This is a genomic window from Mammaliicoccus sp. Dog046, from assembly GCF_034039665.1.
Classification (GTDB): domain Bacteria; phylum Bacillota; class Bacilli; order Staphylococcales; family Staphylococcaceae; genus Mammaliicoccus.
This window is the reverse complement of the sequence record NZ_CP120131.1, coordinates 2,306,859-2,422,201: the sequence shown is the minus strand read 5'-3', so window position 1 is coordinate 2,422,201 and position 115,343 is coordinate 2,306,859. Positions and strand designations below refer to the sequence as shown.

Genomic DNA, 115,343 nt, shown 5'->3' with positions numbered 1-115,343 from the left:
ATACCTGGGCACTATAAAGGTGTGAGTATTGAGATTGCGAGGAAGAGATAATGCATATCGCATATTTAGGTTTAGGAAGTAATATGGGAGATAGGCAACTTCTATTAGAAGAAGCAATCCAATCGCTGAATGCAGTGAACGGTATTGAAGTAACAAAGATTTCTCCGATATATGAAACAAAGCCAGTAGGATATACAGAGCAACCTGATTTCTTAAACATGTGTATTGAAATCTCAACAGAATTAGAATCATCAGAGTTATTAAATGTTTGTATGACGGTTGAACAACAACTTCATCGTGTTAGAGTTGAAAGATGGGGTCCGCGTACAATTGATATAGATATTTTGCTATATGATCAATCTGTGATTCAATCACCAGATCTAGAAGTCCCACATCCGAGAATGACAGAAAGAGCGTTTGTGATGATACCACTAAACGATATCGCCTCAAATGTGGTTGAGCCAATATCTAAGAAATATATATGGGAGCTATTGCCAAACGACGAACAAGTAGTAAAGTATAATAGTGAAAGAAATTAAAAAATGTTGAGATGAATAATCACTCGAAACAAAAGGTGAGTTAGTAACTATTCTTGAATGATTCGTCAATGAAACAGAAGAGCTAGAATTAATGCACGTAATTTAATTAAGGAGTGGAATATAATGTCAGAAGAAATGAATGACCAGATGTTGGTCCGTAGAGAAAAATTACAAGAGTTAAGAGATTTAGGAATTGATCCGTTTGGTGAGAAATTTGTAAGAAGCGGTGATTCTAAATCATTACATGCAGATTGGGACCAATTTAGTAAAGAAGAACTACATGAGAAAGAAGAAGAATCAGCTGTAGCTATCGCTGGTCGTTTAATGACTAAAAGAGGTAAAGGTAAAGCAGGATTTGCTCATGTTAAAGATATTACAGGACAAATTCAAATCTATGTTAGAAAAGATCAAGTTGGTGACGAACAATTTGAAATTTGGAAACATGCAGATTTAGGAGATATTGTTGGTGTTAAGGGTGTAATGTTTAAAACAAATACAGGTGAATTATCTGTTAAAGCACAATCATTTACTGTTTTAACTAAATCTTTACGTCCATTACCTGATAAATACCACGGCCTTCAAGATATTGAACAACGTTACCGTCAACGTTACTTAGATTTAATTACAAGTGAAGAATCTACTAAAACATTCATTACACGTAGCCAAATCATTCAAGAAATGCGAACTTACCTTAATACAAAAGGTTTCTTAGAAGTAGAAACACCAATGATGCACCAAATTGCTGGTGGAGCTGCTGCTCGTCCATTCGTTACACACCATAATGCATTAGATGCAACTTTATATATGAGAATCGCAATCGAATTACATTTAAAACGATTAATCGTTGGTGGATTGGAAAAAGTATATGAAATAGGAAGAGTATTCCGTAATGAAGGTGTATCAACAAGACATAATCCAGAATTCACTATGATTGAATTATACGAAGCATATGCAGACTATAATGATATTATGGACTTAACTGAATCAATGGTAGCTGCAATTGCTGAAAAAGTTCTTGGCAATACAACTGTTCAATATGGTGAAGAGTCTATAGATTTAGCACCTCAATGGAAGAGATGGCACATGGTTGATGCTGTAAAAGAATTTACAGGCGTTGATTTCTATGAAGTTAAAACTGATGAAGAAGCACATGCTTTAGCTAAAGAACATAATATTGAAGTAGAAGGTCGTATGACTTACGGACATATCCTTAATGAATTCTTCGAACAAAAAGTAGAAGAAAACTTAATACAACCTACTTTTATTTATGGACATCCAATTGAAATTTCACCATTAGCTAAGAAAAATCCAGAAGATCCAAGATTTACGGATCGTTTTGAATTATTTATTGTTGGTAGAGAGCATGCAAATGCATTTACTGAGTTAAATGATCCTATTGATCAACGTGAAAGATTTGAAGCGCAAATGAAAGAGAAAGACCAAGGTAACGATGAAGCACATGAAATGGATGATGACTTCATTGAAGCTTTAGAATATGGTATGCCTCCAACAGGTGGTTTAGGTATCGGTATTGACCGTCTAGTAATGTTACTTACAAACTCTGCTTCTATTAGAGACGTACTATTATTCCCTTATATGAGACAAAAATAATAAATCAAAGTGATTTATTAATAGAAGATAGTAAAAATTGTTCCTTCAATCCTAAGAAATTTTAAATAGGATTGAAGGTTTTTTAGATAATAGATATATTTAAATGGAGCCTACGTTATTGAAATTGCGTGTAAAAAGTATGTAAAAGCGTGAATACAGTCTGTATTAGATCGGTTTCAAGTATAAATTGATAAAAACGAAAGTTTTTTCTCCAAAAGTGTTGACGTGTGTTTATAAATTGTGTATTATATAAAAGTCGCTGGAAACAGGACGCATATCAATTCGAGATGTTTGTAAAGAAAGTTAATAAGGTGTAAAATTTACTATTGAAATGCCTTGATAAGTTCTTTATAATATATAAGGTAAGACAAAAACGAAAAAACATTGTCTGGTGACGATGGCAAAGAGGTCACACCTGTTCCCGTGCCGAACACAGAAGTTAAGCTCTTTAGCGCCGATGGTAGTTGGACTTACGTTCCGCGAGAGTAGGACGTTGCCGGGCAGTGATGTTTATTGGAGAATTAGCTCAGCTGGGAGAGCATCTGCCTTACAAGCAGAGGGTCGGCGGTTCGAACCCGTCATTCTCCACCATTTTCGCCGGCCTAGCTCAACTGGTAGAGCAACTGACTTGTAATCAGTAGGTTGGGGGTTCAAGTCCTCTGGCCGGCACCATTTTTTAGAGCCATTAGCTCAGTTGGTAGAGCATCTGACTTTTAATCAGAGGGTCAGAGGTTCGAATCCTCTATGGCTCACCATTATATTTAATATAAAAATAATTATTTAGCGGAAGTAGTTCAGCGGTAGAATACAACCTTGCCAAGGTTGGGGTCGCGGGTTCGAATCCCGTCTTCCGCTCCATTATTATTTTTTTCTTGCCGGGGTGGCGGAACTGGCAGACGCACAGGACTTAAAATCCTGCGGTAAGTGATTACCGTACCGGTTCGATTCCGGTCCTCGGCACCATTTTTTAGCGCCCGTAGCTCAATTGGATAGAGCGTTTGACTACGGATCAAGAGGCTAGGGGTTCGACTCCTCTCGGGCGCGCCATTTTAAATAACGGGAAGTAGCTCAGCTTGGTAGAGCACTTGGTTTGGGACCAAGGGGTCGCAGGTTCGAATCCTGTCTTCCCGACTTCTATTAATACTTATGGGGGCTTAGCTCAGATGGGAGAGCGCCTGCTTTGCACGCAGGAGGTCAGCGGTTCGATCCCGCTAGTCTCCACCATTATTATTAAAATAGAGTATGAACATTGAAAACTGAATGACAATATGTCAACGTTAATTCCAATAATTTGAGTACTATTAGTACTTCAAGAGTGATTGGCTTAACCAATCAAAAAGAGCTAATCAAGCTTACTTCTTTTATGGAGAGTTTGATCCTGGCTCAGGATGAACGCTGGCGGCGTGCCTAATACATGCAAGTCGAGCGAACAGATGAGAAGCTTGCTTCTCTGATGTTAGCGGCGGACGGGTGAGTAACACGTGGGTAACCTACCTATAAGACTGGGATAACTCCGGGAAACCGGGGCTAATACCTGATAATATTTTGAACCGCATGGTTCAATAGTGAAAGGCGGCTTCGGCTGTCACTTATAGATGGACCCGCGCCGTATTAGCTAGTTGGTAAGGTAACGGCTTACCAAGGCGACGATACGTAGCCGACCTGAGAGGGTGATCGGCCACACTGGAACTGAGACACGGTCCAGACTCCTACGGGAGGCAGCAGTAGGGAATCTTCCGCAATGGGCGAAAGCCTGACGGAGCAACGCCGCGTGAGTGATGAAGGTTTTCGGATCGTAAAACTCTGTTGTTAGGGAAGAACAAATTTGTTAGTAACTGAACAAGTCTTGACGGTACCTAACCAGAAAGCCACGGCTAACTACGTGCCAGCAGCCGCGGTAATACGTAGGTGGCAAGCGTTATCCGGAATTATTGGGCGTAAAGCGCGCGTAGGCGGTTTCTTAAGTCTGATGTGAAAGCCCACGGCTCAACCGTGGAGGGTCATTGGAAACTGGGGAACTTGAGTGCAGAAGAGGAGAGTGGAATTCCATGTGTAGCGGTGAAATGCGCAGAGATATGGAGGAACACCAGTGGCGAAGGCGGCTCTCTGGTCTGTAACTGACGCTGAGGTGCGAAAGCGTGGGGATCAAACAGGATTAGATACCCTGGTAGTCCACGCCGTAAACGATGAGTGCTAAGTGTTAGGGGGTTTCCGCCCCTTAGTGCTGCAGCTAACGCATTAAGCACTCCGCCTGGGGAGTACGACCGCAAGGTTGAAACTCAAAGGAATTGACGGGGACCCGCACAAGCGGTGGAGCATGTGGTTTAATTCGAAGCAACGCGAAGAACCTTACCAAATCTTGACATCCTTTGATCGCTCTAGAGATAGAGTTTTCCCCTTCGGGGGACAAAGTGACAGGTGGTGCATGGTTGTCGTCAGCTCGTGTCGTGAGATGTTGGGTTAAGTCCCGCAACGAGCGCAACCCTTAAGCTTAGTTGCCATCATTAAGTTGGGCACTCTAGGTTGACTGCCGGTGACAAACCGGAGGAAGGTGGGGATGACGTCAAATCATCATGCCCCTTATGATTTGGGCTACACACGTGCTACAATGGATAATACAAAGGGCAGCGAATCCGCGAGGCCAAGCAAATCCCATAAAATTATTCTCAGTTCGGATTGTAGTCTGCAACTCGACTACATGAAGCTGGAATCGCTAGTAATCGTAGATCAGCATGCTACGGTGAATACGTTCCCGGGTCTTGTACACACCGCCCGTCACACCACGAGAGTTTGTAACACCCGAAGCCGGTGGAGTAACCTTTTATTAGGAGCTAGCCGTCGAAGGTGGGACAAATGATTGGGGTGAAGTCGTAACAAGGTAGCCGTATCGGAAGGTGCGGCTGGATCACCTCCTTTCTAAGGATATTACGGAATGACCATTAGGTCATGGAATAGCGTAGACATATTGTATTCAGTTTTGAATGTTTATTTAACATTCACATTGCACATTGAAAACTAGATAAGTAAGCAAATAGATTTTACCAAGCAAAAAAACCGAGTGAATTTCTAACGAAATTCAAGCTTAATAATCGCGCGTCGTCTTTTTAGACGACATCACAGATTAATAACATTTATTTTCTTAAACAGTGATGTATAAGGAAATATTAGATTAAGTTATTAAGGGCGCACGGTGGATGCCTTGGCACTAGAAGCCGACGAAGGACGTTACTAACGACGATATGCTTTGGGGAGCTGTAAGTACGCTTTGATCCAGAGATTTCCGAATGGGGAAACCCAGCATGAGTTATGTCATGTTATCCGCATATGAATACATAGTATGTGAGAAGGCACACCCGGAGAACTGAAACATCTTAGTACCCGGAGGAAGAGAAAGAAAACTCGATTCCCTGAGTAGCGGCGAGCGAAACGGGAAGAGCCCAAACCAACAAGCTTGCTTGTTGGGGTTGTAGGACACTCAATACGGAGTTACAAAGGAAATAATTAGACGAATGGCTTTGGAAAAGCCAACCATAGAAGGTAAAAGTCCTGTAGTCGAAAGTTATTTCTCTCCTGAGTGGATCCTGAGTACGGCGGAACACGTGAAATTCCGTCGGAATCCGGGAGGACCATCTCCCAAGGCTAAATACTCTCTAGTGACCGATAGTGAACCAGTACCGTGAGGGAAAGGTGAAAAGCACCCCGGAAGGGGAGTGAAATAGAACCTGAAACCGTGTGCTTACAAATAGTCAGAGCCCGTTAATGGGTGATGGCGTGCCTTTTGTAGAATGAACCGGCGAGTTACGATTTGATGCAAGGTTAAGCAGTAAATGTGGAGCCGTAGCGAAAGCGAGTCTGAATAGGGCGAATGAGTATCTGGTCGTAGACCCGAAACCAAGTGATCTACCCATGTCCAGGTTGAAGTTCAGGTAACACTGAATGGAGGACCGAACCGACTTACGTTGAAAAGTGAGCGGATGAGGTGTGGGTAGCGGAGAAATTCCAATCGAACTTGGAGATAGCTGGTTCTCTCCGAAATAGCTTTAGGGCTAGCCTCAAGTGATGATTATTGGAGGTAGAGCACTGTTTGGACGAGGGGCCCCTCTAGGGTTACCGAATTCAGACAAACTCCGAATGCCAAATAATTTAACTTGGGAGTCAGACTATGGGTGATAAGGTCCGTAGTCGAAAGGGAAACAGCCCAGACCACCAGCTAAGGTCCCAAAATATATGTTAAGTGGAAAAGGATGTGGCGTTGCCCAGACAACTAGGATGTTGGCTTAGAAGCAGCCATCATTTAAAGAGTGCGTAATAGCTCACTAGTCGAGTGACACTGCGCCGAAAATGTACCGGGGCTAAACATATTACCGAAGCTGTGGATTATCCGTAAGGATAATGGTAGGAGAGCGTTCTAAACGTGTCGAAGCATGATCGTAAGGACATGTGGAATGTTTAGAAGTGAGAATGCCGGTGTGAGTAGCGAAAGATGGGTGAGAATCCCATCCACCGATTGACTAAGGTTTCCAGAGGAAGGCTCGTCCGCTCTGGGTTAGTCGGGACCTAAGCCGAGGCCGATAGGCGTAGGCGATGGATAACAGGTAGATATTCCTGTACCACCTATGATTGTTTGAACGATGGGGGGACGCAGTAGGATAGGCGAAGCGTGCTGTTGGAGTGCACGTCCAAGCAATAAGACTGAGTGTTAGGCAAATCCGGCACTCGTAAGGTTGAGTTGTGATGGGGAGTTGGATCATGTATCCGGCGAGTCGTTGATTTCACACTGCCAAGAAAAGCCTCTAGTTAGAAAATAGGTGCCCGTACCGCAAACCGACACAGGTAGTCAAGATGAGAATTCTAAGGTGAGCGAGCGAACTCTCGTTAAGGAACTCGGCAAAATGACCCCGTAACTTCGGGAGAAGGGGTGCTTTTTAGGGTGAAAGCCTTGAAGAGCCGCAGTGAATAGGCCCAAGCGACTGTTTATCAAAAACACAGGTCTCTGCTAAACCGTAAGGTGATGTATAGGGGCTGACGCCTGCCCGGTGCTGGAAGGTTAAGAGGAGTGGTTAGCTTCTGCGAAGCTACGAATCGAAGCCCCAGTAAACGGCGGCCGTAACTATAACGGTCCTAAGGTAGCGAAATTCCTTGTCGGGTAAGTTCCGACCCGCACGAAAGGCGTAACGATTTGGGCACTGTCTCAACGAGAGACTCGGTGAAATCATAGTACCTGTGAAGATGCAGGTTACCCGCGACAGGACGGAAAGACCCCGTGGAGCTTTACTGCAGCCTGATATTGAAATTTGGCACAGCTTGTACAGGATAGGTAGGAGCCTTTGAAGCGTGAGCGCTAGCTTACGTGGAGGCGCTGGTGGGATACTACCCTGGCTGTGTTGACTTTCTAACCCGCACCATTTGATCATGGTGGGAGACAGTGTCAGGCGGGCAGTTTGACTGGGGCGGTCGCCTCCTAAAGAGTAACGGAGGCGCTCAAAGGTTCCCTCAGAATGGTTGGAAATCATTCGCAGAGTGTAAAGGCACAAGGGAGCTTGACTGCGAGACCTACAAGTCGAGCAGGGTCGAAAGACGGACTTAGTGATCCGGTGGTTCCGCATGGAAGGGCCATCGCTCAACGGATAAAAGCTACCCCGGGGATAACAGGCTTATCTCCCCCAAGAGTTCACATCGACGGGGAGGTTTGGCACCTCGATGTCGGCTCATCGCATCCTGGGGCTGTAGTCGGTCCCAAGGGTTGGGCTGTTCGCCCATTAAAGCGGTACGCGAGCTGGGTTCAGAACGTCGTGAGACAGTTCGGTCCCTATCCGTCGTGGGCGTAGGAAATTTGAGAGGAGCTGTCCTTAGTACGAGAGGACCGGGATGGACATACCTCTGGTGTACCAGTTGTCGCGCCAGCGGCATAGCTGGGTAGCTATGTATGGACGGGATAAGTGCTGAAAGCATCTAAGCATGAAGCCCCCCTCAAGATGAGATTTCCCAACTTCGGTTATAAGATCCCTCAAAGATGATGAGGTTAATAGGTTCGGGGTGTAAGCGCAGTAATGTGTGTAGCTGACGAATACTAATCGATCGAAGACTTAATCAAAATTTTTAACTCGGTTTATGCCGTAAAATCTGCTTACTATCTAGTTTTGAATGTGTAATATCATTCTTAATATTTTTACTATTTGTCTGGTGATGATGGCAAAGAGGTCACACCTGTTCCCATGCCGAACACAGAAGTTAAGCTCTTTAGCGCCGATGGTAGTTGGACTTACGTTCCGCGAGAGTAGGACGTTGCCGGGCAAAATTCAATTTTGACCATTAGGTCTTTTTTTCTTGAAAAAATCTCGAAAAAAGTTGAATTAAATGTTGACACAAGATATCAAAGAGAGTATAATTGTTTCTTGTGAGACAAATGAACATTGAAAACTGAATGACAATATGTCAACGTTAATTCCAATAATTTGAGTACTATTAGTACTTTCAAGAGTGATTGGCTTAACCAATCAAAAAGAGCTAATCAAGCTTACTTCTTTTATGGAGAGTTTGATCCTGGCTCAGGATGAACGCTGGCGGCGTGCCTAATACATGCAAGTCGAGCGAACAGATGAGAAGCTTGCTTCTCTGATGTTAGCGGCGGACGGGTGAGTAACACGTGGGTAACCTACCTATAAGACTGGGATAACTCCGGGAAACCGGGGCTAATACCTGATAATATTTTGAACCGCATGGTTCAATAGTGAAAGGCGGCTTCGGCTGTCACTTATAGATGGACCCGCGCCGTATTAGCTAGTTGGTAAGGTAATGGCTTACCAAGGCGACGATACGTAGCCGACCTGAGAGGGTGATCGGCCACACTGGAACTGAGACACGGTCCAGACTCCTACGGGAGGCAGCAGTAGGGAATCTTCCGCAATGGGCGAAAGCCTGACGGAGCAACGCCGCGTGAGTGATGAAGGTTTTCGGATCGTAAAACTCTGTTGTTAGGGAAGAACAAATTTGTTAGTAACTGAACAAGTCTTGACGGTACCTAACCAGAAAGCCACGGCTAACTACGTGCCAGCAGCCGCGGTAATACGTAGGTGGCAAGCGTTATCCGGAATTATTGGGCGTAAAGCGCGCGTAGGCGGTTTCTTAAGTCTGATGTGAAAGCCCACGGCTCAACCGTGGAGGGTCATTGGAAACTGGGGAACTTGAGTGCAGAAGAGGAGAGTGGAATTCCATGTGTAGCGGTGAAATGCGCAGAGATATGGAGGAACACCAGTGGCGAAGGCGGCTCTCTGGTCTGTAACTGACGCTGAGGTGCGAAAGCGTGGGGATCAAACAGGATTAGATACCCTGGTAGTCCACGCCGTAAACGATGAGTGCTAAGTGTTAGGGGGTTTCCGCCCCTTAGTGCTGCAGCTAACGCATTAAGCACTCCGCCTGGGGAGTACGACCGCAAGGTTGAAACTCAAAGGAATTGACGGGGACCCGCACAAGCGGTGGAGCATGTGGTTTAATTCGAAGCAACGCGAAGAACCTTACCAAATCTTGACATCCTTTGATCGCTCTAGAGATAGAGTTTTCCCCTTCGGGGGACAAAGTGACAGGTGGTGCATGGTTGTCGTCAGCTCGTGTCGTGAGATGTTGGGTTAAGTCCCGCAACGAGCGCAACCCTTAAGCTTAGTTGCCATCATTAAGTTGGGCACTCTAGGTTGACTGCCGGTGACAAACCGGAGGAAGGTGGGGATGACGTCAAATCATCATGCCCCTTATGATTTGGGCTACACACGTGCTACAATGGATAATACAAAGGGCAGCGAATCCGCGAGGCCAAGCAAATCCCATAAAATTATTCTCAGTTCGGATTGTAGTCTGCAACTCGACTACATGAAGCTGGAATCGCTAGTAATCGTAGATCAGCATGCTACGGTGAATACGTTCCCGGGTCTTGTACACACCGCCCGTCACACCACGAGAGTTTGTAACACCCGAAGCCGGTGGAGTAACCTTTTATTAGGAGCTAGCCGTCGAAGGTGGGACAAATGATTGGGGTGAAGTCGTAACAAGGTAGCCGTATCGGAAGGTGCGGCTGGATCACCTCCTTTCTAAGGATATTACGGAATGACCATTAGGTCATGGAATTGCGTAGACATATTGTATTCAGTTTTGAATGTTTATTTTAACATTCAAAAATAGAATGGGCCTATAGCTCAGCTGGTTAGAGCGCACGCCTGATAAGCGTGAGGTCGATGGTTCGAGTCCATTTAGGCCCACCATTTTTAATTGCACATTGAAAACTAGATAAGTAAGCAAATAGATTTTACCAAGCAAAAAACCGAGTGAATTTCTAACGAAATTCAAGCTTAATAATCGCGCGTCGTCTTTTTAGACGACATCACAGATTAATAACATTTATTTTCTTAAACAGTGATGTATAAGGAAATATTAGATTAAGTTATTAAGGGCGCACGGTGGATGCCTTGGCACTAGAAGCCGACGAAGGACGTTACTAACGACGATATGCTTTGGGGAGCTGTAAGTACGCTTTGATCCAGAGATTTCCGAATGGGGAAACCCAGCATGAGTTATGTCATGTTATCCGCATATGAATACATAGTATGTGAGAAGGCACACCCGGAGAACTGAAACATCTTAGTACCCGGAGGAAGAGAAAGAAAACTCGATTCCCTGAGTAGCGGCGAGCGAAACGGGAAGAGCCCAAACCAACAAGCTTGCTTGTTGGGGTTGTAGGACACTCAATACGGAGTTACAAAGGAAATAATTAGACGAATGGCTTTGGAAAAGCCAACCATAGAAGGTAAAAGTCCTGTAGTCGAAAGTTATTTCTCTCCTGAGTGGATCCTGAGTACGGCGGAACACGTGAAATTCCGTCGGAATCCGGGAGGACCATCTCCCAAGGCTAAATACTCTCTAGTGACCGATAGTGAACCAGTACCGTGAGGGAAAGGTGAAAAGCACCCCGGAAGGGGAGTGAAATAGAACCTGAAACCGTGTGCTTACAAATAGTCAGAGCCCGTTAATGGGTGATGGCGTGCCTTTTGTAGAATGAACCGGCGAGTTACGATTTGATGCAAGGTTAAGCAGTAAATGTGGAGCCGTAGCGAAAGCGAGTCTGAATAGGGCGAATGAGTATCTGGTCGTAGACCCGAAACCAAGTGATCTACCCATGTCCAGGTTGAAGTTCAGGTAACACTGAATGGAGGACCGAACCGACTTACGTTGAAAAGTGAGCGGATGAGGTGTGGGTAGCGGAGAAATTCCAATCGAACTTGGAGATAGCTGGTTCTCTCCGAAATAGCTTTAGGGCTAGCCTCAAGTGATGATTATTGGAGGTAGAGCACTGTTTGGACGAGGGGCCCCTCTAGGGTTACCGAATTCAGACAAACTCCGAATGCCAAATAATTTAACTTGGGAGTCAGACTATGGGTGATAAGGTCCGTAGTCGAAAGGGAAACAGCCCAGACCACCAGCTAAGGTCCCAAAATATATGTTAAGTGGAAAAGGATGTGGCGTTGCCCAGACAACTAGGATGTTGGCTTAGAAGCAGCCATCATTTAAAGAGTGCGTAATAGCTCACTAGTCGAGTGACACTGCGCCGAAAATGTACCGGGGCTAAACATATTACCGAAGCTGTGGATTATCCGTAAGGATAATGGTAGGAGAGCGTTCTAAACGTGTCGAAGCATGATCGTAAGGACATGTGGAATGTTTAGAAGTGAGAATGCCGGTGTGAGTAGCGAAAGATGGGTGAGAATCCCATCCACCGATTGACTAAGGTTTCCAGAGGAAGGCTCGTCCGCTCTGGGTTAGTCGGGACCTAAGCCGAGGCCGATAGGCGTAGGCGATGGATAACAGGTAGATATTCCTGTACCACCTATGATTGTTTGAACGATGGGGGGACGCAGTAGGATAGGCGAAGCGTGCTGTTGGAGTGCACGTCCAAGCAATAAGACTGAGTGTTAGGCAAATCCGGCACTCGTAAGGTTGAGTTGTGATGGGGAGTTGGATCATGTATCCGGCGAGTCGTTGATTTCACACTGCCAAGAAAAGCCTCTAGTTAGAAAATAGGTGCCCGTACCGCAAACCGACACAGGTAGTCAAGATGAGAATTCTAAGGTGAGCGAGCGAACTCTCGTTAAGGAACTCGGCAAAATGACCCCGTAACTTCGGGAGAAGGGGTGCTTTTTAGGGTGAAAGCCTTGAAGAGCCGCAGTGAATAGGCCCAAGCGACTGTTTATCAAAAACACAGGTCTCTGCTAAACCGTAAGGTGATGTATAGGGGCTGACGCCTGCCCGGTGCTGGAAGGTTAAGAGGAGTGGTTAGCTTCTGCGAAGCTACGAATCGAAGCCCCAGTAAACGGCGGCCGTAACTATAACGGTCCTAAGGTAGCGAAATTCCTTGTCGGGTAAGTTCCGACCCGCACGAAAGGCGTAACGATTTGGGCACTGTCTCAACGAGAGACTCGGTGAAATCATAGTACCTGTGAAGATGCAGGTTACCCGCGACAGGACGGAAAGACCCCGTGGAGCTTTACTGCAGCCTGATATTGAAATTTGGCACAGCTTGTACAGGATAGGTAGGAGCCTTTGAAGCGTGAGCGCTAGCTTACGTGGAGGCGCTGGTGGGATACTACCCTGGCTGTGTTGACTTTCTAACCCGCACCATTTGATCATGGTGGGAGACAGTGTCAGGCGGGCAGTTTGACTGGGGCGGTCGCCTCCTAAAGAGTAACGGAGGCGCTCAAAGGTTCCCTCAGAATGGTTGGAAATCATTCGCAGAGTGTAAAGGCACAAGGGAGCTTGACTGCGAGACCTACAAGTCGAGCAGGGTCGAAAGACGGACTTAGTGATCCGGTGGTTCCGCATGGAAGGGCCATCGCTCAACGGATAAAAGCTACCCCGGGGATAACAGGCTTATCTCCCCCAAGAGTTCACATCGACGGGGAGGTTTGGCACCTCGATGTCGGCTCATCGCATCCTGGGGCTGTAGTCGGTCCCAAGGGTTGGGCTGTTCGCCCATTAAAGCGGTACGCGAGCTGGGTTCAGAACGTCGTGAGACAGTTCGGTCCCTATCCGTCGTGGGCGTAGGAAATTTGAGAGGAGCTGTCCTTAGTACGAGAGGACCGGGATGGACATACCTCTGGTGTACCAGTTGTCGCGCCAGCGGCATAGCTGGGTAGCTATGTATGGACGGGATAAGTGCTGAAAGCATCTAAGCATGAAGCCCCCCTCAAGATGAGATTTCCCAACTTCGGTTATAAGATCCCTCAAAGATGATGAGGTTAATAGGTTCGGGGTGTAAGCGCAGTAATGTGTGTAGCTGACGAATACTAATCGATCGAAGACTTAATCAAAATTTTTAACTCGGTTTATGCCGTAAAATCTGCTTACTATCTAGTTTTGAATGTGTAATATCATTCTTAATATTTTTACTATTTGTCTGGTGATGATGGCAAAGAGGTCACACCTGTTCCCATGCCGAACACAGAAGTTAAGCTCTTTAGCGCCGATGGTAGTTGGACTTACGTTCCGCGAGAGTAGGACGTTGCCGGGCAAATATTTTTAAAATGGATGCGATGAGCCGCACTCGAGACCTGTTAGGTCTCTTTTTTTTGTTTATTATTTAGATTGGATTGGAAAGGATGCAAATATATGTGGAAATATTTTGATATGTTATTTAAATTAAACAAGAGTAACTTAGCTATAAAAAAAGCTATAATGCAAGCGTGTATTGTATTCGTAATTTTGATGACAAGTTTTGTATTTGGTAGATTTGATCTTGGATTAACTGCTGTATTAGGTTCATTTAGTAATATATATGTTATAAATGGTTCGTATCCTTCAAGAATACGAAAAGTAATTGTTGTAACCTTGATGCTAAGTTTATCTCTAATGTTAGGTACGCTTACTATTACAGTGCCATTCTTATATGCATTAGTATTAGGATTGATTGGTATGATTGCACACTTCGTTTTAAAAGCCTTTCAAATTCCTGGGCCATCTTCATTATTTTTTGTGTTAACATATAGCATTGCATCTATTATGCCAATTATGCCAGAAGAAGTTTGGAATCGTGGTTTACTTATCTTATGTGGTGGTGTTATTAGTACACTTGCAGTAATTATAGATGCAGTGTTTAATCATAAAAAGCCAGAAAAGGAAAGTGTATTAAATATTTATAAAAAACTAACATATTTAATGGAACATTTTTCTGGTAAAAACTTTGATGATGCACGAGGCGAGACTTTAAATGCTATACATAGTGCTACAACAACTTTAACGACTGCAAATGCATTTTGGAATAAAAATAAAGATTATCACAAGTTATTACAATTAAAGAGTAATGCTGAAGCAATATGGTCAAGTTGTTTAGAACTGTCATCAAGAGGTAATGAATCCATTCCAATCGAAATTATAGACGGAATTAAATATATAAGTGAAAGAATTGAAGGAAGAGAAAAGGCATCTTTTCAGCAAATAAGCATTAATAAAAAAGATGAGCACATTGATGAATTAACTGAATTAGTAAATACAACAGTAGCATTATTGGATGATACTGATGTTAAATTGAATAAACAAATCAATTATAGAAAACCAATGTATTCAACTATTATAAAAGACAATCTTTCAAAGAATTCAATGGTGTTAATGTCTTCAATGCAGTACGGTATTATTTTATTTGCTTCGGTTATTATTGCTTTTGGTATTGGTTTTGAACGTGCATATTGGATTCCAATGTCATGTTGTTCAGTGTTGTTAGGTTCAACATCACAATCAACGATACAACGAGCATTGCAAAGAACTTTTGGAACAATTGTTGGTATGTTAGTAGCTGTAATTATATTGTATTTTGAACCAAATACATGGGAAATAGTTATTTTAATGGCGATATTAATGGGAACTGCTGAGTTATTAATCGCATTTAACTATACGATTGCGGTTATGTTTATTACACCTAATGTGTTATTAATGTCGGCAGCAATAACACACCATTTTGATACACATCTTGTTTTTCCAAGAATTACTGATGTTATAATTGGATCTCTCATTGGATTAATTGGAGTATTAGTCATTAATAGAAAGCAAGCATCTAAAAAATTACCAAAAACAATCAATAATACATTGAGAATACAGGCTAATTTATTACATACTTTGTTCTCAACTAATAAATATCATCAAAGTGTGATTCATTCAAAATTAATAAGAAAAATGCAAACGGAAATTATGAATACAAAGGCAATGTATCAAGCTGCTTTACATGAAACGGATAATAATGTGAAGCAAATTGAATATGTATATCCTATAATATTTACCGTAGAACAATTGGCATTTACAATAGAGCGTGCCTATCAAGATGGAAATATAAGTGCATTGCCAGATCAATCAATAGGGCTATATTTAACAACATATGAAAATATATGTAAAGAAGTAGAATTTAATATTAGTTATGAAATCGTAGACTTGCCACAGATAAAAGGAATTGCGAGTATTCGAACAGAGTTAATGAAATTACAAAATATTAGCCGCGGGCGTATTGTATAAATAAAAAGCGTTAAATTTCTATGTACATAGAAATTTAACGCTTTTATTTTGTGAAACATTGTATAAGTGCATGAATATGATTTTCTAAATCTTCGTCGGGAATACCACCAAATCCTAGTACAAACTGAGGGATATGATCATTTTGTTTAAATCGGTAGTGAGCAAGTGGTTTAATATCAATATTCATTTGTTCGACACGATGAACACAATCTTCTAAAGAAAGCCCATTTGTTACTGTTAAGATAAAATGCATTCCTGTTAGCTCACCGGATATTGAAAAGATATCAGGATATTTTTTGAGTTCACGAATGATGATGTCTCTTTTATTTCTATATATCTTCCTCATTCGGTTAAGATGTCTTTCGAAGTGTCCATCACTCATAAATCGTCCTAAAGTATATTGTGTATGTCTTGGTACAGTGCCTCCTTCTATATTTGTTTTCTTGCGATAAATAGAGAGTAGCTCTTGTGGTAATACAGCATATGCGACACGAATAGAAGGGGAAATTGATTTTGAAAATGTACTGACATAAATTACTCGTCCAGTATTGTCTAAACTTTGTAGGGCAGGAATAGGTCTTCCACTATATCTAAATTCGGAATCATAATCATCCTCAATAATATAGCGGCTATTTTTTTCGGAAGCCCATTTTATTAATTGTGTTCTTCGTTTTAAATCCATAATGACACCTGTAGGGAATTGATGACTCGGAGTTATATAGACGACATCGAAGTCAGTACGTATGATTTGTTCTATGTCTATACCATTTGAATTAACTGGGATAAATTCGAATGGAACGTGTTTTCTTTTGAGTAAATTTCTGACTTGTTTATAAATAGGGTCTTCAATCATGTATTTAGCATCAGATAATATATCTGTCAGTATAGATAATAGTTGTTCCGTAGATGAACCAATAATAATTTGTTGGGGTAAGCAATTTACACCTCGACTGTGAAAAATATAATTTCGGATTTCTTTTCTAAGATTATAGTCACCTTGTTTATGACCGCTGTCTAATAAACAAATTTGATGATCGTCGAAAGATTCTTTCGCATATTTTCGGAAAAGGTCATTCGGAAAGTGAGATTTATCAATAGCTCCTAGTTTAAAACGGTACTGATATAATGATTCATTCTCATCTGACTCTGTTGGTAATTGTGTTTTATACGTTACAGGCAGATTAACAATATCGTTGATGTAGAAGCCAGAACGACTTCTACTTAATATATAACCTTCATCGCAAAGCAGTTGATAAGCATGTTCAATAGTCGTTTGGCTGACAGACAAGTAATGACTGAGCTGTCTTTTTGAGGGTAGCTTTTCGTTATGTTGCATCGTATTATTAATGATATTTTGTTTGATATTCTCATAAAGTTGTAAGTAAATTGGCGTGCTAATATCTCTATTAATATTGAACATAAGCATTTCCATGATTAATCTCCCTTATCTGACCACTATTTTTTTAATAAATCTGACTCTTTTACCAGTTCAGAATTTAGTATAACCTACTAATAAGCGATTTAAAAGGAGGAAATATTTAAAATGTCTAAAATTACTGGATCAGATAAAGTTAAAAGAGGTATGGCAGAAATGCAAAAAGGTGGCGTCATCATGGATGTCGTTAACGCAGAACAAGCAAAGTTAGCTGAAGAAGCTGGAGCTGTAGCTGTTATGGCGTTAGAACGTGTACCTTCAGATATTAGAGCAGCAGGTGGCGTTGCAAGAATGGCAGACCCTAGAATTGTTGAAGAAGTAATGAAAGCTGTATCAATTCCTGTCATGGCTAAAGGTAGAATAGGTCATATTACAGAAGCGCGTGTATTAGAATCTATGGGCGTTGACTATATAGATGAATCTGAAGTGTTAACACCTGCAGATGAAGAATATCATTTAAAAAAAGATGACTTCACAGTACCATTTGTATGTGGTTGTCGTAATTTAGGTGAAGCTGCGCGTAGAATTGGTGAAGGTGCAGCAATGCTTCGTACGAAAGGGGAACCTGGTACAGGTAATATCGTTGAAGCTGTACGTCATATGAGACAAGTGAATGCTGAGGTACGTAAATTAGTTGTTATGAGTGATGATGAAATAATGACCGAAGCTAAAAATATAGGTGCACCTTATGAAATATTAAAAGAAATTAAAGACTTAGGCAGATTACCAGTCGTAAACTTCGCAGCAGGCGGTGTAGCTACACCAGCTGATGCAGCATTAATGATGGAATTAGGTGCAGATGGCGTATTCGTTGGATCAGGTATCTTTAAATCTGAAGCACCAGAAAAATTTGCTAAAGCGATTGTTCAAGCTACGACGCATTATCAAGATTATAAATTGATTGCTGAACTTTCAAAAGAACTAGGACCAGCGATGAAAGGTTTAGACATTAATCAATTATCATTAGAAGAACGTATGCAAGAGCGTGGATGGTAATATGAGAATAGGCGTCTTAGGATTACAAGGTGCAGTTAGAGAACATATTAAGCATATTGAACAATCTGGTCATGAAGGTGTCTCTATAAAGCGTGTAGATGAATTAGAAACGATAGATGGACTTGTATTACCTGGTGGAGAATCAACAACGATGCGTCGATTGATGGACTTATATGGTTTTACGGAAGTGTTGAGAGAAAGCGACATACCAATGTATGGTACATGTGCAGGATTGATTCTACTAGCAACAGATGTAGTCGATCAAGAAAGCCATTTAAATAAATTAAATGTTGTCGTTGAAAGAAATTCATTCGGTAGACAAGTGGATAGTTTTGAACAATATTTGGATGTGAGTGGTATTGAAGAACAAGTGAATGCAGTATTCATCAGAGCGCCACATATTCAGTCAGTGGGAGATAATGTGGAAGTGTTATCTACTGTTGAAGATAAAATTGTAGCGGTAAGACAGAACCAATACTTGGGTATTTCATTCCATCCAGAATTAACTGATGATTATAAAATAATGAATTATTTTATTGAAGAGATAGTAGAAAAACATCGCGTAAAACAAATATAAAAATAAGGCACGAGTAAAGAATTTAAATTCTTTACTCGTGCCTGTTTTGTTTATAAGAAGAATCCAGCAATTGTTGCAGATAAGAATGATACGAGTGTAGCACCGTATAATAATTTTAGACCAAATCTTGCAACATTATCGCCTTGTTTATCGTTTAATGATTTAACTGCACCTGCAATGATACCAATTGATCCGAAGTTTGCGAATGAAACTAAGAATACAGAAATGATACCTGTAGCTCTTTCAGAAATGTTAGCGTCTGGTAAGATACCCATTGCAACGAATTCATTTGAAAGTACTTTAGTTGCCATGATACTACCTGATTGAACAGCATCTGACCAAGGAATACCTGTGAAGAATGCAAATGGTGCAAAGATAAATCCAATCAATGTTTGGAAGTCCCATGAAACTGATCCGCCAGATGCAAAAGTAATAATACTTGTTGTTACACCATTTAGAAGACCGATTAAAGCAACATAACCAATTAACATTGCTGCAACAATAACAGCTACTTTAAATCCATCTAAAATATATTCTCCAAGCATTTGGAAAAATGACTGTTTTTCTTCAGATTCTTGAATCATAATGTCATCTTCTTTAGGATCTACAGTATAAGGATTAATGATGGATGCCATGATGAATCCGCCAAATAAGTTTAATACAATTGCCGTAACAACATATCTCGGTTCAACCATAGTAAAGTATGCACCAATAATAGATGCTGAAATAGTAGACATTGCAGATGCTGTTAAAGTATACATACGATGTTTAGGAATTAATGGAAGTTGTTTCTTAATTGAGATAAACACTTCAGATTGACCTAGAATCGCAGAAGCAACTGCGTTATATGACTCTAATTTTCCCATACCGTTAATTTTTGAGATAACTAGACCTAAATATTTAATGATAAGCGGTAAAACTTTTATATATTGTAAGATACCAATTAAAGCTGAAACAAATACGATTGGCATTAATACATTAAGGAAATAAACAGAAACCGGTTTATCCGATTTTGGATCAATATTTGCCATACCAGCAAATACAAAGTTAATACCTTCCATTGCTTTAGCGATAATATAACTAAAACCGCTTGAAATACCACCGATGATTGTTAAACCACCTGTTGTTTTTAATAATAAGAAAGCAAATATAAATTGAATAACAATCATTAAACCTATGTACTGCCATCTTACGCGCATTTTATCTGAACTCACTATCCAAGCCAAAAACAGGAACAATAAGATACCAATAATCCCGATAATATAATGCATACTAGACACACCTCTCCCAAATTAATCTCACTTTAATAACCTATCATATATCATAACTTATTTCATTTGAAAGCGGTATACATATTTTGAAATTTTTATAGAAACAAATTAATTGAAATAATAAAGTACAGAACATATAATATAGTCAAAGAAGGTCAAAAGAGGTGATGATGAATGCACAATATGTCGGATATCATTGAGCAATATTTGAAACAATTATTAGATGAAGCTCAAGGTGATGTCGTTGAAATTAAACGTGCCCACATAGCAGAAAAGTTTGACTGCGTACCTTCTCAGTTAAACTATGTTATTAAGACACGATTTACTAATGAACATGGATATGCTATTGAAAGTAAAAGAGGCGGTGGAGGTTATATCCGTATTTCCAAAGTCGAAACAAATAGTCAATCAGCTTTTATTAGACATCTAATCGATTTAACGGGTGATCAAATATCTCAAGCAAATGCATTTAGAATCGTTGATGGTTTGTTCAACAATGATTTAATTACGGATAGAGAAAAGAAAATGATTTTGCAAACCATTCATCGAGATACTTTACAAATAGATATACCATATAGAGATATTATTCGAGCAAATATATTGAAACGTATACTTGCCGTCATACATTATAGTTAAAAAAAGGAGTGACAGTATGCTTTGTGAAATTTGTGGAAAAGAAGAAGCTACCATTCAGTTAACATCAACAGGTAAGAAACATAATACAGAACAATGGATTTGTAAAAACTGTGCTTCAGAACATTTTTATTTTCAAGATGATCAAATGAATGATCAAAATGTAGATCAAGAATTTGTTGTGAACCAATTTTTACAATATCTCGTAGGAAAGCACGGTATTAACTTTAAACAAGTCCAACCACAAGAAGAAAAGCACTGTCCTACTTGTGGTATGACGCTCCCTGACATTGCTAAAGTAGGGAAGTTTGGTTGTCATGATTGTTATGAAACTTTTAAAGATGATGTTCCTCAAATCATTAGAAGAGTTCAAGCAGGAAGTGGCGAACATACAGGTAAGATACCTGTTTCTTCAAGAAGTAAAATTCAACTCAAACAGCAAATTGCGGAAAAAGAAAAAGTGCTACAATGTTTAATTGAAGAACAAGCCTTTGAAGATGCAGCTGTAGTACGAGATGAAATTAAAGCTTTGAAAGCAGAAGGTGAGGTCGAGTAAATGGAAGAACATATTAATGAACATATGAGTGATTGGATGAAAGAGAAAGAAGATACACCAATCATCATGAGTTCGAGAATCAGACTTGCGCGTAACCTTCAAGACGAAGTTCATCCACTCAAATATGAAGATGAAGCATCAGGAAACAAAGTGATTGAGAAAGTGAGCAAAGCATTATCAGATTTGAAACTGACACGTCTATCAGATTTGACTGAACTTGATCAGAATAAGCTTGTGTTCAAACACTTAATTAGTCCTGCACTAACGAAACAAATTGCAGGTGCAGTATTGTTGAATGATGACGAATCTACAAGTGTAATGATCAATGAAGAAGATCATGTACGCATTCAAGTGATGGGGAACAACCTCGTCTTAAAAGAACTCTATGAAACAGCTTCGAAATTAGATGATGAGTTAGATAAACATTTAACGATATCTTATGATGAACAACATGGATTTTTAACGACGTGTCCAACTAATATTGGTACTGGTTTAAGAGCGAGTGTCATGTTGCATTTGCCCGGACTAAGTATTATGAAACGTATGAAAAGAATTGCCCAGGCAATTAATCGATTTGGTTATACAATTCGTGGTATATATGGAGAAGGTACAGGTGCTTTAGGTCATGTGTATCAAATCTCTAATCAGTTAACTTTAGGAAAAACTGAAGAAGAAATCATCGAAGATTTAACACAAATTGTAGAACAAATTATTAGTGAAGAAGAACAAATTAGAAAAAGATTAGATCGTTTCAATCATTTAGAGACAAAAGATAGAGTTTTTCGTGCTCAAGGAATTTTAAAATCAGCACAGTTAATATCAGTTGAAGAAGCTTCATTAAGGTTAAGTGAAATGAAACTGGGTATTGATTTAGGACATATCGAGCGTAATAACTTTAACTTTGATAATTTAATGGTTACAATACAAACACCATTCTTTGAAGAAGAATCGGCTGAACAAACTGTAGATGAAAAACGAGCAATGTTTTTAAGAAACCATATATAAATATAAAAATAGGAGGTTAGTTTATGCTATTTGGTAGATTAACAGAACGCGCACAACGTGTACTTGCACACGCACAAGAAGAAGCAATGAGATTAAATCATTCAAATATAGGTACAGAACATTTATTGTTGGGCTTAATGAAAGAGCCTGAAGGTATTGCGGCTAAAGTATTAGAAGCATTTGGTATTACTGAAGAAAAAGTCACAAAAGAAGTTGAAAACTTAATTGGACACGGCCAAGAGCAAGTTGGGGCAATCCATTACACGCCTAGAGCGAAAAAAGTTATCGAGCTTTCAATGGATGAAGCGAGAAAACTTAATCATACATTTGTGGGCACAGAACATTTATTATTAGGTCTGATTCGTGAAAACGAAGGTGTTGCAGCTCGAGTATTTGCGAACTTAGATTTAAATATTACGAAAGCACGTGCTCAAGTAGTGAAATCACTAGGCAGTCCTGAACAAGGATCTAAAAATGCACAAACGACTAAAAACCAAGCAACGCCAACTTTAGACGGACTTGCAAGAGATTTAACAGTCATCGCACAAGATGGTACGTTAGATCCAGTTATAGGTCGTTCAGATGAAATTACAAGAGTGATTGAAGTTTTAAGTAGAAGAACAAAAAATAACCCAGTATTAATTGGTGAACCAGGTGTCGGTAAAACAGCGATTGTTGAAGGCTTAGCCCAAGCGATTGTTCAAAATGAAGTTCCAGAAACTTTAAAAGGTAAACGTGTTATGTCACTAGATATGGGAACAGTTGTAGCTGGTACGAAATATCGTGGTGAATTTGAAGAAAGATTGAAAAAAGTAATGGAAGAAATTCATCAAGCAGGAAATATCGTATTATTCATTGATGAACTTCACACGCTTATCGGTGCAGGTGGCGCTGAAGGTGCAATCGATGCTTCAAACATCTTGAAACCAGCACTTGCACGTGGAGAACTACAATGTATCGGTGCAACAACATTAGACGAATATCGTAAATACATTGAAAAAGACGCTGCGTTAGAAAGACGTTTCCAACCAGTCACAGTAGATGAACCTAATACAGAAGATTCTATTTCAATTTTAAAAGGATTAAGAGATCGTTATGAAGCCCATCACCGTATCAATATTTCAGACGAAGCTATTGAAGCGGCTGTGAACATGAGTGATCGTTATATATCTGATAGATTCTTACCAGACAAAGCGATTGACTTAATAGATGAAGCAAGTTCTAAAGTAAGACTTAGAAATTATACAACACCACCAAGTCTTAAAGAACTTGAATCAGAATTAGAAACAGTTAAAAAAGAAAAAGACGCTGCTGTTCATTCACAAGAGTTTGAAAATGCGGCTAATCTAAGAGATAAACAAACTAAATTAGAAAAACAATTAGAAGATACTAAAAACGAATGGAAAAAAGCACAAGGTGAGAAAAACACATGTGTAACTGCTGAAGATATTGCTGTTGTTGTTGCTAATTGGACAGGCGTTCCGATTACAAAATTAAACGAAACAGAATCAGAGCGTCTATTGAACTTAGAATCTATTCTTCATAACCGAGTGATCGGTCAAAATGATGCAGTCAAATCTATCTCTAAAGCAGTAAGACGTGCTAGAGCAGGTTTGAAAGATCCTAAGAGACCAATCGGAAGCTTTATATTCCTTGGACCAACTGGTGTCGGTAAAACAGAACTTGCACGTACTTTAGCAGACGCTATGTTTGGTGAAGAAGATGCAATGATTAGAGTCGATATGAGTGAGTTTATGGAGAAACATTCTGTCAGCCGTCTTGTAGGTTCTCCTCCGGGATATGTTGGACATGATGATGGTGGTCAATTAACTGAAAAAGTAAGACGTAAACCATACTCTGTCATTCTATTTGATGAAATTGAAAAAGCACATCCAGACGTATTTAATATCTTATTACAAGTATTAGATGACGGTCATTTAACAGATTCTAAAGGTCGCAAAGTAGACTTTAGAAATACAGTTATCATTATGACTTCAAATGTTGGGGCACAAGAACTTCAAAATGCTAAATTTGTTGGATTTGGCGCTAAAGAAAGTGGTCCTGACTATGAAACAATTAGAAAAACAATGATGGACGAACTTAAACAACAATTCAGACCTGAATTCTTAAACCGTGTAGATGATATTATCGTATTCCATAAACTTGAGAAAGATCATCTAAAAGAAATTGTTACTAAAATGGCAAGCGATTTAACAAAACGCTTATCTGAACAAGGTATTCATATTACACTTTCTGATGCTGCTCAAGAAAAAATTGCAGACGAAGGATTCGACCCAGAATACGGTGCAAGACCATTAACACGTTCAATTCAAAAAAATGTAGAAGATAACTTAAGTGAATTAATTCTATCTGGTCAAGATTTAGTTGGTAAAGATATCGTTGTTGATTATAGAGAAGATGAATTTAAATTTGATTTGTCTGAGCATAAAGAAGATAAAGATAACCAAGAAGCAACTAAAGCATAATTTCAAAAATAGATTTTAATTATATAAATAGCTCGCAAACTATTCATACCAATAGTTTGTGAGCTATTCTTTTAATGTTAAAGTATATAAAATTGTTTTTAAAGGCAGTCAAGTTTAAAATATAACTATTCAATTAACACGGAGGTAACATGTATGGCAAAGAAGAAAGTAGTATTTGAGTGTTTGGCCTGCGGATACCAATCTCCAAAATGGATGGGTAAATGCCCTAATTGTGGTGGATGGAACCAAATGGAAGAATCTATAGAGCATAAAGAAACTAAAGGTCCGAAGAATACTTTTAAATCAGATGTTCCTGCTCAAAAGATTGAAAAATTAAAAGATGTAAAAGAAGAAGACACACCGAGAATCAAAACAAAAATAAATGAATTTAACCGCGTTCTAGGCGGTGGCGTAGTCGAAGGATCACTTGTATTGATTGGTGGGGATCCTGGTATTGGTAAATCAACGTTATTATTACAAATTTGTGCAGCTTTATCTCAACAGAAGAATGTGTTGTATGTATCAGGTGAAGAATCTGTAAGACAAACTAAATTAAGAGCGGAACGTCTTGTCGAAGATTCTGGAGAATTAAATGTTTATGCAGAGACCAATTTAGAGATTATACATAGCATGGTCCAAAAGGAAAAACCAGATGTGTTAGTAATCGATTCAATTCAGACTGTATATCATCCTGAGGTTACATCTGCACCTGGATCTGTTTCTCAAGTGAGAGAATGTACGCAAAATTTAATGCATATTGCTAAACAAATGAATATTGCTACGTTTATCGTCGGACATGTAACGAAAGATGGGCAAATTGCAGGACCGCGACTATTAGAACATATGGTGGATACTGTTTTATATTTCGAAGGAGATACACATCATGCATATCGTATATTGAGAGCGGTGAAAAACCGTTTTGGCTCAACGAATGAAATGGGTATTTTCGAAATGAAACAAACAGGGCTTAACGAAGTGACCAATCCATCTGAAATGTTCCTTGAAGAAAGAACGAAGCATGTGTCAGGCTCAACAATCGTTGCTACAATGGAAGGGACGAGGCCGATATTAGTTGAAGTTCAGGCGCTTGTGACACCGACAACTTTCCACAATCCGAGAAGGATGGCGACAGGTATTGACCATAATCGATTAAGTCTGTTGATGGCTGTATTAGAGAAGAAAGAGAACTTCTTATTACAACAACAAGATGCATACATCAAAATTGCCGGTGGTGTTAAATTAAGCGAACCAGCTGTTGACTTAAGTATTATAATAGCAATAGCATCTAGTTTCCAAGATAAGCCGACGAAAGGTGATGATTGTTTTGTTGGTGAAGTTGGATTAACTGGTGAAGTAAGAAGAGTTGCGAGAATTGACCAAAGAGTTCAAGAAGCGGCTAAATTAGGATTTAAACGAATTGTCATACCTAAAAATAATATTAAAGGTTTAGAATTCCCAGAAGGCACTGAAGTTATCGGGGTTTCAACAACGAGAGAAGCATTGAAAATTGCGTTTAATGCATAATTAACCATTAGGAGGTTAACGTATGAAAATTTTAAAAGGACTCATTATTTTGTGTTACTTAGTCATTGGATATTCACTCGGCATCATGGTGATTCCTGAGTTAATCAATGCTTTTAGTATACAACCGACACAGGTGCTATCTAATCCATATATCGATGGATTTATTGGGGCAGTAGTCATGTTCTTATTATTTGGCTTTTTAATAGACAAAATTGTAGACATGGCCGATCAAGGTGAAAAATATTTACTTAAGAAAAGTATTCTAGAAATATTCTTTGCAACTGTTGGCGTTATGATTGGATTAATGATTGCTGTAATGGTTTCATTCATATTAGAAATGATTGGCGCGCCTGTATTGAAGCATATATTACCTATAATTATTGCTGCTTTCTTAAGTTATTTAGGCTTCCAAATAGGGCTGCAAAAGCGCGAAGAAATTTTGAGGATTTTTCCAGAAAGTATATCTAATTCATTAACGAGACAAACAACAGTGAGATATGCAAAGTTGTTGGATACAAGTGCGATTATTGATGGACGTATACTAGATGTTGTTAAATGTCACTTTTTAGACGGTGAAATTCTTGTTCCTCAAGGTGTCATTGAAGAGTTACAAGTAATTGCGGACGCAAAGGATAGTATAAAGAGAGATAAAGGTCAACGTGGGTTAGATATTTTAAATTCATTAAAAGAAACGGACTTTTCAATTTCTATTATAGAACCTAACTCAACACATAAAGATGTTGACGCATTGTTGATTACATTAGCTAAAAAGTATAATGCAAGTATTATTACGACGGATTATAACTTGAATAAAGTTTGTGCTGTCCAAGGCATTAAAGTCTTGAATGTAAATGATTTATCAGAAGCGATTAAACCTGTATTACATCAAGGTGATATATTTGATTTATTAATAACGAAAATTGGTAAAGAAGATGATCAAGGTGTCGGTTATTTAGATGATGGCACAATGGTCGTTATAGAAAGAGGAAGAGAATATATTGGTAAGACGATTCCTGTAGAAGTTATGAGCTTACTGCAAACTTCTTCAGGCAGAATTATATTTGCGAAGAAGGTGTCATAAATTGGGATTTACATTGATTATACCTGCAGCTGGACAAGGTAAAAGAATGGGGAGAAACGTCAATAAGTTGTTCTTAAAAATTGCTGGAGAAACGATTATTCGCCGCACTGTATCCGTATTTCAAAATATGGAATCATGTAATCAAATCTATGTAGCTGCACATCCAAACGAAGTAGATAAAATGAGAAACCATTTAAAGGATTTTACTAAAGTGGTCGATGTCATTGCTGGTGGCGAGGAACGGCAAGATAGTATTTATAAAGTATTAAAAGTGATACAAGATGCTGAAATTATCATGGTTCATGATGGCGCAAGACCACTCGTAACTGAGGATGTTGTACAGCGCTTATATCGACAAACAATAATACATCATGCGGCGGTATTAGCTGTACCTGCGAAAGATACTATAAAAAGCGTTAAGGAAGGGATCATTCAAGAAACGTATGATCGTTCAACAGTATGGCAAGTACAAACGCCACAATCCTTTGAAAAAGAAATTTTAATAAATTCTTATGAATTTGCGAAAAGAAGATATTACAATGGCACAGATGATGCCTCGTTAGCTGAAAAATATGGATATGATGTTTATATTACAGATGGGGATTATAATAATATAAAAATAACAACTGAAGAAGATATCTTCATTGCTGAGGCAATATTAGAAAGACGAGGTAAAACAAAATGTTTAGAATAGGATATGGGTATGATGTTCATGCATTTGATGAAACACGTCCATTGATCATAGGTGGAATTGAAGTTGAACATCGCCAGGGGCTTAAAGGACATAGTGATGCAGATGTTTTATTACACGCAATTACTGATGCAATCCTTGGTGCTGCAAGTTTAGGAGATATCGGAAAACTGTTTCCGGATACGGATCCAGCCTTCAAAGATGCAGATTCGAAAAAATTATTGGCTGAAGCATATGCACAAGTTTTGAAAAAAGGATATAAACTTGGAAATGTAGATGCTACAATTATAGCTGAGCAGCCTAAATTCAGACCACATATTGATCATATGAGAGAAACTATTTCAACGATCTTTGGCGTGTCTGTAGACGATGTTAATGTGAAAGCGACAACCAATGAAAAATTAGGTTTTCTAGGTAGAGAAGAAGGCATACAAGCACAAGCTGTGGTATTATTAACTAAGTAAAGAAAAAAACAGGAGTGAGACGATGAGTACCAAAGTAAGAGTAAGATACGCGCCAAGTCCAACTGGTTACTTACACATCGGTAACGCAAGAACCGCATTATTTAACTATTTGTTTGCTAAACATTATGATGGGGACTTTGTTATACGTATTGAAGATACAGATATAGCCAGAAATTTAGAAGATGGAGAAACATCACAGTTTACTAACTTAGAGTGGTTAGGATTGAACTGGGATGAATCTGTTGATAAAAATGGAGGATACGGTCCATATCGTCAATCAGAACGTGGACATATATATCAACCACATATCGATAAACTGTTAGCTGAAGATAAAGCATATAAATGTTATATGACTTCAGAAGAGTTAGAAGCGGAACGTGAAGAACAAATTGCACGAGGTGAAATGCCACGTTATGGTGGTAAACACGCACATTTAACTAAAGAACAACAAGAAGCATTTGAAGCAGAAGGTAGACAACCAAGTATTCGATTCAGAGTACCTCAAGATGAAGTGTTTACATTTAATGATATCGTTAAAGGCGAAGTATCATTTGAATCTAATGGTATCGGTGACTGGGTCATCGTTAAAAAAGATGGTGTACCGACGTACAACTTTGCGGTAGCAATTGATGACTATTTCATGGAAATCTCACATGTTATTCGTGGTGACGACCATATTTCAAATACGCCTAAACAACTTATGATTTATGAAGCTTTAGGATTTGAACCACCACAATTTGCGCATATGACTTTAATCGTAAATGAAGAGCGTAAAAAATTAAGTAAACGTGATGGACAAATACTACAATTTATCGAGCAATATAGAGACTTAGGTTATTTACCAGAAGCAATCTTTAACTTTATTGGTTTATTAGGTTGGTCTCCAGAAGGTGAAGAGGAAATTTTCTCTAAGGAAGAATTCATTAAAATCTTTGATGAAAAGCGTCTTTCTAAATCACCAGCTTTCTTCGACAAGAAGAAATTAGAATGGATTAACAATCAATACATGAAAGAAAAAGATGCTGATACAGTATTTGAAATGACAATTCCACACATGGTTAAAGCTGGTTTATTATCAGAAAGTCCTTCCGAAGACGAATTGTCTTGGGCGAAAGACTTAGTAGGATTATATCAACAACAAATGAGCTATGCTGGAGAAATTGTTCCTTTATCTGAGTTATTCTTTAGAGATCATTTAGACTTTAATGAAGAAGCACAAGCTGTATTAGATGAAGAACAAGTACCAACCGTTATGGCTGAACTTGCAAATCAACTTGAAAGTTTAGAACCGTTTGAACCAGCTGAAATTAAGAAATCTATTAAAGCTGTTCAAAAAGAAACAGGCATAAAAGGTAAACAATTATTTATGCCAATTCGTGTTGCCGTATCAGGACAAACACACGGTCCAGAACTTCCTAATACAATTGCATTATTAGGTAGAGAAAAAGTATTAGCAAGATTAAAACGTTTCGTTTGATTTTTTAATCGCGAAAAATTATTATAAAAATGACTTGAAGGCCAAGTAGTTTTAGAAATGTGAAATTAGAGAGCGCATGTTAGCTGAGAATGTGCCACATGACTTTAACGAATGCACCTTGATTACACAAGATGAATATATGGATATTTAATGAGTGAGCATTTTATATGCTAAAAAGAGTGGAACCGTGCAGGAAAGGCACCTCTAGCAATTATTGTTAGAGGCGCCTTTTTGCTATCTGAGGGGGGATTTTAATGTTTAAAAGAGTCAAAGATGATATTCAAATGGTATTTGAACAAGACCCAGCTGCAAGATCATCATTTGAAATCGTAATGACTTACTCAGGCATACATGCAATATGGAGTTACTTAATAGCCAATTGGTTTTTCAAGAAGAAAATGTATTTCATTGCACGATCAATATCACAAATTTCTCGCTTTTTTACAGGGGTTGAAATTCACCCTGGGGCAACTATAGGGAAGCGATTATTTATAGACCATGGTATGGGTATAGTAATAGGTGAAACATGTCGAATTGGCAATAATGTAACGATATATCAAGGCGTGACATTAGGTGGAACAGGTAAAGAACGAGGTAAACGTCATCCGGATATTGGAGATAATGTACTAATTGCTGCAGGTGCTAAAGTATTAGGGAATATCGAAGTCGGAAGTAATGTGAATATTGGTGCGAACTCTGTTGTGTTAAATGATGTACCAGATTATTCGACGGTAGTTGGCATTCCAGGTCGTATCGTTAAACAAGATGGATTAAAAGTAGGGAAAAACTTTAATCATACGAATTTACCTGACCCGATTTATGAACAATTAAAAGAATTAGAACGTCAACTTGAAAAGACGAAGAATGGAGAGATTGTTGATGATTACGTTATATAATACGTTAACAAGACAAAAGGAAGAATTTATTCCAATTGAAGAAGGTAAAGTTAAGATGTACGTTTGTGGACCAACCGTATATAACTACATTCATATAGGGAATGCAAGAGCGACTGTCGCATTTGATGTTGTTAGAAGATATTTAGAATATCGAGGATATGATGTTCAATATGTATCTAACTTTACAGATGTTGATGATAAATTAATTAGAACTGCAAATGAACTAGGTGAAACCGTACCTGAAATAGCAGATCGTTTCATTGAAGCTTTCTATGAAGATACAGGCGCGTTGAATTGTAAACGTGGCACTGCGAACCCACGTGTAATGGATCATATGGATGATATCATTGCCTTTATCAATGTACTTGTAGAAAAAGGTTATGCATACGAAAGTGGTGGAGATGTTTATTATCGTACGCGTCGCTTTGATGAGTATGGTAAATTAAGTCATCAATCACTAGATGATTTGAAAGTCGGTGCAAGAATTGAAACTGGCGAACAAAAAGAAGACGAATTAGATTTCACTTTATGGAAACAGGCTAAACCAGGAGAAATTAAATGGGAAAGTCCATGGGGTGAAGGTAGACCGGGATGGCATATTGAATGTTCAGTTATGGCTCAAGTGCATTTAGGTGACACAATTGATATTCATGCTGGTGGTACTGATTTACAATTCCCTCACCATGAAAATGAAATTGCACAATCAGAAGCACATAACGATAAGACATTTGCTAACTATTGGATGCATAATGGCTTTGTAAATATTAACAACGAGAAGATGAGTAAATCTTTAGGGAACTTTATTTTAGTACATGACATCATTAAAGAAATTGATCCAGACGTGTTGAGATTCTTTATGGTCGGTGCACATTACAGAAGCCCTATTAACTATGATTTGGATTTAGTGAATGCAGCTAAAAGAGGATTAGAACGTATTCGTAATAGCTATAAATCATTAGAAGACAGAACAGAATTTGCATTAAATGAATCAGATGAAACTGATGCGTATATTTCAAATATTGATCGTATTTTAAAAGATTTCGAAACATATATGGATGATGACTTTAATACTGCAAATGCGATGACTGCTTGGTATGACTTAAACAAACTAGCGAATAAATATTTATTAGAGAATACAACTTCGACACAAACGATTCAACGTTTTAAAGAAGTATATCAAATTTTTAGCGATGTATTAGGTGTGCCTTTAGTTGGTAAAACACAAAATGAACTATTGGATGAAGAAATTGAATCATTAATCGAAGAGAGAAATGAAGCGCGTAAAGCTAAAAATTTCCAAAGAGCAGATGAAATCAGAGATTTATTAAAAGAACAGAACATTATACTTGAAGATACGGCTCAAGGTGTGAGGTTTAAACGTGGATAAATTATCTGTGAAGATGTTGAACCCTTTATCGCTAGCGTATATGGGAGATGCCATTTTAGATACGTATGTTCGTAAACATATTATTATTAAAATTAAAGGAAAACCAAATCGGTTGCATCAACTTTCTAAACAATATGTTTCAGCTAAAGGACAAGCCTTTGTATTAAACCACTTAATTGAAGAAGGATATTTTAACGAAGAAGAATTAGATGTTATTAAACGTGGTAGAAACGCAAAAAGTTATACAAAAGCTAAAAATACAGATATTCAAACGTATAGAAAAAGTTCTGCTATCGAAGCGGTAATCGGATATTTGTATTTAATAGACAACATTGAACGACTAGAAGAATTGATAAATAAAATGATTGAAATAACAGAGGAAAGGGTGAGTGCGAATGGATGAATCTATTATTGTAGGTAGGCACGCTGTGAAAGAAGCAATTACTTCAGGTCACACAATTAACAAAGTGCTTATTCAAGAAGGCATTAATAAAAAACAAATTGGTGAAATTTTAAAAATTGCAAAATCTGAAAAAATAGTAGTACAGACGGTTCCAAAGTCAAAAATTGACTATCTTACCGATGTGCCACACCAAGGTATTGCAGCACAAATAGCGCCATATCCGTATAAAGAGTTAGAAGATTATATTTCTGAAACAAAAGATATAGACCATCAACCTTGCTTGTTAATGTTAGATGGATTAGAGGACCCGCACAACTTAGGTTCTATTATGAGAACTGCAGATGCGATTGGTATTGATGGCATCATTATTCCGAAGAGAAGATCAGTACAATTGAATGCAACAGTTGCTAAAGCTTCTACGGGAGCGATTCAACATGTACCAGTTATACGAGTGACGAACTTACCGCAAACGATTGAGCGACTTCAAGAAGTAGGATACTGGGTAGCGGGTACAGATGCAAACAACGCTACTGACTATCGTCAAATGGATGCGGGAATGCCATTAGTGATAGTTATAGGTAGTGAAGGCGAGGGTATGAGCCGTCTAGTGAAAGATAAGTGTGATTTCTATATTAAATTACCAATGGTTGGACACGTAAACAGTCTTAATGCATCCGTTGCAGCAAGTTTGCTTATGTATGAAGTTTATAGAAAAAGGCATCCAATAGGACAGTCATAATGAAAGATATCTATTTGATTATCGATGGTTATAATTTAATAGGACAGTCAAAGGAGCTTTCTTCTATTGCACAAGTATCTTTGGAAGAAGCAAGAGATAAACTGTTAATTACACTTATTAATTACAACACGCAACATGATGGAGAAATGATTGTCGTATTCGATGCATATGGTGTAGAAGGTACAGAATCAATTGAAATTAAACATGGCGTGAAAGTTGTTTATACAAAAGGAAAAGAGACTGCGGATAGTTATATTGAAAAGCTCACATATGAACTATACCGAAAACACATTACGCATATTACAGTTGTAACTAGTGATATGAGTGAACAACACGCTATATTTGGTTCAGGTGCATACAGAATTTCTTCGAGAGAAATGTGGACGACTATTTCAAATCAAGAATCTGTAGTAACAAAGCACTTATCTGAAATTGAGACGAAGACACCAAGAAATAGATTGAACTTACCTGATGAAGTATTGGCACAATTTGAAAAGTGGCGTAGAAATAATAAATAAAAATCAATTTTTGAAGTTTGATTAGATTTGTTCAAGCTCTGTAAAATATGTTCAAGACTATGATAAGGAATGAACATCATGAATGGCATCGATACAGAGAATAAACTTTTAGAATGTATATACGACATTCAAAAAGGAAACGTTGAAAAATTTAATCAATTATTGAAATCGATTGATTGTGACATTATTAGAAGGTTAAACACATTACGCATATCTAAAGAAGATCGAGAAGATATCGCACAAATTATTAGATATAAGATATATAAGCAATTATTGACGCTTAATATCGATAACGGTGAATCGTTCTCTAAATGCGTAAACGTTATTATTAAGAACGCTAAAGTTGACTATATTCGTAAAACCCAAAGTTTTAAGTACAAAATGAATTTTGAATCTTTACGTATTGACGATGATTGTGGCGAAGGCTATCGATTGGCGGAGTGTATTTCAGACAATAAATCGCAAACTTTTGAAGAAGCGATGATAATCAAAAATGTATTATTAAATCTACTAAAACATAAAAGACTAACTACTATGGAAGTAAACGTAGTAAAATTGACTTTGGCAGGGAAAACCAAAAAAGAAATATCAAAAGAATTAAATGTGCCAGTCAAACTTATATATAACGCACAATATCGTGTAAAAAAGAAATTAAATAGAGCCGAAATTACTGCGGCTTTGTTTGACAATTAGGTGTTTTGTTTTGTATATTAATCTAGGATTAGAATGAATTAGGTGAGAAGATGAGAAAAGTACCTTTAAATTGCGAGAAATGCGGAGCTAGGAATTACACAGCCCCAAAGAAAGAAACAAATCAACGCTTAGAGCTGAAAAAGTTTTGTAAAACTTGTAATACGCATACATTGCATAAAGAATCCATCTAAAAGGAGGAAAATCAATGGCTAAAAAAGAAAATTTCTTTCAAGGCGTAAAATCAGAAATGCAAAAGACAAGTTGGCCAACGGGTAAAGAACTTGTTAAATATACAACAATAGTAGTTTGCACAGTAATCTTTTTCTTAATCTTTTTCTATGCATTAGATTTAGGAATTTCAGAGTTAATTAATTTGATAAGATAGTAAGGAGTGACGAAATGTCAGAGGATATCAGTAGTGCTAAACGATGGTACGCAGTTCACACATATTCAGGTTATGAAAATAAAGTAAAAACAAACCTTGAAAAGCGTGTAGACACAATGAACATGCAAGAGCAAATCTTTAGAGTAGTAATTCCAGAAGAAGAAGAAACTTCAATTAAAGATGGTAAAGCAAAAACACAAATCAAAAAGACTTTCCCTGGTTATGTATTAGTAGAATTAATCATGACAGATGAATCATGGTATGTTGTAAGAAATACGCCAGGTGTTACAGGATTTGTCGGATCAGCGGGTGCAGGTTCTAAGCCAAACCCATTATTACCTGATGAAGCGAAATTCATCTTGAAACAAATGGGTATGTCAGAGAAAACGGTTGACGTTGAAGTTGAACTTGGAGAACAAGTTCGTGTCACAAGTGGACCATTTAGTAACCAAGTTGGTGAAATCAGAGAAATAGATGTTGAAAAGTATAAATTAACAGTACTTGTTGATATGTTCGGCAGAGAAACACCTGTTGAAGTAGAGTTCGATCAAATTGAAAAGTTGTAATAAAACACTTGAAATTTAAAGATTTCAATGTTATTATTTAAAGGTCGCGCTCGGACTATGCGCAACCATTTCGTCACGAAATGAAGAGTGGGAGGGTAAAATATCATTACCCCATGACCACATCACGATATCAAGGAGGTGCACATCGTGGCTAAAAAAGTAGTTAAAGTAGTTAAATTGCAAATTCCTGCAGGTAAAGCAAACCCAGCACCACCAGTTGGTCCTGCATTAGGTCAAGCCGGTGTGAATATTATGGGATTCTGTAAAGAATTCAACGCTCGTACACAAGAGCAAGCAGGTTTAATCATTCCAGTTGAAATTACAGTATTTGAAGATCGTTCATTTACTTTCATCACTAAGACACCACCTGCAGCAGTATTACTTAAAAAAGCAGCTAAAGTTGAAAAAGGTTCAGGTGAACCAAACAAAACTAAAGTTGCAACAGTAACTCAAGATCAAGTACGTGAAATTGCTAACACTAAAATGCCTGACTTAAACGCGGCATCTGAAGAAGCAGCTATGCGTATTGTTGAAGGTACTGCACGTAGCATGGGTATTGTCGTAGAATAATTGAAATTTTAAAGTTTAAGCAGGCGGCTATATCGCTGTCTGCTATTGCATTGTCTTTTGACGATGCACGTGGGAGGTAACATTCCGCTAAAACCACTAAAGGAGGAAATCAAAATGGCTAAAAAAGGTAAAAAGTATCAAGAAGCAATTGCTAAAGTTGACCGAAACTCAGTATACGCTGTAGAAGAAGCAATCAAATTAGCAAAAGAAACAAGCACTGTAAACTTTGATGCATCTGTAGAAGTTGCATTCCGTTTAGGTATTGATACTCGTAAAAATGACCAACAAATCCGTGGAGCTGTAGTATTACCACACGGAACTGGTAAAACACAACGTGTATTAGTATTCGCTAAAGGTGATAAAATCAAAGAAGCTGAAGAAGCTGGAGCAGATTATGTAGGTGAAGAATACATTAATAAAATCAACCAAGGTTGGTTCGAATTTGATGTAATCGTTGCTACACCTGATATGATGGGTGAAGTTGGTAAACTTGGTCGTGTATTAGGACCTAAAGGTTTAATGCCAAACCCTAAAACTGGTACAGTTACTATGGATATCAAAAAAGCAGTTGCAGAAATTAAAGCAGGTAAAGTAGAATACCGCGCTGAAAAATCTGGTATTGTTCATGCATCTATTGGTAAAGTATCATTTGATGAACAACAATTAGTTGAAAACTTCAAAACTATCCAAGATACATTAACTAAAGCTAAACCATCATCATCTAAAGGTACTTACTTCAAGTCTGTTGCTGTTACAACAACAATGGGCCCTGGTATCAAGATCGATACAGCTGGCTTTAAATTATAATAAATAAATATTGACTTCACATCCAAAACACGTTATAGTTTTGGATGTGTAATATTTAACCTAAGACAGTAGGAGTTCATTTTGTAACTTAAAATCCAATCCTACCGAGGCCTAAATTGACTTGAACGTATAAATTTCAAGCACTTTTTGCCGTGGGTAAAAAGTGCTTTTTTGTTGAGAAACCTCATCATAAAAGCACGTAACAAATAATATGGAGGTGTAGAGATGTCTAATTCAAAAATCGTTGAAGTGAAACAACAAAAAGTTGATGTAATTACTGATCAATTTAAAAACTCTGTTTCAACTATCATTGTGGATTACCGTGGTTTAACAGTTGCACAAGTTACTGAATTACGTAAACAATTACGTGAAGCTGGTATCGAATATAAAGTTTACAAAAATACTTTAGTTCGTCGTGCTGCTGAAGCTGCTGGAGTCGAAGGTTTAGAAGAATTCTTAACTGGTCCTAACGCAATTGCTTTTTCTAATGAAGAAGTTGTTGAACCAGCAAAAATTCTTGCAGACTTCGCTAAAGCGAACGATGCGTTAGAAATCAAAGCAGGTGTTATTGAAGGAAAAGTTGTTACGGCAGAAGAAGTTAACACAATCGGTTCATTACCATCAAAAGATGGCCTTGTATCAATGTTACTATCTGTATTACAAGCTCCAGTTCGTAACTTTGCTTATGCAGTTAAAGCTGTTGGAGAACAAAAAGAAGAAAGTGCTGAATAATTCAGCAACAAACTAAAATAAAATTAACGGAGGAAATATATCATGTCTAACGAAAAAATTATCGAAGCAATTAAAGAAATGTCAGTATTAGAATTAAATGACTTAGTAAAAGCTATTGAAGAAGAATTTGGTGTAACAGCAGCAGCTCCTGTAGCAGCAGCTGGCGCAGCTGGTGGAGACGCAGCAGCTGAAAAAACTGAATTCGACGTTGAATTAACTTCAGCTGGAGATTCAAAAATCAAAGTTGTTAAAGCAGTTAAAGAAGTAACTGGTTTAGGCTTAAAAGAAGCTAAAGAAATCGTAGACAACGCTCCTAAAGTTGTTAAAGAAGGATTATCTAAAGAAGACGCTGAAGCTTTAAAAGAAAAATTAGAAGAAGTTGGCGCATCTGTAGAAGTAAAATAATCACTGTATTAAATCAAAAACCCGTTATTATCATGATAACGGGTTTTTCTTTACTCATTAAATGTATTAAAGAGGTGGCGTTATGAGTCATTATTATGATAATGATCCAAATGTTAAATCGGAAAGAGAAAATTTCGATTATTTATACCGCGACATCAAACTCTCCCTTCAGACAGATCACGGCGTTTTTTCTAAAGGAAAAATCGATTTTGGGTCTGACTTATTAATTTCTACGTTTCTGAATGCTTATCCCCCAGGTCCTAAAAAGAAAATATTAGATGTAGGCTGTGGTTATGGACCTATTGGTTTAATGTGTGCTAAAGTGCAACCATATAGTGAAATTACACTGTTAGACGTTAATGAACGTGCGATAGGATTAGCGAAAGATAATCAAAAGTTGAATCAAATCGATAATGCAGATATCAAAGTGAGTAATTGCTTAGATGCAGTTATAGATTTAGAATTTGATTTTGTATTAACGAATCCACCAATCAGAGCTGGTAAGGAAATTGTTCATCGAATTATTGAGCAAAGTGGTCAAGTTTTATGTAAAAATGGCGAACTTTGGTTAGTCATTCAAAAGAAACAAGGTATGCCTTCAGCGAAGAAAAAAATGGAAGATATTTTTGGTAATGCAGAAACGATTGAAAAAAGCAAGGGTTATTACATTTTAAAAAGTGTAAAAGCTTGATTTTGGTGTTTTGTTCTGATATAGTAATAGAATGTTAAAAATTATATTCAATAAGTGTGTACTTTTGCGTCGCCCTTAATTGAATGTTAGGAATAAGTCGTACGAAATAGAAAATGGAATCATTGACTTTCCGTTTTCTTTTTGTCTTATTATATTTATTTTGTAAGACGCAAAGTTATATTCACAATATTTGAGGGGTGAATCTGTTGACAGGTCAACTTATCCAGTATGGAAGACATCGTGTTCGTAGAAGTTATGCGCGAATTTCCGAGATTTTAGAACTACCTAACTTAATCGAGATTCAAACGAAATCATATGATTGGTTTCTTAAAGAAGGTTTACTTGAAATGTTCCGAGACATTTCTCCGATTGATGACTTTACAGGTAACTTATCTTTAGAGTTTGTAGATTACCGTTTAGGTGAACCAAAATATGATTTAGAAGAGTCTAAAAACCGTGATGCGACTTATGCAGCGCCATTACGTGTTAAAGTCCGTTTAATTAATAAAGAAACAGGCGAAGTGAAAGATCAAGAAGTATTTATGGGTGATTTCCCATTAATGACAGACACAGGTACTTTTGTAATTAATGGTGCTGAACGTGTTATTGTATCTCAGCTTGTTCGTTCACCATCCGTTTACTTCAATGAAAAAGTTGATAAAAACGGTAAAGTGAGTTTTGGAACAACTGTAATTCCTAACCGTGGTGCATGGTTAGAATATGAAACAGATGCTAAAGATGTTCCATATGTAAGAATAGATAGAACACGTAAATTACCAATTACAGTATTAGTCCGTGCTTTAGGCTTTTCAACAGACCAAGAAATTTTAGATTTACTTGGTGATAATGAATATCTTAGAAATGCATTAGATAAAGATAATACTGAAACAACTGATCAAGCATTGCTTGAAATCTATGAGCGTTTACGTCCAGGAGAACCACCAACAGTAGAAAATGCTAAAAGTTTACTTTATTCTCGTTTCTTCGATCCAAAGCGCTATGACTTAGCGAGTGTTGGTCGTTATAAAATGAATAAAAAATTACACCTTAAACACCGTTTGTTCAACCAAACTTTGGCTGAACCGATTGTAGATGTTGAAACAGGTGAAATTGCTGCTGAAGAAGGTACAGTTCTTGATCGTCGTAATTTAGATAAAATTATCGACGTATTAGAATCAAATGCCAATATTCATGTTTATGAACTTAATAGCGGTGTATTAGATGAGCCGGTAGAAGTTCAATCAGTAAAAATTTATATTCATGGCGACGAAGAAAAACGTACAACAACAGTTATTGGTAATGCATTCCCTGATGATGCTGTGAAATGTATTACTCCAGCAGACATCATTTCTTCATTATCATATTTCTTTAACTTGTTGCATGGTGTAGGTTATACAGATGATATTGATCACCTTGGTAACCGTCGTTTACGTTCAGTTGGCGAATTATTACAAAACCAATTTAGAATTGGTTTATCACGTATGGAACGTGTTGTACGTGAACGTATGTCAATTCAAGACACTGATTCAATCACACCTCAACAATTAATAAATATTCGTCCAGTTATTGCGTCAATTAAAGAATTCTTTGGTAGTTCTCAATTGTCACAATTCATGGACCAAGCAAACCCATTAGCAGAGTTAACGCATAAACGTCGTTTATCTGCACTTGGACCCGGCGGTTTAACTCGTGAACGTGCTGGTATGGAAGTACGTGACGTTCACTACTCTCACTATGGTCGTATGTGTCCAATTGAAACACCAGAGGGACCAAACATTGGTTTAATTAACTCATTGTCAAGTTATGCAAGAGTTAACGAATTTGGTTTCATTGAAACACCATATCGTAAAGTAAACATTGAAACAAACCAAGTTACAGACAGAATTGACTACTTAACAGCTGATGAAGAAGATAGCTATGTAGTTGCGCAAGCAAACTCAGTTCTAGATGAAACTGGTCGATTTGTTGACGATGAAGTACTTTGTCGTTTCCGTGGTGATAACACTACTAAACCTAAAGAACGTATGGATTATATGGATGTTTCGCCTAAACAAGTAGTTTCAGCTGCGACAGCATGTATTCCATTCCTTGAGAACGATGACTCTAACCGTGCACTTATGGGTGCGAACATGCAACGTCAAGCGGTACCTTTAATGAACCCAGAAGCACCATTTGTTGGTACTGGTATGGAACACGTTACAGCACGTGATTCAGGTGCAGCAGTAGTTGCTAAGTATAAAGGTAGAGTAGAACACGTTGAAGCAAAAGAAATCCTAGTTAGACGTATTGTTGAAGAAAATGGTAAAGAAATTGAAACGGAACTAGACCGTTACCCATTATCTAAATTCAAACGTAGTAACTCAGGTACTTGTTACAACCAACGTCCAATTATTGCTAGTGGCGACATCGTAACAAAAGGTGAAATTTTAGCTGACGGTCCTTCAATGGAACTAGGTGAAATGGCACTTGGACGTAACGTTGTTGTTGGTTTCATGACTTGGGACGGTTATAACTATGAGGATGCCGTTATCATGAGTGAACGTTTAGTTAAAGATGACGTTTATACTTCAATTCATGTTGAAGAATATGAATCAGAAGCTCGTGATACTAAATTAGGACCTGAAGAAATTACGCGTGATATTCCAAATGTTTCTGACAATGCACTTAAAAACTTAGATGATCGTGGTATCATTTATGTCGGTGCTGAAGTTAACGATGGAGATATCCTTGTTGGTAAAGTAACGCCTAAAGGGGTAACTGAACTAACAGCTGAAGAAAGATTATTACATGCTATCTTCGGTGAAAAAGCGCGTGAAGTTCGTGATACATCACTACGTGTACCACATGGTGCAGGCGGTATTGTATTAGATGTTAAAGTATTTAATAGAGAAGAAGGCGATGATTCATTATCTCCAGGTGTAAACCAATTAGTACGTGTATATATCGTTCAAAAACGTAAAATACATGTCGGAGATAAAATGTGTGGACGTCACGGTAACAAAGGTGTAATTTCTCGTATTCTTCCAGAAGAAGATATGCCTTACTTACCAGATGGCACACCAATTGATATCATGTTAAACCCATTAGGTGTACCTTCTCGTATGAACATCGGACAAGTATTAGAACTTCATCTTGGAATGGCAGCTAAGAATTTAGGTATTCATGTTGCTTCACCAGTATTTGATGGTGCAAACGATGATGATGTTTGGACAACTATTGAAGAAGCAGGTATGGCTCGTGATGGTAAAACTGTACTTTATGATGGACGTACAGGTGAACCATTCGACAACCGTGTATCTGTAGGTGTAATGTACATGCTTAAACTTGCACACATGGTCGATGATAAATTACACGCACGTTCTACAGGACCATACTCACTTGTTACACAACAACCACTTGGCGGTAAAGCTCAGTTTGGTGGACAACGTTTCGGTGAGATGGAGGTATGGGCACTTGAAGCATATGGTGCTGCATATACACTACAAGAGATTTTAACTTACAAATCTGATGATACTGTAGGTCGTGTTAAAACTTATGAATCTATCGTTAAAGGTGAAAACATCCCTAAACCGGGTGTACCTGAATCATTCCGCGTATTAATGAAAGAGTTACAAAGTTTAGGTCTTGACGTTAAAGTTATGGACGAACATGATAACGAAATTGAAATGCGTGATTTAGAAGATGAAGATATGATAGATAAAAAAGTTGATTTAGGCGTTTCACAAGATGCATCAATAGAAGGACAACAAGTAACTGATTAAAAGTTAATAAAGCGCATTTGGTAGTGCATTTGCGCTTTTCATTTGTTATACATTATCAATCAACCGGCACAACTAATTTAAATTGAAGGAGGTAGGCTCCTTGATTGATGTTAATAATTTCCATTACATGAAAATAGGACTTGCTTCACCTGAAAAAATCCGCTCTTGGTCATTCGGTGAAGTGAAAAAACCAGAAACAATTAACTACCGTACGTTAAAACCTGAAAGAGATGGTTTATTCTGTGAGAAAATTTTTGGTCCAACAAAGGACTGGGAATGTAGTTGTGGTAAATATAAAAGAGTACGTTATAAAGGTATGGTCTGTGATAGATGTGGTGTTGAGGTAACTAAATCAAAAGTGCGTCGTGAAAGAATGGGGCACATTGAATTAGCAGCACCAGTATCTCATATTTGGTACTTCAAAGGTATTCCAAGTCGTATGGGACTATTACTAGATATGTCACCACGTTCTCTTGAAGAAGTAATTTATTTCGCATCTTATACAGTTATTGATCCAGGTCCAACTGGTTTAGATAAGAAACAACTGTTAACAGAAGGCGAATTCCGTGAATACTATGATAAATATCCTGGTAAATTCACTGCTAAAATGGGTGCGGAAGCTATCCGTGACTTATTAAGTGATATTGACTTAGATAGAGAATTAAAAGAATTACGTGAAGAATTAGAATCAGCAACTGGTCAAAGATTAACTAGAGCAATCAAACGTCTAGAAGTTGTTGAATCATTCCGTCATTCTGGAAATGATCCATCATGGATGATTTTAGATGTTCTACCAATTATTCCACCTGAAATCCGTCCAATGGTTCAATTAGATGGTGGACGTTTTGCGACAAGTGATTTAAATGATTTATACCGTCGTGTTATCAACCGTAATAACCGTTTGAAACGTTTATTAGACTTAGGTGCACCTGGTATTATCGTTCAAAATGAAAAGCGTATGCTACAAGAAGCTGTTGATGCGCTAATCGATAATGGTCGTCGTGGTCGTCCTGTAACAGGTCCGGGTAACCGTCCATTAAAATCACTTTCACATATGTTGAAAGGTAAACAAGGTCGTTTCCGTCAAAACTTACTTGGTAAACGTGTTGACTATTCAGGTCGTTCGGTTATCGTAGTAGGACCAAGCTTAAAAATGTACCAATGTGGTTTACCTAAAGAAATGGCATTAGAATTGTTCAAACCGTTCATCATGAAAGAACTTGTTGAACGTGAAATTGCAACAAACATTAAAAATGCTAAAGGTAAAATCGAAAGAATGGAAGAAGAGGTTTGGGATGTACTTGAAGATGTTATTAAAGAACACCCAGTATTACTAAACCGTGCACCAACACTTCACCGTCTAGGTATTCAAGCATTTGAACCTACATTGGTTGAAGGTCGTGCGATCAGACTTCATCCACTTGTTACAACAGCATATAACGCTGACTTTGATGGTGACCAAATGGCGGTTCACGTTCCATTATCAAAAGAAGCACAAGCAGAAGCACGTATGTTAATGTTAGCTGCTCAAAACATCTTGAACCCTAAAGATGGTAAACCAGTAGTTACACCTTCTCAAGATATGGTATTAGGTAACTATTACTTAACTCTTGAACGTAAAGGTGCAATCGGAGCTGGAGATATCTTTGGTTCAACTGAAGAAGTTATTAAAGCATATGCAAATGGCTATGTTCATTTACATTCAAGAATAGCAATTCAAGCTAGATCATTGAAAAATCCAACATTTAACGAAGATCAAAACAGCAAATTATTATTAACATCTGTTGGTAAAGTAATCTTTAATGAAATTATGCCGGAATCATTCCCATATATTAATGAACCGACTAATTTCAATTTAGAACAATCAACACCTGATAAATACTTTGTTTCACCTACTGATTTACCAGAAGGTGGATTGATTGAGTACCTTGAAGATGTTGAATTAGTTAAACCATTCAACAAAAAATTCTTAGGTCAAATCATTGCAGAAATCTTCAATAAATTCCATATTACTGATACTTCAATGATGTTAGATAAAATGAAAGACCTAGGTTTCAAATATTCATCTCGTGCAGGAATTACAGTTGGTGTTTCTGATATTGTGGTTCTTCCTGAGAAACAAGAAATTATAGGCGAAGCAGAAATTAAAGTTGAAAAAGTACAAAAACAATTCAGCCGTGGTTTAATTACTGAAAGCGAACGTTATGCAGCTGTTATTGAAATTTGGACGAAAGCGAAAGATGATATTCAAGCAAAATTAATGATGTCATTAGATAGCTTAAACCCAATCTTCATGATGAGTGATTCAGGAGCGCGTGGTAACGCATCTAACTTTACTCAATTAGCTGGTATGCGTGGTTTGATGGCCAATCCATCTGGTAGAATTATCGAGTTACCAATTAAATCTTCGTTCCGTGAAGGTTTAACAGTACTTGAATACTTCATCTCAACACATGGTGCGCGTAAAGGTCTTGCCGATACAGCACTGAAAACTGCCGATTCAGGTTACTTAACACGTCGTCTTGTTGACGTTGCACAAGATGTAATCGTTAGAGAAGAAGATTGTGGAACTGACCGTGGATTACTCGTTTCAGATATTAGAGAGGGTTCTGAATTAATCGAACCATTTATCGAGCGTATAGAAGGCCGTTACTCTAAAGAAACATTACGTCATCCAGAAACTGACGAAATTATCATTACAGTTAATGAATTGATTACAGCTGATATTGCGAAACAAATCGTTGATGCTGGTATTAATCAAATGCATATCCGTTCTGCATTCACATGTAATACACGTCATGGCGTATGTGAAAAATGTTACGGTAAAAACTTAGCAACTGGTGAACAAGTTGAAGTTGGTGAAGCAGTTGGTACAATTGCTGCACAATCAATCGGTGAACCAGGTACACAGCTTACAATGCGTACATTCCATACTGGTGGTGTTGCCGGAGCCGATATCACTCAAGGTTTACCTCGTATCCAAGAGTTGTTTGAAGCACGTAACCCTAAAGGACAAGCTGTCATCTCAGAAATTAACGGTGAAGTAACTGAAATTACAATCGTTAAAGATCGCCAACAAGAAATTAAAGTTAAAGGTGAAAATGAGATCCGCACATACCTTGCTCCTGGTACTGCTCGACTTAAAGTTGAAGAAGGCCAATATGTTGAACGTGGGGAAGTAATGACAGAAGGTTCTATTGAGCCTAAAGGATTACTTGCTGTAGCAGGTTTAAATGCAACACAATCTTACTTATTAAAAGAAGTTCAAAAAGTTTACCGTATGCAAGGTGTTGAAATTTCAGATAAACACGTTGAAGTTATGGTTAGACAAATGCTTCGTAAAGTAAGAATTATTGAAGCTGGCGATACTAAATTATTACCAGGTGCTTTAGTTGATATTCATACATTTACAGATGCAAATAGAGAAGTATTTGCTACACGTAAACGTCCTGCAACTGCTAAACCTGTATTACTTGGTATTACTAAAGCTTCACTTGAAACAGAAAGTTTCTTATCAGCTGCATCATTCCAAGAAACAACAAGAGTTCTTACAGATGCTGCGATAAAAGGTAAACGTGATAACTTACTTGGACTTAAAGAAAATGTTATCATCGGTAAATTGATTCCTGCTGGTACAGGTATGAGAAGATATACTGGTGTAGATTTCGAAAAAGTTGAAAAAGAAGTTGTACCTGAAGAAACAGTAGTCACTGATTAATCTATATGAGCTGTTCTAGGTGTCTAGAGCAGCTCGTATTTTATGATAAAAAGACACTGAATTATATTGACTTTATGTGGTCATAATGTTATTATTGTTAAGGTTGATGAAAGCAGACGCTTTGGAGGATATCAAATGTCTAATGAAAAAGCCTTAAGCTTAAATCAAGACAATTATGTCATTGGTTTAAAACAAACCACTAAAGCATTATTGAAGCATGATGTGCGTCAAGTGATCATAGCTCAAGATGTCAATGTTCATATCTTGTCAAAGGTGCTAACTTTAGCATTAGAGACAGACGTTCCAATCAGTTATCGTCCTAGCAGACAAGAACTTGGATCGTATTATGGAATTGAAGTAAAAGCAACAGTTGTTGCATTACTTAAATAAATTTGTAAGCTGAGCTTACTATTTTTATTTGCCTTTAAATGAACCACCTGGATGTGTGGAATTAAGAAATAAAGAGAGGAGGACATTAAAGATGCCTACTATTAACCAATTAGTACGTAAACCTCGTACTAGTAAATCACAAAAATCAACTGCACCTGCATTAAACAGAGGTTACAATAGCATGAAGAAAAAAATGACTACTGTATATTCTCCACAAAAACGCGGTGTATGTACTCGTGTGGGAACTATGACACCTAAAAAACCTAACTCAGCGTTACGTAAATATGCTCGTGTTCGTTTATCAAACAACATCGAAGTAAACGCGTATATCCCTGGTATCGGACACAACTTACAAGAACACAGTGTTGTACTTATTCGTGGTGGACGAGTAAAAGATTTACCTGGTGTGCGTTACCATATCGTTCGTGGTGCTTTAGATACTTCTGGTGTTGACGGTCGTATGCAAAGCCGTTCACTTTATGGTGCTAAAAAACCTAAAGCTGCTAAAAAATAATCTAACGTTAAATTTCTGTAAATAACAGTTTTTTAAATGACGATAAATTAATTAAACTTTATAATAGGGAAGGAGGATTACAATATGCCTCGTAAAGGTCCAGTTGCAAAAAGAGATGTATTACCTGATCCAATTCACAACTCAAAATTAGTAACAAAATTAATCAATAAAATCATGCTTGATGGTAAACGTGGTACTGCTCAAAGAATTCTTTATTCAGCATTCGAACTTGTTCAAGAACGTTCAGGTAAAGATGCTATCGAAGTATTTGATGAAGCTATCAACAACATCATGCCTGTACTTGAAGTTAAAGCTCGCCGTGTAGGTGGTTCAAACTATCAAGTACCTGTAGAAGTACGTCCAGAGCGTCGTACAACTTTAGGTTTACGTTGGTTAGTTAACTACGCGCGTCTTCGTGGTGAAAAAACTATGGAAGAGCGTTTAGCTAATGAAATCTTAGATGCTGCCAATAACACTGGTGGTGCAGTTAAGAAACGTGAAGACACTCACAAAATGGCAGAAGCTAACAAAGCATTTGCTCATTATCGTTGGTAAGATAGTACTTAAAACCCTAAGCGTTAAAATCATAAAGATTCCTTCTTCAAGGTTATCTCTAAATTTTTAAACACTTAGGGTATCAAAGTATCTATACGAACAACAACCAAATATCCAATATTTTGGAAGGAGTAAGAATACTATGGCAAGAGATTTTTCATTGAAAAACACTCGTAATATCGGTATCATGGCTCACATCGATGCTGGTAAAACAACGACTACTGAACGTATTCTTTATTACACAGGCCGTATCCATAAAATTGGTGAAACACATGAAGGTGCTTCACAAATGGACTGGATGGAACAAGAGCAAGAACGTGGTATTACAATCACTTCTGCTGCCACTACTGCACAATGGGACGGTCACCGTGTAAACATCATCGATACACCAGGACACGTAGACTTCACAGTTGAAGTTGAACGTTCATTACGTGTACTTGATGGTGCTGTAACTGTACTTGATGCTCAATCAGGTGTTGAACCTCAAACTGAAACAGTTTGGCGTCAAGCTACAACATACGGTGTTCCACGTATTGTATTCATTAATAAAATGGATAAAATGGGTGCGAACTTTGAATATTCAGTTGGTACATTACATGAGCGTTTACAAGCAAATGCTCACCCAATTCAATTACCAATCGGTGCGGAAGATGATTTCAGTGCTATTATTGATTTAGTAGAAATGAAATGTTTCCAATACAATAACGATTTAGGTACTGAAATTGAAGAAGTTGAGATTCCTGAATCTCATAAACAACAAGCTGAAGAAGCGCGTGAAGCGTTAATCGAAGCTGTTGCAGAATCAAATGACGAATTAATGGAGAAATACTTAGGTGGAGAAGAAATCTCTATCGAAGAGCTTAAAGCGGCTATCCGTAAAGCTACTTGTGATGTAGAATTCTATCCAGTACTTTGTGGTACAGCATTCAAAAACAAAGGTGTTCAATTAATGTTGGACGCTGTTATTGAATACTTACCATCTCCATTAGATGTTAAACCAATCGTTGGTCACAGAACTGACGATGACGAAGAAGAAGTAATTGCTAGACCTGATGATTCAGCGCCATTCGCTGCATTAGCGTTTAAAGTAATGACGGATCCATTCGTTGGTAAATTAACATTCTTCCGTGTTTATTCTGGTACAATGGAATCCGGTTCATACGTGAAGAACTCTACTAAAGGTAAGCGTGAGCGTGTAGGTCGTATCCTACAAATGCATGCTAACTCTCGTGAAGAGATCTCTACAGTATATTCTGGAGACATTGCTGGTGCTGTTGGTCTTAAAGATACTGCTACTGGTGACACTCTATGTGATGAAAAAGATAATATTATCTTAGAATCAATGGAATTCCCAGAACCAGTTATTCACTTGTCAGTTGAACCTAAATCTAAAGCTGACCAAGATAAAATGACTAACGCATTAGTTAAATTACAAGAAGAAGACCCTACATTCCATGCACATACTGACCATGAAACTGGTCAAGTTATCATCGGTGGTATGGGTGAGTTACACCTTGATATCTTAGTAGACCGTATGAAACGTGAATTCAAAGTAGAATGTACTGTTGGTGCTCCAATGGTATCTTACCGTGAAACGTTCAAATCATCTGCACAAGTACAAGGTAAATTCTCTCGTCAATCTGGTGGTCGTGGACAATATGGTGATGTTCATATTGAATTCACACCAAACGAACAAGGTGGCGGTTTCGAATTCGAAAATGCTATCGTCGGTGGTGTAGTTCCTCGTGAATACATTCCATCAGTTGAAGCTGGTCTTAAAGACTCATTGGAAAACGGTGTATTAGCTGGTTATCCATTAGTTGATGTTAAAGCTAAACTTTATGATGGTTCATACCATGATGTCGATTCATCAGAAATGGCCTTCAAAGTAGCTGCATCATTAGCTCTTAAAGAAGCAGCTAAAAAATGTGATCCTGTAATTCTTGAGCCAATGATGAAAGTTGAAATCGTTATGCCTGAAGAGTACATGGGTGACATCATGGGTGACGTAACAAGTCGTCGTGGACGTGTTGAAGGTATGGAAGCGCGCGGTAACGCTCAAGTTGTTCGTGCATTTGTTCCACTATCTGAAATGTTCGGTTACGCTACAAACTTACGTTCTAACACTCAAGGTCGTGGTACTTATACTATGGTATTTGACCACTACGAAGAAGTACCTAAATCAATTTCAGAAGAAATTATCAAGAAAAATAAAGGTGAATAATTAAGTCATCTTAATAAATTGATTTTTTCATCAAAATGATTTATAAAGTAAATATAGGTTATCCTCATGATGGTGAGTAACCATCATGAGGCTTAAATAAAAAATAATTTTTAATATGAATAGGAGAGATTTCATAATGGCTAAAGAAAAATTTGATCGCTCAAAAACACATGCCAATATTGGTACTATCGGTCACGTTGACCATGGTAAAACTACTTTAACAGCTGCAATTGCAACTGTATTAGCAAAACGTTCTGGTGACGGAGAAGCTCGTTCTTACGACCAAATCGATAACGCTCCAGAAGAAAAAGAACGTGGTATTACAATTAATACTTCACACATCGAATATGAAACTGATAGCCGTCACTACGCTCACGTTGACTGCCCAGGACACGCTGACTATGTTAAAAACATGATCACTGGTGCTGCGCAAATGGACGGTGGTATCTTAGTAGTATCTGCTGCTGACGGTCCAATGCCTCAAACTCGTGAACACATTCTTTTATCACGTAACGTAGGTGTTCCTGCATTAGTAGTATTCTTAAACAAAGTTGACATGGTTGACGATGAAGAATTATTAGAATTAGTTGAAATGGAAGTTCGTGATTTATTATCTGAATATGACTTCCCTGGAGACGACGTTCCTGTAATCGCTGGTTCAGCATTAAAAGCTTTAGAAGGCGACGAAGCTTATGAAGATAAAATTGTTGAATTAATGGAAGCTGTAGATACTTACATTCCAACACCAGAACGTGACTCTGACAAACCATTCATGATGCCAGTTGAGGACGTATTCTCAATCACTGGTCGTGGTACTGTTGCTACAGGTCGTGTTGAACGTGGACAAATCAAAGTCGGTGAAGAAATCGAAATCATCGGTTTAATGGAAGAGTCTTCTAAAACAACTGTTACTGGAGTAGAAATGTTCCGTAAATTATTAGACTTCGCTGAAGCTGGAGATAACATCGGTGCTTTATTACGTGGTGTTGCTCGTGAAGATGTAAACCGTGGTCAAGTATTAGCTAAACCAGGTTCAATTACACCTCATACAAAATTCAAAGCTGAAGTTTATGTATTATCAAAAGACGAAGGTGGACGTCATACTCCATTCTTCACTAACTACCGCCCACAATTCTATTTCCGTACTACTGACGTAACTGGCGTTGTTCAATTACCAGAAGGTACTGAAATGGTTATGCCTGGCGACAACGTTGAAATGGACGTTGAATTAATTTCACCAATCGCTATTGAAGACGGTACTCGTTTCTCAATCCGTGAAGGTGGACGTACAGTTGGATCAGGCGTTGTAACAATCATCGAAGCTTAATTCGAAATTGTTCTACTGATTTTACAGTATAATAAACAACGCACATTCTTGTTTACAAGAATGTGCGTTGTTTTTTTATGTTTAAATATTGTTTAGGCTTTTAATTCTGTACTATGTTCAATAATCGATAAGAATAGTTTTACGCTATTTTGTAATGATTGCTCATCTAAATCAAACTTTGGATGGTGGTGTGGGTAAGTTGCTTTAAGCACTTCGTTACCGACACCTGTAAAGAAATATGAGCCTGGTACGTGTTGTAAGTAATAACCGACGTCTTCTCCACCTAATGATGGTGGAAAGTCGAATGCTTCTTCAACCGTATCAATATTATTTGCTAAACCTTTAATCCATGTTGTTTCTTTTTCATGGTTAATGACAGGTGGATAGCCATCGTTATAGGTTAAATGACATTTTACCCCATAACTTGATTCGATACCATTGAGTATACCGTTTAGGCGTTCTTTTATTTGGTCTTTTACAGTAGGTAAATAAGTTCTAATCGTACCTGTGAGTTTAACCTTATCAGCTATTACGTTAAATGCTGTGCCGCCTTTAAAGGTACCAAATGTGACTACAGCAGATTCTAATGGATCCACTGTTCTTGAAACGATACTTTGGGCTTGTACGATGAGTGATGAGGCTGCAACTACTGGATCTTTAGCTAATTGTGGCATTGCACCATGGCCACCTAAACCTTGTATGTCAATTTCGAATGAATCAGCTGCTGCATAGGCTGGTCCTGCGCAAAATCCAACTTTATTAGCGTCGATATGACTAGCAGTATGTGTGCCGAATATATAATCAACTCCATCAAGAGCACCTGCTTCAATCATAGACTTAGCGCCCCCTGGTATCACTTCTTCAGCGTGTTGATGTATGAGCACGACATTTCCGTGAATTTCTGTCTCATGAGCCTTGAGTATCTTTGCGGTGATTAGTAGGCTTGCAGTATGCGCGTCGTGTCCACATGCATGCATGACACCATCAACTTTCGATTTATATGGTACATCTTTTTCATCTTGAATGGGTAAAGCATCAAAATCTGCTCTCAAAGCAATGGTTGGTCCATCATGACCGCCTTTAATATATCCTAATATGCCATTACCTCCAACATCTTTTTTTACTTCGATGCCTAAATTTTCAAGGTAATCCGCGATATATTTTTTCGTGTTTTCTTCTTTAAAAGAGAGTTCAGGATGTTGATGCAAATATCTTCGGATTTCAATTAATTCATCCAGATGGTTTTCAACTTCAGAGGTGAAATTCATATTAGTCAATCCTTTCCATAAACTTGAATGTAGTTAATAAAAATACTTTGACAGCATTGATTAAGCCTTGTTCATCAATATCGAACTTTGGATGATGATGTGGAAAATCAGCTTTAAAGTGTTCATTTCTCGTTCCAGTATAGAAAAAGGCCCCTGGTACACGTTGTTGATAATATGAGAAGTCTTCGCCACCTAAACTAGCTTCTAATTCTACTAATTCTTGGACACTACTAATTTCTTGTGTCGCTTCTAATATTAAATCAGTTTCTCGTTCTGTGTTTATAACTGGTGGGTATCCTTTACTGTACTTTAATTCGTATGTAACGTCTGTTGATGTTACTAAGCCCTCGAGTGCTTTTTTGAAACCTTCAATGACACTAGATTGTGTATTTGAATCAAATGTTCTAATCGTTCCGCCAATCTTACATGTGTCTGGGATAACATTATTTGTTTCTCCTGCATTAAACATAGTAATAGATAGAACGGCAGGAGAGAGGGCACTTGTTTTACGTGAAACAATATATTGTAAGTCATTACATAATTGTATTCCAGCAGCTAGTGGATCAATGAGTTGATCAGGATGTGCGGCATGTCCACCTCTACCTTTTAAAGTAATCCAAAAATCATCGGGAATACCTGTTGTTGTACCATATTTATAACCGATCTTTCCAACGTCTAAGCTACTTGATACATGTTGACCAATAATTGCATCCACACCTGTAAGACATCCATCAGCAATCATTTGGATGGCGCCGCCTGGGTCTACTTCTTCAGCGTGTTGATGAATAAATACGACACGTCCATTGATATCATCTTTATGTTCAGAGAGTATCTTAGCTGTCATTAATAGAACTGCAGTATGTGCATCATGGCCACACGCATGCATGACACCATCGACTGTTGATTTGTATGGGACTTCTTTTTCATCTTGAATGGGTAAAGCATCAAAGTCAGCTCTAATAGCTAGCGTAGGTCCAGATTTATCCTTGTTTAAAGTTCCTACAACACCTCTGCCACCAACACCTTCACGTACATCTATCCCTAAATCACGTAAATATTGTGCAATATATGCAGGTGTTTTTTCTTCTTCAAAAGAAAGCTCAGGATACATGTGTAAATGTCTTCGAATTTGAATCATTTCGTCATAATATGCTTCAACTTTATCTAATAAAATATTATTCATTCTTATAGAACACCTTCAATTTCTAAAATTTTTAAGAACATTTCGGTAGTTGTCTTCATTGCTTCTTCGTCTAAATCAAACATAGGATGATGGTGAGGTGCAATAGAAGCTTTATCTTTATTGCCACTTCCTGTTAGGAAAAAACAACCTGGTTTATTTAATAAGTAATAAGAGAAGTCTTCCCCAATCATCATAGGAGGAATATCTTCAAATGATAACGACAATGATTCTGCTGATTGTTTAACGATGTCATATTGATCTTCATGATTGACTACAGTAGGATAACCTCTGCGATAGTTAAATTCATATGTTGCATTATTACCGATGCAGAGTCCTTTTAAGATGCGTTCTAGTTCTTCTTCTATGATGTCTTTAATTTCTGGTTTAAATGTGCGAACGGTACCTTCCAGCGTGGCAGTGTCGCTAATGATATTAAAAGCATTTCCTGCATCAATCTTCCCAACAGTAATGACACCACGTTCAATAGGGTCAACATGTCTGGAAATGATTTTTTGAATGCTAGAAATATATTCTGCAACAATGACGATGGGGTCTATAGATGTATGAGGTTTGGCACCATGTCCACCTTTACCTTGAATGGTTACTTCGAAAAAGTCTGGAGAAGCCATCATTTCTGATGATGTTGTTCTAATGGTAGATGTATCATGACCACTCCAAAAGTGATTGCCATAAACTTTATCTACATCATCTAAAGCACCATCATTCACCATTGGATTTGCTCCTCCGGGACTCAGTTCTTCAGCATACTGGAATATAAAAACAACATTACCCTTAAGTAAATGTTGATGTTCGTGCAATATTTCGCATAGCGTAAGTAACGTAGCAGTATGACCATCATGTCCACAAGCATGCATGACGCCATCGACTGTTGATTTATATGGAACGTCTTTCTCATCTTGAATCGGTAATGCATCGAAATCTGCTCTAAAAGCGATTGTTTGTCCAGGAAGTGCACCTTCTAATTTCGCAACGATGCCATACTCTCCGACGCGTGATCTAATTGTCAGATTCGGTAATTTTTTCAGTTCAGTTAAAATAAAATCATGCGTTTGCGCCTCATGAAATGATAATTCAGGATGCATATGTAAATAACGTCTAATTTCGACTAATCGGTCGAATTTTTTGTTTACTTCTTCAGTCCAATTTACCATTTATTAACCTTCTTTCAGTTCTTTCACAATAGATTATGATAATTGTAGCAAAATTTATAGAAAATTTAAACAATTCAAATTCCTATGATAACGCTTAATTGTTTGATTTTGATGTGTTATGATAAATAAAAACGTGCTAAAGGAGATAGTTCAAATGGTACAAACATTAGATGCATTTTTAGAAACAAATTTAAACGATTTAAAAGATAACGGGTTGTACAATGAGATTGATATCGTTGAAGGGGCGAATGGTGCGGAAATCACTATCAATGGTAAGAATTATATCAATTTATCATCAAATAACTATTTAGGTTTAGCAACAGATGAAGACCTTAAGAACGCTGCAAAAAATGCAATCGACACGCATGGTGTTGGTGCAGGGGCAGTACGTACAATAAATGGTACGCTTGATTTACACAGAGAATTAGAAGAAACATTAGCACAATTTAAAGGAACTGAAAGTGCAATTGCATATCAATCAGGTTTTAACTGTAATATGGCAGCAATTTCAGCTGTAATGAATAAAAATGATGCAATTTTATCAGATGAATTGAATCATGCGTCAATCATTGACGGTTGTCGTTTATCAAAAGCAAAAATCATTCGCGTTAATCATTCAGATATGGAAGATTTAAGAGCTAAAGCGAAAGAAGCAGTTGAATCAGGACAATACAATAAAGTAATGTACATTACAGATGGTGTATTTTCAATGGATGGCGATGTTGCTAAATTACCTGAAATCGTTGAAATCGCTGAAGAATTTGGATTAATTACTTACGTTGATGATGCACATGGATCAGGTGTAATGGGTAAAGGTGCAGGAACTGTTAAACACTTTGGTTTACAAGATAAAATCGACTTCCAAATCGGTACACTTTCAAAAGCAATTGGCGTTGTCGGTGGTTATGTTGCAGGAACTAAAGATTTAATCGATTGGTTAAAAGTCGCTTCAAGACCATTCTTATTCTCAACTTCATTAGCGCCTGGAGATACTAAAGCTATCACAGAATCAGTGAAGAAATTAATGGCTTCAACTGAATTACATGATAAATTATGGGATAATGCTAATTATTTAAAAGAAGGTCTAAAAGGAAAAGGTTTCGATATTGGTCATTCAGAAACACCAATCACACCAGTTATCATTGGTGAAGAAAAACAAGCACAAACATTTAGTAAACGACTAATGGATGAAGGCGTGTATGCTAAAGCAATCGTATTCCCAACAGTACCAAGAGGAACAGGACGCGTTAGAAATATGCCAACAGCTGCACATACAAAAGAACAATTAGACGAAGCAATTGAAACATATGCGAAAATCGGTAAAGAACTAGGATTAATATAAAAATTAGATTTCGTAGTCCCGCTCAGTTATCTACAGACAAGATACTAAAATAGGTTGAGACATTATATTATGTCTCAGCCTATTTTTTATGCACATGATTTTCCGCAGGCGTATTGCTAGTGCGCATTAATATATAACATTTTCTACATTATTTCTGTTGTATAAAGTAACGATTTTAATGCATTTGTGTTCTTCTGAAGTATACAAAATAGGTGATTTATAGTAGAATAGTGAGGAAGAAAGCGCTTTTTGTATTCCTCAAAAATACAAATGAACATTTCGACTATACAGGAGGATTTTATAAATGAAAAAAATTATTATCACTGGCGCATTAGGGCAAATCGGGACAGAATTGGTTTTAAAATTAAGAGAGAAATATGGTAATGAGAATGTATTAGCAACGGATATTCGTGAACCTGAAGCGGATAGCGTAATTAATAATGGACCTTTTGAAATTTTGGACGTAACAGATAAAGATAAATTATTCGAATTAGTACAAACATTTAAAGCAGATACATTAATGCATATGGCAGCTTTACTTTCAGCTACTGCAGAAAAAAATCCACTATTTGCTTGGAATTTGAATATGGGTGGTTTAGTAAATGCGCTTGAAGTAGCGCGTGAATTTGACTTACAATTCTTCACGCCAAGTTCAATTGGTGCATTCGGGCCAAATACACCTAAAGATATGACACCACAAGTAACAATTCAAAGACCAACTTCTATGTATGGTGTAAATAAAGTTGCTGGAGAATTACTATGTGATTACTATTACACCAAATTTAATGTTGATACGAGAAGCATGAGATTCCCGGGTTTAATTTCATATGTAAAAGAGCCAGGTGGCGGAACAACGGATTATGCGGTTGAAATATACTTTAAAGCGATTCGTGAAGGTAGATATGATAGCTATATTGCTAAAGATACATTTATGGATATGATGTTTATGGATGACGCTATCGATGCAATCATTCAATTGATGGAAGCGGATGGTAAACAACTGATTAATCGTAATGCTTACAATGTTACTGCTATGAGTGTTGATCCGGAATTAGTTAAAGCTTCAATTCAAAAAGTGCTTCCTGAGTTTGAACTTGGATATGACGTAGATCCAGAAAGACAAGCTATTGCAGATAGCTGGCCAAATTCTATTGACGCGACTTGTGCAAAAGAAGAATGGGGCTTTAACCCTAAATATGATTTAGACAGTATGACAAAATTAATGCTGAAAGCGATTAAAGAAAAAGACAATATAGCAACAAAATAATGTTGATAATATGTATTTTTTAAATTTTCCAAAAATTCATTGAATAACGTCTCTATGCCTGTTATACTAGTTAACATTAATTATTAATTAGCCTAGGAGGAATCATTATGTCAGAAACATTTTACGTAGAAAAGCGTGACCAGCTCAAAGAAAAACCGGACTTTCAAAATTTAGTGTTTGGCGAAATTTTCACTGATTATATGCTATCTATGTCATATAAACAGGGTGAAGGCTGGTCAGAGCCAAAAATTATTCCATACGGGCCAATTACATTATCACCAAGTGCACAGGGATTGCATTACGGGCAAACGGTATTCGAAGGTATGAAAGCATATAAAGATGGAGACGACGTTACATTATTTAGACCTGATCAAAATTTCGAACGAATTAATTTATCTTTGAAAAGACTTGAAATGCCACAAATCGATGAAGCGAAAGTATTAGACGGTTTAATTCAACTGATTGATTTAGAACGTGAGTGGATTCCAAGTGGCGAAGGTCAATCATTATATGTAAGACCATTTGTTTATGCGACTGAACCATATTTAGGTGTACGTTCTTCAACAGATTATGAATTCCTAGTGATTCTTTCTCCAGTAGGCGCATATTATGGTGACGAACAAATGAAACCAACAAGCATTTACGTTGAAGATGAATATGTACGTGCGGTAAGAGGTGGCGTAGGATTTGCTAAATGTGGTGGGAACTATGCGGCAAGTTTAATCGCACAAACACGTGCCAACGAGTTAGGTTTTGACCAAGTATTGTGGTTAGACGGTGTTGAACAAAAGTATATCGAAGAAGTAGGTAGTATGAATATCTTCTTCGTTATCGATGGTAAAGTTGTTACGCCAGAACTAAATGGTAGTATCTTACCAGGGATCACACGTAAGACAGTCCTTGAGTTAGCGACTGAACTTGGCTATGAAACAGAAGAGAAACGTTTATCTATTGATGATATTATCAATGCACATCAAGATGGACGCTTAACTGAAATCTTTGGTACAGGTACGGCAGCGGTTATTTCTCCAGTAGGCTTCTTAAAATATGAAGAAGTTGAAATTACGATTAATAATAATGATATCGGTCCAGTCACTAAAGAATTATTTGAAGAATATACAGCGATCCAAACTGGTAAGAAAGAAGATAAACATGGTTGGAGAGTTGTCGTAGGTAGTGAAAGTCACATCGAAGTATAAAGATGGATTTGGTTATAAATTGAGAATAAACATTTGAAAGCTGGGACATTGAACAATGCCCCAGCTTTATTTTGTAAAATAGGAGAGACGAACAATGATTAAATGGTTATTATTTGATAAAGATGGAACATTAATTAAATTTGATGAAACGTGGTCAGAGATTTCTTTAGTCATGATAGATCGTTTTGTGGAAAAATATCACATCGAAGATAAAAAAACATTACAAGAAGAATTAGGATATGAACAAGGAACATTTCTTTCAAGTGGCATTCTTGCTTCAGGGACATTATCAGACGTCGCACGTGTATTTCAACAATATGCACCACATGCAGCATCAGATGAAATTGAAACGTGGACAGTGACGTTAAGTAAAGATCTCGTGGAGGAATATCAACCAGAAACAGTAGTCGTAGATAAGATGAAAGAAACACTAACTACTTTTAAAGAAAAAGGCTACAACATCGCGATTATCACAAGTGATGATATAGATGGTACAGAAAGATTTATAAAAGACGCTGACGTAGCGCATTTGATAGATGAAAAAATTACTGCATCTATCAATGGATATCAAAAACCGAACCCTAAAATGGTAGAAGATTTTTATGAGAAATGGAATGTATCACCAGAGGAAATTGCGATTATAGGAGATACACCAACAGATATTCAAATGGGGAAAAATGCACACTTCAAAGTTGTAGTTGGTGTGCTCAGTGGAACTGGAAATAAAGAAGATTTAGCAGAAGCGGATTATATTTATGATGATATTTATTCATTTTATAAAAATGAAGCTGAGTGGAATGGATAATAAAAAAGCTTGAAACCTTACTCAAAATAAAAAACAACTCATTACGCTGATAGATTCAGTATGAAATGAGTTGTTTTTATTATTCAATCTACGATTTTGTTCGTGCATGCTTGTCTAGGGTATGGTTCGAGCCTGTAGTCTCTCACGCATACTATTCCCTCAGGCGTCAGCACGTTACAAAATCGGTATAATATTAATCTTCCTTTTTATCAAATAATTCATCAATGAAGAATAAAAAAATAGCTAAGATGCAATCTAGTAATTCTGATTGTATCTTAGCTATTTTTAGTTAAATTATTTTACTCTTGTATCTATTGAACGGTGTGTTTCAATGACGTGTGCGATTTTATCAATAATGTGATTGATTGAATCTGGATCATCGTACAAGTCATAGTCATTGATGTTTACACGAATAACTGGACATTCTGTGAAGTTATTAATCCAGTTGTCATAGCGTGCGAATAGTTTCTTCCAATATGCTTCATCAGTCTCTATTTCCATTTGACGTCCGCGTCTTTGGATTCTTTGTATCACATCATCATAGTTACATTCTAAATAGATGAGTGCATCTGGTTTAGGGAAGTATGGTGTCATGACCATTGCTTCAAATAAATCTTTATATGTTGCATAATCTTCTTTAGTCATTGTGCCTTGTTCTTCGTGCATTTTAGCAAAGATATCAACATCTTCATAGATTGAACGGTCTTGTATGAAACCACCACCGTATTCGAACATTCTCTTTTGTTCTTTAAATCTTTCTGCTAAAAAGTATATTTGTAAGTGAAAACTCCAACGTTCGAAATCGTTATAGAATTTTTCTAAATAAGGATTGTTATCTACTTTTTCAAAAGATGTTTTAAAGTTGAGACGTTCGCTCAAAGCTTGTGTTAATGATGATTTACCAACACCAACAGTTCCTGCAATTGTGATGATTGCATCACTTGGAATGACTTTATTTGTCATGGTTTTTCTCTCCAATCAATGGTTGTAATAAATTTAATACATGCTGATAATCTGCGGTGTTATTAACGAAATCTAAATCAGAAGTGTCAATTTGAATTGCGTCAATTTCGTGTTTAACTTCTTCATAGAAATGGTGATAGTCTGTTCTGAGTTGTGCTAAGTAATCATTTTCAATTTGTGTTTCATAAGATCTATTTCGATGAGCAATACGTTGTTGAAGGACTTCTAAAGTTGCATCGAGAAAGATGATTTGGTCAGGCATACGAATATCTTCAGTTAAGATATCGTAAATTCTACTAAACTTATCAAATTCAGTGTCATTTAATGTATTTTTAGCGAATATTTTATTTTTAAATATATGATAATCACTGACAATGCCATTAATATTTTCTAAATCTGTTAATTGCTTATATCGATGACATAAGAAGAACATTTCAGTTTGGAAACTCCATTTAGAAACATCATCATAAAAATCACTTAAGTATGGATTTTCGTCAACAATTTCAAATTCTACAGTGTAATTTAAAGCTTCTGCAAGCTTTTTAGTTAAGGAGCTTTTACCGACGCCGATAGGTCCTTCTATTGCTATAAAGGTTTTTTTCATTTTTATCTCTCCAGGTGTTAAAATAGACATACTTATTCTATCACAAATTAATCGGGGTGAAATCGACCATGCATGAATATTATATGAAACTTGCGATACAAGAAGCGAAAAAAGCATGGACAATGGATGAAGTGCCCATTGGGGCCATTGTTGTATATAAAGATAAAGTCATTGGAAGAGGACATAATTTAAGAGAGCATGACCAAAGTCCAGTTGCGCATGCTGAAATGTTGGCGATACAAGAGGCATCGCGTTATTTGAATTCTTGGCGATTAGAAGATACAACATTGTATGCAACGCTAGAACCTTGTGTCATGTGTTCAGGTGCCATTGTAATGAGTAGAATACCCCACGTTGTATATGGAGCAACTGATCCTAAAGGCGGTTGTAGTGGTAGCTTGATGAATCTTCTGGAAGATGAGCGATTTAATCATCGTTCTCAGGTGGAAAGAGGTATTTTAGAAACGGAATGTGGCGACATGCTTCGTGCGTTTTTTAAAGAGAAAAGGCTACAAAAGAAGCAACTTAAGCAGAATAATACAGATTTATAGAGATTATATCAGTAATTTGTTAAAATTTATGTTGAATATAAAGAAAAGGGGTTACGTTCATGATAAGGTTAATCGCAACAGATATGGATGGTACTTTATTAAATGCAGCACATGAAGTTTCAAATGAAAACTATGAGGCTATCAAGTATGCACAATCGAAAGGTATTACCGTTGTTATTGCTACCGGGAGAGCATTTTACGAAGCAAACGGACCAATTGAAAAAACAGATTTAACTTTACCATATATTTGTTTAAATGGTGCTGAAGTAAGAGACGAAGAATTTAATATCGTTCATACCTCTAAATTAACACGTCCTTTAATCAATAAAATTACGGGAGTATTGGAAACTGAGGATATTTATTATCAAGTGTATACGAATTTTGGGATTTACACAGAAGATCCAGAGAAGGATTTAAGTATTTATATTGATATCGCTGAAAAAGCTGGCCAAAAGGCAGACGTGAAAAAAATACGTGCGACAATTCAAAATAGAATTGATAACGGAACATTGAAAGTTGTTGATAGCTATGATGAAATTAGAAGTCGTCCGGGTGAAATTATCTTGAAAATCTTAGCGTTTTCAAGTGATTTAACTAAGTTAGATAGAGCTAAAGCAGAAATAGCAGCATCACAAAGTTTAGCAGTGTCATCTTCTTCACGAGGTAATATTGAAATTACACATTCTGATGCACAGAAGGGTATTGCATTAGAAGAAATTGCGAGTCAATTAAACATACCAATGTCAGATGTAATGGCGATTGGTGATAATTTAAATGATGTGTCTATGTTAGAAAAAGCAGGATTTGCAGTAGCTATGGAAAATGGCGCACCTGAAGTGAAAGAAATCGCTGATTATGTAACAGAGACTAATGAACGAAGCGGTGTAGGTAAAGCGATTATTCATGCTTTGAAAGATTACGATCGTTAATTTATCGGCCAAAAGAATGATTTTTGTTAAAATTTAATTCATAGTTTATTAGTATGTTATAATGATATAAATATCATTAAAATATTGAGGTGACAGCATTGAAAGTATTACTTATTGTAGGTAGCGCTAAACAATATTCACATACACATGCACTTGCACAATTTGTTCGAGGAACGTTAGAAGAACAAGGTGCAGAAGTGACATTGTTTGATTTATATGATAAGCCAATACCTTATTTAGACGTGTCCGGGCAACACTTGAATGACGAACGTATTAAGAATAACGTTAATGAATTGAAAGCTTATGCAGAAGAAGCAGATGCTATTATAATTGGAACACCAAATTATCATGGATCTTATTCTGGTATATTGAAAAATGCATTAGACCATCTCACTATGGATCAATTTAAGATGAAACCAGTAGGCTTAATTTGTAATAGTGGTGGTATGAGAAGTACAGAACCATTATCACATTTAAGAATTATTATGAGAAACTTATTAGCAATTGCAGTACCTGTACAAATATCTACACAAGATGCTGACTTTGCGAAAACAGAGCAAGGCACATACTATATAGATGTAGATGATATTAAACTACGTGCTAAATTATTCTCAGAACAAATTGTGAAATTGATGCAAAATAATCCATGGATAGAAACAGAAGAAGTAAATCAGTAAGAAAAGATAGAGCTGGAACAACGTTTTCGAATGTTGTTCCAGCTCTTTTTAAATTTTAAGTATTGTGGTTGGAGTATAGTATCGAGATATCGTGCGATTGGATATGAAACGCACGAAGACTTTAGGGATAGTGCTGAGATATCGTGCGATTAGATGTGAAACGCACGAAGAGTTTGGAGATAGAGACGAGATATCGTGCGATTAGGTATGAAACGCACGATATCTTTTCTCCCAATCTCCCAATACGAACAAAAGGCTGAGACATTGTGTCTCAGCCTTTTGTTATTTATTTTGTATAGTTCAATCGTGCGAATGCGTCGTGTTGATGTATAGATTCTTCGTTTCTACATTCTATTTCAAAGCCGTTAACCCAATCGAGTTCAACTAAATCAGCAGCTACTAATCTAATTAAATCTTCAACAAATCTTGGGTTTTCATATGCTTTTTCTGTTACTGCTTTTTCGTCAGTACGTTTCAATATTGGATATAACATTGAACTTGCGTTAGCTTCCATACCATCTAATACAATCTCTTTGTAATTGTTAGGTAAGTCAATTTCAGGATCTAAATCAATTAGTACTGTGATAATACCACGTTGGTTATGTGCGGAGTATTCACTAATTTCTTTAGAGCAAGGACATAATGTCGTCACTGGTACTTTAATACCTAAGGATTTTTTAGTCACTTTATCATCTGAAACTGAAAGGATATAACGAACATCTGCGTTACCTACAGCTTTTTGTTGTGTAATTGGGCTATAACGATTAAAGAACCATTTAGCTGTTACATCAACTGATGCAGTGTCTTGTAACATTACTGTTTGTAAAGTATTGAGTAATGTTGTTAATGCATCAAATTCAAGTTCGACACCGTTATCATAATGTTTTTCAACACTTTCTATGATACGGCTCATGTTGATGCCTTTTTCATCTTGATTCAAACTTGTTGAAAATTCGAAGTTACCAACAGTTTGAAAATGATCTATTTTGACAGGATAAGTTAAGTTTTTAATACCAACATGTTCAATTTCGAAAAGGAAGTCTTTCTTAGAACTTTGTAAATCGGGCATTTTTTCTTTTTCAGTAGGTTTGTTACCTTTAATTGGGTCTACTGAACCGAAATGCTTCCATCTCGCTTCACGTGTTGATAAATCTAATTGTGTCATTCACATTGCCTCCACTATCTATTCAATATGATATGTCCAGAAATGTTCTGTTTTTAACCACATATCTTTAGCCGCTTCACTCTCTTGTGTATTTGAAGCGAGATTTTGTAACATTGGTCCAGTTTGTGATGCGTGTGCTTGAAGGACCTTCATCTTGCGATCTTCATAACCTCTAATATCTACTTTAATATCAGGTTCTCCTAAATCACTCAACGTATCGTTGCTAAATGCAACTAAATGTAATTTAGGTCTTGATGCTTCGTCTATGCGACCAACTGTTCTTACTACTGCATCTGCAGTTGCTTCATGGTCAGGATGAACGGAATAACCAGGGTAGAATGAAATGATAAGTGATGGATTTAATTCATCTATTAAAGATTTCACCATATTATCTAAGTTATCTTTAGGTTCAAATTCGAGTGTTTTATCTCTGTATCCCATTTTTCTTAAATCTTTAATGCCAATTGCTGCTGCCGCTTCATCAAGTTCACGTTCCCTTATGAATGGTAATGATTCGCGTGTAGCAAACGGTGGATTTCCTAAGTTACGTCCCATTTGACCTAAAGTTAAGCAAGCGTAAGTGACAGGAACGCCACGGTCAACAAATTGACTTAGTGTCCCTGAAACACCAAATGCTTCATCATCTGGATGGGGGAATATAACTAATACTTGTCTTTCGTCTTCCATTGTATGCACCTCTTAATCCTTGAACGGGTTGCTACTGATGTGTAATGCTGCAGCAAGTTGTCCTTCGTAATTTAGTCCTGCTAATAATAATTCTTTATCTTCTGTTACTTCATAATGTGTAAGTCCCTGTACATATACCCAGCCATTGTTGTCTAATTTTAAACCGACACGATGGGGCTCTTTATTCCCGCCTGTTAAATGTGCATGCGTAAATGTAACTTGAATATTTCTTAAAAATGTACCAGCATTAAATACTTTGTTATCAAAATGGTTTGCGTAAGCGCCATTTGTTGTTTCAACATGGAGATAAACTGGTTTGTTTTCATATTCTGATATTAGTGATTGTACGTGATCTACTTGAATTAATTCCATGCCTTCCACTCCTCATAGTATATACTTTTCTATTCTACTAAATTATAGACTAAATTTATATATATTCTGCTCACAAGTTACGAATTATTACCTTTTAAGATGACATCTCTCGTATGTTGATAATGTTCCATATGGTTTCCATGTTCAAGCAACATATAACTTACAACATCAATCAGAAAATGTGCTGAAATTTGTGTGTTAATAAACCTTTTATCATTTACTCGAGTTTGATCAATCGTCATGATGACAATATCAGAATGTGCAGTAAGTTCACTACCAGCATAATTTGTAATGGAAATGACGGTAGCTTTTTGTGCTTGGGCAATTTTAGCTGCGTTAATGACTTCCTCTGTATGTCCACTATTTGAAAAGATAATTAATGCATCATCTTCTGTCAGTAAAGAAGCACCAATTTTCATTTGATGTGCATCTGTTACAGCGTTGCCAATAATGCCCATTCGCATTGTACGGTAATAGAATTCAGTCGCACTTAGACCTGAACTTCCAAGACCGGCAAATAAAGTTTGTTTGCTTTGCGTTAAAGTTGTAATGAGTTGATGGATTTTTTCATTAGAGATAAATTCACCTGTTTGCTGGAGTAACGTTTGATGGTACTCATGAATACGTTTGATGAGAGGAACGTTATGAATATCTGTCTTCTCATACGTTTGTTGAATATTAAATTTCATATCTTGAAAGTTCTGATAATCTAACTTATGGCTAAATCTTGTAATACTTGAAGTAGAAACACCTATCGCATAAGCCAGTGATGTAATTGTTGAGAAATGATCACCAACAGGATTTTCGAGAATGTAATTTGCGATTGTATCATCTGCATTAGTGAAAAGATATGAAAATTGTTGAATACGATTTTCAAATTTCATCGATAACACTCCTATTTATGAATTATATACTAGTATATATGAAAAACTTTTTCAATTCTATTGTAAACATTGACTAGTATTTTCAAGGTGTTATATTAAGGGTAAATTGAGAGGTGGGGATGGGAATGAGTAAAGTATTTGATAAAGCACAACAGTTCGGGAAATCATTTATGTTGCCTATTGCAATACTACCTGCAGCAGGTTTGTTGCTTGGGATAGGTGGCGCGCTAAGTAATCCAAATACAATTAAGGCGTATCCAATATTAGATATAGATTTATTACAATATGTATTCATATTGATGTCGTCAGCGGGGAATATTGTATTTGCGAATTTACCAGTCATATTTGCTATCGGGGTAGCGATTGGCTTAGCAAAGAGTGACAAAGGAACAGCCGGTTTAGCAGCAATGTTAGGATTCTTAATCATGAATACAACAATGAATGCATCGTTAACGATTACTGATGATGTTGCTACACAAGAGAATTTGGCCAAAGCAGGTCAAGGAATGGTCTTGGGTATTCAAACAGTTGAAACGGGTGTGTTTGGCGGGATTATTGTCGGTATCATGACGGCAATGCTCCACAATAAATATAACAAGATTACATTACCACCGTTTTTAGGATTTTTTGGAGGATCAAGATTTATACCTATCATTACATCTGTTGCTTCAATTGTACTTGGTGTGGTTTTGTTCTTTGTTTGGCCAACGATACAAGGATGGATTTTTAACGCAGGCGGTCTTGTTAATAAAACAGGGGTTATCGGGACGTTTATATATGGATTTGTATTGCGTATGCTAGGGCCATTCGGATTACATCATATTTTCTATTTACCATTTTGGCAAACAGCGCTTGGTGGAACGATGGAAATTAACGGTAAGATTGTTCAAGGTACACAAAATATATTCTTTGCACAATTGGGAGATTCGCATTTAACACATTACTATTCAGGTATTTCTCGCTATATGTCAGGGCGATTTATTACGATGATGTTTGGTCTGCTAGGTGCAGCATTAGCGATTTACCATACTGCCAAACCTGAAAAGAAAAAAATAGTCGGTGGTTTAATGCTTTCAGCAGCGTTGACTTCTTTCTTAACAGGTATCACTGAACCATTAGAATTTAGTTTCTTATTTATCGCACCAGCGTTATATGTGATACATGCAATTTTTGATGGTTTAGCATTTATGATGGCAGATATATTTAATATCACAGTAGGGCAGACATTTAGTGGTGGATTTATTGATTACGTGCTCTTTGGTGTTTTACAAGGTAATGCTAAAACAAATTATTTACTTGTAATACCAATTGGGATTGTTTGGTTCTTACTTTATTATGTAACGTTTAGATTTATGATTACGAAATTCAACTTTAAGACACCGGGTCGTGAAGAAGAAGCTGCTGTTCAAGCAGTGGATGCGAGTGAACGTGCGATGACGATTATTGAAGGCTTAGGTGGAAAAGAAAATATAGACACAGTAGATTGCTGTGCAACAAGATTAAGAGTCACAGTTAAAGATGGCGAGTTATTTGATGAAGATTTGATTAAATCGACTGAATCTAAAGGTGTTGTGAAAAAAGGGACAGGTATTCAAATTATTTATGGTCCACATGTTACAACGATAAAAAATGAAGTTGAAGAAGTATTAGAACAATAAATGAGGAGTGTATGTTATATGTTACCAAAGGGATTAATTGTGTCGTGCCAAGCTTTACCAGATGAACCATTACATTCATCATTTATTATGAGTAAAATGGCATTAGCGGCATATCAAGCAGGTGCTAAAGGTATTAGAGCAAATTCGAAAGAAGATATAATAGCTATTAAGAAAGAAGTAGATATTCCTGTCATTGGAATTGTGAAACGGGACTATGAAGGATCAAATGTATTCATTACAGCAACATCACAAGAAGTAGATGAGTTAATAGAAAGTGGTTGTGAAGTCATCGCATTAGATGCGACGAAACAAACAAGACCGAAAGAATCATTAGAAGCACTTGTTGACTATATTAGAACACAGGCACCCGATGTAGAAATTATGGCGGATATTTCTAATTTAGAAGAAGCGGTACAAGCTGATAAACTTGGTTTCGATTATATAGGAACAACTTTAAGAGGGTATACTGAATATACGAAAGGTCACATCTTATATGAAAATGACTTTCAATTTTTAAAAGATGTCATGAACTTAGTTGAAGCTAAAGTAGTCGCTGAGGGAAATGTGATTACACCTGAAATGTTGAAACGTGTAACTGACTTAGGTGTACATTGTACAGTTGTTGGTGGCGCAATAACGAGACCATTGGAGATAACAAAACGATTTATTAAAGAAATTGAGGGATAATCATGCGATTTATAAATTTAGGGACGAAAGAGGAAGCGTGCCATTACGTTGCTAATGAATTGTTAAAGCAAATGATTTCGGATCATCAAAGTGTCTTAGGACTTGCAACTGGTGGAACGATGAAGGATGTTTATGCACGTCTCGTGGAATTAATCCAAATGAATCAACTTGATTTAAGTGAAATAAAAACTTTCAATTTAGATGAATATATTGGTATTGATTCTGATCACCCTGAAAGTTATAACACATACATGCATCAAGTGTTGTTTGATCACTTTTCATCTTGGAATGAAGAACATATACACCTTCCAAACGGTTCAGTAGAACAATTAGATGTTGAAGCGGAAAGATATGAAGCGCTGATTGATGAACAAGGACCTATAGATGTACAGATTTTAGGTATCGGCGAAAATGGACATATTGGGTTTAATGAACCAGGGACGTCATTTAATAGCTTAACAAGTGTGGTTAATTTAACAGAATCAACAATAGAAGCGAATAGCAGGTATTTTGATGACGTAAATGAAGTGCCAAAACAAGCGATATCGATGGGGATCAAGTCTATACTAAAAGCAAAACGCATTATATTATTAGCATATGGACCTAAAAAGAAAGAAGCGGTTCAACAATTATTATCTGGAGAAATAACGACACAATTACCTGCGTCAGTACTTTATAATCATCCAAGCGTTGAAGTAATATTAGATGCAGACGCATATCCTAATCAATAAAGTAATGCCACCAGCCCAAACTTGAATGATGCATATGTTTGAAGTACAATAATTAGTGGAAAATATGCCTTAAGAAATGGCGGGTGGAATGTGTGGAAAGAATAAAAGTTTCATTTAATGATGAATCCGTTTTAGATTATTGTAATATAATGGGGTATCATTATCGTGAAGAAGTACCGGTACAATATTTATTGAGTATGCTTAGAGAGTTTAGTAGTTTCAGCCAATTTAGAGGGAAGAAAATTAAACAAATTAAAAGTGAATTTGAACAGACAGAACGTATAATGACATTGGAAAATTATTCTGCTGAACTAGAGTGCCTAAATACAGAACGTAATTTAGGGAATACATTTTACGAATATCAATTTAAATTATATAAAAAACACAAAGTCATCGCTAAAATCGTTGCAGAATTTAGTGTAGAACAATAAAACAAAAGAAGAGGCTAAGACATTATATTATGTCCTATCCTCTTCTTTGTTTTGTATCATTTACACTTCTTCAGTATAAACTTCGATTTTTTCGATACGGTTTGATGCACCGTGATCAACAGGTCCAACGAATTCATTCATTTTCCATCCGTTTTTAATTGCTGATGCTACGAATGCTTTTGCATGAATAATCGCGTCTTCTGGTGATTCACCATTTGCTAAGTTAGCTGTCGTTGCTGCCGCAAATGTACAACCTGCACCGTGATTATAACTTGATTGGAATTTATCTGTTGATAATAGTACGTGGCGTTTTCCATCATAGTATAAATCATATGCTTTATCTGATTCTAATGCTTTTCCGCCTTTAATGACGATATATTGAGCACCGAGTTCATGTATTTTTTCTGCTGCTTTTTTCATATCTTCAATTGAAGTCAGTTTACCTAAACCTGATAATTGACCTGCTTCAAATAAATTTGGTGTTACAACTGTTGCTCTTGGTAATAGTTCAGTAATCATTGCTTCAGTATTTCCTGGGTTAAGTACTTCGTCTTCCCCTTTACATACCATTACAGGATCGACTACAAATATTTCGGATCCTGACTCATCGTATGCTTGACGAGCGCGTTTAATTACTTCTTCAGAACCAAGCATCCCGGTTTTAATTGCGTCTGGACCAATTGAAATAGCAGTATTTAACTGTTTATCAAGTAAATCAAGAGGTAATGGTGTTACATCATGACCCCAAGTTTTTGGATCCATAGTAACGATTGCTGCTAATGCAACCATTCCATAAGTATCATGTTCTTGGAATGTTTTTAAATCTGCTTGCATACCAGCGCCAGCACTTGTATCAGACCCTGCGATTGTTAAGACTTTTTTTAATGCCATTGATGATTCCTCCCAATATTTCATATGCTTTATCATATCATGTTTTTAAATTGTAAAAAATAGTTATGATTATTTCATTAAGGCTATGTTATCATTTTTAATGAGGTGAATTATATGGATTGGCAGGATATATTTCAAAATATAAAATCGCAATATGATTTTTCTGAAATGGAGTCTTTTTTAGAAGAAGCTTATCAACATAAAACGGTGTATCCAGATAGAGAAAATATATATCAAGCGTTTGATTTAACGCCTTTAGATCAAGTGAAAGTAGTCATATTAGGACAAGATCCGTATCACGGTCCGAACCAAGCACATGGACTTGCTTTCTCAGTGCAACCAGATGCTGCATTCCCGCCGTCTTTAAGAAATATATATAAAGAGTTGGAATCAGATTTAGGCTGTAAACGTGAATCTCCGCATCTACAAGACTGGGCGAGAGAGGGCGTATTGTTGTTAAACACAGTATTAACAGTCGAAGCACATCAAGCGCATTCACATAAAAATATTGGCTGGGAAGTGTTCACGGATGAAATTATAAAAGCAGTTTCTCGTGAAAAAGAAGATGTCGTGTTTATTTTGTGGGGGAAACCAGCGCAGACGAAGATTAAATTAATAGATACTGAGCGACATCATATTGTGAAATCCGTTCACCCAAGTCCTTTGTCTGCCTATCGAGGATTCTTTGGTTCTAAACCATTTAGTCAAACGAATGAATATCTTGCCTCAAAAGGTATCCAACCGATTAATTGGTGTGGAGGTGAAAGTTTATGATAAGTAAAGATAAAATTATTGCAGCTATAGAAGAAGAACTTGTTGGTGCAGATAATGCGTCTACAGATGAAACGTTTAATAAACATATGTATACCATTCATACTTTAAGTGGGTTATTCACGAAAGAAGAAAGTGTGACACATGACATACAAGTACAAAACAATACAACGATAAAAGCAAAACCATCAAATACACAATCAAGTACTCAAATATCTAATGAAGAAATTAGAAAAATGGGTGGTAAAGTATCACAACCATCTACAGAAAAATTAACAGAGAATCAGTTAACTACAGATGATGGCATTGGCAATGGAGATTCATTATTTGATTTTTAATGATAGAAAGGAAGGTATAATATGAAATTATTTATAATAATAGGTGCAATCAATGCGATGATCGCAGTTGCAGCAGGTGCTTTTGGTGCACATGGTTTAGAGAATAAATTAACTGCTAAATACTTAGATATTTGGGAGAAAGCAACAACTTATCAAATGTATCATGCATTAGGATTAATTTTAATCGGTATTATTTCAGGAACAACGACTGCAAGTTTAAATGTTGCAGGATGGTTAATGACATTTGGAATTGTATTCTTTAGTGGATCATTATATATTTTGGCAGTGACACAAATTAAAATACTAGGTGCAATTACGCCAATCGGTGGAGTACTCTTTATCGTAAGTTGGATACTACTTGTCATTGCAGTATGGAAGTTATAAGTTAAATATTGAAGTTTAGAGAGGTACAGAGCAGAAATCTAGAGATAGAAGATTTCAAGTTCTGTATCTTTTTTTATTTGTGGAATTATAAGGGTGAGTAGTGGTGCAGAGATATCGTGCGATTAGGTGTCAAACGCACGAAGAGTTAGTGGGTTGGGCCGAGATATCGTGCGATTAGGTGTCAAACGCACGAAGAGTTAGGGGGTAGAGCCGAGATATCGTGCGATTAGGTGTCAAACGCACGAAGACTTAGGGTGTAGAGCCGAGATATCGTGCGATTAGGTGTCAAACGCACGAAGACTTAGGGTGTAGAGCAGAGATATCGTGCGATTAGGTGTGAATCGCACGAAGAGTTAGGGGGTAGGGCTGAGATATCGTGCGATTAGATGTCAAACGCACGAAGAGTTAGGGGGTAGAGCTGAGATATCGTGCGATTAGGTGTGAATCGCACGAAGAGTTAGGGGGTAGGGCTGAGATATCGTGCGATTAGGTGTGAATCGCACGAAGAGTTAGGGGGTAGGGCTGAGATATCGTGCGATTAGGTGTGAATCGCACGAAGAGTTAGGGGGTAGGGCTGAGATATCGTGCGATTCAAGGTCAAACGCACGATATCTCTCACTATTTCATTCGCAAAAAAGCCTGAGAGACGAATAAATCGTTTCTCAGGCTTTTACATATTAATTTAATTTAAAGAATGTATCTAATTCATCGATATTTAATAAGTTTCCTACGTAGAATGCACCGAAGTCACCGTATTTTGCAGATACTTCATCAAAACGCATTTCATAGATTAATTTTTTAAACTGTAACATATCATCACTAAATAATGTTACGCCCCATTCGTAGTCATCTAAACCTACAGAACCGGTAATGAATTGTTTTACTTTACCTGCATAACTACGTCCGATTAATCCGTGTGAACGCATTAAGCTACGGCGTTGTTCCATATCTAGCATATACCAGTTGTCTTCTCCGTCACGGCGTTTATCCATTGGGTAGAAACAAACGTATTCTGAACGTGGTACTTCTGGATATAATCTTGCTTTAACATGTGGGTTCTCATATGGATCTTCGTTTGAGTCACCTGCAAGATAATTTGAAAGTTCAACTACTGAAACGTATGAATAAGTTGGTATTAAGAAGTCACTAATATCTAACTTGTTGAATTCATTCTCTAGTGCATTGAGTTGTTTAACATCTGGACGTAAGAACCATAACATTAGGTCTGCTTTTTGTCCTGTAATGTTGTAAAACGCATGTGAACCTTCTTTATTATTATGAACTGTTTCTAATCCTTCAAGGAATGTTTTGAAAGATTGAATCATTGTGTTTCTATCTTCTTCTGGTACATTTTTAAGGCTTGTCCAATCTATTGCATAGAATAAATGCAAGCTATACCAACCGTCTAAAGTTTTTGCTGCTTCGTTCATTTTACTTTCGCTCCTTTTAGAATCTTATATTCAATATAATTCTATCATACTAGAAATGGCTTCACTGACTCAACTTTTTACATTGTTGTGAAAGGAAAAGATTAAAAAAATAATGATGTAAATAAATATGACGTAGAAGGTAATTTATTTTTACACATATTTGGTTTATTTACATTCATGGATTATGATACCTTTAAGACGTGATCTAATAAAAGGAGTGATAATATGCCAATGTTAAAATCTGTATTCTATCTGTTATCTCAAAATGAACGTTTAAATCAATTTGCACAAAAATATTCTGATAAACTAGGTGTAAATGCTTTTGTTGCTGGTACTAATTTGAAAGAATTGGACTTAAATACGAGGATGTTAAATGATAAGGGAATTGCTGTAACAATTGATCATTTAGGTGAATTTGTAAGGTCGTCAGAAGAAGCATTAGAAGCAAAACGTAATATTCTTGACATTTTAGACTATATTTATGAGGAACAGTTGGATGCGCATATGTCAATTAAGCTCACACAATTAGGTCTAGATGTGGATGAAGATGTATGTAAAGCTAACATCATCGAAATTCTTAATAAAGCGCAAGAGTATCGTATTTTTATTAATATTGATATGGAAGATTATAAACACGTTTGTCAAAGTTGGAAGATGATTGAATCATTGAAAGATGATTATGATTGTGTTGGAACAGTAATACAAGCAACGCTTCATCGAACACGAGAAGATATCACTCAACATTCCGATATGCGTTTACGTATTGTTAAAGGCGCGTATAAGGAGAACGAGGATATCTCTTTTTCTAAGAAAAAAGACATTGATGCGCATTATTTGATGTTGGCCAAAGAACATTTATTAAATGGCAATTTCACATCTATTGCGACACACGATCACAAAATTATTCAAGAACTTCAACAGTTTATTATTCAACATAATATCGCTAAAACTTCTTTCGAGTTCCAATTCTTGTATGGATTTAGAACAGATCTACAAGAATCGCTTAGTCAAGATGGATACCGTGTATGTGTGTATATGCCATATGGCGTTGACTGGTACGGATATTTCATGAGAAGACTTGCAGAAAGACCGAAAAATATTATGTTAGTCATTAAAGAAAACATTAATAGAAGAAGAGTAGAAATAAAGTAGCAATGTAACGCCTAGTCCTTTGTGTAGATAATATTAATTCATAATTTGAAAACGTGAAAATTTATAAAAAGATGTTATAATTATGAATGGAAAAATATTAGCAAACATATATAGGAGGCAATTATGTCTAATTTACTAAATGTCTTAAGTAACAAATTAACAGGGAAAAATGTACGTATCGTATTACCAGAGGGTGATGACGCGCGTGTATTAACTGCAGCAGTTAAACTACAATCTACAGATTTAGTTTCACCAATCGTTTTAGGTAATGAAGAAAAAATTAAAGAAACAGCTTCAAACACTAATTTATCAATCGATGGTTTAACAATTATCAACCCAGAAACAAGTGAGTTGAAAGCTGATTTAGTAGAGAAATTTGTTGAACGTCGTAAAGGCAAAGCAACAGTTGAACAAGCTGAAGAATTATTAAACAATGTAAACTACTTTGGTACTATGCTTGTATACACAAACCAAGCAGAAGGTTTAGTAAGTGGTGCTGCACATTCAACAGCAGATACTGTACGTCCAGCATTACAAATCATCAAAACAAAACCAGGTGTAACTAAAACATCAGGCGTGTTCTTTATGACTAAAGGTGAAGAACAATATGTATTTGGTGACTGTGCAATTAACCCAGAATTAAATGCACAAGATTTAGCAGAAATCGCAATCGAAAGTGCTAAGACAGCACAAGCATTCGGTATGTCTCCAAGAGTTGCTATGTTAAGCTTCTCAACTAAAGGTTCTGCAAAATCACCTGACACTGAAAAAGTATCTGAAGCAGTTTCAATTGCACAAGAAAACTTAAAAGAAACAGACATGAAAGATGTTGTATTAGATGGTGAATTCCAATTTGATGCAGCAATCGTACCAGAAGTAGCAGCTAAAAAAGCACCGAATTCTGACATTCAAGGTGATGCAAATGTATTCATCTTCCCAAGTTTAGAAGCGGGTAACATTGGCTACAAAATTGCACAACGTTTAGGTGGATTTGATGCAGTTGGTCCTGTATTACAAGGCTTAAACGCACCAGTTAACGATTTATCACGTGGTTGTTCAGCAGAAGACGTTTATAGTCTTTCAATTATAACAGCTGCTCAAACATTATAATCATGGCAAGTATGCAAGATTATTTTACACAAGAATGGCGATACATTGACCACACTTCAGGACTGCAGCCAATGCAGTCCTTTAGTTTCGATGATACATTTTGTGATCAAGTAGGAAACGATAGAAGTCCAAGTGTAGTAAGAACATGGATACACAACCACGTCGTGATATTAGGTATACATGACTCTAGATTACCATATTTGAAAGACGGGATTGCTTACTTAAATGACGTTAAAGGCTATAGTGCAATCGTTAGAAATTCAGGTGGATTAGGTGTTGTACTTGATAAAGGTGTATTGAACATTTCTTTAATCTTTAAAGGAAAGCACGATGTGTCAATTGATACCGGGTATGAAGTGATGTTACGTCTCATTCGTGAAATGTTTAAAGATGAAACAGATCAAATCGAAAATAAAGAAATTGCAGCTTCGTACTGTCCAGGAAGTTACGATTTAAGCATTAATAATAAAAAGTTTGCAGGCATATCACAGCGTAGAGTTCGCGGTGGCATTGCAGTTCAAATCTATTTATGTGTTGAAGGATCTGGTGCAGAACGAGCAGAAATGATGAGAGGCTTTTATCAAGAAGCACTTAAAGATGAAAAAACTAAATTTATCTATCCAACAATCATGCCAGCATGTATGGCATCAATAAATGAATTATTAGATACATCATTTACGACAAATGATATATTGTTCAAACTATTACAAAGCTTGAAGACATTAGGTGCTCAATTAAGCATGGATCCAGTCACAGAAGAAGAATGGACGCTATATGATAAGTATTTTGAAAGAATGATCGAAAGAAATAATAAAATGCTTCGAAATATGGAGAAACAGTAATATAACATTCTCAAAAGAATCATCAAGTGGTATAATAATTTATTGCAAAATAGAAAAACAGAAAGGTGGGAAAGCTAATGCGAAATAAATTCCAAGTCTGTGATGATTGTCAGGCTGTTAATCTACCATCACTACTGAAGAAATTGAAGAAGATAGATCCAGAAGCGGAAGTAGAAGTCGCATGCCAATCGTATTGTGGACCAGGACGAAGAAAAACATTCGCATTTGTTAATAACCGCCCATGTGCCGCGTTAACAGAAGAAGAACTTATGGAAAAAATTCAAAAACAACTTCAGAAGAAACGAGATCCAGAAGAAGAAGAAAGATTGCGTTTGAGAAACGAAGAACGCAAACGTCGTCAGAAAGAAATCGATGAGAAGTTGAATAAGAAATTAAATAAAAATAAGTAGAAACAAGAATAAGGCTGGGACATATCGTCCTAGCCTTGTTTTTTGTTGAATAAATGTGTGGAAAAACGGTGAAGTTTTTGCGCTAACGAGATAGTTTTGGGAAACAATCCCGTTAGAGCGTAAACAGACTGCAATCATTATTATTATTTTCGTCTAATTGTTACTACTCTGTTTCTTCATTTTAAATACTTCCGAAACAAGATAAACAGCATTTATAAAAGATAATAGATCAAAAATTATTATAAGCAATAGATTGTCAGTTCGATATACGATAAGTAGACTAAGTAGCAGTATGACATTCAAGCAGGCTGCTATTATGAATCGCTTTTCTTTTTGAGCATTCATTTCAACACGTCCTTTCTTTATTTCATCTTAACATTAAAGAAATTATTCGAGAAAGGGCAGTCTTGAAATAATCAATTCGATATTCTTATTAATTGACTTGAAGTTAACTTCAAGTCGTATACTGAAAATATATTTTGTTAGGCTTCTGTGATAAGCAAAATATCTATCTTGAGATGGAACAATTTGGATAAGGTGTTTAGCAAATCATAAATAATTAGAAATGGAGCGATTAAAATGGAAAATCAATACGATGCAATTTTTGAAATAGGAGACAAAAACGACAAGTTTGCGGAGTACTTTGTAGGTCAAAGCTATTTGAATATGTTGAGTACTGAGCGTGTAGGTATTGGTAATGTCACTTTTGAACCAGCTTGTCGTAATAATTGGCATATTCACCATGAAGGCGGACAAATTCTTCTTGTTACTGGAGGAGAAGGGTATTATCAAGAGTGGGATAAACCAGCACAAAAATTAACAAAAGGTGATGTTGTGAATATTCCACCAGAAGTTAAACATTGGCATGGCGCAACGAAGAATAGCTGGTTTACACATATAGCAGTTGAAGTTCCAGCTGAAGGCGCATGGAATGAATGGTTAGAACCAGTAACAGACGAAGACTATAATAAACTTTCTTAAGAAAACAATATTAAGAAGGTAAAAATTAGAATGTAAATTTTAAATCAAAAGCACCCTTAAAGTTGAACCAAAAATTCAACTTTAGGGGTGCTTTAATTATGTTTTAATAGCTATTTTTGAAGTATATCTTTTTATTTATAATGATATCTACACGATGCAACTAAAATAGTATGGTTGTTTACTGTATATACTAATCTATGTTCTTGGTTAATTAGTTTGTTAGTTTTACATTTCCATGTTCTAGGTTTTCAATTGATTCAGATAAATGTTTTGCATTGGCTGGGTTTTGTTGTAGATATAGTGTTTCCATTATTTCATTATAGCTATCTTCGGACATAATTACGGCATTATGCTTTTTAGTTGTAATAATGATAGGTTCACAATCAACATTAACTTTATTAATGATTTCTTTGAAGTGTTTACGTACATATGAGTAAGATTTAACAGTCATATTCACTACCTCCATACATTAATCATTATTATTTTAGGGATTTTTGGAGTTATATTCAACAAAATCTTGCATTAAATCATCAATAACTGCTTGAACGCTTCGTATCTCTTTGATAGGGCTAATACCTGTACCTACAGAGACATATCCGTTTTCTGTATCGCCTTTAACCATACCTAATCTCATATTTCTACCTGCGCCCATATGTTGGGCGATCTCTTCTCTACTTGCACCTTCTTGATCCATTGCTTCGAGTTCCTTCGCAAGTTTCCCGGGTAATGATCGATAATAAGCAGGTAGGGTTCTAAATAGAATTAAATCTTCTGCATTTGAATCAACGATATATTGTTTAACATTTTCTGCAGCTGGATTTTCAATGGTAGGTATGAGTAAACTACCTACATAAACACCTTCAGCTCCTAGTTGAATAGCAGCGCGCACGCCTCTCACATCACCAATACCACCTGCAGCGATTACTGGAATATTGATTGCATCGGCTATCATAGGGACGATGGAGAATGTACCGATAACGCGTTCTGGCACTGTGCCACCTTCATCAAATCCAGTTGCTACAAACACGTCAGCACCCATTTGTTCAGCAGCTTGTGCATTTTGAATCGTTGGTGTCAGCGGTCTGAATATGATTTTTATTTGATGACTTTTTAGTTTGTCGAAAAGTGCTTTATCTAATAAACCATTAATCAATACAACTGGTACTTGTTCTTCAATAAGCATATCAACAATGTAGGTCACATAAGAAATATCGTCACTCACCATGATTGTTGATGCAAATGGTTTATCAGTAAGTTGTTTAATTTTCTTGATTTCTACTCTCATTCGTTCAGTCGTTTCAATTGGAGAACGTGAAACTTTGGCATTTCCAGCATTCGGACCCATAATACCTAAACCACCTGCTTCGCTGACAGCAGCAATAAATTCTGGATTCGTTAAAGCGTTCATCGGACCTTGTATGAACGGTACTTTTATATTAAAAATTTCGGTCACTCTATTTTTCATTTTCATATTCCTTTCCAATGTTTATCATGAAGCGTATATTAAATTAAATGTTAATATAAATGAAGTAGGCAATAAAAAATGACATAGTATTAAAAATCGTACTTATGTGAATTGGAGAGGATTTTGTGGTTAAAATTTGTAATTATGGTTTTAATGAAGAGGCCATTGAAGAAAATAGAGACGTCTATGGTATCGCATATACACAAAACATATTATCTGGACGTTATAAAAATCTAATCATCTGGTATTTAAAAGAAAATGATCGTCGATATAGTCATATAAAAAAATTCCTTGAAAATATATCTCAAGGCTCTCTAACAAAACAGTTAAGAGAACTGGAAAGTGATGGTATTATTAGCCGTACAGTATATCCAGAAGTACCACCTAAAGTAGTTTATGGATTAACGGAAAAAGGCGAAGACCTGCTACCTATTATAGATATGATGGAAGAGTTCGGTAAACGTCATGGGGAACAGCCGAAGAATAGTCGTGTTTAACTTCAAAGTATATTATTAAATCATTGAAGGTGAATCAATATGATAGAAAGAACAGAAGTAGAGAACTACATTAAACGTGAATTTAATATTGATCCGGATTATCCTTGGAAGAAACATACGAATTACGCTGTGTTTCGGCATAAACATAATCAAAAATGGTTCGGTCTTCTGATGAATATTAATGAAAGTAAACTTAATATTGATGGAGACAAAGAAGTAGAAGTATTAAATGTTAAAGTGATTCAAGAATTTATAGGATCTGTAAGAATGAAAAAGGGCATTTACCCTGCATATCATATGAATAAAAATAATTGGGTGAGTATCAATCTAAATGAATGTGATTCTTTAGAAGAAATAGAATATCTAATTATAGATAGTTATGAGCTCACACATTAATTTGATTATAAAAACAAGCATATCGACAGGCTGAGTATTCAGTCGTCGATATGCTTGTTTTTATGATATTAACTACTTATTCTATTACCAAGGTTGAGAAGTAGGTCCAACTGTAAATTCATTAATGTTTACTTCTTCTGGTTGATCAATTGCAAAGGCAACAATATTTGCAATACTTGCTGGAGAAATTTGATATTGATCGTATAATGCTGCCATTCCTTTTGCAGACTCACTATCTGTGATTCTATCAATCAGTTCTGTTTCAATAGCTGCTGGATATATTGTAGCTGTACGAATATTTGTACCTTCTTGTGCAGATTCCATTCGTAATACTTCCATCAAATCTCGTACTGCCCATTTAGTTGCACCATATACGGCGCCACCTGGATATGCTTTTAATCCTGCAACTGATGACGTTGTTATGATATGTCCTGATTTTTGTGAAGTGAATTTAGGTAATACAGCTTCAATGCCATTTAGAACACCTTTAATATTTACGTCTACCATTTGATTCCATTCGTCAGATTTTAACTTGGATAATGGAGAGTTTGGCATAATACCGGCATTTAAGAAGATGACATCTACTTTTCCATAAGTTGAAATTGCATGTTCAACAAGTTGTTTATTATCTTCTGGATTAGTGACATCAGTGACTACGTATGTCGCATCTCCATTTTTAGATTGAATTTCTTCAACAAGTTGTTTGAGTTTGTCTTCTCTACGTGCGGATAATACTAACTTAGCACCTTTTTGAGCTAAAAGTTCAGCTGTTGCTGCACCAATACCTGAAGAGGCACCTGTTATAATGACTACTTTATTTTCTACTGTCATAAATCATTCCACCTAACTTAGTATATTTATAGTTTGTTACATGTTATATTTAGCATGATAATACTTAAACCTAACTTTAGGTCAAGCGTTTTGAATAATTTATTAAAAGTGAGGAATTTCAATGTATTCTATAGGACAAGTATCAGAAAAGTTTCAATTACCAAATTCAACGATAAGATATTATGATAAAGAAGGACTATTACCAAATTTAAAAAGAGCAGATTCAGGTGTTCGTCAATTTGATGAAGATGCAATAGAGGCAATCAGAGTGATCGAATGTTTAAAAAAATCAGGAACACCAATTAAAGATATCAAACTTTTTATGGAATGGTGTGAAGAAGGACCAACAACATACGATAAACGATTAGAATTATTTGAAACACAAAAAAAGAATGTCGAAGAAGAAATTAAAGCGTTAGAAAATACATTAAACATGATTCATTTTAAATGTTGGTATTATCAAGAAGCGGTTAAACAAGGGAATGAGGAATTTACTGAAGGAATTCCAGAAAGATTACCTGAAGAAATTAAAGAAAGCTATATAAAAGCACATTCATAAAACAAAAAGACTTCATAGGCTGAAGTCTTTTTGTTTTTAATATTGGTATTAAATCTACTTAATTAATAATATCGCCTTTATTTTTAGCTAATTTATCGTGCCATTCATTTCGTTCATCCGTCGTTAGTTTGTTCCACTCTGTTGCTTCTCCAATGATTTTTAAAGGTGTTTCGGAGCGATAAGAGCGTGTTAAGTTACCTGGGAATTTTTTATCAGTAACGTTAGGGTCATGTTCAAATTCACCAGTAGGTTCAATGATGAAAACACGTTCAGGATCTTCACCTTTAGCTAAAAATGCTGCAAGACCGGCACCATCAGGATTAGCAGTGAAATAAATGTGGTTCATTTTAAGATCAGATTTGTAATTTGAATTTCCACCGGCAGTAAGTAAATCACCGACTTCCAAATTTGCTTTTGTTCCATGATAAAAAGGTCCTTTATCAGAAGGTTGACCTTCATAAGAATGTGCTAAAGCTTGATTCTTTTTAGCATTTTCAGAATCAGAAAGTGCCGAATAGCATTCAGCAATAGCTGAATATAATGTTGGGTAGGCGCTTTTAACATCATCATCATTAATATTTAATGCACACTGTAAAGCAGTTTCCATCCACTTTAATTTATCGTTAACATCCTTCTGTTGTCGTCCGAAATGGTAAGCCGCAATAAATTTTTCAAAGTCATCGTTTGCAATATCCCATGCTTGTTGAAACGCTGCGTAAGCATCTTCCGTATTGCCTGCATCTTCAAAGATCGTTCCAGTTATACACTGTTTTACAACAACATTGTTCGGGTTAAATTTCATAGTCATAAGATCTTACCTCCTCATTAATACAATCACATTTCTGAAATATATTTCTCTAAAAGCCTTGTTCACGCAAATTTTTAAAGATGTAAGATTATGTTTTATTCGTCGTTGTATTATCTTTGATAGTGACATATCTCTTATATATTAGATTTGTATGTATTAGTATAGTCTACGCAACATAGAAAAGGTAGTCTATAATATGTTTGGAATTCATAGTATAATAGAAGTAGAGAGAAAGAGTGAGGGGCTACTTACTCATATTTTCCGGTGGAGTTAGAAATATAAAATAAATAATTACAAATAAGATGATAAATAAAATTAGGAACCCTATATATTTAGAGAAGGCATTACTTTTTAAGAATCCATAAATTAATAATAATAGAGATAACAAACTTGAAAATAATAAAATTAATGACATATTTAGTATCCTTCTGAGTATGATTGAGTAAATCATAGAGTAACATTAAGTAATGTAAGTAAACAATGGGTGATGAACTTTTTTCATAGAACATAAAAAAACAGCCTTTCACATTAATTTGTGAAAGGCTGTTTTGGTGTATGATTCATGAATTATGATTGAAGACTCTCTGAAAGAAGGGTTTGTAGATTAGAAATTGTATTTTGATTATATGCAATTAATCCAATTTTTCTATGATGTTGTGATAATTTTTTAGAATTGAGATTCATACTTTCTAGTCTTGTTGCTAGAGACTGTGGAATAATCGTAATGCCTTGATTTGTTTTTACGCTTGCCAATATTGATTCTAAATTTTGTTTTAATTCAATATTTAAATGTAACGTTGAAAATTCATTTCTAACAAATGCTAAAGTGTCACATGGTGGTTCTAATAGAAATATTCGATATTCTAGTAAATCTGAAATATCTATATTTACTTTAGAATTTAATGGATGGTTTGTTGGAAAAACGATGAGATAATCTTCACAATATAGTGTTTTATAGTTTAGTTGTCGATTGTTTGTTGAAGAAATATCTCCGATGATAATATCGAGTTCACCATTATTCAAGTGATTTAATAATATTTGCGTATTGTTTTCAATCTTAATATCTAATTGATTGAATGCAGTTTGTTCTTTTATGTTTGGTAATTTATATAACGAGAAGCTTGGTAATGTACCTAGGCTTATTTTAGAGATTTGAATTGAAGCGGTAGTCTTTTTTAATTCTTGTAATGATTGTTGGATATTAATAAGTTTTTCTAGCACGATTTCACCACTATTTGTTAAATATATGCCTTTTGAAGTTCTATAGAATAGATCGCAATTAAAATAGTTTTCTACTTGTTTGATACGTTTACTTAAGGCTGGTGTACTAATATTTCTAAGTAATGAAGCTTTATTAATACTTTTTGTTTCAGCTACAGCTATAAAATCTTCTATATATTCAATGTTCATAACATTTCTCCTATTAACTTTTGTTTAATACCTCTATAAATATATTCGTTATTCCGCAAAGTTTATTGTCATATTATGCTTACTACATCTTAAATAAGCAAAAAGATGAATTCAAGAATATGAGACTTTAAATAATTAAGAATGGATTGATAATGTATGAAAAAGATATGGGTTTTAACGTTAGGTATGTTTGCATTGGGAATGGATACTTACATCGTAGCTGGTTTATTACCGGATATGGGTAGGGCATTTCATAAAAATAGTGCAGAAATAGGTCAGGGTGTGACGGTATTTACGTTGTTTTATGCATTATCGGCACCTATATTTTCAACAATATTGGCTAAGTATTCTGTAAAGAAAACGTTGCTCTTAGCCTTACTAACATTTAGTTTTGCAAATATCATCACTATGATTTCTATGAATTTCACTCTATATATCATTTCACGATGTATAGCTGGATTAGGCGCAGGATTATTTTCACCAATGGCAGTAAGTTCAGGTGGGTATTTAGTTGAACAAAAAGATAAAGGAAAGGCATTAGCATTTATTGTTGGTGGTATGAGTGTTGGTACAGTTATTGGTGTACCTGCAGGACTACAATTAGCACAGTTGATTAATTGGCGTTGGGCAATGGGCGTTATTGTATTAATAGGTATTCTTGCGATTTTTACCACATTAATTTATTTACCAAATTTCAAATTACCAGCAACTCCAAATTTGAAAGAAAGGTTTTCACTTTTTATAAATCCAAGTGTTTTAAGTGTTGTATCAGTTACGATTTGTACAGCGATAGCAAGTTTAGGCTTATATACGTATTTGTCACAAGTGATAAGTGAGTATTTATCTATAAATGCGGTGAGTCTTTATTTAACAGCTTGGGGGATAGGTGGATTAATAGGGAGTTTTGGCGTTGGATTTATTATTGATAAAATTAAAGATACTAGATATTTAATATTGTTTATTTTAATAGCACTAACAATAAGTGTACTACTGATACCGATATTGATAAAAATACAAATACTATCAGTCATACCATTCATACTCTGGGGAGCAATGGGATGGGCAACACAAGCACCTCAGCAACATATATTATTAAAACATCATTCCAAACAAGGAAGCACTTCGGTAGCATTGAACAGTTCTGTGAATTATTTAGGGAGTGCACTAGGTGCAGCATTAGGAGGTTTGATCCTAGCACAAGGGTTAAATGTTAAAGTGTTAATATATAGCGCAGCTGCTGTTCTTTTAGTAGCTATTCTTATTCAATTAAGGAATATAATTTGTGGGAAGAACAAAGTTACAAATGACTGAATATTCTAATTACAAATGTACAGTTAAATAAGCATTTGATATAGTTTAATAAATGGAAAGCATACAATGTACCTATTTAGACATGATCATGTCTAAATAACAGGAAAAGAAAAGGGTGATGGAAAGTGTATTTTTTAGGTATAGTACCTCCGGAGCGAATTTATAAAATTATTATTGATGTCCAACAAAAATATATGGAGAAAATAGGTGTGGAGCCTCATATAACTTTGAAAGCACAAAGTTGTTTAACTAATAATCACACGTGGTTTCCGAAAGTGGAAAAAGTAATTAAAACCACAGAACAATTTTTAGTAAAACCAAAAGGATTGGAGTTTTTTGGAGAAGAGGTGTTATACGTTTCTCTTGAATCTCAAGAATTAAAAACACTTCATAACCAGCTCATTAATGTATTAGAAGTTCCTAAACAATATAGAGAACAGTATTTTGAAGGCGAATTATTCGTGCCTCATATAACTATTGGTAAAGTCGATTATTTTAATGACATAAGTAGCGGTATGAATTATCAAACTTTATTAAAAATTAAAAATGAATTACTAGAAAAAATAGCTTTCGAACCTTTTTTGGTTGAACAAGTTGTTATATATGAATATAGAGATGACAAATACATTCCATATCAATCAATTGATCTAAACACGACCATTTATTAAAAATCCCTACATTTCTATTTACATTTATTAGGATATTTTGTATAATTGATTCATAATATAATTTCCACAAGCATCACCAAACCCCCTTACTAGGTGGATAGTAAGGGGGTTTATTTGGTGTTGGTTATTTGTCGTCTTTCTTACGTTGATCTAACCAATGTGAAAGCAACGCAAGTGTCACACCTACAATGATAGGCGAGATTATTTCTGAAAACATAACCTCCACAGGCATCACCTCCTTCCATAGCAAGTTACGTCTATAGAAGTTTGTTAGACGACAATTTAATTATAAATTATACCGACTTTGGAAAATATTGTAAATCGGTCTTTTTATTATATTTATTTGCACTATTAAAATTTTGTAGCAGCAGAAAGCATGTATTTTTATAGATATTTACATTTATTAGGACATTTTGTATAATAAGTTCATAACATAATTTCCACAAGCATCACCAAACCCCCTTACTACTCGTGATAGTAAGGGGGTTTATTTAGTGTTGGTTATTTGTCGCCTTTCTTACGCTAATCTAACCAATGTGAATGAGATGATAGTGTCAATCAACATATCAATATAATATATTTTTGATTAACTACTAATGATAAAAGATATTTATTTTATATGATATAATTAAATTGATAAATAATAGTTAATGATAAAAATAATTTAGAAAGGTGTGATTGTTTGATTGCGTCGGTTAAAAATGTAAACAAACGTATAGATGGTCGGGTGATTATTGATGATATTAGTTTCACTTTGAAGAAGGGACATATTCATGTCATTCTTGGACCTAATGGTGTTGGTAAGACTTCGACGATAAGGTTATTAACAGGTTTATTGAAGTCAGATAGTGGGTCTATTGAAATGTTTGGTTATAACGTGAATGATCCTCGTTTCAATAAAGTGCGTGCTAAGATTGGTGTGCAAAATGACGGCAATTTATATGAGAATTTATCTATTAAAGAGAATTTAGTTTTGTGGGCGAATTTTTATAAAATTCCAAAGAAAATGGTTCATAGTAGAATTGAAACGTTGTTAAATGAATTTGGTCTATACGATCGGTTAGATTCTAAAGTTGCTTCTTTAAGTAAAGGGATGAAACAGAAGGTCGCTTTAGTTCGTGCTGTATTACATGAACCTGAATTATTAATTCTTGATGAGCCTACTTCTGGATTAGACCCAGAAGCTGCTGAGTCGTTGATACAGTTCTTGAAGAAACTCGTCGATGAACAAGGTGTAACGATATTTATGTGCACACATCATTTAGATGGTCTAGAGAATATTGCTGATGACATACTTATTATGAATAAAGGTAAGTTTATTGTATCAGGGGATGCAGATGGTTTATTGAAAGAAGCTTGGCCACATTATGAATTTGAAATCAAAACTAATGATGCGAATCAGGCTTATGAATGTTTGAAATCACTGGATAACATTCGAGATTGTCATTTGAAAGATGATAATAAAGTATGGTTATCTATCGATGACTATCAACAAATTTCTTTAATTATTGAAACGTTAATTAAATCTGGTATTCAAATTTATACGGTCAATGAGCATAAGCATTCAATTAAAGAATTATATTTTAACAAGATTGGTATGGTGAATGTGAATGGACAAAAATAATATTAAAAATCTTATGCGAAAAGAATTAATAGAAGTTAAAAGTGATAAAGGCACATACATACCATTATTAATTGTTCCCATCTTATTTGCGGTGATTCTTCCATTATCGATATTCATGTTAGGTTTAAACAATTCAGCAACACAATTAATTACGGGATTGAATGCGTTTATTGAAAACTTGGACACGCACATGTTTCCATCTGATTTGGATAAAGATAATGTAGTGATTTATGCTATTTTCATGTATTTCTTTGCGCCATTATTTCTAATGATTCCTGTGTTATTTTCTACTATTTTTGCTTCTTCAAGCTTTATTGGTGAAAAAGAAAAGAAAACGATTGAGGGTTTATTATACACACCTATATCCATTAAAGAGTTGATGATGGGTAAGATTTTGGCAGCTGCTATTCCTTCTATTTTGATTACTTGGATAGCGCTACTTATATATGGAACAATCGTAAATATTTACAGCTTTAAATTTATGGGCCAGCTCATATTTCCTAATTTAAATTGGATTGTATTAGCATTTTTATTAATTCCATTGATTACTTTTTTAACAATTTCATTGGTGATTGCTATTTCACATCGTACAAAGACGAGTAAATCCGCACAATCTTACAGCATGATTATTATCTTGCCAATAATTAGTTTTGTGATTTCGCAATCAACAGGGTTGATGGTATTCGGATTACAAATTATTTTTATCCTAGTTGTCGTACTCATTGTGGTTAATTTCTGTTTATTTATGTTTATCACACGTACATTTAATACGGATAAATTTTTAACGAAACTTTAGAAGTATTTTTAATAGATAATGGTATTGTTGCTAATAATAAAACGTCTTGAATATTATAGTTTTTAGGCTAAAAATGCTATAATAAGCTATATTAACAGTATATGGACATTGACATCATTGATTATTAATCGATGTGTAAGGTAGATAGAGGAGAGAGATATATGACAAATGTAAGAAAAGCAACTTTAGAAGATTACTCTGGAATTAAGACTGTAGCATCAAAGGCTTGGTACGATACGTATACCAACATCTATACTGCGAGCACAGTGACAGCATTTTTAAATGCGTCATATTCTAAAGAAATGTTACAGAAGAGAATTAAAGAATCCGATTTCTTTGTTGCTGAGGAAGAAGGCAAGATTGTAGGTTTTGCTAATTTTATTAAAGGCACAGAGTTATATTTATCATCTCATTATGTTCTACCAGAAGCACAACGTGCAGGTTACGGAAAAGAACTACTTTATGCTGGGTTGAATCAATACGAAGGTTTATATAATGAAGTTTATTTAGAAGTTGATGGCAAAAACGATATTGGAATTGCATTCTATAAGAAGGAATCCTTCGAAGTGATTCGCGAGTATGAAGAATTACTATTTGGTGATACAATGCGTACAACACTTATGAAGAAGACATTCTAAAATAAAAAACGAATGATAAGGAATGGAGGTTACAAAGTGACAGAAGATTATGGAATGAAAAAATTACCTGAAGAGAAAGTCTTTAAAGATCCTGTTCATCGCTACATTCATGTACGTGACCAATTAATTTGGGATTTGATTAAGACGAAAGAATTTCAACGATTAAGAAGAATTAAACAACTAGGCACACTTTATTTATCTTTCCATACAGCTGAACACAGTCGCTTTGGACATTCCTTAGGTGTTTATGAAATAGTAAGACGTATGATCGATGAGGTGTTTGATGGTAGAGCACCTTGGGATAATAAAGATCGACCATTAGCATTATGTGCAGCGTTATTACATGATTTAGGGCATGGTCCTTTTTCACATTGTTTTGAAAAAATATTCTTAACTGACCATGAAGCGTTCACGCAAATGATTATTAAAGGAGATACAGAAGTTAACGAAGTGTTAAGACGTGTGTCACCTGAATTTCCGGATGAAGTAGCGGAAGTCATTAATAAAACGCATCAGAATAAATTAGTCATATCAATGATTTCATCTCAAATAGATGCAGATCGAATGGATTACTTGCAGAGAGATGCATATTTTACTGGTGTGAGTTATGGTCAATTCGATATGGAACGTGTCTTGCGTTTAATGAGGCCATCGAAAGACGAAGTACTTATCAAAGAAAGTGGAATGCATGCAGTTGAGAACTTTTTAATGAGTCGATACCAAATGTATTGGCAAATTTATTTCCATCCGGTTAGTCGTGGTGGAGAAGTATTGTTAAATAGATGCTTTAAACGCGCGAAGGTGCTATATGATCAAGGTTACTTGTTCAAAGAACCACCTAAATATTTAATACCATTCTTTGAAGGTGAAGTAACGATTCCGGATTATATTCGTTTAGATGAAACAGTTGTAATGTATTACTTAGAAGAGTGGACTGAAGAAGAAGACCAAATCTTAAGTGATTTAAGCAAACGATTCGTTAATCGAGATTTATTTAAATATTTACCATTTGACGGGTCAGTCATTACGATTGGTGAGCTTACAGATCTATTTGAAAAAGGCGGCATTGATCCAGAGTACTATTTCGTATGTGACTCATTTTCAGATTTACCGTATGATTACGATCGACCTGGGTCAAACAGACAACCGATCCATCTGCTTCAGAAGACTGGTAATATTAAAGAGATTAGTAGTCAGTCAGTGATCATTCATAGTATTACAGGGATTAAACGATTAGATTATAAATTGTATTATCCTAAAGAACTGATATTAGGCATGACTGATGAAACGATTAAGGGCGAAATAATTAATTTATTAAATGAACTTGTCTAATTGGCTATGCAAGTTTGGATTAGACATGACATGTATGAGGTGAAATAATTGGCTGAAAATAAAGGATTTCAATTTAATATAATAAAGAACGATCCATTAGATGGACATAAAGGAACAAATATAGGTTCAATAAGTTTAGATAATGTTGCACCAGTTTTTGTTGATGTTGCAGATCAAACGGCATTTATCGACGTAGGTGCCATGCACGCAAGAGCAGAAGTAGAAAAGCGTGTGAAATGGGTAAAAGACATCGAAGAAGTTAAAGGTGAAGAAGCGAAATCATATTGGTTATGTTGGGTCACAACTGAACGTGGTGAACAAGGGCCATATTATGCTGGGTTAACAGGTTGTTATTTATTAGTAAACAAACCGAAAAAACGTGGATATAAGAGTATGCCTGAACATGTTAATATGATGGATAAATCTATGAAACATCAAATTGTTATTGACCAAATTGGTGATGAGAATAAAGTTGTACTCAAAAAATTCTTACAAGAACATAACAAAGAAATGTGGGATAACAGTAGTGATGAATTGAAAAAATCACTTGAAATTAGTTAAATGTGTCTAATTTGTGACTTAATTGTGAAATATGACAATTCAATTAAATAGCTATTGTCTTTTCGCGGTTTCATCAGTAAAATAGTTGATAGCTACTATAGCTAGGACAGTAAAAAAAGCAGGCGCTACTAGCCCTGCTTTTTTTATTTTAATGTGTCAAATATGCTATAATAATGTACGTTCTTATACGATGAGGTGGCTAGCGATGAAAGAAGATATAACAATTAATATTAAACAGGTCGTTAAACAAAACGGCGAAAAGTCTACGTTTCAAACAGATACTACAGGTACTTATCACAAGAAGAATAGTGATATTATTAGGTATGAAGAAACGATTGATGATCAAATAGTAAAGAATATGCTGAAGATAGAAGATAATGGCGTTAAAATTCACCGTACAGGTACAGTGAAAACGGTATTTCACTTTGTCGAAGGCCAAGACACTATCAGTTATTATGATACAGAAGCTGGACGTATGACAATGAACGTTCATACATTATCCGTTAAGCACTTTCAAGATGATAATAAAGGTAAGCTCAAAATTCACTATCAATTAAGTGATCAATCGGGCTTACTCGGGACATATCAATTTCAAATTAATTTTAAGGAGACAAATGAATGAATATCATTGACCAAGTTAAAGAAACATTAATAGAAGAAATTAAAGCTAGTATATTAAAAGCTGAACTTGTAGAATCAGTTCCAGAAATTAAAATAGAATCACCTAAAGACCCTAAAAATGGTGATTATTCATCAAATATTGCGATGGTGTTAACAAAGTTAGCACGTAAGAACCCTCGTGAAATTGCAGAGCAAATCGTGGAAAATTTAGATACAGCTAAAGCAAATGTTAAACAAGTAGATATTGCTGGCCCAGGATTTATTAATTTCTACTTAGATCAACAATATTTAACAACAATTATTGAAACAGCATTAACTAAAGGTGAAACTTTTGGACAATCTGAAGAACGTAAAAATGAAAGTATCATCGTGGAATATGTTTCAGCAAACCCAACAGGTGATTTGCATATCGGACATGCACGTAATGCAGCAGTAGGTGATACTTTATCAAATGTACTAAATGCAGCTGGTTATGATGTAACACGTGAATATTATATTAATGATGCAGGTAAACAAATTGAGAACTTAGCACTATCAATTGAAGCACGTTACAATCAAGCATTAGGAACTGAAACTACACTACCTGAAGATGGATATCATGGTAAAGATATTATCGCAATCGGTAAAGATTTAGCAGAAAAACACCCAGAAATTAAAGATCAACCTGAAGCATCACGTATTAAAACGTTCCGTAAACTAGGTTTAGATTATGAAATGGTTAAATTGAAACAAGATTTAAATGATTTTAATATTCATTTTGATAACTGGTTCAGTGAAACATCATTATATGAATCTAACAAGATTGCTGCTGTATTGGATAAAATGTCTGAACTTGGATACACATATGAACAAGACGGCGCAACATGGTTAAAAACGACAGAATTCGGTGATGACAAAGACCGCGTGTTAATTAAACAAGATGGAACATATACATACTTCCTACCAGATATCGCTTATCATTATGATAAAGTTGAACGTGGTTATGATAAATTAATTAACTTATTCGGTGCAGATCACCATGGTTATATTAATCGTTTGAAAGCATCATTAGAAACGTTTGGTGTAGACTCTAAGCGTCTTGAAATTCAAATCATGCAAATGGTACGCTTATTACAAGACGGCGTTGAAGTGAAGATGAGTAAACGTACGGGTAATGCAATCACATTACGCGACATTATGGATGAAGTAGGCGTTGATGCAGCTCGTTATTTCTTAACGATGCGTAGCCCTGATACACACTTTGATTTCGATATGGAATTAGCGAAGAAAGAATCTCAAGATAATCCAGTTTATTATGCACAATATGCGCATGCACGTATTTCTTCAATTATTCGTCAAGCAGAAGAAAAAGGCATCTCAATTGATAAAGATGTAGATTTAACTACGATTACACATGAAAAAGCATTTGATTTATTAAAGAAAATTGCTGAATTCGAACCTACGATTGTATCAGCTGCAGAATCACGTAGCCCACATCGTATTACGAATTATATACAAGACTTAGCAGCACAATTCCACAAATTCTATAATGCAGAAAAAGTATTAACAGATGATATAGATAAAACGAAAGCACACTTGGCACTTATTGAAGCGGCACGTATTACATTACGTAACGCACTGAACTTAATAGGTGTGTCTGCTCCAGAATCTATGTAATGATATTTGAAGTTTTCATTGAGGTGCAGCTCAATCTTGTTTGAGTTGCGCCTTTTTGTGTACCATTTTTTAAGTAATGATAGTGAGGAGTGTTAAGATGAAAGGTATTAAAGTTATTTGTTTTATATTCATTGCTTTACTTGTTTTATCAGGTTGTCAAACGAATCAAAAAACATCAGATCATAAGGCATATCACCGTATTATCTCTCTCATGCCAAGTAACACTGAAATCCTATATGAACTTGGATTAGAGAAAAGTATCATTGGTGTGTCGACCGTTGATGATTATCCGAAAGGTGTTAAAGATAAACAACAATTTGATGCGTTTAATTTGGATTATGAAAGTTTACTAAAAGCAAAGCCGGATTTGATTGTGGCGCATGAATCTAATAAATCTACTCAAGAAAAAGTCTTGAACAAGTTAAGTAAATCAGGCGTTAAGGTCGTTTATGTCAAAGATGCGCATTCCATTAAAGAAATGTATCAATCGTTTGAACAAATAGGTAAGGTGACAGGAAAAGAACAAGAGTCTAAGGATCTCGTAAATCGGGTTAAGGGTGAAATTACAGAAGTTGTCAAAGATATTCCGAAGAAACAACAAGGTAAAAAAGTGTTCATGGAAATATCGGCACAACCTGATATTTATACAGCTGGTTCAGATACCTTTTATGATGATATGTTGCGCGAAATAAAAGCGAAAAATATTTTTCATGATGAAAAGGGATGGATCAAAACAGATAAAGAAATTATTGTTAAACGTAATCCGGATGTCATGATTGATACAAGTGGCCAAACGGAATCAACTTATCAGTCACTTAATAAAAAGAGAGATGGCTTTGATCAAATACAAGCAGTGAAAGACAATCATATACATGCAATCGATGCGAATAAAATATCTAGACCTGGTCCACGCATTGCCGAAGGTTTAAATGAACTAGCGGACAAAGTATATGACTAAACAATTTCATATATATCGATTGCTTGTAGGTTGGTTGATTGTACTATTACTTGCTGTTGTTATGTCTTTATTGATAGGCTCAACAGGTATCATGTGGCATTTGAATAGCGCGTTAGACTGGACGATATTTTATGAAATTAGAATACCGAGAACGTTATTAGCACTCATTGCAGGTATGGGGTTAGTACTGAGTGGACATATCTATCAGACAATACTCAATAATCCTTTGGCGGATAGCTTTACGCTAGGTTTAGCAAGTGGTGCAACATTTGGTAGTGCCTTTGCTGTCTTTATTGGTTTATCACTATGGTTTGTACCGCTATTCTCTATTATTTTTAGTTTATTAACATTGATTATCGTTGTATTTGTGACCGAAACGTTAGTGAAGTCATTTCACATTGCGACGATGATATTATCAGGGATATTTATTGGTGCATTTTTTAGTGCTGCATTATATATATTAATCTTGTTGAAACCAAATAAAGTAAATAGCATGATTTCATATTTATTTGGTAGTGTGGCAAATGCTGAAAGTACGACAGTCATCATTACAGGGAGTGTAACGGCTGTTTGTATATGTTTATTATTGAGTATGAGTCACTTCATTAAACTATTACAACTTGGAGACGAGAAGGCACTTACGCTTGGACTGAATGTAAGGATGATTTCATGGTTCTGTTTATTAGTTGCAGCGGTTATGACAGCAGTCATTATTAGTTTTACAGGTATTATTGGTTTTATAGGCATGGTTATACCGCAAATTGTAAGAAGAGTTTATCGTGTGCCTATGCACATACAAATGATATTAAATATTTTAATTGGCGGTACCATCTTATTAATCGCTGATACGCTAGGACGAATATTAATTAGTCCTGTTCAAATTCCAGTTGGCGTGGTATTATCAATAATCTCTATTCCAGTTATGATGTATTTAATGATTACTGAACAACATCATAAAGACAATCCAAATAAATAAAGACGAAACTTAAGTGGAATAAACTTTTGTTTTGTCTTTTTTATGTCTTGAAAGTGAAAGTTTGTATTGCTTTATTAATGGAATAGTTTACAATATTTCTATGAAAGGGATGATGACATGAGTTCGTGTGATATTCGAGCGATTATCTTCGATTTAGAAGGCACGCTTGTAGATCGTGAGAAATCACGACTTAAATTTTTGGAAGAGCAATTTGAAAGATTTCATGAATTGATGGTAACAGTCCAAAGGCGTGATTTTGAGAAGGTATATTTATCATTAAATCCCTATGGTTTAGAAGATGTTGAATGGGTTTATAAAGAATTAGTGAAGACTCTAAATATAGAAAGAATTTCTTGGAAAACATTTTATAATGATTACAAAACGCATCATTACAGATACCATTTTCCTTTTTATGATACGTTAATTACTTTAGAACAATTGAGAAAAAAGGGATATAAATTAGGCGTTATAGCTAACGGGAAAAGTGATGAAATTATGCATGTGATCAATGCAATCGGCATTGATCCTTATATACATTATGTGTCTACGTCTGATGAGGTTGGTGTGATGAAACCAGATCCAATCATATTTGAAGACATCATGAAGCATTTAGGTGTGACAGCAGAACAAGTCATATACGTTGGCGACTGTCCATTAAATGACATTGCTGCTGCACATGCAATGGGAATGAGAAATGCTTGGGTTACTAATGCTGTCCTAGGAACACCGGAAGAGGATGAGGTTACTTATAAAATTGAAAGCTTAAGTGATCTTTTAAATGTTTGTAACCAGATTGAAAGGGATGATGAATAGTGGAATTATTTTTAACAAAAGAGAATGTTGCCATTCATTATGAAACGAATGGAAGCGGGTATCCAATCATATTATTGCATAGTTTATTTCAAGATATGAATGTATTTGCACCGCTTGTGAAGAAATTAAGTAAACAATATCAAGTGATTTCAATAGATTTGAGAGGTCATGGATTAAGTGATACACCACCGACTGATAGTAGGGTGGATAATTATATTTCTGACATACAACAATTGCTTAAGTCGTTATATATTCATTCTACCTTTGTGATTGGATTGGAGTTAGGTGCCACAATCGCTACTGGACTAACATATAAGTCACCAGGACTAGTTAAAGGTATGGTATTGATTAATCCTACTGAAGATCACTCAACGTGCCCGGATAGTCGTATTTATGATAGACATGCAGATGAAATTAGAACGATGACAAGTCAAGAAAGAGAAAAATATTTATTAAAGTTTAGATATAAAAACGTCAAAGAAGCTAAGAAGTTTGTGAAATCACATGTACCTTCTAATGATTTACAAACAATAGAAGAAAAAATCACTGTCAAAAGATCCTTCAAAGACTTTGATATCTTGTCGTTACTACCTGAAATTAATGTGCCGACGCTTGTCATATCAGGTTTGTATAATGGAAAAGTTTTATATAATGAAGGTAGTAGAATAAGTGGATTATTACCTCAATCTCAGTTTGAATTATTTGATGGTTCAGGTGAATTACCATTTGTTGAAGAAAAAGACAAATTTATGAAAGTATTAAATGAATTTTTGATAGAAAAAAATTGAATTAATCTGTTCGTTACACGATTGTAATAAAAGTGGTCATTTTGTAATCTGTATGATATAATGTGGTTAGTTAAATGCATAGCATATAAGACAGAGAACGAAGGAGAACTTCATATGAAAAAATGTCTCTTATTTATAGTAATGGCACTTATGGTATATCCATTTTCATCCTATAGCGAGGCAAATGCTGCAACTACAAACCAATTTGATATTAACGATCAGAACGTACAAACTTATAAAGAGGGTACAGTGAGCATCGAAGGTATTAAAATTGGCGACAAAATGTCTAAAATTAAATCAAAATATCCTGATCTTATGTTTTCGTATTCAGATGATAGTAACGAAAGAGAAAATTATTACGAATTTGATACAAAAAATGGCCACATGATTGTTACAGCGAAGGTCCATAATAACAAAGAAACAGTTAAACGTATAACAATGATTTATAATCAACTGACAGATGTAAACTTAGATCAACTTGTATCAGTACTAGGTAACCATACAACAAAACGTGTACAAAATAATAAATATACTGGCGGATACGCATATGTAAATAATGAACAAGCGCATTTCCAACTTTCAAAAGCAACACCAAACAGTAAACAGTTTAAAGTATATCGTATCGATGTTGGTAAGTATTAAATAGTTGAACATTTTAATCCCCTATTGTGTAATATTCATATTGCATAATAGGGGATTAATTTATACAATATTAGAAAGAAGGTGGTGTATTTATTTGCGTCCAAACAACAACGTATTGTTGGAGAACGTCAACGACTACTTACAGCATGTCGGCGTGTTACCTAATCAAATAGATAAGGTTCAACATTCATTAAAGAAAGAAATGAAAAAAACTGATAAAAAAGACATGGATTATGCAGAAAGTAGGCAAAAATCTCATGCAGAAATATTACAAATCATTGAGCGGAATATTGTGATTGTTAATTATAATCCCATCATATTCTATACACTTAACTTCTTGCTAATGGCATATTTATTTGATAAAAAGCTTATCCCATTTAGTGCAGTTACTGGGCTGTATATATTATACTTTGTATTCATATTGTTCATTTCATCTGTAATATATATGGTTATTAAAAAGAATAGTTATCTATATCCTAATCAATCGTTAATGACGATAAATATACTGTTGTTTAGTATAGGTGTCATTTTGTGTATTTTAAAGATATTTAATGTGAATTTAGGTATTTTTGTAGTGCCACTCATACTATTCCAGATTTTATTCGGTATAGGTATTATATTAGTACTTATATCGCCGTTTATTAAGAAACCTGAAGTAGCAGCAATGGGTCTAGCAGTAATGCAGAAGACGATAGCATCTGTTACTTCAAACGAACTCTTTATTTCAATATTAACAGTATCAAGTTGGTTTATTATAATTGTCATTATATTGTATTTCGTAATGATATATTCAACGAGAAAGTACGTATAAATGTGATAAAAACAAACCAAACGCAGACCATGCGTTTGGTTTGTTTTTTTATGAGGGATTTTGAATGAATTTAAAATCTGATAGTGTGAAAAATTGTAAAAGGGGTATATGTTTATTGTAAAGTAGGGAGGTACAAACTATGGGAGAAATAATCGCAAGAGACGGGACTCATATTGTATATGAGAAACAGGGTAAAGGGAAACCATTAATTATGTTACATGCACTAAGTATGAATTTAGCGACATTTAGCTCAACGGTACAACTACTGAAAGATCAATTTACAGTTTATACTATAGATTCAAGGGGACACGGTAAATCGGGAAAACCGAGTCAAATTACAATTCAAGATCATATTAATGATATTGTGGATTTAATGCATTACGAAGGTATTGAAGATTCTTATATATTGGGACATGATATGGGGGGCGTTATTGCTCAAGAATTAACCAATCAATTTCCTAATAAAGTTAAGAAACTCGTACTTGTATCATCTATATCTAATCACGGAAAGCAGCCACTCATTAAATTGATAGCAAAACATAGAGATAAAGTAGCTGGATTTAGTAAAGAGGAAGCGATTTTAATTTTATTTAATGAAATTTTTCATGATGTTAAATCAACATTTAAATGGTATCAAGAAGCGAAGAAATATTATCGAATGTCAGAAGAAGAAGATGCAATTTCAGTTAGATCTATTAATGGCATCGATGTCAAAGCTGATAATATAGATGTACCTACACTTATTGTGCAAGGTAAGTATGATCCTTACGATGTAGATAATGATTCACATTGTATTAAGCATGCAGAAACGGTTGTTTTTGAACATTCTGGACATGCACCATTTATAGAAGAAAGTGAAAAGTTTAAAAAGGTCATTTCAAATTTTTTGAATCAAAAAGTGAGAGATAAGCAAGCAATATAAACAATTTAAACAAAAAAACACGTCCACAATTACTGTGGTCGTGTTTTCTGTTTATGATATTACTCTTCGATTTGTGTTTTTGCGATTTCGTTGTCAATCTTCTCAAGTAATTCAGAGATTGTTTTACGTTGTTTTTTATCAACGAAGATTAAAACTGTACGTTCATCATACTCGTTTCTTCTTTTAGTGAAGAACTCTTGTTGAGATAAGTTTTTAACTGCTTTAACAATTTGTGGTTGTTTGTAGTTTAACTTATTGATGATGTTTTTTAAGTGATACTCTTCGTCTTGTACGTTTTCGTTAATGTAAGTTAATACAGCGAATTCTTCAAAACTTAATTTGAAGTCTTTCTTGATGATTGATTTCAATTTATCGACATATGTTACTAATGATAATAAATCTGCACAATTTTCTATTTTAGAAATTGCCATGTGGAGGCCCCCTATATATTGATTGTTTTCCTTTAATTGAAGAAAAAATGAAAGCGATTGAAAGGCGCTACATCAGTCAATTGAAAGGTTTTTTATTAATCTGGTTATTAATTATTTACTTATTTTAGCCTAAATATAAGTGTATGTAAACTAAAAAGAGTGGGATTTAATTAAATAATAATAAAAATAATATAACTGTCACAAATGAAAGGAAATCACAATATAATTCCTTGAAATTTAAGTATCTGGTTATTAGTCATCCTTCTAATAAAATAAATGCAAAATTTCGAAATAGTCTAATATTAAATATGATTATGATTAATTAATTGAACTTAAGAAAGCCGTATACGAATATACGGCTCGTTTTATATACTATTTTTCGATGGAAGTATATTGAATGATAACTTCTTCGATAAGAGAAGCATCTAATTCTGCATATTTGTTTAAGAACTCAGCTACACTGTGATCCTCGATATATTGATTCTTTTCAATTGTTTCTTTATCATTTTCATCTTGATATTCTAACAAGAAGCATAATGCTTTGATGAGTTCTGAATGTTTTTTGTTGGATTTAGTTAATGCAACTAATGGTTTGACGATACGATCGTTTGGACCGACTTTACGTAAGACACCGCGACCAACTCTTGTAACATCATCTGATAAATAAGCGTTTTTAAAGCGACCAATTATTTTTTCAACATAATATGCTTGATCTTCTTTTGTGAATTCATCAAAGTTCATTACGAGATATTCACTTGTTTCAGCTAAGATCTCATGTAATCCATCATTGATTTCCTTATCTTGAATTGCTTCAAGAATTGTTTGATAACCTTTATATTGACCAAAGTAAGCTAAATAAGCATGGCCAGTATTCACTGTTAATAACTTTCTTTCAATATAAGGTGTTAAATCGTCTACATAATGCACATCATTTAATTGTGTACCTTGCCATTTTGACGCTTCAACTACCCATTCAAAGAAAGGTTCAACGAGTACATCTAAAGAGCCTGCCTTTTGACCTTGTGGAACAATACGGTCAACTGCTGAGTTAGGGAAACTGATATCTTCTGATAATGGACCAGTGATTTCTAGAATAGCTTTTTTCAGTTGATCCGTAGCCATGATTGCATTTTCGCAAGCGACAACATTTAATACATGTCCAGGTTTACGAAGTTTTAAGAATGATGCGAAAGATTTAGCAATAATCGGCAAGATGTTTACACCAACAGCAGTTGTGATGATATCAGCCTCTAGTATTGCTGTCTTTAAATCTTCAGTTTGTGTAATGCTATTGATACCGCGTACTTGAGATACGGGTTCTTTAGTATTTTCTTCATTTGCGATAACAACTTGATACGCTTGTTCTTCATTAATTTGATTAATAACTTGCTCGTTAACGTCAACAAAGGTTACTTCATAGCCATTATCACTTAATACTTTACCAATAAATCCTCGTCCGATATTACCTGCACCAAAGTGAATTGCTTTCATTAGAGTTCAACCTCCTCAAAGATAGCAAGTATTTCTTCTTTAGACGATGCATTAATAACACGTTCAACATTTTCTTCTTCACTAAATACAATTGCAATTTGTGAAAGGATATCTAAATGTTCACCGTCTTTACCAGCGATACCTACAACGACTTTAGTTTCATTACCATCCCAATCTACACCGTCTGGGATATGAAGTAATACAAGACCTGATTTAAGTACTTCTGTCTTAGCTTCATCTGTACCGTGTGGAATAGCTAAAAAGTTACCCATAAATGTTGTAACGATTTGTTCGCGTTCTTTCATCGCTGTAATATATTTTTCAGTGACTGCACCATCTTCAACTAATGCGCTTCCTGCTTTTTCAATTGCTTCTTCTTGTGATTGGACAGATACGTTCATTAAGATATTTTCTGGGTTAAATAATTTTGTCATTTTAATTCACTCCGTTTTCATTAATTTTTGTTTTAGTTTATTTAAGAAAAATGATTTGAGTGTATTTTCAATTAATACACGGTCATTTAACAACTGATCTATATCATCTAAATGTTCAGTAATTAAAGATGATACTTCGCTCATAAGTTGACCTTGTTCAGAGTTTTTAGGTATGAACATAGAAACGAGCCAATTCACTTGTTGCGCTTGTTGATCTACCGTCTTAAGCGTTAACGGTTTAGTTAATTGTGTGATGATAAGTTGAGGTTTTTTAATTAATTCATCTGAAAGGTGAGGTATCGCAATAGGGTAGTCAGTTAACGCGAACCCTTGTAATGCTATACGCTGATTAAGCCTTTCGATAAATGGTCCTTCATCTTCAATCACTTGATGCTTGGATAAAGTTTGAGCTAAATAACGTTCTAATTGTGTTACTTTTTTCTCTTCAATCACCATATTTTGAATTAAAGATAAACTGTCTTCGATAAACGAAACGGTATGATCATAGTCTTTATAAGAGAGTGGTTGCTCACTTACTGTGTTGTACCGTTCATTAACAATGCCTGGTTGTAAATTTAAAAAGTATTTTACATTTTCGGCATCTGATTCAGGTAATAGTGGGTTGACTGTAATATGAGGATATTTAGTATCAACAGCTACAGTAGAAATCATGCCATCATAATTTGAAAGGTCGATTGATTTTAAATGACTGACTGAAACTTCAGTTGTCTGAGTAATTTCAGAAAAATGTTGTTTCAAACGATTTGAAAGTATACGACTCGTTCCAATCCCACTGCTACAAACGACTAATACGTGCAATGAACGTCGATGTTTTTCCTTTAACATGCCACCGAAGTGTAGTGCGATATACGCGACTTCACTTTTCGGAAAATGATATTCACTGAATACAATCTTTAATCCTGTAGAAACGGCTTTAAATAAATCTTTGTCATACGTTTCTATCATTTCAGTCAGCGGATTGTATGTTTCGATATTGGCTTCCAAACGATTGATGGCAGGCTCTAAATGTAGGTTAAGTCCTTTGAATAAAGCTTCCGTATCTTTAAACTCAAAGCCTTGATTCTCAACGTAATCAATGAGGGCATTAACATGTTGTTCATGAATTTCGCTATTATCATAAGTTGATTCATGACGACGTCGGGCACCTCTTAAATGCATCGTGATAAATGCAATTTCAGAATGATTGAAAGTCAGATCATAAATGTTACTGAGTACACTGGTTAGACGTTCAGATACTAAAAATTCATCAGTAGGCATTAATTCGTTTAAAATATCAGGTTCGATTTCTACATGACCATCTTGCTTAATACGTTCAATTGCTAGAACAATATGGATGGTTAAGGTTAAGTAACTAGCTTCGGTTAATGTGTAAGGCAACGTACCGAGTTCATCCATTAACAATCGTTCAACATTAAATAATCGATCTATATCTACGATGCCTTGTAGGTGTTTTTCATTTAATGTGTGGTAAACAAAGTGATCTTCGACAACAGAATAAACACTATCGCTATCAAGTTTTTCTAACATGATCTTTGCGAGTAGTTGTCTTTTGTTCGCTTCATCGCCTTCGAGTATTAAACCTTCTCCACGTTTTCGTTCAATAGATAATTCATAGGTAACTAAGTCATCTTCGAGTTGTTCAATGATTTTATTGAGTGTATGCGTAGACGAACCTATTTCATTTGCAAGACTGTATAGCTTCACAGGATCTCTGGACTGTATCAAGTTATACAGAATGATTACTTTTCGTTCTTCATCAGATAAATCGATGGTATGTTGCTCGTTTAATGATTGAACGAATGCATCAATATCTTCAGGTGAACCTTCTATGCGTAAACCTAATTTAGGAACTCTAGATAAAGTTAAATGAAAGTCATTAAGTGTTTGTTCGACACCTTTCATTTCGCGATGGACAGTTCTTGATGAGATACCTAAAGTTTGTGCAATATCATGAATCGTTAAAAAAGAGTGAAGACGTTCCGATAGTAATTTGAGAACACTTTTTTCTCGGTTACTGATCATCATTGCACTTCACTCCTTTGTTTAAAATTATTTTTTCAATTCGTTAATGAGCTCTTCATATCTAGGTGAATTTAAGAAATTATCTACTGAGATATGAATGGCTTTTGGATTTTTCTTGATAGCTCTGTCTGTTAAAGTCTTCTGAGTAATAACGACATCTGCATCATCAGGTAGTTGGTTGATAGCAGTGTTTGTGACCTCTATATCTGTTAACTCAGCTTTCTTAAACTTGTTTCTCAACATACCTGCACCCATAGCACTTGAACCCATACCGGCATCACAAGCGAAGATGACTTTTTGTACATTTGAGAAATCATGTGCATCAATATTTTCAGTATCATACTTATCGAGTAATTGTTCTGACTCATCTTCATTATTTTCAGAAGTCGTTTCAGCTGAATCTTCTTCTTTAGTGCCAGTTAAAGCACCACTTACTGAAGATTTTTTACCTTTACGCGCTTCCATTTCAGCAGTTGCTGCTTCAATGTCACCTTCAGGATCTTTAGTGAACTTCAAGATGATAGACGCGATGACGAATGAAACTAATGTTGCTAAGAATATACCTAATAACATAACTAAGTAGCTGCCTTTAGGTGTAATTGCAAAGTAGGCAAGTATAGAACCTGGTGATGCTGGACCAGTTGTACCGAAGTCGAACATGCTAAATGTTGCGACACCTGTCATACCACCAAATATAACTGCGATTAATAATAAAGGACGCATTAATACATATGGGAAGTAAATTTCATGAATACCACCAAAGAAGTGGATAATACCAGCACCATATGATGTTGCTTTTGCTGTACCTTTACCGAAAACCATATAAGCAAGTAAGATACCTAAACCAGGTCCAGGGTTTGATTCCAATGTATAAAGAATGGATTTACCTGCTGTTGTTACTTGTTCAGACGCGAGTGGTGTCAATACACCATGATTAATTGCGTTGTTTAAGAATACCGTTTTAGCAGGTTCAATAATGATACTTACTAAAGGTAATAAGTGATGAGAAACTAAGAAATCAACACCCATACCAAGTACTTTCATTAGTCCTTCAACGAGAGGGGCTAATCCTTTGAAACCAATAATAGCCATAATGAAAGCAAGAATACCTGCTGAGAAATTATTGAATAACATTTCAAAACCTTGAGGCGTTCTAGGAACTAAGAAGTCATCAACTTTCTTCATTAACCAACCAAGAAGCGGCCCCATAATCATTGCACCAATCAACATTGGTGTATCCGGGAATGCAGCAATAACCCCCATTGTTGCTGTAGCACCTACGACACCACCACGAAGACCGTGTACTAAACGACCACCACTAAAAGCAATTAACAGTGGAATCAAATATTTGATCATTGGATCTACCATTGTTGCGAGTTCTTTGTTTGGTAACCAACCATCTGGAATAAATAATGCTGTAATAAGACCCCAAGCAATAAAAGCACCGATATTCGGCATAATCATACTACTTAAAAAAGAACCAAAAGCTTGAACCTTAGGGCCAATACCTTTTTTCTGTTCTGTTTGTTCTGCCATAATTAACACACCTTCCCTACATGTAATTTGTTCTTTAATCATACGAAGATGTAAGCCCATACACAATGAATAGTAAATGCAAGTTTGTCACAGGGAGTATGACATATGTGACAATAGGTAATGAGTTAGTGATGATAGAGCAGTTGTTGCAGGTAAGTCGGGTAATTTATTTTTACAAAAGCGAAATAAATACATTGTTAATGTAATTATACACATAAGTAAGAGTAAGTCACAATAATAAGCGAAGCACGGGAGTGGTGGGGCTGAATAGAGGTAAATAGAGGTGAATAGGGGTGAAGAGACGATTTTCGGCTCAGTACTTGGAAAAACTGAGCCGAAAACAGGAATACCGGCTCAGCACTTGGAAAAACTGAGCCGAAAACGAAAATACCGGCTCAGTACTGAAAAAAACTGAGCCGAAAAACGAAAACAGGGCTGAGACAACGTGTCCCAGCCCTGTTTCTATTATTTAAATGATTTCTCTATATCATCTAGTTGTTGAATTGTAGCAGTGATACCACCTGATCCAAAGAACCATGTGTTTGAATCAAATTCTAATACTTCTTTGTTTTTAATTGCTTTTACATCTTTGATTACTGGATTTTTTAGTGCTTCTGGCATGCCTTTCGTATTGTCCTTCGTTCTATTTATATAGAAGATTTTATCCGGATTATTCTTCGAGATATATTCGTATGAAACAATTTGTCCACTTGAATTTGGTGGCATTTTTGAATCGACGTGCTTAATGCCTAAATCTCCATTTAAGAATCCACCATAACGACCAGTACTGCCGTAAGTTTTTAAACCTTTATTATCAACATTTATGAACATAACTTTGTCTTTGTTGATTTTAGTTTTTGTAGATTTCACTTTATTATCTAATTTTTTAATCAATGATTGTGCTTCTTTTGTCTTATCAAATATTTTTCAGATGTTTGTCGTATTTTCTTTAATTGAATCTATGTAACGATCGTCATCAGGACTGACATAGAGCACTTTGGCATTGGGTGCAGCTTTCTTAAATTCTTCAAAATTCTTTGTATAAGCTTGTCTAAATGAAATAAGGATTAAATCTGGATCTTCTTCAGCGATTTTCTCAAAATTCGGTCGACCTGGATTACCTAAGTTTGTATATTTTTTATCTTGAAATTGAGATAAATGTTTCGGTAAAAAGTTACCATTCGGACCTTTAGGTATAGCAGTAATATGGTCTTGTAACTTTAAATTTTGCATGATATCAAGTGCGCCGTAATCCATAACAATAACTTTTTTAGGGTTCTTAGGAATGGTTACAGTTTCTGTTTTTTTCTTACCGCGTTTATGATCTTTATTCTTTTCTTTATATTCAAACGTTTTTTTAATTGTTACTGAATTTTTGCTGTTGTTTTCTTCTTTTTTGTCGTTATTACTACAAGCAGTGAGCAGCAAAATTATACAAATGATGCCGGATAAATACTTTTTCATGGTGTATCTCCTTTTCTAATTGATAACTATTATCAATTATACAAAATAATCGATAATTAACAATCCTTTTTTTACAAAATTTTAATATTTTCAAAAAGAAAAAATGTATTTATAACACGAATGTAATTTAATTTTATAGGCAAATATAATATCATGGAGCGGGAAAGGAGATTTTAAATGTTTAAAAAATTATTAAGTATTGCGTTTGGTACGATATTGTTTAGTTCAATGTTCTATAATAGTGCAGAAGCTTCTGAACAAGCAGGTACGATGGGACAAGGATATAAAAAATACATAGCTCAAGAGGGTAAACAAGAAAATAAAGCAGGTCGTCAAGAGACAATGGAAGAGGCAGCTGTAAGAGCGAGAGAAAATTCAGTCTTAGATTTGTCAGAATGGCAAGGTACATTGACGTCAGCTCAAGTGAAAAAATTAAAATCAAATTATGACTTTATCATATTGAGAGCGCAATATGGTTCGGATTATAAAGATAAGACATTCGCAACGAACTCACAATTATTAGATGCGAATAATATGAAGTACGGTGTGTACTCATATAGTATGTATGAGGATCCTAATGATGCAAGAGTCGAAGCACGATCATTATATAATAGAGCGCCGAATGCAAGTTTCTATGTTAACGATTATGAAGAAGACAGGGTAACTTCAGGTGATGCTAATGAAAGTACAGTGGCATGGTTAGATGAAATGAGAAAGTATTCAGGAAATAAGAAAGTACTATTATATTCTTACGAAGACTTTATGGAAAATAACATTGCAGAATCAGTTCCATCTTATGATGGTTTATGGTTAGCCGCATATCAAGATACTGAACCAGAAAGAGAACATGTAATGTGGCAATATACAGACAGTTATTATTCTGAAGAGCTCGACCAAAATGTGGATGCCAATGTACTAGGACCAAACGTTCAAACGAGTTGGTTATTGTCATAACAATCATTAAAAAAGTTCAATCCTTTTTATTTATATGAAATACCGTTGTATAATCATCAAGTAAAGAAGGTGAATAAATGGAAGTTTTAGATGCGTACTTTAAATTATTTGATGAGTCCAGATATAGTGAAGAAAGTTTTGAACAGCTCAATGCACTGTTTAGTGATGACATCGAGTTTGTCTTAAATAAGCAGTCTTATCACGGTAAAGCAGCTTGGATTCAATTTGTGAAAAGCGTTTATAAGTCCAACAAAGACTTGAAGCATATGTATAATGGCTGGGTTCAAAATGAAGATGGATCTTATGAGACGAAATGGGCGATTTGTGGTAATCGATTTGAAACAGGTGTATACACACAAGAAGGTATGGATATTGCACGATTAAATGCAGATGGCAAGATTATATATTTAGAAAATAAACCGAATGATGTAACATTCTTCTCAGGACAGTAGACAGAAGTTACACCATTCGATATTTGTTCCAACATTTATGAAGTAGCAAAGAGGTACGCAACGCCAAAAGTAATCACTGATAAAACAACTGATGTGATTACAGTAGCGACTAATGGTTTGAATGCTTTCGTGCGTATTTCTTTAAATGATACATTTAATCCTAGTCCAACCATCGCCATGATTAACAGTAGCGTTGTTAATGTGTTGATCATATTTAACACACTAGCTGGTATTGGAATAAAAGTATGGATTGCACTCATTAATAAAAATCCAATTAAAAAGTATGGAAATTCTATTTTTTGTACTGTTTGATTGGATTTTTTTCTGTTTAAAATGACTAAAAAGCATATGCTCAAAGGAATTAATAAGAATACTCTACCTAACTTTGTTATTAATCCATATTCTAATGCTTCTGAGCCGCCAGCATTTGCAGCTAAAATTACATGGGCGATTTCATGTAAACTTGCGCCCGACCATATACCGTACATTTCCGATGACATCGGGAATATGGCTAAAATAACTGTATATGATAACGACCAAATCGTTCCAAGAATGGCAATGAGTCCAACACTCATGCCGATATCACTTTCTTTTGATTTTAAAATTGGAGACATTGCTGCAATGGCAGCAGCTCCACAAACACCAGTACCTATACCGAGCAGTAATACTAACGATTTATCCCCTTTAATAAAATGATTGATGCATAAAATAAAAACAATCGAAAATATAACAACCCCGATATCTAATACTAATAATTTACTCCCGCTAAATAAAATCTTTGATAAATCCAATTTCAATCCGTAAAGAATAATTGCTAATCTTAAAAGCTTTTTAGAAGAAAAAGCAACTCCCGATGCAATATGTGTAGGATAACCACGAACTTGTCTATAAATCATCGCTATGATAATTGCGATAGCTAGTGCACCAACTTTATTGAACATTGGTAATACAGCTAATAACATACTGAATAAAGCAATGATTAACGTAAATCCAATTCCTTTCACAAATGACTGATTAATGTTCCCGAACATGTTTCTCACCTCACAATTATTGTAAGTAGAAAACGTTCATTTGTGAAATGCTATTATTAAATATATAATATAACAAAAATGATATGAAGGTGTTTGAGTGGAAGATAAATTACGTATATTAAAAATTATCGTAGAAGAAGATGGATTTACCAATGCAGCAGAAAAATTATATAAAACACAACCATCTATAAGTAGAGATATAAAGTATTTAGAAGAAAAATATCAAATTAAAATATTCGAAAAAACAAGAAAACAAATCATACTTACTGAAGCGGGAAGAGAATTATATGATTACGCATGTCAGTTAACAATACTAGACGAACAATTGAAAGTAAGAATTAATCAGCACAAAGAAGAAATACAAGGTGATTTTGTTATCGGGACAAGTCATACATTTGGTCAATCAATGCTTCTAGATTTAACCATTTACTTGCAAACAAAATATCCAAAATTACATATCCATATTAACGTGTATAATTCTGCTGACATCATTAGTAAACTAAAAGACTATTCCATTGATTTAGGAATAATAGAAAAACCAATCCAAGACGAAAAAATCACAAGTGAAGTTTTAACGAAAGATAAATTAATGCTAGTTAAAAATAAAAAAATAAAAGATAACCTAAACGATATAAGATGTTATGTACGAGAAACAGGATCAGGTATTAGATATTATCAAGATATGCTTTTACAACAACACCAATTAACATCTAGAAAAGTCGTCATAAACGACAATCAACTCATTCTAGAACTCGTTAAACAGAATATGGGCTATACTATACTCTCAAACTTCTCAATCAAAAGTCATGACGAACCCTACATCACAACACAAGAATTAAACTTAAATCGAAACTTCTTTATCGTTTCGAATAATGGGAGATATAAGACGCATAAATATCATACAATTATCAATGAAATAAAAACATATGAATTTAAATAGATAAACTTATCATAGACGCTGAGGCAATATTGTCTTGGTGTTTTTTTATAGTATTTTACTTAACTGTCCATTGAAGTGGACACACGTTAATAAAACGCTTACATTATTTTAGTTTATTATAAATATACAGGGAGGTTATTAAATTATGAAGGGAGAAAATGAGTTAAGATTAATAAATTATTTGCTTAAAGCACATACGTTTGTAGATTCAAGTAGTTTAGCAAACCAATTGAATGTTTCTACTAAAACCATTTATAGGCTTGTAAAACGTATAAATGAAAATCATCGGGAAGCGATTATTATTTCGGAAAAAGGAAAGGGATATCGTATTGATGAAAATGAATATGTAACAAACCAAGATTTATTAATTACTCATCAAAATGATTTGCTTTCTCCTATAGAAAGAAGAAATTCAATAACGAAGGATTTATTGTTAATCTCCCCGAAACCTATTTCAATATTTAACATAGTAGATCGTTATTTTATCTCTGAAAGTGTATTAAATAGTGATGAGAAAAAGATAGAAGAAATGTTAAAACAATTTAATTTGGAATTAGAAAGAAAAAATCGACATTTAATGGTCGTTGGTCTAGAAAGTGATATTCGTCATGCATTATTAGAACTTATTGGTGAAGAAAGAGCAACGCCATTAGTTAATAATATAGGAGGAATTAAAGACGAAGATGCAGCGTTTGTTCAAGAACAAATAAGTTATATTGAGAACGATGCAGGAATTGTTATTCCATACCCGTACAATGTGAATATTTTTTCTCATTTATATATTTTGATTATGCGATACAGAAAAAGAGGCGTCATTCATTATGAAAAAGATCGTGACAACGAGGAACTTGAGAAATTAAGAATAGAATATGAATCTTTTTATGAATTGAGTAATCAGGTAATAGAAAATGTCGAAAGATATCTTCGTATTAAATTACCTATAAATGAGAGGGTTTATTTATTCGAATATTTGATATCGTCTCGATTTGAATCTCAAAATGTACAAAATAGTATGGAAGAAAAGAAATATTCACCTGAAGTTATTAATATCACCAATGCATTTATTGAAGGTGCAAGTACGGAATTAAAGCACCCGTTTAATCATTCAGATATGGATCAACAACTTTTGAAACATATTAAACCGATGCTTAATAGAATTGAGCATGGCGTAATCGTAAAAAATAATTTGATAGAGCAAATTGCTATAGAGTACCCTGAAGTATTTCAAGTTGTTAAAAATATAGCTTATCAAATTTCAAGACAGTATAACCTTCAATCTATCAATAAGGATGAAATAGGATTTTTGACTTTATACTTTGCGAAAGAACTAGAAAGAAATCCTAAAAAAATAAAAACACTCATAACATGTACAACAGGAATAGGGACTTCTGAATTACTTAAAACTAAGATAAAGCGTAATATTTCAGAAATTGAAATTATAGATGTTAAGTCTTCTTTTGATGTAACAGATTATGACTTAGAGCAAATTGATTTAATCATTTCGACAGTTCAACTTCCAAATGTACAAACGGTTCCTATCGTCGTTATAAGTGCGATGTTTAATAAGAATGATCAGATTAAATTACGCAAAATGATAGAAATGTTAGGTGAAGATTATGAATGATAACTTATTTGAAAAAGTACAAACTTCATCTGTGCTATACGAAGATGTGATTAAAGAAATGGGTTCTAAATTAAAAGAATCCCAGCAAATAAATTCAGTTGAACAATATGTTGAAGAAGTGATGGATAGAGAAACTTATGGTGACATTGAAATTTATCCAGATGTGATATTACCACATATTCAAAGTAATAATATTTTAAAGACAGGCATTTATTTAATTCAAGGTAATAACCATTATATTGATTGGCATAATCAAAAAATAAAACTTATTATTCTGTTGAATCTTAAACAAAACGAAGAAAAAAGTGTTCAATTAAAAATTCAAAAATTCATGAGAAATTTAGCAGATACATCGTATATAGAAGCATTAATAAAATAGGAGGGGTTAGGATGAATATAGTAAGTATTTGTGCATGTACAGTAGGTATTGCACACACATATATCGCAGCTGAAAAACTTGAAAAAGCAGCAGAGAAAAAAGGACATAGTATTAAAATCGAAACACAAGGTACGATTGGGATAGAGAATGAATTATCAGAAGCGGATATTCAACAAGCAGATATTGTATTGTTAGCTGTTGATGTGAAGGTGAGTGCCAAAGAAAGATTTGAAGGAAAAAGAATTATTGAAATTCCTACAGATGTGGCAATCAAATCTCCAAATAAACTGATAGAAAAAATAGAACAAATTTCACAACAATAAAGGAGAGATAGCCGATGAATTTAATTGATGTTATTGATGAAAATACAATTCTAACAAAATTACAATCCCGCAATCGAGAAGAAACATTAAATGAACTTGTAAGTGTATTTGAACAAGAAAATTATATTTCTAGCCATGATGATTTTCTAAAATCAGTATATAAAAGAGAATCTGAAGGTGTGACTGGCATAGGGAATTTAGTAGCGATACCTCATGGCAAAAGTAATAGCGTAAATAAAGTTGGGGTAGCTGTTGCGATACTTAATGATGTTGTTGATTGGCCATCACTTGATGAAAATGGTGCTAAGATCGTCATCATGTTAGCAGTTGGAGAAGACAATGAACAATCAAAAGAGCACTTGAAATTATTATCATTGATTGCACGTAAATTAAGTCATGAAGAAATTATTGAACAATTATTAAATGCGACTCAGAAGTCAGAAGTAGTATCGATTTTATCAAAATGATAAAGGGGGAAGATATTTATGAAGTCATTTTTAAATCAATTGAATTTGAAGGGGCATCTACTTACTGCAATTTCTTATTTAATACCTGTAGTATGTGGCGCGGGATTTATGATAGCAATTGGAATGGCATTGGGTGGTGATTCGTCTGCGGATTTGACTAAAGCTGGCTATTCTTTCTGGGATGTATTAGCAACGCTTGGTGGATTAGGATTAGGTATGTTGCCGGTTGTTATTGCTACTGGTATTGCTTATTCCATAGCAGACAAACCAGGTATTGCGCCTGGATTAGTTATAGGTCTTACAGCCAATGCAGTTGGTTCGGGATTTATTGGTGGTTTGATAGGAGGATTTTTAGCGGGGTATCTTGTCGTTTTAATCATTAAATATATTAAAATGCCAAATTGGGCTAAAGGTTTAATGCCAATGCTTGTTATACCATTTATCGCATCTTTAATTGGTGGGTTAATTATGGTCTATGTCATTGGAGCACCAATCACACAATTCACACATATGCTTACTGAATATTTACAATCATTAAGTGGTACGTCTAAATTAATTTATGGAATCATCATTGGCGTTCTAGCAAGCGTTGATTATGGCGGACCTATCAATAAAACTGTATTTGCATTCGTATTAACTTTGCAAGCACAAGGTATACATGAACCAATTACAGCATTAATTGTCGTAAATACAGCAACGCCAATTGGATTTGCATTGGCATATTGGGTTGGACGTTTATTACGAAAAAACATTTATAAAAAAGTCGAAGTAGAAACATTAAAAACAGCATTTCCAATGGGCATCATTGAAATAGTAGAAGGTGTATTACCGATCGTACTTAACGATATTATAAGATGTGTTATTGCAACTGGTATAGGTGGTGCAGTCGGAGGCGCAATTTCTATGGTAATGAACGCTGATTCCAAAGTGCCATTTGGAGGAATGTTAGCCATTCCAACAATGTCGCACCCGTTAGGATTTGTAATAGCAATATTAGCAAATGTACTTGTAACAGCGGTTGTACTCGTAATATTGAAAAAACCAGTCAATGAAAGTGAAGAAATGGTAAGTGAAATTGAAGAAGAAGATATAGAATTAGGCGATTTAAAAGTTTACTAAAGGAGGCAAATAATGAAAAAAACAAAATTTTCACCATCATTAATGACGATGGATTTAGATAAATTTAATGATCAAATTACATTTTTGAATAATCATGTTGAATCGTATCATGTTGATATTATGGATGGGCATTACGTTCCAAATATTACACTTTCACCATGGTTTATAGAACAAGTGAAAAAAATATCCGACGTTCCTATATCCGCGCACTTGATGGTAACTGATCCGGCATTTTGGGTTGATGAGCTATTGAAAGTCGATACAGATTATATATGCATCCATGCTGAAGTTATTAATGGCGTAGCTTTTAGATTGATTAATAAAATACAAGATCATAATAAAAAGGTCGGCATCGTATTAAATCCTGAAACACCAATTGATACGATCAAGCCTTATATCAAATACTTAGATAAAATCACAATTATGACTGTAGATCCAGGGTTTGCTGGCGAGAAATTTATAGATGAGACGTTAGACAAGATTGTTGAACTTAGACAGTTGAGAGAAGAAAATAATTATAATTATTTAATTGAAATGGACGGTTCATCTAATAAGAAAACATTTAGTAAAATTCAAAGAGCGAATCCAGATATTTATATATTAGGAAGAAGCGGATTATTTGGATTGGATGATGAAATAGATAAAGCGTGGTATAAGATGATTGATGATTTTAATGAAGCATTATCACAAGTATAAAATTTAATAATAAAAAGCGGCACTCATGTTAAGAAATTTATTTTTACATGAGTGCTTTTTCCTGTCTTCTATATTCCTTTTAGTATCATTTTACATTTCGAATTATGTATAATTGAAGTAAGATGAAAGTATTTACAAATGTCGTTAAGGAACAAAAGGGGTATTCTATGAGAAACAAAAGAATTAGTATTAAAGATATTGCGGAGAAAGCAAATGTTTCTATTGCGTCTGTTTCTAGAGTGATTTCAAATAAACCTGGCGTTGGTAAAGACACAGAGAAAAGAATTAGAAGTATTATGGATGAATTGGGTTATAAACCTAATATCAATGCGAGAAGTTTAGTGAAAAAGAATACTGGTAATATTGGTGTTATTATACCTGGTGGTTTTACTACATTGCAGAATTCTTTTTTCTTAACAATTATTGAAGGTATTTCTAAAATAATAGATACAACAGAATACAATTTGATTATTTCTTTTACGAGTAAGCAACATGAGAAAATGCTTGATACAAATATTGTTGATGGCATATTAGTTTTAGCCCCGAGAGAAAATGAAATCAATCTACAATGGTTGAGTGATTTAAAATTGCCTACTGTAATTATTGGAAGTTTTATAGATGATTCTAACTTTGATATTGTAAGTGCTGATGAAAAATCAGGTGTGCGATTTTCTGTTGAAGAATTATATAAAAAAAATCATCGTCATATCGCATTGATCAACGGGCCGTCTACTTCATACCAAAGTAAAATTTATGAACAAGGATATAAGTCGATTGTTAATGAATTAGGTTTAGAAAAATATATTTTAGAATTAGATGAGTTTGA

Annotated in this window: 110 protein-coding genes, 9 tRNA genes, 7 rRNA genes, 1 pseudogene and 1 other annotated feature (2 of these 128 cut by a window edge); of the genes and pseudogenes, 100 read left to right on the top strand and 27 right to left on the bottom strand. The window is 35.5% G+C overall.

The genetic code is table 11. The annotated features are described in order from the left end of the window. From folB to P3U32_RS11945, 20 genes are all read left to right on the top strand, one after another. A protein-coding gene (gene folB, locus P3U32_RS12040) for a dihydroneopterin aldolase (RefSeq protein WP_323704891.1) crosses the window boundary here: on the top strand, positions 1–51 show its end. Its footprint begins 312 nt before the window's first position; the window shows 51 of its 363 coding nt (coding positions 313–363); its start codon lies off the left edge, out of view; its stop codon occupies positions 49–51. Further along, positions 51–539: a 2-amino-4-hydroxy-6-hydroxymethyldihydropteridine diphosphokinase gene (gene folK, locus P3U32_RS12035; RefSeq protein WP_323703403.1), complete on the top strand. Its 489-nt coding sequence runs from the start codon at positions 51–53 to the stop codon at positions 537–539. Before folB ends, folK begins: the two co-directional genes overlap by 1 nt. 123 nt (positions 540–662) lie before the next feature. Then, entirely contained in the window at positions 663–2,150 is a 1,488-nt protein-coding gene (gene lysS / locus P3U32_RS12030) for a lysine--tRNA ligase (RefSeq protein WP_323703402.1), read from the top strand. A 387-nt stretch (positions 2,151–2,537) separates the two neighbouring features. Beyond that, a 5S ribosomal RNA gene (gene rrf / locus P3U32_RS12025) occupies positions 2,538–2,652 on the top strand. 13 nt (positions 2,653–2,665) lie between these two features. Then, positions 2,666–2,741, top strand: a tRNA-Val gene (locus P3U32_RS12020). 5 nt (positions 2,742–2,746) lie between these two features. Then, a tRNA-Thr gene (locus tag P3U32_RS12015) sits at positions 2,747–2,822 on the top strand. 7 nt (positions 2,823–2,829) lie between these two features. Continuing rightward, positions 2,830–2,905 (top strand) — tRNA-Lys (locus P3U32_RS12010). A 28-nt stretch (positions 2,906–2,933) separates the two neighbouring features. Then, a tRNA-Gly gene (locus P3U32_RS12005) sits at positions 2,934–3,008 on the top strand. A gap of 16 nt (positions 3,009–3,024) precedes the next feature. Further along, positions 3,025–3,113 (top strand) — tRNA-Leu (locus P3U32_RS12000). Positions 3,114–3,120: 7 nt separating this feature from the next. Continuing rightward, positions 3,121–3,197 (top strand) — tRNA-Arg (locus P3U32_RS11995). Positions 3,198–3,207: 10 nt separating this feature from the next. Next, positions 3,208–3,281: transfer RNA gene (locus tag P3U32_RS11990), tRNA-Pro, on the top strand. A gap of 17 nt (positions 3,282–3,298) precedes the next feature. After that, positions 3,299–3,374 (top strand) — tRNA-Ala (locus P3U32_RS11985). Positions 3,375–3,510: 136 nt separating this feature from the next. Next, a 16S ribosomal RNA gene (locus P3U32_RS11980) occupies positions 3,511–5,066 on the top strand. A 251-nt stretch (positions 5,067–5,317) separates the two neighbouring features. After that, positions 5,318–8,244: ribosomal RNA gene (locus P3U32_RS11975) — 23S ribosomal RNA — on the top strand. A gap of 85 nt (positions 8,245–8,329) precedes the next feature. Continuing rightward, positions 8,330–8,444, top strand: a 5S ribosomal RNA gene (gene rrf / locus P3U32_RS11970). A 231-nt stretch (positions 8,445–8,675) separates the two neighbouring features. Then, positions 8,676–10,231 (top strand): 16S ribosomal RNA (locus P3U32_RS11965). 94 nt (positions 10,232–10,325) lie between these two features. Further along, positions 10,326–10,402 (top strand) — tRNA-Ile (locus tag P3U32_RS11960). A gap of 172 nt (positions 10,403–10,574) precedes the next feature. Then, a 23S ribosomal RNA gene (locus tag P3U32_RS11955) occupies positions 10,575–13,501 on the top strand. An 85-nt stretch (positions 13,502–13,586) separates the two neighbouring features. Further along, positions 13,587–13,701: ribosomal RNA gene (gene rrf / locus P3U32_RS11950) — 5S ribosomal RNA — on the top strand. Together the 16S, 23S and 5S rRNA genes with 9 tRNA genes alongside form the textbook arrangement of a ribosomal RNA operon. Positions 13,702–13,799: 98 nt before the next feature. Next, the gene (locus tag P3U32_RS11945; RefSeq protein WP_323703401.1) at positions 13,800–15,689 is read left to right on the top strand and encodes an FUSC family protein; all 1,890 of its coding nucleotides are present in this window, start codon (positions 13,800–13,802) and stop codon (positions 15,687–15,689) included. Positions 15,690–15,732: 43 nt separating this feature from the next. Here P3U32_RS11945 and P3U32_RS11940 read toward each other — a convergent pair whose 3' ends face one another. Then, positions 15,733–17,121 (bottom strand): MocR-like pyridoxine biosynthesis transcription factor PdxR, encoded by a 1,389-nt coding sequence (locus P3U32_RS11940; protein WP_323703400.1) that lies wholly within the window; start codon positions 17,119–17,121, stop codon positions 15,733–15,735. A gap of 111 nt (positions 17,122–17,232) precedes the next feature. Between P3U32_RS11940 and pdxS the strand changes: the two genes are divergently transcribed. Both pdxS and pdxT read left to right on the top strand, forming a co-directional pair. Beyond that, positions 17,233–18,120, top strand: coding sequence for a pyridoxal 5'-phosphate synthase lyase subunit PdxS (pdxS, locus tag P3U32_RS11935; RefSeq protein ID WP_323703399.1), 888 nt, complete (start codon positions 17,233–17,235; stop codon positions 18,118–18,120). A gap of 1 nt (position 18,121) precedes the next feature. Further along, positions 18,122–18,697, top strand: a complete 576-nt coding sequence (pdxT, locus tag P3U32_RS11930) for a pyridoxal 5'-phosphate synthase glutaminase subunit PdxT (RefSeq protein WP_323703398.1) — start codon at positions 18,122–18,124, stop codon at positions 18,695–18,697. A 50-nt stretch (positions 18,698–18,747) separates the two neighbouring features. Here pdxT and P3U32_RS11925 read toward each other — a convergent pair whose 3' ends face one another. Next, positions 18,748–19,968 carry a NupC/NupG family nucleoside CNT transporter gene (locus P3U32_RS11925; protein ID WP_323703397.1) on the bottom strand — a complete coding sequence of 407 codons (1,221 nt, stop codon included), beginning with the start codon at positions 19,966–19,968 and terminating at the stop codon, positions 18,748–18,750. A 174-nt stretch (positions 19,969–20,142) separates the two neighbouring features. Between P3U32_RS11925 and P3U32_RS11920 the strand changes: the two genes are divergently transcribed. The 30 genes from P3U32_RS11920 (at position 20,143) to tuf (ending at position 51,166) form a co-directional block, all read left to right on the top strand. Continuing rightward, positions 20,143–20,604, top strand: coding sequence for a CtsR family transcriptional regulator (locus P3U32_RS11920; RefSeq protein ID WP_323703396.1), 462 nt, complete (start codon positions 20,143–20,145; stop codon positions 20,602–20,604). Positions 20,605–20,620: 16 nt separating this feature from the next. Then, positions 20,621–21,157 carry an excinuclease ABC subunit B gene (locus tag P3U32_RS11915; RefSeq protein WP_323703395.1) on the top strand — a complete coding sequence of 179 codons (537 nt, stop codon included), beginning with the start codon at positions 20,621–20,623 and terminating at the stop codon, positions 21,155–21,157. After that, positions 21,158–22,162: a protein arginine kinase gene (locus P3U32_RS11910; protein ID WP_323703394.1), complete on the top strand. Its 1,005-nt coding sequence runs from the start codon at positions 21,158–21,160 to the stop codon at positions 22,160–22,162. Positions 22,163–22,185: 23 nt separating this feature from the next. Further along, on the top strand, positions 22,186–24,648 hold the full coding sequence (locus tag P3U32_RS11905) for an ATP-dependent Clp protease ATP-binding subunit (RefSeq protein ID WP_323703392.1): 2,463 nt from the start codon (positions 22,186–22,188) through the stop codon (positions 24,646–24,648). Positions 24,649–24,801: 153 nt separating this feature from the next. After that, positions 24,802–26,172: a DNA repair protein RadA gene (gene radA / locus P3U32_RS11900; RefSeq protein ID WP_323703391.1), complete on the top strand. Its 1,371-nt coding sequence runs from the start codon at positions 24,802–24,804 to the stop codon at positions 26,170–26,172. Positions 26,173–26,194: 22 nt separating this feature from the next. After that, positions 26,195–27,253 (top strand): PIN/TRAM domain-containing protein, encoded by a 1,059-nt coding sequence (locus P3U32_RS11895; protein ID WP_323703390.1) that lies wholly within the window; start codon positions 26,195–26,197, stop codon positions 27,251–27,253. A 1-nt stretch (position 27,254) separates the two neighbouring features. After that, complete coding sequence (ispD, locus tag P3U32_RS11890) at positions 27,255–27,947, top strand: 2-C-methyl-D-erythritol 4-phosphate cytidylyltransferase (RefSeq protein WP_323703389.1); 693 nt, start codon at positions 27,255–27,257, stop codon at positions 27,945–27,947. Continuing rightward, on the top strand, positions 27,935–28,408 hold the full coding sequence (gene ispF, locus P3U32_RS11885) for a 2-C-methyl-D-erythritol 2,4-cyclodiphosphate synthase (RefSeq protein ID WP_323703388.1): 474 nt from the start codon (positions 27,935–27,937) through the stop codon (positions 28,406–28,408). The genes ispD and ispF overlap by 13 nt, the downstream gene beginning before the upstream one ends. Positions 28,409–28,430: 22 nt before the next feature. Further along, a complete protein-coding gene (gltX, locus tag P3U32_RS11880) occupies positions 28,431–29,885 on the top strand; it encodes a glutamate--tRNA ligase (RefSeq protein WP_323703387.1) in 1,455 nt (484 codons plus the stop codon). Positions 29,886–30,139: 254 nt separating this feature from the next. Further along, positions 30,140–30,781: a serine O-acetyltransferase gene (gene cysE, locus P3U32_RS11875; protein ID WP_416361228.1), complete on the top strand. Its 642-nt coding sequence runs from the start codon at positions 30,140–30,142 to the stop codon at positions 30,779–30,781. After that, positions 30,765–32,168 carry a cysteine--tRNA ligase gene (gene cysS / locus P3U32_RS11870; RefSeq protein WP_323703386.1) on the top strand — a complete coding sequence of 468 codons (1,404 nt, stop codon included), beginning with the start codon at positions 30,765–30,767 and terminating at the stop codon, positions 32,166–32,168. The genes cysE and cysS overlap by 17 nt, the downstream gene beginning before the upstream one ends. A gap of 13 nt (positions 32,169–32,181) precedes the next feature. Continuing rightward, positions 32,182–32,571: a Mini-ribonuclease 3 gene (locus P3U32_RS11865; RefSeq protein ID WP_323704889.1), complete on the top strand. Its 390-nt coding sequence runs from the start codon at positions 32,182–32,184 to the stop codon at positions 32,569–32,571. Next, the gene (rlmB, locus tag P3U32_RS11860; protein WP_323703385.1) at positions 32,564–33,310 is read left to right on the top strand and encodes a 23S rRNA (guanosine(2251)-2'-O)-methyltransferase RlmB; all 747 of its coding nucleotides are present in this window, start codon (positions 32,564–32,566) and stop codon (positions 33,308–33,310) included. The genes P3U32_RS11865 and rlmB overlap by 8 nt, the downstream gene beginning before the upstream one ends. Beyond that, positions 33,310–33,828 (top strand): NYN domain-containing protein, encoded by a 519-nt coding sequence (locus P3U32_RS11855; protein WP_323703384.1) that lies wholly within the window; start codon positions 33,310–33,312, stop codon positions 33,826–33,828. Before rlmB ends, P3U32_RS11855 begins: the two co-directional genes overlap by 1 nt. A 78-nt stretch (positions 33,829–33,906) precedes the next feature. Continuing rightward, positions 33,907–34,521 carry a sigma-70 family RNA polymerase sigma factor gene (locus P3U32_RS11850; protein ID WP_323703383.1) on the top strand — a complete coding sequence of 205 codons (615 nt, stop codon included), beginning with the start codon at positions 33,907–33,909 and terminating at the stop codon, positions 34,519–34,521. A 50-nt stretch (positions 34,522–34,571) separates the two neighbouring features. Then, the gene (gene rpmG, locus P3U32_RS11845) at positions 34,572–34,712 is read left to right on the top strand and encodes a 50S ribosomal protein L33 (protein ID WP_323703382.1); all 141 of its coding nucleotides are present in this window, start codon (positions 34,572–34,574) and stop codon (positions 34,710–34,712) included. A 14-nt stretch (positions 34,713–34,726) separates the two neighbouring features. Continuing rightward, positions 34,727–34,906 carry a preprotein translocase subunit SecE gene (gene secE, locus P3U32_RS11840; protein ID WP_323703381.1) on the top strand — a complete coding sequence of 60 codons (180 nt, stop codon included), beginning with the start codon at positions 34,727–34,729 and terminating at the stop codon, positions 34,904–34,906. Positions 34,907–34,920: 14 nt separating this feature from the next. After that, positions 34,921–35,472, top strand: coding sequence for a transcription termination/antitermination protein NusG (gene nusG, locus P3U32_RS11835; RefSeq protein ID WP_323703380.1), 552 nt, complete (start codon positions 34,921–34,923; stop codon positions 35,470–35,472). A 147-nt stretch (positions 35,473–35,619) separates the two neighbouring features. Further along, the gene (gene rplK / locus P3U32_RS11830; RefSeq protein ID WP_025904858.1) at positions 35,620–36,042 is read left to right on the top strand and encodes a 50S ribosomal protein L11; all 423 of its coding nucleotides are present in this window, start codon (positions 35,620–35,622) and stop codon (positions 36,040–36,042) included. Positions 36,043–36,156: 114 nt separating this feature from the next. Further along, positions 36,157–36,849, top strand: coding sequence for a 50S ribosomal protein L1 (rplA, locus tag P3U32_RS11825; RefSeq protein WP_323703379.1), 693 nt, complete (start codon positions 36,157–36,159; stop codon positions 36,847–36,849). 41 nt (positions 36,850–36,890) lie between these two features. Next, positions 36,891–37,031 (top strand) — a sequence feature (ribosomal protein L10 leader region). A gap of 43 nt (positions 37,032–37,074) precedes the next feature. Further along, positions 37,075–37,581: a 50S ribosomal protein L10 gene (rplJ, locus tag P3U32_RS11820; RefSeq protein WP_323703378.1), complete on the top strand. Its 507-nt coding sequence runs from the start codon at positions 37,075–37,077 to the stop codon at positions 37,579–37,581. Between the two features lie 42 nt (positions 37,582–37,623). Continuing rightward, positions 37,624–37,986, top strand: coding sequence for a 50S ribosomal protein L7/L12 (rplL, locus tag P3U32_RS11815; protein WP_416361227.1), 363 nt, complete (start codon positions 37,624–37,626; stop codon positions 37,984–37,986). Positions 37,987–38,068: 82 nt separating this feature from the next. Continuing rightward, a complete protein-coding gene (locus P3U32_RS11810; RefSeq protein WP_323703377.1) occupies positions 38,069–38,677 on the top strand; it encodes a class I SAM-dependent methyltransferase in 609 nt (202 codons plus the stop codon). A gap of 206 nt (positions 38,678–38,883) precedes the next feature. Then, positions 38,884–42,438: a DNA-directed RNA polymerase subunit beta gene (rpoB, locus tag P3U32_RS11805; RefSeq protein ID WP_323703376.1), complete on the top strand. Its 3,555-nt coding sequence runs from the start codon at positions 38,884–38,886 to the stop codon at positions 42,436–42,438. A gap of 100 nt (positions 42,439–42,538) precedes the next feature. Then, entirely contained in the window at positions 42,539–46,156 is a 3,618-nt protein-coding gene (gene rpoC, locus P3U32_RS11800) for a DNA-directed RNA polymerase subunit beta' (RefSeq protein WP_323703375.1), read from the top strand. A 135-nt stretch (positions 46,157–46,291) separates the two neighbouring features. Continuing rightward, entirely contained in the window at positions 46,292–46,546 is a 255-nt protein-coding gene (locus P3U32_RS11795) for a ribosomal L7Ae/L30e/S12e/Gadd45 family protein (RefSeq protein ID WP_323703374.1), read from the top strand. Between the two features lie 91 nt (positions 46,547–46,637). Next, on the top strand, positions 46,638–47,060 hold the full coding sequence (rpsL, locus tag P3U32_RS11790; protein WP_025904866.1) for a 30S ribosomal protein S12: 423 nt from the start codon (positions 46,638–46,640) through the stop codon (positions 47,058–47,060). An 84-nt stretch (positions 47,061–47,144) separates the two neighbouring features. After that, positions 47,145–47,615 carry a 30S ribosomal protein S7 gene (rpsG, locus tag P3U32_RS11785; protein ID WP_016911152.1) on the top strand — a complete coding sequence of 157 codons (471 nt, stop codon included), beginning with the start codon at positions 47,145–47,147 and terminating at the stop codon, positions 47,613–47,615. A gap of 142 nt (positions 47,616–47,757) precedes the next feature. After that, a complete protein-coding gene (gene fusA, locus P3U32_RS11780) occupies positions 47,758–49,839 on the top strand; it encodes an elongation factor G (RefSeq protein ID WP_323703373.1) in 2,082 nt (693 codons plus the stop codon). A 136-nt stretch (positions 49,840–49,975) separates the two neighbouring features. Continuing rightward, positions 49,976–51,166, top strand: coding sequence for an elongation factor Tu (tuf, locus tag P3U32_RS11775; protein ID WP_323703372.1), 1,191 nt, complete (start codon positions 49,976–49,978; stop codon positions 51,164–51,166). 92 nt (positions 51,167–51,258) lie between these two features. Here the strand turns inward: tuf and P3U32_RS11770 are convergent, their stop codons facing one another. From P3U32_RS11770 to P3U32_RS11760, 3 genes are read right to left on the bottom strand one after another with little or no spacing between them, the layout of a single operon-like run. Further along, positions 51,259–52,434, bottom strand: coding sequence for a M20 metallopeptidase family protein (locus P3U32_RS11770; protein WP_323703371.1), 1,176 nt, complete (start codon positions 52,432–52,434; stop codon positions 51,259–51,261). 1 nt (position 52,435) lies between these two features. Beyond that, positions 52,436–53,617, bottom strand: coding sequence for an amidohydrolase (locus tag P3U32_RS11765; RefSeq protein ID WP_323703370.1), 1,182 nt, complete (start codon positions 53,615–53,617; stop codon positions 52,436–52,438). Positions 53,618–53,619: 2 nt separating this feature from the next. Beyond that, the gene (locus P3U32_RS11760; protein ID WP_323703369.1) at positions 53,620–54,789 is read right to left on the bottom strand and encodes an amidohydrolase; all 1,170 of its coding nucleotides are present in this window, start codon (positions 54,787–54,789) and stop codon (positions 53,620–53,622) included. Between the two features lie 154 nt (positions 54,790–54,943). Here P3U32_RS11760 and P3U32_RS11755 point away from each other — a divergent pair, with 154 nt between their 5' ends. The 4 genes from P3U32_RS11755 to P3U32_RS11740 all read left to right on the top strand — a co-directional run bounded on the left by P3U32_RS11755 (position 54,944) and on the right by P3U32_RS11740 (position 59,402). Then, positions 54,944–56,131, top strand: coding sequence for a glycine C-acetyltransferase (locus P3U32_RS11755; protein WP_323703368.1), 1,188 nt, complete (start codon positions 54,944–54,946; stop codon positions 56,129–56,131). Positions 56,132–56,435: 304 nt separating this feature from the next. Continuing rightward, complete coding sequence (locus P3U32_RS11750) at positions 56,436–57,398, top strand: L-threonine 3-dehydrogenase (RefSeq protein ID WP_323703367.1); 963 nt, start codon at positions 56,436–56,438, stop codon at positions 57,396–57,398. Positions 57,399–57,505: 107 nt separating this feature from the next. Continuing rightward, positions 57,506–58,597: a branched-chain amino acid aminotransferase gene (locus tag P3U32_RS11745; RefSeq protein ID WP_323703366.1), complete on the top strand. Its 1,092-nt coding sequence runs from the start codon at positions 57,506–57,508 to the stop codon at positions 58,595–58,597. A gap of 94 nt (positions 58,598–58,691) precedes the next feature. Continuing rightward, positions 58,692–59,402 carry an HAD family hydrolase gene (locus P3U32_RS11740; protein WP_323703365.1) on the top strand — a complete coding sequence of 237 codons (711 nt, stop codon included), beginning with the start codon at positions 58,692–58,694 and terminating at the stop codon, positions 59,400–59,402. Between the two features lie 294 nt (positions 59,403–59,696). Here the strand turns inward: P3U32_RS11740 and P3U32_RS11735 are convergent, their stop codons facing one another. Continuing rightward, positions 59,697–60,365: a deoxynucleoside kinase gene (locus P3U32_RS11735; RefSeq protein ID WP_323703364.1), complete on the bottom strand. Its 669-nt coding sequence runs from the start codon at positions 60,363–60,365 to the stop codon at positions 59,697–59,699. Continuing rightward, complete coding sequence (locus P3U32_RS11730; protein WP_323703363.1) at positions 60,355–60,969, bottom strand: deoxynucleoside kinase; 615 nt, start codon at positions 60,967–60,969, stop codon at positions 60,355–60,357. Before P3U32_RS11730 ends, P3U32_RS11735 begins: the two co-directional genes overlap by 11 nt. Positions 60,970–61,037: 68 nt before the next feature. On the opposite strand from P3U32_RS11730, the gene tadA reads away from it, so the two are divergent. The 3 genes from tadA to P3U32_RS11715 all read left to right on the top strand — a co-directional run bounded on the left by tadA (position 61,038) and on the right by P3U32_RS11715 (position 63,126). Beyond that, positions 61,038–61,520 (top strand): tRNA adenosine(34) deaminase TadA, encoded by a 483-nt coding sequence (tadA, locus tag P3U32_RS11725; RefSeq protein WP_323703362.1) that lies wholly within the window; start codon positions 61,038–61,040, stop codon positions 61,518–61,520. Positions 61,521–61,579: 59 nt separating this feature from the next. Continuing rightward, positions 61,580–62,449, top strand: coding sequence for a Cof-type HAD-IIB family hydrolase (locus tag P3U32_RS11720; protein ID WP_323703361.1), 870 nt, complete (start codon positions 61,580–61,582; stop codon positions 62,447–62,449). Between the two features lie 98 nt (positions 62,450–62,547). Continuing rightward, entirely contained in the window at positions 62,548–63,126 is a 579-nt protein-coding gene (locus P3U32_RS11715) for an NADPH-dependent FMN reductase (RefSeq protein WP_323703359.1), read from the top strand. Positions 63,127–63,412: 286 nt separating this feature from the next. On the opposite strand, the gene folE2 is transcribed toward P3U32_RS11715, so the two are convergent. The 4 genes from folE2 to P3U32_RS11695 form a co-directional block, all read right to left on the bottom strand. Continuing rightward, a complete protein-coding gene (gene folE2, locus P3U32_RS11710; protein ID WP_323703357.1) occupies positions 63,413–64,291 on the bottom strand; it encodes a GTP cyclohydrolase FolE2 in 879 nt (292 codons plus the stop codon). A gap of 18 nt (positions 64,292–64,309) precedes the next feature. Beyond that, complete coding sequence (gene bshB2 / locus P3U32_RS11705) at positions 64,310–64,978, bottom strand: bacillithiol biosynthesis deacetylase BshB2 (protein WP_323703356.1); 669 nt, start codon at positions 64,976–64,978, stop codon at positions 64,310–64,312. A 12-nt stretch (positions 64,979–64,990) separates the two neighbouring features. Continuing rightward, the gene (locus P3U32_RS11700; protein WP_323703355.1) at positions 64,991–65,350 is read right to left on the bottom strand and encodes a YojF family protein; all 360 of its coding nucleotides are present in this window, start codon (positions 65,348–65,350) and stop codon (positions 64,991–64,993) included. Positions 65,351–65,427: 77 nt separating this feature from the next. After that, positions 65,428–66,234: a MurR/RpiR family transcriptional regulator gene (locus P3U32_RS11695; RefSeq protein ID WP_323703354.1), complete on the bottom strand. Its 807-nt coding sequence runs from the start codon at positions 66,232–66,234 to the stop codon at positions 65,428–65,430. Between the two features lie 125 nt (positions 66,235–66,359). On the opposite strand from P3U32_RS11695, the gene P3U32_RS11690 reads away from it, so the two are divergent. From P3U32_RS11690 to P3U32_RS11675, 4 genes are all read left to right on the top strand, one after another. Continuing rightward, positions 66,360–67,892 (top strand): PTS transporter subunit EIIC, encoded by a 1,533-nt coding sequence (locus P3U32_RS11690; RefSeq protein WP_323703353.1) that lies wholly within the window; start codon positions 66,360–66,362, stop codon positions 67,890–67,892. Between the two features lie 18 nt (positions 67,893–67,910). Continuing rightward, the gene (locus P3U32_RS11685; protein WP_323703352.1) at positions 67,911–68,579 is read left to right on the top strand and encodes an N-acetylmannosamine-6-phosphate 2-epimerase; all 669 of its coding nucleotides are present in this window, start codon (positions 67,911–67,913) and stop codon (positions 68,577–68,579) included. A gap of 2 nt (positions 68,580–68,581) precedes the next feature. Next, the gene (gene nagB / locus P3U32_RS11680) at positions 68,582–69,310 is read left to right on the top strand and encodes a glucosamine-6-phosphate deaminase (RefSeq protein ID WP_323703351.1); all 729 of its coding nucleotides are present in this window, start codon (positions 68,582–68,584) and stop codon (positions 69,308–69,310) included. Between the two features lie 92 nt (positions 69,311–69,402). Then, positions 69,403–69,741 (top strand): hypothetical protein, encoded by a 339-nt coding sequence (locus P3U32_RS11675; protein ID WP_323703350.1) that lies wholly within the window; start codon positions 69,403–69,405, stop codon positions 69,739–69,741. Positions 69,742–69,801: 60 nt separating this feature from the next. Here P3U32_RS11675 and thiD read toward each other — a convergent pair whose 3' ends face one another. Beyond that, the gene (gene thiD / locus P3U32_RS11670; RefSeq protein ID WP_323703349.1) at positions 69,802–70,632 is read right to left on the bottom strand and encodes a bifunctional hydroxymethylpyrimidine kinase/phosphomethylpyrimidine kinase; all 831 of its coding nucleotides are present in this window, start codon (positions 70,630–70,632) and stop codon (positions 69,802–69,804) included. Positions 70,633–70,746: 114 nt separating this feature from the next. Here thiD and P3U32_RS11665 point away from each other — a divergent pair, with 114 nt between their 5' ends. Genes P3U32_RS11665 through P3U32_RS11655 form a run of 3 tightly spaced genes read left to right on the top strand, consistent with a single transcriptional unit; the run spans position 70,747 to position 72,125 of the window. Next, positions 70,747–71,406, top strand: a complete 660-nt coding sequence (locus P3U32_RS11665; RefSeq protein WP_323703348.1) for a uracil-DNA glycosylase — start codon at positions 70,747–70,749, stop codon at positions 71,404–71,406. Continuing rightward, positions 71,403–71,741 (top strand): DUF5327 family protein, encoded by a 339-nt coding sequence (locus tag P3U32_RS11660; RefSeq protein WP_323703347.1) that lies wholly within the window; start codon positions 71,403–71,405, stop codon positions 71,739–71,741. The genes P3U32_RS11665 and P3U32_RS11660 overlap by 4 nt, the downstream gene beginning before the upstream one ends. 21 nt (positions 71,742–71,762) lie before the next feature. Then, positions 71,763–72,125, top strand: coding sequence for a DUF423 domain-containing protein (locus tag P3U32_RS11655; protein ID WP_323703346.1), 363 nt, complete (start codon positions 71,763–71,765; stop codon positions 72,123–72,125). A gap of 677 nt (positions 72,126–72,802) precedes the next feature. On the opposite strand, the gene hemQ is transcribed toward P3U32_RS11655, so the two are convergent. Further along, positions 72,803–73,555, bottom strand: coding sequence for a hydrogen peroxide-dependent heme synthase (hemQ, locus tag P3U32_RS11650; protein ID WP_323703345.1), 753 nt, complete (start codon positions 73,553–73,555; stop codon positions 72,803–72,805). Positions 73,556–73,780: 225 nt separating this feature from the next. Between hemQ and P3U32_RS11645 the strand changes: the two genes are divergently transcribed. The 5 genes from P3U32_RS11645 (at position 73,781) to P3U32_RS11625 (ending at position 78,050) form a co-directional block, all read left to right on the top strand. Beyond that, positions 73,781–74,707 carry a proline dehydrogenase family protein gene (locus P3U32_RS11645; protein WP_323703344.1) on the top strand — a complete coding sequence of 309 codons (927 nt, stop codon included), beginning with the start codon at positions 73,781–73,783 and terminating at the stop codon, positions 74,705–74,707. A gap of 123 nt (positions 74,708–74,830) precedes the next feature. Continuing rightward, positions 74,831–75,817, top strand: a complete 987-nt coding sequence (gene pta, locus P3U32_RS11640) for a phosphate acetyltransferase (protein WP_323703343.1) — start codon at positions 74,831–74,833, stop codon at positions 75,815–75,817. Between the two features lie 2 nt (positions 75,818–75,819). After that, the gene (locus P3U32_RS11635; protein ID WP_323703342.1) at positions 75,820–76,659 is read left to right on the top strand and encodes a lipoate--protein ligase family protein; all 840 of its coding nucleotides are present in this window, start codon (positions 75,820–75,822) and stop codon (positions 76,657–76,659) included. Positions 76,660–76,736: 77 nt separating this feature from the next. Beyond that, positions 76,737–77,069 carry a YuzB family protein gene (locus tag P3U32_RS11630; RefSeq protein ID WP_323703341.1) on the top strand — a complete coding sequence of 111 codons (333 nt, stop codon included), beginning with the start codon at positions 76,737–76,739 and terminating at the stop codon, positions 77,067–77,069. Positions 77,070–77,648: 579 nt separating this feature from the next. Further along, positions 77,649–78,050 (top strand): cupin domain-containing protein, encoded by a 402-nt coding sequence (locus P3U32_RS11625; RefSeq protein WP_323703340.1) that lies wholly within the window; start codon positions 77,649–77,651, stop codon positions 78,048–78,050. A gap of 131 nt (positions 78,051–78,181) precedes the next feature. Here P3U32_RS11625 and P3U32_RS11620 read toward each other — a convergent pair whose 3' ends face one another. From P3U32_RS11620 to P3U32_RS11610, 3 genes are read right to left on the bottom strand one after another with little or no spacing between them, the layout of a single operon-like run. Then, entirely contained in the window at positions 78,182–78,262 is an 81-nt protein-coding gene (locus tag P3U32_RS11620) for a type II toxin-antitoxin system YoeB family toxin (protein WP_323704887.1), read from the bottom strand. After that, positions 78,262–78,501 carry a type II toxin-antitoxin system Phd/YefM family antitoxin gene (locus P3U32_RS11615; protein ID WP_323703339.1) on the bottom strand — a complete coding sequence of 80 codons (240 nt, stop codon included), beginning with the start codon at positions 78,499–78,501 and terminating at the stop codon, positions 78,262–78,264. Before P3U32_RS11615 ends, P3U32_RS11620 begins: the two co-directional genes overlap by 1 nt. Before the next feature lie 33 nt (positions 78,502–78,534). Further along, positions 78,535–79,521 carry an NAD(P)H-dependent flavin oxidoreductase gene (locus P3U32_RS11610; RefSeq protein ID WP_323703338.1) on the bottom strand — a complete coding sequence of 329 codons (987 nt, stop codon included), beginning with the start codon at positions 79,519–79,521 and terminating at the stop codon, positions 78,535–78,537. 119 nt (positions 79,522–79,640) lie between these two features. On the opposite strand from P3U32_RS11610, the gene P3U32_RS11605 reads away from it, so the two are divergent. Further along, positions 79,641–80,012: a winged helix-turn-helix transcriptional regulator gene (locus tag P3U32_RS11605; RefSeq protein ID WP_323703337.1), complete on the top strand. Its 372-nt coding sequence runs from the start codon at positions 79,641–79,643 to the stop codon at positions 80,010–80,012. Between the two features lie 39 nt (positions 80,013–80,051). Then, positions 80,052–80,408 (top strand): MmcQ/YjbR family DNA-binding protein, encoded by a 357-nt coding sequence (locus tag P3U32_RS11600; protein ID WP_323703336.1) that lies wholly within the window; start codon positions 80,052–80,054, stop codon positions 80,406–80,408. 84 nt (positions 80,409–80,492) lie between these two features. Here P3U32_RS11600 and P3U32_RS11595 read toward each other — a convergent pair whose 3' ends face one another. After that, a complete protein-coding gene (locus tag P3U32_RS11595) occupies positions 80,493–81,239 on the bottom strand; it encodes an SDR family oxidoreductase (protein ID WP_323703335.1) in 747 nt (248 codons plus the stop codon). Between the two features lie 121 nt (positions 81,240–81,360). Here P3U32_RS11595 and P3U32_RS11590 point away from each other — a divergent pair, with 121 nt between their 5' ends. Further along, complete coding sequence (locus tag P3U32_RS11590; RefSeq protein ID WP_323703334.1) at positions 81,361–81,798, top strand: MerR family transcriptional regulator; 438 nt, start codon at positions 81,361–81,363, stop codon at positions 81,796–81,798. Between the two features lie 58 nt (positions 81,799–81,856). Here P3U32_RS11590 and arr read toward each other — a convergent pair whose 3' ends face one another. Both arr and P3U32_RS11580 read right to left on the bottom strand, forming a co-directional pair. After that, the gene (arr, locus tag P3U32_RS11585; protein ID WP_323703333.1) at positions 81,857–82,606 is read right to left on the bottom strand and encodes an NAD(+)--rifampin ADP-ribosyltransferase; all 750 of its coding nucleotides are present in this window, start codon (positions 82,604–82,606) and stop codon (positions 81,857–81,859) included. Between the two features lie 567 nt (positions 82,607–83,173). Further along, positions 83,174–84,016 (bottom strand): LysR family transcriptional regulator, encoded by an 843-nt coding sequence (locus P3U32_RS11580; RefSeq protein WP_323703332.1) that lies wholly within the window; start codon positions 84,014–84,016, stop codon positions 83,174–83,176. 156 nt (positions 84,017–84,172) lie between these two features. On the opposite strand from P3U32_RS11580, the gene P3U32_RS11575 reads away from it, so the two are divergent. Beyond that, positions 84,173–85,327 carry an MFS transporter gene (locus P3U32_RS11575; protein WP_323703331.1) on the top strand — a complete coding sequence of 385 codons (1,155 nt, stop codon included), beginning with the start codon at positions 84,173–84,175 and terminating at the stop codon, positions 85,325–85,327. A gap of 125 nt (positions 85,328–85,452) precedes the next feature. After that, a complete protein-coding gene (locus P3U32_RS11570) occupies positions 85,453–85,995 on the top strand; it encodes a 2'-5' RNA ligase family protein (protein ID WP_323703330.1) in 543 nt (180 codons plus the stop codon). 124 nt (positions 85,996–86,119) lie between these two features. Here the strand turns inward: P3U32_RS11570 and P3U32_RS11565 are convergent, their stop codons facing one another. Then, a complete protein-coding gene (locus tag P3U32_RS11565; RefSeq protein WP_323704886.1) occupies positions 86,120–86,212 on the bottom strand; it encodes a type I toxin-antitoxin system Fst family toxin in 93 nt (30 codons plus the stop codon). A gap of 465 nt (positions 86,213–86,677) precedes the next feature. On the opposite strand from P3U32_RS11565, the gene P3U32_RS11560 reads away from it, so the two are divergent. The 14 genes from P3U32_RS11560 to P3U32_RS11495 all read left to right on the top strand — a co-directional run bounded on the left by P3U32_RS11560 (position 86,678) and on the right by P3U32_RS11495 (position 99,133). After that, the gene (locus P3U32_RS11560) at positions 86,678–87,619 is read left to right on the top strand and encodes an ABC transporter ATP-binding protein (RefSeq protein ID WP_323703329.1); all 942 of its coding nucleotides are present in this window, start codon (positions 86,678–86,680) and stop codon (positions 87,617–87,619) included. Then, on the top strand, positions 87,606–88,415 hold the full coding sequence (locus P3U32_RS11555) for an ABC transporter permease subunit (RefSeq protein WP_323703328.1): 810 nt from the start codon (positions 87,606–87,608) through the stop codon (positions 88,413–88,415). The genes P3U32_RS11560 and P3U32_RS11555 overlap by 14 nt, the downstream gene beginning before the upstream one ends. Before the next feature lie 161 nt (positions 88,416–88,576). Then, entirely contained in the window at positions 88,577–89,053 is a 477-nt protein-coding gene (locus P3U32_RS11550) for a GNAT family N-acetyltransferase (protein ID WP_323703327.1), read from the top strand. Positions 89,054–89,107: 54 nt separating this feature from the next. Next, positions 89,108–90,385: an HD domain-containing protein gene (locus tag P3U32_RS11545; protein WP_323704885.1), complete on the top strand. Its 1,278-nt coding sequence runs from the start codon at positions 89,108–89,110 to the stop codon at positions 90,383–90,385. Between the two features lie 48 nt (positions 90,386–90,433). Further along, positions 90,434–90,946 (top strand): YwhD family protein, encoded by a 513-nt coding sequence (locus P3U32_RS11540; protein ID WP_323703326.1) that lies wholly within the window; start codon positions 90,434–90,436, stop codon positions 90,944–90,946. Positions 90,947–91,151: 205 nt separating this feature from the next. Further along, on the top strand, positions 91,152–91,568 hold the full coding sequence (locus tag P3U32_RS11535; protein ID WP_323703325.1) for a YwiB family protein: 417 nt from the start codon (positions 91,152–91,154) through the stop codon (positions 91,566–91,568). Then, entirely contained in the window at positions 91,565–93,223 is a 1,659-nt protein-coding gene (gene argS, locus P3U32_RS11530; protein ID WP_323703324.1) for an arginine--tRNA ligase, read from the top strand. The genes P3U32_RS11535 and argS overlap by 4 nt, the downstream gene beginning before the upstream one ends. 97 nt (positions 93,224–93,320) lie before the next feature. Then, entirely contained in the window at positions 93,321–94,181 is an 861-nt protein-coding gene (locus P3U32_RS11525) for an ABC transporter substrate-binding protein (RefSeq protein ID WP_323703323.1), read from the top strand. After that, positions 94,174–95,157 carry a FecCD family ABC transporter permease gene (locus tag P3U32_RS11520; RefSeq protein ID WP_323703322.1) on the top strand — a complete coding sequence of 328 codons (984 nt, stop codon included), beginning with the start codon at positions 94,174–94,176 and terminating at the stop codon, positions 95,155–95,157. Before P3U32_RS11525 ends, P3U32_RS11520 begins: the two co-directional genes overlap by 8 nt. Positions 95,158–95,274: 117 nt before the next feature. Then, positions 95,275–95,970 (top strand): HAD family hydrolase, encoded by a 696-nt coding sequence (locus P3U32_RS11515; protein WP_323703320.1) that lies wholly within the window; start codon positions 95,275–95,277, stop codon positions 95,968–95,970. After that, on the top strand, positions 95,970–96,758 hold the full coding sequence (locus P3U32_RS11510; protein ID WP_323703319.1) for an alpha/beta fold hydrolase: 789 nt from the start codon (positions 95,970–95,972) through the stop codon (positions 96,756–96,758). The genes P3U32_RS11515 and P3U32_RS11510 overlap by 1 nt, the downstream gene beginning before the upstream one ends. 114 nt (positions 96,759–96,872) lie before the next feature. Beyond that, entirely contained in the window at positions 96,873–97,400 is a 528-nt protein-coding gene (locus P3U32_RS11505) for an SA0570 family protein (protein WP_323703317.1), read from the top strand. Positions 97,401–97,494: 94 nt separating this feature from the next. Further along, positions 97,495–98,211 (top strand): hypothetical protein, encoded by a 717-nt coding sequence (locus P3U32_RS11500; protein WP_323703316.1) that lies wholly within the window; start codon positions 97,495–97,497, stop codon positions 98,209–98,211. 139 nt (positions 98,212–98,350) lie between these two features. Then, positions 98,351–99,133: an alpha/beta fold hydrolase gene (locus P3U32_RS11495; RefSeq protein WP_323703315.1), complete on the top strand. Its 783-nt coding sequence runs from the start codon at positions 98,351–98,353 to the stop codon at positions 99,131–99,133. A 59-nt stretch (positions 99,134–99,192) separates the two neighbouring features. On the opposite strand, the gene sarA is transcribed toward P3U32_RS11495, so the two are convergent. From sarA to P3U32_RS11465, 6 genes and pseudogenes are all read right to left on the bottom strand, one after another. Continuing rightward, on the bottom strand, positions 99,193–99,564 hold the full coding sequence (gene sarA, locus P3U32_RS11490; RefSeq protein WP_323703314.1) for a global transcriptional regulator SarA: 372 nt from the start codon (positions 99,562–99,564) through the stop codon (positions 99,193–99,195). A gap of 372 nt (positions 99,565–99,936) precedes the next feature. Then, a complete protein-coding gene (locus P3U32_RS11485) occupies positions 99,937–101,055 on the bottom strand; it encodes a mannitol-1-phosphate 5-dehydrogenase (protein ID WP_323703313.1) in 1,119 nt (372 codons plus the stop codon). Further along, the gene (locus tag P3U32_RS11480) at positions 101,055–101,489 is read right to left on the bottom strand and encodes a PTS mannitol transporter subunit IIA (RefSeq protein WP_323703312.1); all 435 of its coding nucleotides are present in this window, start codon (positions 101,487–101,489) and stop codon (positions 101,055–101,057) included. Before P3U32_RS11480 ends, P3U32_RS11485 begins: the two co-directional genes overlap by 1 nt. A 6-nt stretch (positions 101,490–101,495) precedes the next feature. Next, positions 101,496–103,535 carry a BglG family transcription antiterminator gene (locus tag P3U32_RS11475; RefSeq protein ID WP_323703311.1) on the bottom strand — a complete coding sequence of 680 codons (2,040 nt, stop codon included), beginning with the start codon at positions 103,533–103,535 and terminating at the stop codon, positions 101,496–101,498. A 24-nt stretch (positions 103,536–103,559) separates the two neighbouring features. After that, complete coding sequence (locus tag P3U32_RS11470) at positions 103,560–105,068, bottom strand: PTS mannitol transporter subunit IIBC (protein WP_323703310.1); 1,509 nt, start codon at positions 105,066–105,068, stop codon at positions 103,560–103,562. 465 nt (positions 105,069–105,533) lie between these two features. Beyond that, positions 105,534–106,532, bottom strand: a pseudogene (locus P3U32_RS11465) (siderophore ABC transporter substrate-binding protein). A 177-nt stretch (positions 106,533–106,709) separates the two neighbouring features. On the opposite strand from P3U32_RS11465, the gene P3U32_RS11460 reads away from it, so the two are divergent. Both P3U32_RS11460 and P3U32_RS11455 read left to right on the top strand, forming a co-directional pair. Continuing rightward, the gene (locus tag P3U32_RS11460; RefSeq protein WP_323703309.1) at positions 106,710–107,486 is read left to right on the top strand and encodes a GH25 family lysozyme; all 777 of its coding nucleotides are present in this window, start codon (positions 106,710–106,712) and stop codon (positions 107,484–107,486) included. A gap of 77 nt (positions 107,487–107,563) precedes the next feature. Continuing rightward, positions 107,564–107,938, top strand: coding sequence for a nuclear transport factor 2 family protein (locus P3U32_RS11455; RefSeq protein WP_323703308.1), 375 nt, complete (start codon positions 107,564–107,566; stop codon positions 107,936–107,938). 35 nt (positions 107,939–107,973) lie between these two features. Here the strand turns inward: P3U32_RS11455 and P3U32_RS11450 are convergent, their stop codons facing one another. Then, positions 107,974–108,969 (bottom strand): YeiH family protein, encoded by a 996-nt coding sequence (locus P3U32_RS11450; RefSeq protein ID WP_323703307.1) that lies wholly within the window; start codon positions 108,967–108,969, stop codon positions 107,974–107,976. A 97-nt stretch (positions 108,970–109,066) separates the two neighbouring features. Here P3U32_RS11450 and P3U32_RS11445 point away from each other — a divergent pair, with 97 nt between their 5' ends. The 8 genes from P3U32_RS11445 to P3U32_RS11410 form a co-directional block, all read left to right on the top strand. Next, the gene (locus tag P3U32_RS11445) at positions 109,067–109,909 is read left to right on the top strand and encodes a LysR family transcriptional regulator (RefSeq protein WP_323703306.1); all 843 of its coding nucleotides are present in this window, start codon (positions 109,067–109,069) and stop codon (positions 109,907–109,909) included. Positions 109,910–110,054: 145 nt separating this feature from the next. Beyond that, positions 110,055–111,533, top strand: a complete 1,479-nt coding sequence (locus P3U32_RS11440; RefSeq protein WP_323703305.1) for a BglG family transcription antiterminator — start codon at positions 110,055–110,057, stop codon at positions 111,531–111,533. Further along, a complete protein-coding gene (locus tag P3U32_RS11435) occupies positions 111,526–111,912 on the top strand; it encodes a PTS sugar transporter subunit IIA (protein WP_323703304.1) in 387 nt (128 codons plus the stop codon). The genes P3U32_RS11440 and P3U32_RS11435 overlap by 8 nt, the downstream gene beginning before the upstream one ends. Before the next feature lie 11 nt (positions 111,913–111,923). Beyond that, positions 111,924–112,235, top strand: coding sequence for a PTS fructose transporter subunit IIB (locus tag P3U32_RS11430; protein ID WP_323703303.1), 312 nt, complete (start codon positions 111,924–111,926; stop codon positions 112,233–112,235). A gap of 14 nt (positions 112,236–112,249) precedes the next feature. Continuing rightward, positions 112,250–112,702: a PTS sugar transporter subunit IIA gene (locus P3U32_RS11425; protein ID WP_323703301.1), complete on the top strand. Its 453-nt coding sequence runs from the start codon at positions 112,250–112,252 to the stop codon at positions 112,700–112,702. Between the two features lie 18 nt (positions 112,703–112,720). Next, on the top strand, positions 112,721–113,821 hold the full coding sequence (locus P3U32_RS11420) for a PTS fructose transporter subunit IIC (RefSeq protein ID WP_323703300.1): 1,101 nt from the start codon (positions 112,721–112,723) through the stop codon (positions 113,819–113,821). 12 nt (positions 113,822–113,833) lie between these two features. Next, entirely contained in the window at positions 113,834–114,517 is a 684-nt protein-coding gene (alsE, locus tag P3U32_RS11415) for a D-allulose 6-phosphate 3-epimerase (RefSeq protein WP_323703298.1), read from the top strand. 167 nt (positions 114,518–114,684) lie between these two features. After that, on the top strand, positions 114,685–115,343 hold the 5' portion of the coding sequence (locus P3U32_RS11410; protein ID WP_323703297.1) for a LacI family DNA-binding transcriptional regulator. It continues 349 nt past the right edge of the window; the window shows 659 of its 1,008 coding nt (coding positions 1–659); the start codon lies at positions 114,685–114,687; its stop codon lies off the right edge, out of view.

What these genes read in the sequence shown, in the direction of transcription:
- P3U32_RS11690 (WP_323703353.1), top strand. Translation starts at nt 66,360, where the DNA reads ATGAGTAAAGTATTTGATAAAGCACAACAGTTCGGGAAATCATTTATG.
- lysS (WP_323703402.1), top strand. Translation starts at nt 663, where the DNA reads ATGTCAGAAGAAATGAATGACCAGATGTTGGTCCGTAGAGAAAAATTA.
- P3U32_RS11505 (WP_323703317.1), top strand. Translation starts at nt 96,873, where the DNA reads ATGAAAAAATGTCTCTTATTTATAGTAATGGCACTTATGGTATATCCA.
- rplJ (WP_323703378.1), top strand. Translation starts at nt 37,075, where the DNA reads ATGTCTAATTCAAAAATCGTTGAAGTGAAACAACAAAAAGTTGATGTA.
- P3U32_RS11765 (WP_323703370.1), bottom strand. Translation starts at nt 53,617, where the DNA reads ATGAATAATATTTTATTAGATAAAGTTGAAGCATATTATGACGAAATG.
- P3U32_RS11420 (WP_323703300.1), top strand. Translation starts at nt 112,721, where the DNA reads ATGAAGTCATTTTTAAATCAATTGAATTTGAAGGGGCATCTACTTACT.
- hemQ (WP_323703345.1), bottom strand. Translation starts at nt 73,555, where the DNA reads ATGAACGAAGCAGCAAAAACTTTAGACGGTTGGTATAGCTTGCATTTA.
- rpmG (WP_323703382.1), top strand. Translation starts at nt 34,572, where the DNA reads ATGAGAAAAGTACCTTTAAATTGCGAGAAATGCGGAGCTAGGAATTAC.
- P3U32_RS11455 (WP_323703308.1), top strand. Translation starts at nt 107,564, where the DNA reads ATGGAAGTTTTAGATGCGTACTTTAAATTATTTGATGAGTCCAGATAT.
- P3U32_RS11700 (WP_323703355.1), bottom strand. Translation starts at nt 65,350, where the DNA reads ATGGAATTAATTCAAGTAGATCACGTACAATCACTAATATCAGAATAT.
- P3U32_RS11425 (WP_323703301.1), top strand. Translation starts at nt 112,250, where the DNA reads ATGAATTTAATTGATGTTATTGATGAAAATACAATTCTAACAAAATTA.
- P3U32_RS11625 (WP_323703340.1), top strand. Translation starts at nt 77,649, where the DNA reads ATGGAAAATCAATACGATGCAATTTTTGAAATAGGAGACAAAAACGAC.
- tuf (WP_323703372.1), top strand. Translation starts at nt 49,976, where the DNA reads ATGGCTAAAGAAAAATTTGATCGCTCAAAAACACATGCCAATATTGGT.
- P3U32_RS11745 (WP_323703366.1), top strand. Translation starts at nt 57,506, where the DNA reads ATGTCAGAAACATTTTACGTAGAAAAGCGTGACCAGCTCAAAGAAAAA.
- P3U32_RS11925 (WP_323703397.1), bottom strand. Translation starts at nt 19,968, where the DNA reads ATGCATTATATTATCGGGATTATTGGTATCTTATTGTTCCTGTTTTTG.
- P3U32_RS11865 (WP_323704889.1), top strand. Translation starts at nt 32,182, where the DNA reads ATGTTGAACCCTTTATCGCTAGCGTATATGGGAGATGCCATTTTAGAT.
- pdxT (WP_323703398.1), top strand. Translation starts at nt 18,122, where the DNA reads ATGAGAATAGGCGTCTTAGGATTACAAGGTGCAGTTAGAGAACATATT.
- cysS (WP_323703386.1), top strand. Translation starts at nt 30,765, where the DNA reads ATGATTACGTTATATAATACGTTAACAAGACAAAAGGAAGAATTTATT.
- P3U32_RS11525 (WP_323703323.1), top strand. Translation starts at nt 93,321, where the DNA reads ATGAAAGGTATTAAAGTTATTTGTTTTATATTCATTGCTTTACTTGTT.
- P3U32_RS11440 (WP_323703305.1), top strand. Translation starts at nt 110,055, where the DNA reads ATGAAGGGAGAAAATGAGTTAAGATTAATAAATTATTTGCTTAAAGCA.
- P3U32_RS11645 (WP_323703344.1), top strand. Translation starts at nt 73,781, where the DNA reads ATGCCAATGTTAAAATCTGTATTCTATCTGTTATCTCAAAATGAACGT.
- P3U32_RS11920 (WP_323703396.1), top strand. Translation starts at nt 20,143, where the DNA reads ATGCACAATATGTCGGATATCATTGAGCAATATTTGAAACAATTATTA.
- P3U32_RS11850 (WP_323703383.1), top strand. Translation starts at nt 33,907, where the DNA reads ATGAATGGCATCGATACAGAGAATAAACTTTTAGAATGTATATACGAC.
- P3U32_RS11770 (WP_323703371.1), bottom strand. Translation starts at nt 52,434, where the DNA reads ATGAATTTCACCTCTGAAGTTGAAAACCATCTGGATGAATTAATTGAA.
- rplA (WP_323703379.1), top strand. Translation starts at nt 36,157, where the DNA reads ATGGCTAAAAAAGGTAAAAAGTATCAAGAAGCAATTGCTAAAGTTGAC.
- thiD (WP_323703349.1), bottom strand. Translation starts at nt 70,632, where the DNA reads ATGGCATTAAAAAAAGTCTTAACAATCGCAGGGTCTGATACAAGTGCT.
- P3U32_RS11750 (WP_323703367.1), top strand. Translation starts at nt 56,436, where the DNA reads ATGAAAAAAATTATTATCACTGGCGCATTAGGGCAAATCGGGACAGAA.
- P3U32_RS11595 (WP_323703335.1), bottom strand. Translation starts at nt 81,239, where the DNA reads ATGACAGTAGAAAATAAAGTAGTCATTATAACAGGTGCCTCTTCAGGT.
- P3U32_RS11450 (WP_323703307.1), bottom strand. Translation starts at nt 108,969, where the DNA reads ATGTTCGGGAACATTAATCAGTCATTTGTGAAAGGAATTGGATTTACG.
- alsE (WP_323703298.1), top strand. Translation starts at nt 113,834, where the DNA reads ATGAAAAAAACAAAATTTTCACCATCATTAATGACGATGGATTTAGAT.
- P3U32_RS11610 (WP_323703338.1), bottom strand. Translation starts at nt 79,521, where the DNA reads ATGAAAATGAAAAATAGAGTGACCGAAATTTTTAATATAAAAGTACCG.
- P3U32_RS11435 (WP_323703304.1), top strand. Translation starts at nt 111,526, where the DNA reads ATGAATGATAACTTATTTGAAAAAGTACAAACTTCATCTGTGCTATAC.
- arr (WP_323703333.1), bottom strand. Translation starts at nt 82,606, where the DNA reads ATGACTATGAAATTTAACCCGAACAATGTTGTTGTAAAACAGTGTATA.
- P3U32_RS11515 (WP_323703320.1), top strand. Translation starts at nt 95,275, where the DNA reads ATGAGTTCGTGTGATATTCGAGCGATTATCTTCGATTTAGAAGGCACG.
- argS (WP_323703324.1), top strand. Translation starts at nt 91,565, where the DNA reads ATGAATATCATTGACCAAGTTAAAGAAACATTAATAGAAGAAATTAAA.
- P3U32_RS11740 (WP_323703365.1), top strand. Translation starts at nt 58,692, where the DNA reads ATGATTAAATGGTTATTATTTGATAAAGATGGAACATTAATTAAATTT.
- P3U32_RS11665 (WP_323703348.1), top strand. Translation starts at nt 70,747, where the DNA reads ATGGATTGGCAGGATATATTTCAAAATATAAAATCGCAATATGATTTT.
- P3U32_RS11940 (WP_323703400.1), bottom strand. Translation starts at nt 17,121, where the DNA reads ATGGAAATGCTTATGTTCAATATTAATAGAGATATTAGCACGCCAATT.
- fusA (WP_323703373.1), top strand. Translation starts at nt 47,758, where the DNA reads ATGGCAAGAGATTTTTCATTGAAAAACACTCGTAATATCGGTATCATG.
- rplL (WP_416361227.1), top strand. Translation starts at nt 37,624, where the DNA reads ATGTCTAACGAAAAAATTATCGAAGCAATTAAAGAAATGTCAGTATTA.
- P3U32_RS11695 (WP_323703354.1), bottom strand. Translation starts at nt 66,234, where the DNA reads ATGAAATTTGAAAATCGTATTCAACAATTTTCATATCTTTTCACTAAT.
- P3U32_RS11575 (WP_323703331.1), top strand. Translation starts at nt 84,173, where the DNA reads ATGAAAAAGATATGGGTTTTAACGTTAGGTATGTTTGCATTGGGAATG.
- P3U32_RS11580 (WP_323703332.1), bottom strand. Translation starts at nt 84,016, where the DNA reads ATGAACATTGAATATATAGAAGATTTTATAGCTGTAGCTGAAACAAAA.
- rpsL (WP_025904866.1), top strand. Translation starts at nt 46,638, where the DNA reads ATGCCTACTATTAACCAATTAGTACGTAAACCTCGTACTAGTAAATCA.
- P3U32_RS11910 (WP_323703394.1), top strand. Translation starts at nt 21,158, where the DNA reads ATGGAAGAACATATTAATGAACATATGAGTGATTGGATGAAAGAGAAA.
- P3U32_RS11535 (WP_323703325.1), top strand. Translation starts at nt 91,152, where the DNA reads ATGAAAGAAGATATAACAATTAATATTAAACAGGTCGTTAAACAAAAC.
- P3U32_RS11915 (WP_323703395.1), top strand. Translation starts at nt 20,621, where the DNA reads ATGCTTTGTGAAATTTGTGGAAAAGAAGAAGCTACCATTCAGTTAACA.
- P3U32_RS11855 (WP_323703384.1), top strand. Translation starts at nt 33,310, where the DNA reads ATGAAAGATATCTATTTGATTATCGATGGTTATAATTTAATAGGACAG.
- P3U32_RS11720 (WP_323703361.1), top strand. Translation starts at nt 61,580, where the DNA reads ATGATAAGGTTAATCGCAACAGATATGGATGGTACTTTATTAAATGCA.
- P3U32_RS11635 (WP_323703342.1), top strand. Translation starts at nt 75,820, where the DNA reads ATGGCAAGTATGCAAGATTATTTTACACAAGAATGGCGATACATTGAC.
- secE (WP_323703381.1), top strand. Translation starts at nt 34,727, where the DNA reads ATGGCTAAAAAAGAAAATTTCTTTCAAGGCGTAAAATCAGAAATGCAA.
- P3U32_RS11615 (WP_323703339.1), bottom strand. Translation starts at nt 78,501, where the DNA reads ATGACTGTTAAATCTTACTCATATGTACGTAAACACTTCAAAGAAATC.
- P3U32_RS11630 (WP_323703341.1), top strand. Translation starts at nt 76,737, where the DNA reads ATGCGAAATAAATTCCAAGTCTGTGATGATTGTCAGGCTGTTAATCTA.
- P3U32_RS11550 (WP_323703327.1), top strand. Translation starts at nt 88,577, where the DNA reads ATGACAAATGTAAGAAAAGCAACTTTAGAAGATTACTCTGGAATTAAG.
- P3U32_RS11555 (WP_323703328.1), top strand. Translation starts at nt 87,606, where the DNA reads ATGGACAAAAATAATATTAAAAATCTTATGCGAAAAGAATTAATAGAA.
- P3U32_RS11600 (WP_323703336.1), top strand. Translation starts at nt 80,052, where the DNA reads ATGATAGAAAGAACAGAAGTAGAGAACTACATTAAACGTGAATTTAAT.
- P3U32_RS11760 (WP_323703369.1), bottom strand. Translation starts at nt 54,789, where the DNA reads ATGGTAAATTGGACTGAAGAAGTAAACAAAAAATTCGACCGATTAGTC.
- rpsG (WP_016911152.1), top strand. Translation starts at nt 47,145, where the DNA reads ATGCCTCGTAAAGGTCCAGTTGCAAAAAGAGATGTATTACCTGATCCA.
- P3U32_RS11485 (WP_323703313.1), bottom strand. Translation starts at nt 101,055, where the DNA reads ATGAAAGCAATTCACTTTGGTGCAGGTAATATCGGACGAGGATTTATT.
- pta (WP_323703343.1), top strand. Translation starts at nt 74,831, where the DNA reads ATGTCTAATTTACTAAATGTCTTAAGTAACAAATTAACAGGGAAAAAT.
- ispF (WP_323703388.1), top strand. Translation starts at nt 27,935, where the DNA reads ATGTTTAGAATAGGATATGGGTATGATGTTCATGCATTTGATGAAACA.
- cysE (WP_416361228.1), top strand. Translation starts at nt 30,140, where the DNA reads ATGTTTAAAAGAGTCAAAGATGATATTCAAATGGTATTTGAACAAGAC.
- P3U32_RS11660 (WP_323703347.1), top strand. Translation starts at nt 71,403, where the DNA reads ATGATAAGTAAAGATAAAATTATTGCAGCTATAGAAGAAGAACTTGTT.
- P3U32_RS11730 (WP_323703363.1), bottom strand. Translation starts at nt 60,969, where the DNA reads ATGAAAAAAACCTTTATAGCAATAGAAGGACCTATCGGCGTCGGTAAA.
- gltX (WP_323703387.1), top strand. Translation starts at nt 28,431, where the DNA reads ATGAGTACCAAAGTAAGAGTAAGATACGCGCCAAGTCCAACTGGTTAC.
- P3U32_RS11590 (WP_323703334.1), top strand. Translation starts at nt 81,361, where the DNA reads ATGTATTCTATAGGACAAGTATCAGAAAAGTTTCAATTACCAAATTCA.
- P3U32_RS11545 (WP_323704885.1), top strand. Translation starts at nt 89,108, where the DNA reads ATGAAAAAATTACCTGAAGAGAAAGTCTTTAAAGATCCTGTTCATCGC.
- P3U32_RS11565 (WP_323704886.1), bottom strand. Translation starts at nt 86,212, where the DNA reads ATGTTTTCAGAAATAATCTCGCCTATCATTGTAGGTGTGACACTTGCG.
- P3U32_RS11655 (WP_323703346.1), top strand. Translation starts at nt 71,763, where the DNA reads ATGAAATTATTTATAATAATAGGTGCAATCAATGCGATGATCGCAGTT.
- P3U32_RS11520 (WP_323703322.1), top strand. Translation starts at nt 94,174, where the DNA reads ATGACTAAACAATTTCATATATATCGATTGCTTGTAGGTTGGTTGATT.
- pdxS (WP_323703399.1), top strand. Translation starts at nt 17,233, where the DNA reads ATGTCTAAAATTACTGGATCAGATAAAGTTAAAAGAGGTATGGCAGAA.
- nagB (WP_323703351.1), top strand. Translation starts at nt 68,582, where the DNA reads ATGCGATTTATAAATTTAGGGACGAAAGAGGAAGCGTGCCATTACGTT.
- P3U32_RS11430 (WP_323703303.1), top strand. Translation starts at nt 111,924, where the DNA reads ATGAATATAGTAAGTATTTGTGCATGTACAGTAGGTATTGCACACACA.
- tadA (WP_323703362.1), top strand. Translation starts at nt 61,038, where the DNA reads ATGCATGAATATTATATGAAACTTGCGATACAAGAAGCGAAAAAAGCA.
- P3U32_RS11895 (WP_323703390.1), top strand. Translation starts at nt 26,195, where the DNA reads ATGAAAATTTTAAAAGGACTCATTATTTTGTGTTACTTAGTCATTGGA.
- P3U32_RS11495 (WP_323703315.1), top strand. Translation starts at nt 98,351, where the DNA reads ATGGGAGAAATAATCGCAAGAGACGGGACTCATATTGTATATGAGAAA.
- P3U32_RS11475 (WP_323703311.1), bottom strand. Translation starts at nt 103,535, where the DNA reads ATGATGATCAGTAACCGAGAAAAAAGTGTTCTCAAATTACTATCGGAA.
- P3U32_RS11945 (WP_323703401.1), top strand. Translation starts at nt 13,800, where the DNA reads ATGTGGAAATATTTTGATATGTTATTTAAATTAAACAAGAGTAACTTA.
- radA (WP_323703391.1), top strand. Translation starts at nt 24,802, where the DNA reads ATGGCAAAGAAGAAAGTAGTATTTGAGTGTTTGGCCTGCGGATACCAA.
- P3U32_RS11755 (WP_323703368.1), top strand. Translation starts at nt 54,944, where the DNA reads ATGGTACAAACATTAGATGCATTTTTAGAAACAAATTTAAACGATTTA.
- P3U32_RS11685 (WP_323703352.1), top strand. Translation starts at nt 67,911, where the DNA reads ATGTTACCAAAGGGATTAATTGTGTCGTGCCAAGCTTTACCAGATGAA.
- P3U32_RS11795 (WP_323703374.1), top strand. Translation starts at nt 46,292, where the DNA reads ATGTCTAATGAAAAAGCCTTAAGCTTAAATCAAGACAATTATGTCATT.
- sarA (WP_323703314.1), bottom strand. Translation starts at nt 99,564, where the DNA reads ATGGCAATTTCTAAAATAGAAAATTGTGCAGATTTATTATCATTAGTA.
- nusG (WP_323703380.1), top strand. Translation starts at nt 34,921, where the DNA reads ATGTCAGAGGATATCAGTAGTGCTAAACGATGGTACGCAGTTCACACA.
- P3U32_RS11735 (WP_323703364.1), bottom strand. Translation starts at nt 60,365, where the DNA reads ATGACAAATAAAGTCATTCCAAGTGATGCAATCATCACAATTGCAGGA.
- P3U32_RS11905 (WP_323703392.1), top strand. Translation starts at nt 22,186, where the DNA reads ATGCTATTTGGTAGATTAACAGAACGCGCACAACGTGTACTTGCACAC.
- P3U32_RS11460 (WP_323703309.1), top strand. Translation starts at nt 106,710, where the DNA reads ATGTTTAAAAAATTATTAAGTATTGCGTTTGGTACGATATTGTTTAGT.
- P3U32_RS11810 (WP_323703377.1), top strand. Translation starts at nt 38,069, where the DNA reads ATGAGTCATTATTATGATAATGATCCAAATGTTAAATCGGAAAGAGAA.
- bshB2 (WP_323703356.1), bottom strand. Translation starts at nt 64,978, where the DNA reads ATGGAAGACGAAAGACAAGTATTAGTTATATTCCCCCATCCAGATGAT.
- rlmB (WP_323703385.1), top strand. Translation starts at nt 32,564, where the DNA reads ATGGATGAATCTATTATTGTAGGTAGGCACGCTGTGAAAGAAGCAATT.
- folE2 (WP_323703357.1), bottom strand. Translation starts at nt 64,291, where the DNA reads ATGACACAATTAGATTTATCAACACGTGAAGCGAGATGGAAGCATTTC.
- P3U32_RS11470 (WP_323703310.1), bottom strand. Translation starts at nt 105,068, where the DNA reads ATGGCAGAACAAACAGAACAGAAAAAAGGTATTGGCCCTAAGGTTCAA.
- P3U32_RS11480 (WP_323703312.1), bottom strand. Translation starts at nt 101,489, where the DNA reads ATGACAAAATTATTTAACCCAGAAAATATCTTAATGAACGTATCTGTC.
- folK (WP_323703403.1), top strand. Translation starts at nt 51, where the DNA reads ATGCATATCGCATATTTAGGTTTAGGAAGTAATATGGGAGATAGGCAA.